Annotated in this window: 86 protein-coding genes, 3 tRNA genes and 7 pseudogenes; 32 read left to right on the forward strand and 64 right to left on the reverse strand. The window is 67.3% G+C overall.

Annotation, left to right across the window (positions count from 1 at the left end):
- Positions 1-436, reverse strand: a pseudogene (locus ASC87_RS12165) (IS3 family transposase); the annotation flags it as partial.
- 21 nt (positions 437-457) lie between these two features.
- Positions 458-751: pseudogene (locus tag ASC87_RS12170) on the reverse strand (transposase); the annotation flags it as partial.
- Positions 752-1,017: 266 nt separating this feature from the next.
- On the opposite strand from ASC87_RS12170, the gene ASC87_RS12175 reads away from it, so the two are divergent.
- Together ASC87_RS12175 and ASC87_RS12180 are read left to right on the forward strand one after the other, a co-directional pair.
- Positions 1,018-3,279, forward strand: coding sequence for a sialidase family protein (locus ASC87_RS12175; RefSeq protein WP_157603991.1), 2,262 nt, complete (start codon positions 1,018-1,020; stop codon positions 3,277-3,279).
- A gap of 421 nt (positions 3,280-3,700) precedes the next feature.
- A complete protein-coding gene (locus ASC87_RS12180) occupies positions 3,701-4,513 on the forward strand; it encodes a class I SAM-dependent methyltransferase (RefSeq protein WP_056661648.1) in 813 nt (270 codons plus the stop codon).
- 392 nt (positions 4,514-4,905) lie between these two features.
- Here ASC87_RS12180 and ASC87_RS12185 read toward each other — a convergent pair.
- The 27 genes from ASC87_RS12185 to ASC87_RS12315 all read right to left on the reverse strand — a co-directional run bounded on the left by ASC87_RS12185 (position 4,906) and on the right by ASC87_RS12315 (position 30,680).
- Positions 4,906-4,982, reverse strand: a tRNA-Asp gene (locus tag ASC87_RS12185).
- A 39-nt stretch (positions 4,983-5,021) separates the two neighbouring features.
- A tRNA-Glu gene (locus ASC87_RS12190) sits at positions 5,022-5,097 on the reverse strand.
- A gap of 38 nt (positions 5,098-5,135) precedes the next feature.
- Positions 5,136-5,211, reverse strand: a tRNA-Ala gene (locus tag ASC87_RS12195).
- A gap of 77 nt (positions 5,212-5,288) precedes the next feature.
- Positions 5,289-6,701 carry a glutamate--tRNA ligase gene (gltX, locus tag ASC87_RS12200; RefSeq protein ID WP_056661653.1) on the reverse strand — a complete coding sequence of 471 codons (1,413 nt, stop codon included), beginning with the start codon at positions 6,699-6,701 and terminating at the stop codon, positions 5,289-5,291.
- Between the two features lie 158 nt (positions 6,702-6,859).
- The gene (locus tag ASC87_RS12205) at positions 6,860-8,095 is read right to left on the reverse strand and encodes an O-succinylhomoserine sulfhydrylase (RefSeq protein WP_056661656.1); all 1,236 of its coding nucleotides are present in this window, start codon (positions 8,093-8,095) and stop codon (positions 6,860-6,862) included.
- Positions 8,092-9,618: an amidophosphoribosyltransferase gene (gene purF / locus ASC87_RS12210; RefSeq protein WP_056661659.1), complete on the reverse strand. Its 1,527-nt coding sequence runs from the start codon at positions 9,616-9,618 to the stop codon at positions 8,092-8,094. The genes ASC87_RS12205 and purF overlap by 4 nt, the downstream gene beginning before the upstream one ends.
- 36 nt (positions 9,619-9,654) lie before the next feature.
- Positions 9,655-10,143 (reverse strand): CvpA family protein, encoded by a 489-nt coding sequence (locus tag ASC87_RS12215; RefSeq protein ID WP_056661662.1) that lies wholly within the window; start codon positions 10,141-10,143, stop codon positions 9,655-9,657.
- Positions 10,144-10,152: 9 nt separating this feature from the next.
- Entirely contained in the window at positions 10,153-11,001 is an 849-nt protein-coding gene (locus tag ASC87_RS12220) for an SPOR domain-containing protein (RefSeq protein ID WP_157603993.1), read from the reverse strand.
- Between the two features lie 121 nt (positions 11,002-11,122).
- Entirely contained in the window at positions 11,123-12,424 is a 1,302-nt protein-coding gene (gene folC, locus ASC87_RS12225; RefSeq protein WP_056662075.1) for a bifunctional tetrahydrofolate synthase/dihydrofolate synthase, read from the reverse strand.
- A 67-nt stretch (positions 12,425-12,491) separates the two neighbouring features.
- The gene (gene accD, locus ASC87_RS12230; RefSeq protein WP_056661666.1) at positions 12,492-13,364 is read right to left on the reverse strand and encodes an acetyl-CoA carboxylase, carboxyltransferase subunit beta; all 873 of its coding nucleotides are present in this window, start codon (positions 13,362-13,364) and stop codon (positions 12,492-12,494) included.
- Positions 13,361-14,188, reverse strand: a complete 828-nt coding sequence (trpA, locus tag ASC87_RS12235) for a tryptophan synthase subunit alpha (RefSeq protein WP_056661668.1) — start codon at positions 14,186-14,188, stop codon at positions 13,361-13,363. Before trpA ends, accD begins: the two co-directional genes overlap by 4 nt.
- Positions 14,185-15,450 (reverse strand): tryptophan synthase subunit beta, encoded by a 1,266-nt coding sequence (trpB, locus tag ASC87_RS12240; protein WP_056661669.1) that lies wholly within the window; start codon positions 15,448-15,450, stop codon positions 14,185-14,187. Before trpB ends, trpA begins: the two co-directional genes overlap by 4 nt.
- A gap of 15 nt (positions 15,451-15,465) precedes the next feature.
- Positions 15,466-16,113, reverse strand: coding sequence for a phosphoribosylanthranilate isomerase (locus ASC87_RS12245; RefSeq protein ID WP_056661670.1), 648 nt, complete (start codon positions 16,111-16,113; stop codon positions 15,466-15,468).
- Positions 16,114-16,295: 182 nt separating this feature from the next.
- Positions 16,296-17,081: a tRNA pseudouridine(38-40) synthase TruA gene (gene truA / locus ASC87_RS12250; protein WP_056661671.1), complete on the reverse strand. Its 786-nt coding sequence runs from the start codon at positions 17,079-17,081 to the stop codon at positions 16,296-16,298.
- Positions 17,082-17,137: 56 nt separating this feature from the next.
- Positions 17,138-19,807, reverse strand: a complete 2,670-nt coding sequence (locus ASC87_RS12255) for a FimV/HubP family polar landmark protein (RefSeq protein WP_304440686.1) — start codon at positions 19,805-19,807, stop codon at positions 17,138-17,140.
- A gap of 237 nt (positions 19,808-20,044) precedes the next feature.
- Entirely contained in the window at positions 20,045-21,178 is a 1,134-nt protein-coding gene (asd, locus tag ASC87_RS12260; protein WP_056661674.1) for an aspartate-semialdehyde dehydrogenase, read from the reverse strand.
- Between the two features lie 80 nt (positions 21,179-21,258).
- Positions 21,259-22,338: a 3-isopropylmalate dehydrogenase gene (gene leuB, locus ASC87_RS12265; protein WP_056661676.1), complete on the reverse strand. Its 1,080-nt coding sequence runs from the start codon at positions 22,336-22,338 to the stop codon at positions 21,259-21,261.
- 47 nt (positions 22,339-22,385) lie between these two features.
- Entirely contained in the window at positions 22,386-23,030 is a 645-nt protein-coding gene (leuD, locus tag ASC87_RS12270) for a 3-isopropylmalate dehydratase small subunit (RefSeq protein ID WP_056661684.1), read from the reverse strand.
- 24 nt (positions 23,031-23,054) lie between these two features.
- Positions 23,055-23,189 carry an entericidin A/B family lipoprotein gene (locus ASC87_RS12275; RefSeq protein ID WP_056661689.1) on the reverse strand — a complete coding sequence of 45 codons (135 nt, stop codon included), beginning with the start codon at positions 23,187-23,189 and terminating at the stop codon, positions 23,055-23,057.
- Between the two features lie 37 nt (positions 23,190-23,226).
- Positions 23,227-24,636, reverse strand: a complete 1,410-nt coding sequence (gene leuC / locus ASC87_RS12280; RefSeq protein ID WP_056661693.1) for a 3-isopropylmalate dehydratase large subunit — start codon at positions 24,634-24,636, stop codon at positions 23,227-23,229.
- A 137-nt stretch (positions 24,637-24,773) separates the two neighbouring features.
- A complete protein-coding gene (gene gltA / locus ASC87_RS12285) occupies positions 24,774-26,084 on the reverse strand; it encodes a citrate synthase (protein ID WP_056661696.1) in 1,311 nt (436 codons plus the stop codon).
- 53 nt (positions 26,085-26,137) lie between these two features.
- The gene (locus ASC87_RS12290) at positions 26,138-26,416 is read right to left on the reverse strand and encodes a succinate dehydrogenase assembly factor 2 (RefSeq protein WP_056661699.1); all 279 of its coding nucleotides are present in this window, start codon (positions 26,414-26,416) and stop codon (positions 26,138-26,140) included.
- A 4-nt stretch (positions 26,417-26,420) separates the two neighbouring features.
- The gene (locus ASC87_RS12295; RefSeq protein ID WP_056661705.1) at positions 26,421-27,125 is read right to left on the reverse strand and encodes a succinate dehydrogenase iron-sulfur subunit; all 705 of its coding nucleotides are present in this window, start codon (positions 27,123-27,125) and stop codon (positions 26,421-26,423) included.
- A gap of 37 nt (positions 27,126-27,162) precedes the next feature.
- Complete coding sequence (gene sdhA / locus ASC87_RS12300; protein ID WP_369820758.1) at positions 27,163-28,887, reverse strand: succinate dehydrogenase flavoprotein subunit; 1,725 nt, start codon at positions 28,885-28,887, stop codon at positions 27,163-27,165.
- Between the two features lie 71 nt (positions 28,888-28,958).
- Positions 28,959-29,324: a succinate dehydrogenase, hydrophobic membrane anchor protein gene (gene sdhD / locus ASC87_RS12305; protein ID WP_056661714.1), complete on the reverse strand. Its 366-nt coding sequence runs from the start codon at positions 29,322-29,324 to the stop codon at positions 28,959-28,961.
- A gap of 16 nt (positions 29,325-29,340) precedes the next feature.
- A complete protein-coding gene (gene sdhC / locus ASC87_RS12310; RefSeq protein WP_056661717.1) occupies positions 29,341-29,757 on the reverse strand; it encodes a succinate dehydrogenase, cytochrome b556 subunit in 417 nt (138 codons plus the stop codon).
- A 161-nt stretch (positions 29,758-29,918) separates the two neighbouring features.
- Positions 29,919-30,680 (reverse strand): GntR family transcriptional regulator, encoded by a 762-nt coding sequence (locus tag ASC87_RS12315; protein WP_056661724.1) that lies wholly within the window; start codon positions 30,678-30,680, stop codon positions 29,919-29,921.
- Between the two features lie 215 nt (positions 30,681-30,895).
- Here ASC87_RS12315 and ASC87_RS12320 point away from each other — a divergent pair, with 215 nt between their 5' ends.
- The 6 genes from ASC87_RS12320 (at position 30,896) to acnB (ending at position 37,236) form a co-directional block, all read left to right on the forward strand.
- Positions 30,896-31,882, forward strand: coding sequence for a malate dehydrogenase (locus ASC87_RS12320; protein ID WP_056661727.1), 987 nt, complete (start codon positions 30,896-30,898; stop codon positions 31,880-31,882).
- 99 nt (positions 31,883-31,981) lie between these two features.
- On the forward strand, positions 31,982-32,989 hold the full coding sequence (locus ASC87_RS12325) for a CoA ester lyase (RefSeq protein ID WP_056661730.1): 1,008 nt from the start codon (positions 31,982-31,984) through the stop codon (positions 32,987-32,989).
- A 307-nt stretch (positions 32,990-33,296) separates the two neighbouring features.
- On the forward strand, positions 33,297-33,803 hold the full coding sequence (locus tag ASC87_RS32720) for a hypothetical protein (protein WP_056661733.1): 507 nt from the start codon (positions 33,297-33,299) through the stop codon (positions 33,801-33,803).
- Between the two features lie 126 nt (positions 33,804-33,929).
- Complete coding sequence (locus tag ASC87_RS12335) at positions 33,930-34,178, forward strand: AbrB/MazE/SpoVT family DNA-binding domain-containing protein (protein WP_056661736.1); 249 nt, start codon at positions 33,930-33,932, stop codon at positions 34,176-34,178.
- Entirely contained in the window at positions 34,175-34,582 is a 408-nt protein-coding gene (locus ASC87_RS12340) for a type II toxin-antitoxin system VapC family toxin (protein WP_056661739.1), read from the forward strand. The genes ASC87_RS12335 and ASC87_RS12340 overlap by 4 nt, the downstream gene beginning before the upstream one ends.
- A 68-nt stretch (positions 34,583-34,650) precedes the next feature.
- The gene (gene acnB, locus ASC87_RS12345; protein ID WP_056661742.1) at positions 34,651-37,236 is read left to right on the forward strand and encodes a bifunctional aconitate hydratase 2/2-methylisocitrate dehydratase; all 2,586 of its coding nucleotides are present in this window, start codon (positions 34,651-34,653) and stop codon (positions 37,234-37,236) included.
- Between the two features lie 9 nt (positions 37,237-37,245).
- Here acnB and ASC87_RS12350 read toward each other — a convergent pair whose 3' ends face one another.
- Complete coding sequence (locus tag ASC87_RS12350) at positions 37,246-38,154, reverse strand: LysR family transcriptional regulator (protein WP_056661745.1); 909 nt, start codon at positions 38,152-38,154, stop codon at positions 37,246-37,248.
- A gap of 64 nt (positions 38,155-38,218) precedes the next feature.
- On the opposite strand from ASC87_RS12350, the gene ASC87_RS12355 reads away from it, so the two are divergent.
- Both ASC87_RS12355 and ASC87_RS12360 read left to right on the forward strand, forming a co-directional pair.
- Positions 38,219-39,373, forward strand: a complete 1,155-nt coding sequence (locus tag ASC87_RS12355; RefSeq protein WP_056661748.1) for a YbfB/YjiJ family MFS transporter — start codon at positions 38,219-38,221, stop codon at positions 39,371-39,373.
- Positions 39,370-39,963, forward strand: a complete 594-nt coding sequence (locus ASC87_RS12360; protein WP_056661751.1) for a carboxymuconolactone decarboxylase family protein — start codon at positions 39,370-39,372, stop codon at positions 39,961-39,963. The genes ASC87_RS12355 and ASC87_RS12360 overlap by 4 nt, the downstream gene beginning before the upstream one ends.
- A gap of 6 nt (positions 39,964-39,969) precedes the next feature.
- Here ASC87_RS12360 and ASC87_RS12365 read toward each other — a convergent pair whose 3' ends face one another.
- Together ASC87_RS12365 and ASC87_RS12370 are read right to left on the reverse strand one after the other, a co-directional pair.
- Positions 39,970-40,425: a hypothetical protein gene (locus tag ASC87_RS12365; protein ID WP_056661754.1), complete on the reverse strand. Its 456-nt coding sequence runs from the start codon at positions 40,423-40,425 to the stop codon at positions 39,970-39,972.
- A gap of 173 nt (positions 40,426-40,598) precedes the next feature.
- Positions 40,599-41,654 carry a nucleotidyltransferase domain-containing protein gene (locus ASC87_RS12370; protein ID WP_056661757.1) on the reverse strand — a complete coding sequence of 352 codons (1,056 nt, stop codon included), beginning with the start codon at positions 41,652-41,654 and terminating at the stop codon, positions 40,599-40,601.
- Positions 41,655-42,220: 566 nt separating this feature from the next.
- Between ASC87_RS12370 and ASC87_RS12375 the strand changes: the two genes are divergently transcribed.
- Positions 42,221-43,498 carry a hypothetical protein gene (locus ASC87_RS12375; RefSeq protein WP_235582153.1) on the forward strand — a complete coding sequence of 426 codons (1,278 nt, stop codon included), beginning with the start codon at positions 42,221-42,223 and terminating at the stop codon, positions 43,496-43,498.
- A gap of 124 nt (positions 43,499-43,622) precedes the next feature.
- Here ASC87_RS12375 and ASC87_RS12380 read toward each other — a convergent pair whose 3' ends face one another.
- Positions 43,623-44,099 (reverse strand): VOC family protein, encoded by a 477-nt coding sequence (locus tag ASC87_RS12380; protein WP_056661763.1) that lies wholly within the window; start codon positions 44,097-44,099, stop codon positions 43,623-43,625.
- 322 nt (positions 44,100-44,421) lie between these two features.
- On the opposite strand from ASC87_RS12380, the gene ASC87_RS12385 reads away from it, so the two are divergent.
- Positions 44,422-44,787 carry a nuclear transport factor 2 family protein gene (locus ASC87_RS12385; protein ID WP_056661766.1) on the forward strand — a complete coding sequence of 122 codons (366 nt, stop codon included), beginning with the start codon at positions 44,422-44,424 and terminating at the stop codon, positions 44,785-44,787.
- 171 nt (positions 44,788-44,958) lie between these two features.
- On the opposite strand, the gene sbcB is transcribed toward ASC87_RS12385, so the two are convergent.
- Positions 44,959-46,389 carry an exodeoxyribonuclease I gene (gene sbcB / locus ASC87_RS12390; RefSeq protein ID WP_056661769.1) on the reverse strand — a complete coding sequence of 477 codons (1,431 nt, stop codon included), beginning with the start codon at positions 46,387-46,389 and terminating at the stop codon, positions 44,959-44,961.
- Complete coding sequence (locus ASC87_RS12395; RefSeq protein WP_056661774.1) at positions 46,386-47,054, reverse strand: alpha/beta hydrolase; 669 nt, start codon at positions 47,052-47,054, stop codon at positions 46,386-46,388. Before ASC87_RS12395 ends, sbcB begins: the two co-directional genes overlap by 4 nt.
- A 277-nt stretch (positions 47,055-47,331) precedes the next feature.
- Between ASC87_RS12395 and ASC87_RS33720 the strand changes: the two are divergent.
- The 7 genes and pseudogenes from ASC87_RS33720 to ASC87_RS12420 form a co-directional block, all read left to right on the forward strand.
- A pseudogene (locus ASC87_RS33720) lies at positions 47,332-48,548 on the forward strand (heme utilization protein); the annotation flags it as partial.
- Between the two features lie 8 nt (positions 48,549-48,556).
- Positions 48,557-49,531 (forward strand): annotated as a pseudogene (locus ASC87_RS33725) (heme utilization protein); the annotation flags it as partial.
- Between the two features lie 61 nt (positions 49,532-49,592).
- On the forward strand, positions 49,593-49,768 hold a 176-nt coding region (locus ASC87_RS33730; RefSeq protein ID WP_369820759.1), incomplete at its 3' end, for a hypothetical protein.
- 35 nt (positions 49,769-49,803) lie between these two features.
- Positions 49,804-52,452, forward strand: a pseudogene (locus ASC87_RS33735) (beta strand repeat-containing protein); the annotation flags it as partial.
- An 88-nt stretch (positions 52,453-52,540) separates the two neighbouring features.
- Positions 52,541-54,194: pseudogene (locus tag ASC87_RS33740) on the forward strand (heme utilization protein); the annotation flags it as partial.
- 30 nt (positions 54,195-54,224) lie between these two features.
- Complete coding sequence (locus ASC87_RS33745; protein ID WP_369820760.1) at positions 54,225-58,391, forward strand: heme utilization protein; 4,167 nt, start codon at positions 54,225-54,227, stop codon at positions 58,389-58,391.
- Positions 58,392-58,576: 185 nt separating this feature from the next.
- On the forward strand, positions 58,577-58,921 hold the full coding sequence (locus ASC87_RS12420) for a hypothetical protein (RefSeq protein WP_157603997.1): 345 nt from the start codon (positions 58,577-58,579) through the stop codon (positions 58,919-58,921).
- A gap of 83 nt (positions 58,922-59,004) precedes the next feature.
- Here ASC87_RS12420 and ASC87_RS12425 read toward each other — a convergent pair whose 3' ends face one another.
- Positions 59,005-59,769: a response regulator transcription factor gene (locus ASC87_RS12425; RefSeq protein ID WP_056661793.1), complete on the reverse strand. Its 765-nt coding sequence runs from the start codon at positions 59,767-59,769 to the stop codon at positions 59,005-59,007.
- Between the two features lie 344 nt (positions 59,770-60,113).
- Between ASC87_RS12425 and ASC87_RS12430 the strand changes: the two genes are divergently transcribed.
- The gene (locus ASC87_RS12430; RefSeq protein WP_056661796.1) at positions 60,114-60,467 is read left to right on the forward strand and encodes a hypothetical protein; all 354 of its coding nucleotides are present in this window, start codon (positions 60,114-60,116) and stop codon (positions 60,465-60,467) included.
- 84 nt (positions 60,468-60,551) lie between these two features.
- Here ASC87_RS12430 and ASC87_RS12435 read toward each other — a convergent pair whose 3' ends face one another.
- The 9 genes from ASC87_RS12435 to ASC87_RS12475 all read right to left on the reverse strand — a co-directional run bounded on the left by ASC87_RS12435 (position 60,552) and on the right by ASC87_RS12475 (position 73,480).
- Entirely contained in the window at positions 60,552-61,670 is a 1,119-nt protein-coding gene (locus ASC87_RS12435; protein ID WP_056661800.1) for a glycosyltransferase family 2 protein, read from the reverse strand.
- 47 nt (positions 61,671-61,717) lie between these two features.
- Positions 61,718-62,389, reverse strand: coding sequence for a bifunctional 2-polyprenyl-6-hydroxyphenol methylase/3-demethylubiquinol 3-O-methyltransferase UbiG (locus ASC87_RS12440; RefSeq protein ID WP_056661803.1), 672 nt, complete (start codon positions 62,387-62,389; stop codon positions 61,718-61,720).
- Positions 62,390-62,500: 111 nt separating this feature from the next.
- The gene (locus ASC87_RS33190; protein WP_235582154.1) at positions 62,501-64,015 is read right to left on the reverse strand and encodes a hypothetical protein; all 1,515 of its coding nucleotides are present in this window, start codon (positions 64,013-64,015) and stop codon (positions 62,501-62,503) included.
- A 10-nt stretch (positions 64,016-64,025) separates the two neighbouring features.
- Entirely contained in the window at positions 64,026-65,369 is a 1,344-nt protein-coding gene (locus tag ASC87_RS12450; RefSeq protein ID WP_082568583.1) for a TolC family protein, read from the reverse strand.
- Positions 65,370-65,673: 304 nt separating this feature from the next.
- Positions 65,674-66,846 carry a hypothetical protein gene (locus ASC87_RS12455; RefSeq protein WP_056661809.1) on the reverse strand — a complete coding sequence of 391 codons (1,173 nt, stop codon included), beginning with the start codon at positions 66,844-66,846 and terminating at the stop codon, positions 65,674-65,676.
- 10 nt (positions 66,847-66,856) lie between these two features.
- The gene (locus tag ASC87_RS12460; protein WP_056661812.1) at positions 66,857-67,747 is read right to left on the reverse strand and encodes a hypothetical protein; all 891 of its coding nucleotides are present in this window, start codon (positions 67,745-67,747) and stop codon (positions 66,857-66,859) included.
- A gap of 173 nt (positions 67,748-67,920) precedes the next feature.
- Positions 67,921-69,153 (reverse strand): HlyD family type I secretion periplasmic adaptor subunit, encoded by a 1,233-nt coding sequence (locus ASC87_RS12465; protein WP_082568584.1) that lies wholly within the window; start codon positions 69,151-69,153, stop codon positions 67,921-67,923.
- Positions 69,153-71,420, reverse strand: a complete 2,268-nt coding sequence (locus ASC87_RS12470) for a type I secretion system permease/ATPase (RefSeq protein WP_056661814.1) — start codon at positions 71,418-71,420, stop codon at positions 69,153-69,155. Before ASC87_RS12470 ends, ASC87_RS12465 begins: the two co-directional genes overlap by 1 nt.
- 194 nt (positions 71,421-71,614) lie before the next feature.
- Entirely contained in the window at positions 71,615-73,480 is a 1,866-nt protein-coding gene (locus tag ASC87_RS12475; protein WP_235582155.1) for an acetylglucosamine transferase, read from the reverse strand.
- 274 nt (positions 73,481-73,754) lie between these two features.
- On the opposite strand from ASC87_RS12475, the gene acnA reads away from it, so the two are divergent.
- Positions 73,755-76,478, forward strand: a complete 2,724-nt coding sequence (gene acnA / locus ASC87_RS12480) for an aconitate hydratase AcnA (protein WP_056661819.1) — start codon at positions 73,755-73,757, stop codon at positions 76,476-76,478.
- Between the two features lie 255 nt (positions 76,479-76,733).
- Here acnA and ASC87_RS31820 read toward each other — a convergent pair whose 3' ends face one another.
- The 4 genes from ASC87_RS31820 to ASC87_RS12500 all read right to left on the reverse strand — a co-directional run bounded on the left by ASC87_RS31820 (position 76,734) and on the right by ASC87_RS12500 (position 80,428).
- Positions 76,734-77,369 carry a DUF502 domain-containing protein gene (locus ASC87_RS31820; protein WP_056661822.1) on the reverse strand — a complete coding sequence of 212 codons (636 nt, stop codon included), beginning with the start codon at positions 77,367-77,369 and terminating at the stop codon, positions 76,734-76,736.
- A 25-nt stretch (positions 77,370-77,394) separates the two neighbouring features.
- Complete coding sequence (locus ASC87_RS31825; RefSeq protein WP_056662086.1) at positions 77,395-78,198, reverse strand: alpha/beta hydrolase; 804 nt, start codon at positions 78,196-78,198, stop codon at positions 77,395-77,397.
- Between the two features lie 61 nt (positions 78,199-78,259).
- Positions 78,260-78,622 carry an ArsC family reductase gene (locus ASC87_RS12495; RefSeq protein WP_056661825.1) on the reverse strand — a complete coding sequence of 121 codons (363 nt, stop codon included), beginning with the start codon at positions 78,620-78,622 and terminating at the stop codon, positions 78,260-78,262.
- A gap of 180 nt (positions 78,623-78,802) precedes the next feature.
- Entirely contained in the window at positions 78,803-80,428 is a 1,626-nt protein-coding gene (locus ASC87_RS12500) for a methyl-accepting chemotaxis protein (RefSeq protein WP_056661827.1), read from the reverse strand.
- 496 nt (positions 80,429-80,924) lie between these two features.
- Here ASC87_RS12500 and ASC87_RS12510 point away from each other — a divergent pair, with 496 nt between their 5' ends.
- The gene (locus tag ASC87_RS12510; protein ID WP_157603999.1) at positions 80,925-86,006 is read left to right on the forward strand and encodes a hypothetical protein; all 5,082 of its coding nucleotides are present in this window, start codon (positions 80,925-80,927) and stop codon (positions 86,004-86,006) included.
- Between the two features lie 313 nt (positions 86,007-86,319).
- On the opposite strand, the gene ASC87_RS12515 is transcribed toward ASC87_RS12510, so the two are convergent.
- Together ASC87_RS12515 and ASC87_RS12520 are read right to left on the reverse strand one after the other, a co-directional pair.
- On the reverse strand, positions 86,320-87,765 hold the full coding sequence (locus ASC87_RS12515; RefSeq protein ID WP_162255150.1) for a serine/threonine-protein kinase: 1,446 nt from the start codon (positions 87,763-87,765) through the stop codon (positions 86,320-86,322).
- 19 nt (positions 87,766-87,784) lie between these two features.
- Positions 87,785-89,665 carry an ExeM/NucH family extracellular endonuclease gene (locus tag ASC87_RS12520; protein ID WP_056661842.1) on the reverse strand — a complete coding sequence of 627 codons (1,881 nt, stop codon included), beginning with the start codon at positions 89,663-89,665 and terminating at the stop codon, positions 87,785-87,787.
- Between the two features lie 321 nt (positions 89,666-89,986).
- On the opposite strand from ASC87_RS12520, the gene ASC87_RS12525 reads away from it, so the two are divergent.
- Genes ASC87_RS12525 through ASC87_RS12535 form a run of 3 tightly spaced genes read left to right on the forward strand, consistent with a single transcriptional unit; the run spans position 89,987 to position 93,152 of the window.
- A complete protein-coding gene (locus tag ASC87_RS12525) occupies positions 89,987-90,409 on the forward strand; it encodes a hypothetical protein (RefSeq protein WP_056661845.1) in 423 nt (140 codons plus the stop codon).
- Entirely contained in the window at positions 90,406-90,909 is a 504-nt protein-coding gene (locus ASC87_RS12530; protein WP_157604001.1) for a hypothetical protein, read from the forward strand. The genes ASC87_RS12525 and ASC87_RS12530 overlap by 4 nt, the downstream gene beginning before the upstream one ends.
- Before the next feature lie 2 nt (positions 90,910-90,911).
- Complete coding sequence (locus tag ASC87_RS12535; RefSeq protein WP_056661850.1) at positions 90,912-93,152, forward strand: hypothetical protein; 2,241 nt, start codon at positions 90,912-90,914, stop codon at positions 93,150-93,152.
- A gap of 524 nt (positions 93,153-93,676) precedes the next feature.
- Here ASC87_RS12535 and ASC87_RS12540 read toward each other — a convergent pair.
- From ASC87_RS12540 to ASC87_RS33755, 6 genes and pseudogenes are all read right to left on the reverse strand, one after another.
- Positions 93,677-95,248, reverse strand: a complete 1,572-nt coding sequence (locus ASC87_RS12540; RefSeq protein ID WP_056661853.1) for a methyl-accepting chemotaxis protein — start codon at positions 95,246-95,248, stop codon at positions 93,677-93,679.
- A gap of 200 nt (positions 95,249-95,448) precedes the next feature.
- Complete coding sequence (locus ASC87_RS12545; protein ID WP_056661856.1) at positions 95,449-96,534, reverse strand: beta-propeller fold lactonase family protein; 1,086 nt, start codon at positions 96,532-96,534, stop codon at positions 95,449-95,451.
- A gap of 17 nt (positions 96,535-96,551) precedes the next feature.
- Positions 96,552-97,529: a TRAP transporter substrate-binding protein gene (locus tag ASC87_RS12550; RefSeq protein ID WP_056661859.1), complete on the reverse strand. Its 978-nt coding sequence runs from the start codon at positions 97,527-97,529 to the stop codon at positions 96,552-96,554.
- Between the two features lie 139 nt (positions 97,530-97,668).
- Positions 97,669-98,616, reverse strand: a complete 948-nt coding sequence (locus tag ASC87_RS12555; protein WP_056661862.1) for a TRAP transporter substrate-binding protein — start codon at positions 98,614-98,616, stop codon at positions 97,669-97,671.
- A 362-nt stretch (positions 98,617-98,978) separates the two neighbouring features.
- On the reverse strand, positions 98,979-100,907 hold the full coding sequence (locus ASC87_RS33750; RefSeq protein WP_056661866.1) for a TonB-dependent siderophore receptor: 1,929 nt from the start codon (positions 100,905-100,907) through the stop codon (positions 98,979-98,981).
- Between the two features lie 11 nt (positions 100,908-100,918).
- A pseudogene (locus ASC87_RS33755) lies at positions 100,919-101,532 on the reverse strand (TonB-dependent receptor plug domain-containing protein); the annotation flags it as partial.
- A gap of 476 nt (positions 101,533-102,008) precedes the next feature.
- Here ASC87_RS33755 and ASC87_RS12565 point away from each other — a divergent pair.
- Positions 102,009-102,356: a hypothetical protein gene (locus ASC87_RS12565; protein ID WP_056661869.1), complete on the forward strand. Its 348-nt coding sequence runs from the start codon at positions 102,009-102,011 to the stop codon at positions 102,354-102,356.
- A gap of 152 nt (positions 102,357-102,508) precedes the next feature.
- Here the strand turns inward: ASC87_RS12565 and ASC87_RS12570 are convergent, their stop codons facing one another.
- Complete coding sequence (locus ASC87_RS12570) at positions 102,509-103,438, reverse strand: winged helix-turn-helix domain-containing protein (RefSeq protein ID WP_082568589.1); 930 nt, start codon at positions 103,436-103,438, stop codon at positions 102,509-102,511.
- Between the two features lie 2 nt (positions 103,439-103,440).
- Positions 103,441-104,328: a response regulator transcription factor gene (locus ASC87_RS12575; protein WP_056661875.1), complete on the reverse strand. Its 888-nt coding sequence runs from the start codon at positions 104,326-104,328 to the stop codon at positions 103,441-103,443.
- A 235-nt stretch (positions 104,329-104,563) separates the two neighbouring features.
- Between ASC87_RS12575 and ASC87_RS12580 the strand changes: the two genes are divergently transcribed.
- A complete protein-coding gene (locus ASC87_RS12580; protein WP_056661877.1) occupies positions 104,564-105,049 on the forward strand; it encodes a sigma-70 family RNA polymerase sigma factor in 486 nt (161 codons plus the stop codon).
- Between the two features lie 25 nt (positions 105,050-105,074).
- Positions 105,075-106,028, forward strand: coding sequence for a FecR domain-containing protein (locus tag ASC87_RS12585; RefSeq protein ID WP_056661880.1), 954 nt, complete (start codon positions 105,075-105,077; stop codon positions 106,026-106,028).
- A 64-nt stretch (positions 106,029-106,092) separates the two neighbouring features.
- Here ASC87_RS12585 and ASC87_RS12590 read toward each other — a convergent pair whose 3' ends face one another.
- Together ASC87_RS12590 and ASC87_RS12595 are read right to left on the reverse strand one after the other, a co-directional pair.
- Positions 106,093-107,511: a helix-turn-helix transcriptional regulator gene (locus ASC87_RS12590; protein WP_157604004.1), complete on the reverse strand. Its 1,419-nt coding sequence runs from the start codon at positions 107,509-107,511 to the stop codon at positions 106,093-106,095.
- 201 nt (positions 107,512-107,712) lie between these two features.
- Positions 107,713-108,543: a hypothetical protein gene (locus ASC87_RS12595; protein ID WP_157604005.1), complete on the reverse strand. Its 831-nt coding sequence runs from the start codon at positions 108,541-108,543 to the stop codon at positions 107,713-107,715.
- A gap of 347 nt (positions 108,544-108,890) precedes the next feature.
- Here ASC87_RS12595 and ASC87_RS12600 point away from each other — a divergent pair, with 347 nt between their 5' ends.
- Genes ASC87_RS12600 through ASC87_RS12615 form a run of 4 tightly spaced genes read left to right on the forward strand, consistent with a single transcriptional unit; the run spans position 108,891 to position 112,213 of the window.
- A complete protein-coding gene (locus ASC87_RS12600) occupies positions 108,891-110,525 on the forward strand; it encodes a hypothetical protein (protein ID WP_056661890.1) in 1,635 nt (544 codons plus the stop codon).
- Positions 110,526-110,576: 51 nt separating this feature from the next.
- The gene (locus ASC87_RS12605) at positions 110,577-110,957 is read left to right on the forward strand and encodes an HrpB1 family type III secretion system apparatus protein (protein ID WP_056661892.1); all 381 of its coding nucleotides are present in this window, start codon (positions 110,577-110,579) and stop codon (positions 110,955-110,957) included.
- 9 nt (positions 110,958-110,966) lie between these two features.
- A complete protein-coding gene (locus ASC87_RS12610; protein ID WP_056661895.1) occupies positions 110,967-111,461 on the forward strand; it encodes a GNAT family N-acetyltransferase in 495 nt (164 codons plus the stop codon).
- Positions 111,443-112,213 carry a hypothetical protein gene (locus tag ASC87_RS12615; protein ID WP_056661898.1) on the forward strand — a complete coding sequence of 257 codons (771 nt, stop codon included), beginning with the start codon at positions 111,443-111,445 and terminating at the stop codon, positions 112,211-112,213. Before ASC87_RS12610 ends, ASC87_RS12615 begins: the two co-directional genes overlap by 19 nt.
- Positions 112,214-112,308: 95 nt before the next feature.
- Here the strand turns inward: ASC87_RS12615 and ASC87_RS12620 are convergent, their stop codons facing one another.
- From ASC87_RS12620 to ASC87_RS12630, 3 genes are all read right to left on the reverse strand, one after another.
- Positions 112,309-112,881 carry a GNAT family N-acetyltransferase gene (locus tag ASC87_RS12620; protein ID WP_162255153.1) on the reverse strand — a complete coding sequence of 191 codons (573 nt, stop codon included), beginning with the start codon at positions 112,879-112,881 and terminating at the stop codon, positions 112,309-112,311.
- Between the two features lie 104 nt (positions 112,882-112,985).
- Complete coding sequence (locus tag ASC87_RS12625; RefSeq protein ID WP_235582156.1) at positions 112,986-113,696, reverse strand: lytic transglycosylase domain-containing protein; 711 nt, start codon at positions 113,694-113,696, stop codon at positions 112,986-112,988.
- Positions 113,696-115,234 (reverse strand): class I SAM-dependent methyltransferase, encoded by a 1,539-nt coding sequence (locus ASC87_RS12630; RefSeq protein ID WP_056661904.1) that lies wholly within the window; start codon positions 115,232-115,234, stop codon positions 113,696-113,698. The genes ASC87_RS12625 and ASC87_RS12630 overlap by 1 nt, the downstream gene beginning before the upstream one ends.
- Positions 115,235-115,343 lie beyond the last annotated feature (109 nt).

The following is a 115,343-nucleotide window of genomic DNA, read 5'->3' on the forward strand; positions in this document are numbered from 1 at the left end:
GCCGCGCCGGGCTGAAGCGGCGATTCAGCACGTTGCCGGCCACAGGCAGCTTGTGCCGGCTGTCCGTGGTGTGAACGAACTTGCGCCGCCAACGGGGTTGCAGCCCGTTGTCGCGCATCAACCGACGCACCTGGTACCGACCTACCGTCAGGCCGTTGGCTCGCAGCACCGCGCTCAATCGCCGGCTTCCGTAGTTGCGGCCGCTGGCCTCGAACGCGGCCTTGGCATGCACGTCCAAGGGGTTCGTCTGCTTGGGCGCACGCAGGCGCTGGCGGGCCGCGTAGACGCCCGATCGGCTCACGCCCAGCACCCGGCACCACTGGCTCACCGAGGCCTTCTTCGCGTTGACGGGGCTCTCCATCAAATGATGGATCACTTCATTTCCCGGGCGAAGAAGGCCGAGGCTTTTTTTAACAATGCGTTGTCTGATTTGAGTTGCTGGTTCTCAGCTTCGAGNCCATCAAATGATGGATCACTTCATTTCCCGGGCGAAGAAGGCCGAGGCTTTTTTTAACAATGCGTTGTCTGATTTGAGTTGCTGGTTCTCAGCTTCGAGTTGCCGAATGCGCTGCTGCTCCGGCGTCAGCGGCTTGCCAACACCCGGGCGGCCCGCAGCCTCTTCGCCGAACTGCTTGAGCCAACTGCGCACCGCGCTGTCGGTCAACTCCAGGTCCTTGCAGACCTGCGACACGCTCAGGCCTTGCTCTCGGATCATCTTCACCACTTGCAGCTTGAACGCCGGCTCAATGCTNTGCGCACCGCGCTGTCGGTCAACTCCAGGTCCTTGCAGACCTGCGACACGCTCAGGCCTTGCTCTCGGATCATCTTCACCACTTGCAGCTTGAACGCCGGCTCAATGCTCCGGCGTGGTCGGCGTTGCGTCTTGTCTGTCATGCTCTTCTCGGTCTCGGGGGATACAAGCCCTCATCGACCTGTCCGATCAGATTGAACCACGACACAGTTCAACGCCAGGCTGGCCATGGCCACGCGCGAACCAGAACCTCAGGAGAACTCGAGATGCAATTTCGACCGTGGACGCAGCGTTGGCTCACAGGCAGCCGTCGGCCGCGGAATGCACAGCCGCTCACCGAGCGTGCCGTTGACGTCAGTTCAGGGCGCTTGCGCAAGCAGGCTGCAGCAGCATCGATCGCGCTGACAGCCTTGCTGGGCGTCGGCCTGGGGCTCGCTGCTCCGGCGGCATGGGCCCAAAGCACCACGCCCTATGCCTGGAAGAACGTGCAGATCCAAGGCGGTGGCCTGGTCAGCGGTGTCGTGTTCCATCCGGCCCGAAAGAACCTGGTGTATGCGCGCACCGATGTCGGCGGCGTCTACCGCTGGGTCCCCGCCACCCAGACCTGGCTTGCGCTCAACGACGACCTGGGGCGAGACGACGCGCAGCTCACCGGCGTGCTGAGCCTTGCCCTCGACTACAACAACGCCGATCGCATCTACCTGGCGGCCGGCCAGTACCTGCAATCGTGGGGGCGCAACGCCGCGATCCTGCGCTCGAGCAATCGCGGTGCGTCGTGGTCTCGTACCGAGCTGCCCTTCCGCCTGGGCGGCAACGCCGACGGGCGTGGTGCCGGCGAGCGCCTGGTGGTCGACCCCAATCTCGGATCAGTCCTGTTCCTCGGCACCAACGAAAACGGTCTGTGGAAGTCTGCCGACTCCGGTGTGACCTGGTCGCAGGTGAACGCTTTCGCTCCCTCGAGCGTGACCTTCGTGCTGTTCCACCGAACCAGTGGCAGCGTGGGCAGCGCCACGCCTACCCTCTATGCCGGCGTCAATGCCGCAAGCGGTCCGACGCTGTACCGCTCCACCAACGGCGGAACCACATGGGCAGCGGTGCCCGGTGCGCCCACCGGGCTGATCCCCAATCATGCCGACTTCGACAAAGCCGGCACGCTGTACCTCAGCTACGCGAATGCGCTGGGGCCCAACGGCATGACCTCCGGCCAGCTCTGGAAACTCGTGCCGTCAAGCAGCACCTGGACGGCCATCAGCCCGCGGCAACCGAGCAGCGCCGACACCTTCGGCTACGGCGCCGTCGCCGTCATCCCGTCGCTGGCCGGCACCTTGTACGCAGCGACGAACAACCGCTGGGCCATGGGCGACGAGCTGTGGCGATCGACCAACGGGGGCAGCAGCTGGACGCTGGTCAATGCAATCGACAGCTACAGCGCGCCCTCGGCGCCCTGGAGCCTTCAGCCCGGCGGCAGCGCGAACTTCAGGCCGCACTGGATCGTGGACGTCGACATCGACCCCTTCAACCGCAACAACGTCACCTTCGTTACCGGGGCCGGGCTGTGGATGTCCGCCGACGCCTTCGGCACAAGCGTGAACTGGAACTTCAGCAACGCCGGCCTGGAAGAAACCGTGCCGCTCGAGCTGGCGAGCCCACCCTCCGGCGCACCGCTGCTGACGGCGCTGGGCGACATCGGTGGCTTTCGACACGATGACCTGGACAGCTCGCCTCCCATCTCAAGCTATTTCAACCCGACGGGCAGCACCAACACCTCCATCGCATTCGCCGAGTGGTGGCCGCCGACGGTGGTGCGAGCCAACTGGAGCGACAACCGCGGCGCGTACTCCAGCGATGGCGGTTCGTCGTGGGTTCCGTTTCCGAGCCACCCCGCCACGGCCGCCAGCAACGGGCCGGGTGCGATCACCGTGACGGCGGATGGGCAAAAGCTGGTCTGGATTCCCGACAACTCGGCTGCGTACTACTCGACCGACATGGGCGCGTCGTGGCGCCCTTCCAGCGGCAGCCCGACGGGCTGGTTCAGGCCGGTGGCCGACCGCGGCAGTGCGTCCAAGGTGTACATCTACGACAGCAACGCGGGGCGCATCTACCGCAGCCTCGACGGTGGTGCGAACTTCACCGCTGCCGCCAGCGTTCCTGGCGGTGGCGGGCGCCTTCACGCCGTGCCGGGATACGAAGGGCACCTGTGGTTGCCCGCCGGCACCAGTGGCCTGCGCCGCTCGACCGACAGCGGCACATCCTTCAGCGGCTTGCAGGGTGTCGAAGCCGCCTGGGCGATCGGGTTTGGCAAGGCCGCTGCGGCAGCGCCCTACCCCGCCTTGTACCTGTGGGGCAAGGTCGGCGGCGTGGAAGGCATCTACCGGTCCAGCGATACCGGCACGAGCTGGACGCGCATCAACACCGACACGCAACGCTGGGGCTGGATCAACGACATCAGCGGTGACCCGCGGACCTATGGCCGCGTCTACATCGCCACAGGCGGACGAGGCGTCCTGTACGGCACGCCGAAGCCGTAGCCACGGCAGGACACGATGAATGCAGGGGTTCGAATCCTCTGGTGTCGTGGGCCTTGAGCATCGAACAACGGCACTGGTTGCTCGAAGGCATCGACATCGCGACCGTGCAAAGGCATCCGCGTCGCGCGTACACCCGGCGTGGTATGACAGCGCGGCAGGATTCTTACCGTCCGATGCAAAGCTGACGAGCTGGGGCCCCTGAGTCGCAGGAGAATACTCGGCGGTGAAATCTTGGCCGTCACCACCACAGACGGCCCCGCCTTCACCAGCCTCACGGCTTCCAGCTTGAATTCCTGCGCGTACTTGCCTCGCACCAGTTTCTTTCGTGCTGGCCCCGCTGCGCAGCGGCGTAGGGTGCGCCATCGTTGACGCGCACCGTGGCAATGAAACCAACACGGCCTGCCGGCCGAGGAACGCGCGAATGACCAGTCCCCAGCCTGACAAGTACATCATCAAGGGCGGCGAGCAGGGGCGATCTCGCCTGGCCGTGATCGCTCGCGTGCTAGCACCCACCACGAGCTCTCTGCTGGACCGCTTCGAGCCCTTGCGCGGAATGGTTGCGGTCGACGCCGGCTGCGGCGGGGGCGATGTTGCACTCGAACTCGCCAGAAGAGTGGGGCCTGGCGGGCGCGTCATCGGCCTGGACCGCGATGAACCCAAGCTGGCTCTCGCCCGCGAGGAGGCGTCCCGATCTGGCATCGCCAACGTCGAGTTCACGAACGCCGACATGCTTGGCGCCTGGCCGGTGAACGATGCCGACTTGGCAAACTTGCGTTTCGTCCTCACCCACGTGGCGAACCCCGGGGAACTGCTGCGGCGCGCTCACGATGCGCTGCAGCCGGGGGGCATCGTCGTCGTCGAGGACATCGACTACGGCGGCCAGTTCTGCGATCCGCCGTCTGCAGCTGTCGATCAGTACTGCGAGGTGTACGTGCGCACGGCGCGGCAACACGGTGGTAATCCGTTCGTCGGCCGCTCGCTGGCCCGCCTGCTCGAAAGTGTCGGCTTCAGCGAAGTCGACTCCTGCCTCGTTCAGCCGTACGGCCGAACGGGAGACATCAAGCAAGTCGCGCCGCTCACGCTGGCGGCGATTGGCGAGACGGTTCGATCGTCCGGGACTCTTTCGGGCGAAGAGCTGGATCAGCTGACCCATGAACTCCAGGTGTTCATGGATCGCGAGGACACGACGATCTCATTTCCGCGCATCTTCCAGGCCTGGGGACGAAAGAGATGAGAAGGGGTCGCAAACGGACGCAGCCCCCCCGGAGCCGACGATGTCGGACTTCGATTGTTGGTGCTGGGTCGACGGGCCAAGCAGCGGTGCCGTGCCACAACCCGCGCTCACGCAATCGGTGTCGAACCGCCGGAGTTGACTTCGCTGTGGTGGGCACGCATTGCAGCAGCGAGCGCGGCAAGACCGAGCAACCACGGCGCGTGACTGGCGGCTGACTCATCGGGAACACAAACGACAGCAACACGCTGGCCGACGAGTTCCAGGCCGCCGGTGCGGGCCGCTTCCATGGCTCGTGAATATGGCCCCGCTGGACGGCGAGTATCTCGCCCGCAGTATCTCGGTGCGCCAAAACGAAAAAGCCCTGCAAACTTCCGTTTGCAGGGCTTCCGTGTTGGCGGAGTGGACGGGGCTCGAACCCGCGACCCCCGGCGTGACAGGCCGGTATTCTAACCAACTGAACTACCACTCCATGATGACTTCCGGATTTCTCCGCAAGCGCCATCAAACTTGGCGTCCCCTAGGGGATTCGAACCCCTGTAATCACCGTGAAAGGGTGGTGTCCTAGGCCTCTAGACGAAGGGGACTAATCCTTCTACCGTTTGAACAGCTTCCACCGGTTCTTTGGTGGAGGTAAGCGGGATCGAACCGCTGACCTCTTGCATGCCATGCAAGCGCTCTCCCAGCTGAGCTATACCCCCTCTGAACTTTTCATCTGATCTTGCGATCGTTTGAAGGTTCTTGCTGTTCAATCGAGAATACGATTATAGAACGACTTTCAGACGGCACGCAAGCGTTTTAGCGCACTTTCTTTATCAAACAATTCAAGCACCGCATCGAGCGACGGCGTCTGGGCACGGCCGCACACCAGCACGCGTGCTGCGTGGGCCAGTTGCGGCATCTTCAGGCCGTGGGCGCCGAGCGTTTCCTTGATGGCCGCGGCGATGGCCGGCTTGGTCCACTCCACCGCCTGCAGCTTCTCGCTCAACGTGGCCACGGCCGGCTTCACGGCATCGGTCACGTGCGCAGCGAGGTCGTCGGCCGTGGGGGCCACGTCGGCGAAGTACATCGCGGCCCAGTCGGCCAGCTCCACCGTGGTGGCACAGCGGTCCTTGAAGAGGCCGCACACGCGGGCCAGGTGATCGTCGGCGCCGGCGGTGATGCCACGGCGCGCGAGTTGCGCTGCCACGAGCGGCGCGAGGGCCGCATCGGCCGCCGCCTTGATGTACTGGCCGTTGACCCAGTTGAGCTTCGCAGCGTCCCATTGGGCCGGGCTCTTCGCGAGGTGTGCGCCATCGAACCACGACACGAGCTCTTCGCGCGAGTACACCTCGTCGTCACCATGGCTCCAGCCCAGGCGCGAGAGGTAGTTGATCATGGCCTCGGGCAGGTAACCGCCCTCCTCGTACTGCAGCACGCTCACCGCGCCGTGGCGCTTCGACAGCTTCTCGCCATCGGGGCCGAGGATCATGGGCGTGTGGCCGTACACGGGCAGTTCGGCACCGAGCGCGCGCAGGATGTTGATCTGGCGCGGCGTGTTGTTCACGTGGTCGTCGCCGCGGATCACGTGGGTGATCTGCATGTCGAGGTCGTCCACCACCACGCAGAAGTTGTACGTGGGCGTGCCGATGGCGCCGGGCTCGGTGGACGGCCGCGCGATGATGAGGTCATCGAGCTCGCGGTTGCTGATGGTGATGGGACCCTTCACCAGGTCGTCCCACGTGACGTCGCCGTCGATGGGATTGCGGAAGCGGATCACCGGCGGCACACCGTCCGGCACGGCCGGCAGCGTCTTGCCCGGCTCGGGGCGCCAGCGGCCGTCGTAGCGGGGCTTCTCGCCGCGGGCGCGCTGCGCCTCGCGCATCTCGTCGAGTTCGGCGGGCGTGCAGTAGCAGCGGTAGGCGGTGCCGGCGTCGAGCATCGATGCGATCACCTCGCGGTACCGCGCGATGCGCTGCATCTGATAGAAGGGGCCTTCGTCGTAGCCGAGGTCGAGCCACTTCATCGCGGCGATGATCTGGTCCACGGCCTCCTGCGTGGAACGCGCCTCGTCGGTGTCTTCGATGCGGAGGATGAACTCCCCGCCGAAGTGGCGCGCGAACGCCCACGAGAACAAGGCTGTGCGCGCGGTGCCCAGGTGCAGGAAACCGGTGGGCGACGGGGCAATGCGGGTGCGGATCGGTCGGGTCATGGTGTCAGAGGCTGAGAGTTTTTCGAGCGTGCCCGAGCAGCGCGCCAAAAGGCGGCCGATCTAGGCGCGAATGCTTGCCATAGCTCGGGCTATGGCGAGCATTCGTAACGACGAGCGGCCGTCTTTTGGCGTGATGAGCGGGCATGATCGAGAGACTCTCAGCCTCTCAGAGTGTCGAGGCCGCGTTGCAGGTCGGCCTTCAGGTCGCGCACGTCCTCCAGGCCCACCGCGACGCGGATGAGGCCCTGCACGATGCCGGCGGACTGGCGCTGTTCTTCGGTCAACCGGCCATGCGACGTGCTGGCCGGGTGGGTGATGGTGGTCTTGGTGTCGCCGAGGTTCGCGGTGATGGAACACACCTGCGTGCTGTCGATCACGTGGAAGGCGTTGCGGCGGGCCACGGCGGCACCGCCCGGCGCCACGCCCCGCACCACGAACGACACCACCGCACCGCCCACCCCGCCCTGCTGCGCCATCGCGAGCGCATGCTGCGGGTGCGAGGCGAGGCCCGGGTAGTACACGCGTTCGACGTTGGGTTGGGCTTCGAGCCAGGTGGCGAGTTCGAGTGCGCGGCGGCTCTGCGCCTCCATGCGGATGGACAGCGTCTCGAGGCCCTTCAGCACCACCCAGGCGTTGAACGGCGACAGCGAGATGCCGGCACTGCGCATCACCGGCACGAACTTCTCGTTGATGAGCGCCTCGGCGCCACACACCGCACCGGCGAGCACCCGGCCCTGGCCGTCGAGGTACTTGGTGCCCGAGTGCACGATCAGGTCGGCGCCGAGTGCGGCGGGCCGCTGCAGCGCGGGTGAGCAGAAGCAGTTGTCGACGGCGAGCAGTGCGCCGGCCCCGTGCGCGATGTCGGCGAGCGCGCGGATGTCGCAGATTTCGGTGATGGGGTTCGTGGGCGACTCGGCGAACAGCAGCTTCGTGTTCGGGCGCACCGCGGCACGCCACGCGGCCACGTCGGTCTGGGGCACGAACGTGACCTCGACGCCGAACTTCGCGAACTCGCGGCCGAACAGCACGAGCGTGGAGCCGAACACGCTCTGCGAGCACACGACGTGGTCACCGGCCTTCAGCAACGCCAGGCCCAGCAGCAGGATGGCGCTCATGCCACTGGCCGTGGCGATGGCCGCCTCGGTGCCCTCGAGTGCCGCCAGGCGGCGCTCGAACATCATCACCGTGGGGTTCGTGAAGCGCGAGTAGGTGAACGCCTCTTCCTCGTTCGCGAACCGGGCCGCGGCCGTGGCCGCGTCGGGCTGCACGAAGCTGCTGGTCAGGAACAGCGCTTCGGAGTTCTCACCCCACGCGGTGCGGGGCAGGCCTTCGCGCACGGCCAGCGTGTCGGGCCGCACGTCTGCGGGAAAGTCGACACGGGGGATGCGCTTCATCCGTTGCGCTCCAGCCCGCTTTGCAGCGCCAGGCGCGTGCGGTCGGTGCTTTCGTCCTCGTCGCCCTGCGACTTGCGCTGTGCAGCCAGCGCAGTGAAGTCGGCGATGGACACATCACCCGTGACGTAGTGGCCGTCGAAGCAGGACGCCTCGAAGCCGTCGAGCCCCGGACGCAGCGCGGCGACCACCGTCTTCATGGCATCGACGTCCTGGTAGATCAGCGCGTCGGCGCCGATGAACTCGCGGATTTCCTCGATGCTGCGGTTGTGCGCGATCAGCTCTTCGCTGGTGGGCATGTCGATGCCGTACACGTTCGGGAACCTCACCGGCGGCGCGGCCGAGGCCATGTAGACCTTGTTGGCGCCGGCGTCGCGGGCCATCTGCACGATCTCCTTCGACGTGGTGCCACGCACGATGGAGTCGTCCACGAGCAGCACGTTGCGGCCCTTGAACTCGACGCCGATGGCATTGAGTTTCTGGCGCACGGACTTCTTGCGCACGCCCTGCCCCGGCATGATGAAGGTGCGGCCCACGTAGCGGTTCTTGACGAAGCCCTCGCGGTACGGCTTGCCGAGCTTCTGGGCAAGCTGCATGGCCGACGGGCGGCTCGACTCGGGGATGGGGATCACCACGTCGATGTCCTTCGGACGCACGGTGGAGATCACGCGCTTGGCAAGCGTCTCGCCCATGTTCAGGCGGGCCTGGTACACCGAGATGCCGTCCATGATGGAGTCGGGACGGGCCAGGTACACGTACTCGAACATGCACGGGTTCAGGCTGGGTTTCTCGGCGCACTGGCGGGCGTGCACCTGCGCGTTCATGTCGATGAAGATGGCTTCGCCCGGGGCCACGTCGCGCGTGACCACGTGGCCGGTGCCTTCGACGGCCACCGATTCGCTCGCCACCACCACCTCGCGGCCCTCGGCCGTGACCACCTCGCCGAAACACAGCGGGCGGATGCCGAACGGGTCGCGGAACGCGAGCAGCCCGTAGCCGGCGATCAGCGCCACCACGGCGTACGACCCCTTCAGGCGCTTGTGCACGGCGGCGACGGCATTGAACACGATCTCGGGCGACAGCACCTTGTCACGTGCTGCGGCCTGCAGCTCGTGGGCCAGCACGTTGATCAGCACCTCGGTGTCGCTGGTGGTGTTGATGTGGCGGCGGTCGATGTCGACCAGTTCCTGCTTCAGCGAGTGCGCGTTGGTGAGGTTGCCGTTGTGCACGAGCACGATGCCGAACGGCGCGTTCACGTAGAACGGCTGCGCCTCTTCCTCGCTGTAGGCGTTGCCCGCGGTGGGGTAACGCACCTGGCCGAGGCCGATGTTGCCGGGCAACGCACGCATGTTGCGCGTGCGGAAGACGTCGCGGACCATGCCGCGGGCCTTGTGCATGAAGCACTTGCTGTCCAACATCGTCACGATGCCGGCGGCATCCTGCCCGCGGTGCTGCAGCAGCAACAGCGCGTCGTAGATCAACTGGTTGACCGGCGTTTTGGAGATGACGCCGAAGATGCCGCACATAAACCGAGTCCTTGCTAGTAAATCAACGCGCCGCGATCACGCCGGCAGATGCTTCGAAATGGGGGCCGGCAGCATCGGCTTCAAGCCGGTGACGGCCGCCTGCAGCCACGGCACGGCCATGGAGGCCCGCCAGGTGGGTGTCTGCGATGCGGGGGTCATGCCCACCACGGTGACGATCACCAGCAGCACGAGCATGCCGCGCAACCCGCCGAACACCGCCCCCAGCAAGCGGTCGATCACGCTCAGCGGGGTGGCATGGATGATGAGGCGCACGATGCGCGAGCCGATGGCCCAGGCCAGCAGCGCCGCAATGAAGGTGAGCACGAAGGCCGAGACGGTGTTCAGCGACGACCCCGGTGTGCCGATGGGCAGCAACGCGGCCACGTCGGCCGAGAACCAGTGCGCCACGAAGTACGCCACCACCCAGCCCACCAGCGACATCACCTCGAACACGAGGCCGCGCACCAGCCCGACCACGACCGACACCAACAACACCGCCAGCAACGCCAGATCGAGCCATGCCATGGTGTCCCGTCACAACGTGAAGACGGCGGAGCCGAGGCCGGCCGACTTGATCTTGCCAGCGGCTCGATCGGCTTCGGCGCGGTTGGCGAACGGCCCCACGCGCACGCGGATGCGGTTGCCGGCGGACGTCTCGACCACCTGGGTATAGGTCTTGAGGCCGAGCTTTTCGACCTTCTGGCGCGCCTCGCGGGCCGCATTCATCTCGGAGAAAGCCCCCACCTGCACGATGAACCGGCCGCCCGCCTCGGCCGCCGCGGGCTTGTCGCCACGCTTCGGGGTGTCCTGGCCATTCAGCAGCGCCTGGGCGCGGGCGTCGTCGGCCGGTTTGGCAGCGGGTTTCTCGGCCGGCTTGTCGGCAGGCTTGCGCTCGGACGGCTTCGGCGCGGGTTTGTCCGCGGGCTTGTCGGCCGGCTTCGGGGCGGGCTTCGGTGCCTCGGGTTTGGGCTCGGGTTTGGGCTCGGGCTTGACTTCGGGCCTGGGCGCCGACGCCGGTTCCGGCGCCGGGGCGGGTTCGGGTTCCGTCACGGGGGCCGGGGTCACGTCGCGGCCGGCTTCGGCGGGCGACTCGTTGACGATCACGGCGGGGGGCGCGGGGCGCGACGTGGCACCGGACGTCACCGTGCCATCACGCCGCGCGATCTCGATGGGGGTGTCGACGGGCAGCGGGCGGGGTTGCGTGGCGAACAGCAACGGGAACCCGATGACACCGGCCACCACGAGCACGGCCGCGCCGATCAGGCGCTGGCGGGCGCGGGTGCGCGCCTGCTGGACGGCATCGACCGTCTCCTTCGACGGCTTCGACGGGGCCTGCTTCGGCCGGTCCGCGGACTGGCGTTTCAGAAATGACAACAAACCCATGCGCAGTTGGTTCCTAGTGGGCGAGGTGGCTGGCGGCGTGGCGGAGAAACCGGGAAAACCGGAGGAAGAGGGAGCCGGAGGCCCATCATGGCGAGGTCGTGACGGCCTCCGCCGCCGCCCATCAGGCCAGGTGTTTGGCGTTCAGGCGGGGAAGCCCACCCTTGAGTACACCGCCCACGGTGTAGAACGAGCCGAAGACCACGATTCTATCAGCGGGGTCTGCCGCGGAGAGGGCCGCCACGAGTGCTGAACGCGGGTCCGGGTGACGGAATACCGTGACCGGGCCCGGCCCCTTCAATGCCAGCGACGCGTGCTGCGCCTCCAACTCGGCCGCAGAGGCCGCGCGCGGCAGCGGCAGGTCGCAGAAATGCCATTCGTCGACCACCGGCGCCATGCGTGCGAGGATGCCGGCGATGTCCTTGTCCTTCATGGCCCCGAACACGGCCCGCGTGCGCGGGTAATACGGCATGTTTTCGAGGTTCTGCACCAGCGTGGCCACGGCGTGCGGGTTGTGGGCCACGTCGAGCACCACCGCAGGCTGCCCGGGCACGATCTGGAACCGGCCGGGCAGTTCGACGATGGCCAGGCCGTTGCGGATGGCCTGGGCCGTGACCGGCAGGCGTTCGCGCAGCGCCTCGAACACCGCGATGGCCCCCGAGGCATTGAGCAGCTGGTTCGCCCCGCGCAGCGCCGGGTAGGCGAGCGCGTTGAAGCGCTTGTGGCGCCCTGCCCAGCCCCACTGCTGCTTGTCGCCGGCGAAGTTGAAATCGCGGCCGATCTGCCACAGGTCGGCGCCCACGGCGGCGGCGTGGGCCGCGAGGCTCGCCGGTGGCACCGGGTCGCTCACGATGGCGGGTTTGCCAGCGCGCATGATGTCGGCCTTCTCGCGCCCGATGGATTCGCGGTCGGGCCCGAGGTACTCCATGTGGTCGAGGTCGATGCTGGTAATCACCGCGCAGTCGGCGTCGATCACGTTGACGGCGTCGAGCCGGCCGCCCAGGCCCACCTCGAGGATGACGAAGTCCACCTCGGCTTGCGACAGCAGCCGCATGATGGCCAGCGTGGTGAACTCGAAGTACGTGAGCGCGATGTCGCCACGCGCCTGCTCCACGGCGTCGAAGTGCGGCACCAGGTCCGCCGCCGACACCATGGCACCGTTGACGCGGCACCGCTCCTCGAAATGCACGAAATGCGGCTTGATGTACAGCCCCACCCGGTAGCCCGCCTGCAGCCCGATGGCCTCCAGCATGGCGCAGGTGGACCCCTTCCCGTTCGTGCCGGCCACGGTGACCACCGGCACGTTGAACTGCAGCCCCAGGCGCGCCTTCAGCTCGACCATCCGCGCGAGTGTCATGTCGATCTCGCGGGGGTGCAGGCGCTCGCAGTGGGCGAGCCAGTCTTCGAGGGTGGTGGGCGAGGTCATGGCGGGCGGAATCGGAAACACAAGGGCGGCCGAAGCCGCCCTTGAAGGGAACATCGGAAGCAGGGCGTCAGGCGACCGCGTCGGTGCTCTGGCGTTGCAGCATCGCGAGCGACCGGGCGATGGTCAGGCGCAGTTCACGGCGGTCGACGATCATGTCGATGGCGCCCTTCTGCACCAGGAACTCGGCGCGCTGGAAGCCTTCCGGCAGTTTCTCGCGCACGGTGTCCTGGATGACACGCGGGCCGGCGAAACCGATCAGGGCCTTCGGCTCGGCGATCACCATGTCGCCCATGAAGGCGAAGCTGGCGGACACGCCGCCCATCGTGGGGTCGGTCAGCACGCTGACGTACGGCAGTTTCGCCTTCGCCAGGCGCGTGAGCGACGCGTTGGTCTTGGCCATCTGCATCAGGCTCAGCAGGCCTTCCTGCATGCGCGCGCCGCCCGTGGCGGTGAAGCTGATGAACGGCACCTTCTGCTCGACGGCGGTCTCGACACCGCGCACGAACCGCTCGCCCACCACGGAGCCCATGGAGCCGCCCATGAAGTCGAACTCGAAGCACGCGGCCACCACCGGGATGGTGTGGACGGCGCCGCCCATCACCACGAGCGCGTCGGTCTCGCCGGTGGATTCCATCGCGGCCTTCAGGCGCTCGGGGTACTTCTTGCTGTCCTTGAACTTCAGCGGGTCGACCGGCACCACTTCCTGGCCCAGTTCGTAGCGGCCTTCGCCGTCCAGGAACGCGTTCAGGCGTGCACGGGCACCGATGCGGTGGTGGTGGCCGCACTTCGGGCAGACGTTGACGTTCTGCTCGAGGTCGTTCTTGTAGAGCACCGTCTCACAGGACGGGCACTTGATCCAGAGGCCTTCGGGGACCGTGCGGCGTTCGCTCGGGTCGGTCTGCTGCATCTTCGGCGGCAGCAGTTTTTCAAGCCAGCTCATCGGTTGACTCCTTTCAGGGTGTCGAGGGCGGTGCGGATGTCCTTGATGAACGCCGCCGCCTCGGAAACGACATTGTCGCGCGTTTGGGTTTCCAGGATCTGGATCAGCCGGGAACCGATCACCACGGCGTCCGACACGGCACCCACGGCCTGGGCCGTGGCGGCGTCGCGGATGCCGAAGCCCACCCCCACCGGCACGCTCACGTGCGCGCGGATGCGGGGCACCATGGCGGCCACGGCATCGGTGTCGAGGTGGCCGGCGCCGGTCACGCCCTTGAGCGACACGTAGTACACGTAGCCGCGGGCGATGCGGCCCACGTCCTTCATGCGCTGCTCGGTGGACGTGGGGGCCAGCAGGAAGATCGGGTCGAGGCCATGGGCGGTCATGCTGGCCGCGAAGACCTCGCATTCCTCGGGCGGGTAATCGACCACCAGCACACCGTCCACTCCGGCTTCGGCCGCGTCACGCACGAAGGCGTCCTGCCCCAGCCGCTGGTCGTAGCGTTCGATGGGGTTGGCGTACCCCATCAGCACGATGGGCGTGGTGTTGTTGCGGGCGCGGAAGGCACGCACGTAGGCGAGCACTTGCGGGGTGCCGATGCCATGCGCCAAGGCCCGTTCAGCCGCACGCTGGATCACGGGGCCGTCGGCCATGGGGTCGGAGAACGGCACGCCCAGCTCGATCACGTCGGCACCGGCCTCGGCCATCGCGAGCATCAACTCGACGGTGGCATCGGGGAACGGGTCGCCAGCGGCGATGTAGGGGATCAGGGCCTTGCGGCCGTCGGCCTGGAGGGCCTTGAAGCAGGCAGCGATGCGGCTCATGCTTGCCCCTTCAGTGCGTCGGCACCCTTGACGGTGCGGCCGGCCTCGGACGGCCGGTTGTAGAACTGCACGCCGGACAGGTCGGCCACGGTACCGATGTCCTTGTCGCCACGGCCGGAGAGGTTCACGAGCAGGCTCTGGTCGGGGCGCAGGGTGGGCGCCAGTTTCATGGCGTAGGCAACGGCATGGGACGACTCGAGCGCCGGGATGATGCCCTCGGTGCGGCACAGGTGGTGGAACGCCTTCAGCGCCTCGGCATCGGTGATGCCCACGTACTCGGCGCGGCCGATGTCCTTCAGGTACGCGTGCTCGGGGCCCACGCCGGGGTAGTCGAGGCCGGCGGAGATCGAGTGGGTCTCGGTGATCTGGCCGTTGTCGTCCTGCAGCAGGTACGTGCGGTTGCCATGCAGCACGCCCGGGGAGCCGGCGATCAGGCTCGCGGAGTGCTTGCCCGTATCGAGGCCCTCGCCTGCCGCTTCCACGCCGATCAGGCGCGTGCCCTCGACGTCGATGTAGGGGTAGAAGATGCCCATCGCGTTGCTGCCACCGCCCACGCAGGCGATCACGGCGTCGGGTTGGCGGCCCCCGCCCAGCATGGCCGGCATCTGCACGAGGCATTCGTCGCCGATCACGCGCTGGAAATCGCGCACCATGGCCGGGTACGGGTGCGGACCCGCCACCGTGCCGATGATGTAGAACGTGTCCTCGATGTTGGTGACCCAGTCGCGCATGGCTTCGTTCAGCGCGTCCTTCAGGGTCCTGGAGCCGCTTTCCACCGGCACCACGGTGGCGCCGAGCAGGTTCATGCGGTACACGTTGGGCGACTGCCGCTTGACGTCCTCGCTGCCCATGTACACCACGCATTCCATGCCGTAGCGGGCGCAGATGGTGGCGGTGGCCACGCCGTGCTGGCCGGCGCCGGTTTCGGCGATCACGCGCTTCTTGCCCATGCGGCGGGCGAGCAGCGCCTGGCCGATGGTGTTGTTCACCTTGTGCGCGCCGGTGTGGTTCAGGTCCTCTCGCTTGAGGTAGATCTGTGCGCCACCCAGTTCGCGGCTCGTTCGGGCCGCGTGGTACACGGGGCTCGGACGCCCCACGAAATGGGCAAGTTCGCTGCGGAATTCAGCGAGGAAGTCGGGGTCCTGCTGGGCGGCCGCGTAGGCGCTCTTGAGTTCTTCGAGCGCGTGGATCAGCGTCTCGGCGACAAACGTGCCGCCGTAGGGGCCGAAATGCCCGCGGGCGTCGGGCTGCTGGTAGGTCATGGAAATCCTCTGTCTTCAGGTCTGGGGGGCTGCGAGGCGCACATCGGCCTCGCGCACGGCATCGCAGAACCGGCGGATCGCCGAGGCATCCTTGATGCCCTTGGCGGATTCGACGCCGGAACTGACGTCAACGGCCCATGGCCGCACCCTGAAGATGCCTTCGATCACATTTTCGGCATGCAACCCACCAGACAAAACGACCGGACGGGACACGCCGTGAGGAATGAGAGACCAATCAAATGCCTTTCCACCGCCGCCGTAACCGTCGACATGGGCGTCGAGCAGCACGGCCTGGGCATCGGGATACCGGAGCGCGAAGTTTATCAAATCGAAGCCGGGGGCCATCCGGGCGGCCCGCAGGTAGGGGCGGCCGGCCTGCCAACAGTTGTCCGGGCTCTCGTCGCCGTGGAACTGCAGCACCACGTTCGGGATGGCACGCACGGCCGCCTCGACATGCGACGCCCCGGCGTTGACGAACAGCGCCACCGGCGTCACGAACGGCGGCAGGGTGCGGGCCAGTTGCGCCGCCCGTTCCACGGTCACGTGCCGAGGGCTGCGCTCGTACAGCACGAAACCCACGGCATCGGCCCCCGCGCTCACGGCGGCGTCGACGTCGACTTCGCGGGTCAGGCCGCAGATCTTGATTCGGGTGCGTCGGGTCATGGGACAGGTCCCTGGTCAGAGCAGAGGCTGGGAGTTCTTCGAGCGTGCCCGAGCAGCACGTCAAAAGGCGGCCGATCTAGGCGCGAAGCGCAGCCATAGCCCGGGCTATGGCGAGCATTCGCAACGACGAGCGGCCGTCTTTTGGCGTGATGAGCGGGCATGATCGAAGGACTCTCAGCCTCTCAGTGCGGCAACCAGTCCATCGCCGCGGTGTGGGTCGGCAAGTCCCAGGCTGCATCGTAGTACGGTCCGGCGAAAAAGAGGCCGGCAGGGGAAAACGTGGGCGCCGCGTGGACGCGCTGGCGGGTGGCCAGCACCTCGGCCAGCCAGCCCACCTCGCGCCGGCCGTTGCCCACGGCGAGCAGGCAGCCCATGATGTTGCGGATCATGTGGTGCAGGAACGCGTTGCCGTCGAAATCGAAGCGCCAGTAGGCCCCGCACCGATGGATGCCGATGGCGTTCAGCGTGCGAACGGGCGACTTGGCCTGGCATTCGGAAGAACGGAATGCGCTGAAGTCGTGCTCCCCGATCAGCAGCGCCGCGGCTTCGCGCATGCGGTCGCCGTCGAGCGGGGTGAACACCCAGCCCGCCAGGCCGGACTCGATCGCGGGGCGCACGGGCGACTCGAGCAGCACGTAGGTGTAGCGGCGCCCGAGAGCGCTGTAGCGCGCATGGAAATCGTCTCCCACGGCCTGGCACCACTGCACCGAGATGTCGGCGGGCAGGTAGCGGTTGGTGCCACGCACCCACGAGTTCAGCTCGCGCTGCACCGGTGCATCGATGTGCACCACCTGGTTCAGGCCATGCACACCGGTGTCGGTGCGACCGGCACACACCGTTTCGACCGGCGTGGCGGCGAATTGAGACAGGGCCGACTCGAGTCGGCCCTGCACGGTGGGGTCAGCGGACTGGCGTTGCCAGCCGCTGTAGGCCTGTCCCCGGTAGGCGATGCCCAGCGCCAACCTCACGCGAGCACCTCATGCCGGGCAGCCGGATGGGTTGTTGCGGGCAACGGTGGCAGCGGTCAGCCCAGTTCGTCCAGCATGGCCTGCGCACGCATCTTCACGGAACCGCTGGCCTTGGCCACCACTTCCTGAAGCAGATCGCGTGCGCCTTCCATGTCGCCGATCTGGCGGAACTCTTCCGCCAGTTCGAGCTTGCGGGCGATGGGGTCGGCATCGTCACCACCGGTGTCGCCGAGGTCGATGTCGGCCAGGTCGGCCACGGGAGGCGCCGACTTCACCGGGGTGCCCGGGCGAGTCACGTCGTCGGACGGGGCGCCCAGGTCGAGGGAGATCGACGAGAGGTCGAATTCCATGGGACCGGAGTTCGAGGCCGGCGCCGGTGTGGGGGCCGGGCTTGGCGACGGCGACAGCGCGTCGAGGTCGAAGTGCATGCCACCGAGGTCGTCGGCCTTGGCCGCCGGGAACGGCTGGGTCTGCTCGTCGAGGCGCACGGACGGCGGCTGGGCGGCCGGGGCGCCACCATCGAAGGCACCCAGGTCGAGGTCGAGGTCGACGCCCGAACCCGTGGAATCGAAGCCACTGCTCCCGCCGGTGCTGCTACCGAACTCGGACGGCGACGGCAGCACGGACTGCGGCATGGTGCTCGCGCCCAGCAGTTCGGAGGACGGGCGGCCGTCACCTTCCGACTGCGCAGGTGAACCACCCGGCTGGTACATCTGGTTGTCGGGCTCGATCTGCTGGCCGAGTTCCTGGGCCTTGGCCCAGTCTTCGCCCTGCCCGCCCGTCAGGCCGAACAGCTGGGTGGCCAGCAGCTCGAAGCCCTTGGTGTCGCGGCGCTTGGCATACACCTCGAGCAGCTTGGTGCGGATGGCCAGGCGTTCCGGGCTCGCGCGCATGGCTTCCTTGAGGATTTCCTCGGCCTGCAGGTCGCGGCCGTAGGCGAGGTACACGTCGGCTTCGGCCACCGGGTCCACGTCGCCGATGGCGTCGAGCTGGCTGAGCGAGTAGCTCATGGACGACGAGGCACCGCTGGCGTCACGCGTGTCGATGCGCTGGCCGCCGCTGGCCCCGAAGAACGAATCGGGCTGCAGGCGGCTTTCGAGGAACGACGTTTCGCCGCTGTCTTTCTTCTTGCGGCGCGTGAAGCGGTAGATGCCGTAGCCGACCAGGACGGCCAACAGTGCGGCACCCAGGGCCAGCACCAGCGAGTTGTCGAGGATGGAGGCTTCGGGCTCTGCCGCGGGCGCCGGTGCAGGCACCGGGGGGCGGACAGCCGATGCGGGTTCGGCGGGAGCCACCACGGGTTCGCTGGCCTGGCCTTCAGGTGCGGGCGCCGCGACCACTTCGGGCGCGGATGCGGCCATCGGTGCCGAGGCCGTTTCCGGAATCACGACGGGTGCAGGCGCCGGTGCCGGCGCGGGGGCCGGCTCTGGTGCGGGCGCGGGCGCCGGCGCGGGCGGCGCAGCCTTCACCGGCGGCGTGGGCACGGTGGGCGTGGCCACCGGCGCCGTGATGCCCGGCTTGCTGGCGGCGCCCGCCGGCGCGCCCGGCTTGCCGGAGCCTGCCGGCGTGCCGGACAGCTTCTTCAGGTCTTCGACGTTCTTGGCGAGTTCGGCCACGCGTGCGGCGGCTTCCTTCTGCTCGCGTTCCTTCGACAGGCGGGCTTCCGGCGCGGACGCCTTGTTGCTGGCGCCCTTGCTCAGCGTGAGCTTGTCGGGGTCGGGCGTGGCGGTCTTCTTGCGGTCGTCGACCTCGGCCGTCACCTGGCCGGTGGCCTGGCGTGACGAGCCCTCGACCTTCGCGGCCGGCACCCCGCCGGCCAGGCGTTGGCGGTAGGCGCCGAAGTCGGCGCTCTGGGCCTGGATCAGTTGACGGGCTTCCGTGGGCGTGACGGCGCGGGCCGCATCGGCGGTGGGCACGGCGAGCACGGCACCGGACTTCAGCCGGTTCATGTTGTTGCCGAGGAACGCGTCGGGGTTGGCCTGGTAGAGGGCCACCAGCATCTGGTCGAGCGACACGCCCTGGCGCTGCGTCTTGCCGGCGATGCGCGAGAGGGTGTCACCGGAGCGGACCTTGTATTCGTCGTCCGACTGTGCGGTATCGAGGGCCGGGGCACGCGGGGCCGGCGCGGCCGCGGGCGCAGCGGCAGCACGGCGCGACTCGGACGGGGCCGAGGCTTCGGCGGCCGGTTTCGCTGCGGCGGCAGCCGCGGCACGGCGTTCGGCGCGTGTGGGCGCGGCCGCGGTTTCGGGACGGGAAGGCGAAATCGCCGGCGCCGTGGACGGTGCTGGCGCAGGCGCTGCGGCACGCGTGGTGGGCGGGTCGAACAGCATGGTGTACTCGCGCACCAGGCGGCCCGTGGACCACGAGATCTCGAGGATCACGTCGACGAAGGGTTCCTGCACCGAGCGGTCGCTGGTGACACGCAGGTACGGGCGGCCGTCGGCGCGGCGCTCGAGCGAGACACGGGTGCCGGGGAGCACGGCGTTGTAGTCGACGCCGGCGGCACGGTAGGCCTCGGGCGTGGCGACCTTCACCTGCAGGTTGGACGCCTCGTCGGCCGTGAGGCTCGACACGTCGATCTCGGCACGAAGCGTTTCCCCGAGCCCCGATTGCACGTTCAGACGGCCCAGGCCAAGGGCCATGGCGTCGACCGATGCCAGCAACATGGTGGCCAGGGCCACCCCGGTCAGAGCGAAGCGCCCTGCAAACAGCGAGTTTCTTTTCAAGGCGTCTCCCAATTGGACGGGGTGTGGAGGCGTGCGCGCCCCACTGCTTTCAGAGTTGTTTTGTGCGCTTCGAGGGGGTCAGCCATGCGATTCCCAGGGCATAACACTGGAAAAGACAATAACATCAACTACATACGAACACAAGCTCATGCATTGGCTGACATTCCGAAGAACCCGCGGATTCCAGCTTTTCCACGGATTCTCCTGCACGAGCTTGTTGTGACCTCGCAACGAGGTTCAGGCGTCGAGCAGGATGCGCAGCATGCGGCGCAGCGGTTCGGCAGCGCCCCACAGCAGCTGGTCACCGACCGTGAACGCGCCCACGTACTCCGGCCCCATGGCCAGCTTGCGCACCCGGCCCACCGGGATCGTCATGGTGCCGGTCACCGCCACCGGGGTCAGGTCACGGATCGTGGCTTCACGGGTGTTGGGCACGTACTTTACCCACTCGTTGTCGTTGGCGATCATCGATTCGATATCGGCCAGCGGCACGTCCTTCTTCAGCTTGAACATCAGCGCCTGGCTGTGGCAGCGCATGGCACCCACGCGCACGCAGAAGCCGTCGACCGGCACCGCCGGCGTGCCAAAACCTTCGCCCTGCCCCAGGATCTTGTTGGTTTCGGCGCCGCCCTTCCACTCTTCCTTGCTCATGCCGTTGCCCAGATCCTTGTCGATCCAGGGGATCAGGCTGCCACCCAGCGGCACGCCGAAGTTGGCCGTTTCGGCTTCGCCGAGGCTGCGCTGCTTCGCGATGATCTGGCGGTCGATCTCGAGGATGGCGCTCTTCGGGTCGTCGAGCAGCCCCTTGACGGCGCTGTTGAGGGTGCCGAACTGGGTGAGCAACTCGCGCATGTGCTGGGCACCGCCACCCGAGGCCGCCTGGTAGGTCTGCGTGCTCATCCACTCGACGAGCCCGGCCTTGTACAGCGCGCCCACGCCCATCAGCATGCAGCTCACGGTGCAGTTGCCGCCGATCCAGTTGCGGCCGCCGTTGGCGAGCGACTTCTTGATGACCGGCAGGTTGACCGGGTCGAGGATGATGACCGCGTCATCCTTCATGCGCAGCGTGGAGGCGGCGTCGATCCAGTGGCCGTTCCAGCCCGCGGCGCGCAGCTTCGGGAACACCTCGGACGTGTAGTCGCCGCCCTGGGCGGTGATGATGATCTCGCAGCGCTTGAGGGCGTCGATGTCGAACGCGTCCTTCAGTGCCGTTTCGTTCTTGGCGAACGACGGGGCCTTGCCGCCGGCGTTGCTGGTGCTGAAGAACACCGGCTCGATCAGCGCAAAGTCGTTTTCCTGGGCCATGCGGTCCATCAGGACCGAACCCACCATACCCCGCCAGCCCACCAGGCCGACCAATTTCGTAGCCATGTCGAAAGTCCCGTCGTCGAAAGATAAAACGTGTTTACGTGCGCGTTTACGTGCGCGTTTACGTGCGTAAATGCCGGCGATCAGCGCTGCGCCTTGAGCGCCGCCACCACGGCGTCGCCCATTTCCCGGGTACCCACCTTGCGGGTGCCTTCGCTGTAGATGTCGCCAGTGCGAAGCCCCTGCCCCAGCACCACCTTGACCGCTGCCTCGATGCGCTGGGCCGCCGCTTCCTGGTTCAGGCTGAAGCGCAGCATCATGGCCGCCGACAAGATGGTAGCGAGCGGGTTGGCCACGCCCTTGCCTGCGATGTCGGGGGCGGAACCGTGGCTCGGCTCGTACAGGCCCTGGTTCTTCGCGTTCAGCGAGGCCGACGGCAGCATGCCGATGGAGCCGGTGAGCATGGCCGCCTCGTCGCTCAGGATGTCACCGAACATGTTGCCGGTGACGATGACATCGAGGCGCTTCGGGTCTTTCACGAGCTGCATCGCGGCGTTGTCGACGTACATGTGCTCCAGCGCCACGTCGGGGTACTGGGCGTGCACCTCGGTGACCACGTCGCGCCAGAACTGGAAGGTTTCCAGCACGTTGGCCTTGTCGACGCTCAACACCTTCTTGTTGCGTTTGCGTGCGGCCTGGAAGGCCACGTGGGCGATGCGTTCGATTTCCGGGCGCGAATAGCGCATGGTGTCGAACGCTTCATCGGCACCGGCGAAGGCGCCATCGGGCGACGCCCGGCGGCCGCGCGGCTGGCCGAAGTAGATGTCGCCGGTGAGTTCGCGGATGATCAGCAGGTCGAGGCCGGCCACCACCTCGGGCTTCAGCGTGGAGGCGTGCGTGAGCTCCTCGTAGCAGATGGCCGGGCGGAAGTTGGCGAACAGCTCGAGGTTCTTGCGCAGCCCGAGGATGGCTTGTTCCGGGCGCAGCGGGCGGTCGAGCTTGTCGTACTTCCAGTCGCCCACGGCGCCGAACAGCACGGCGTCGGACGCCTTGGCAAGCGCCAGCGTGGCCGGCGGCAGCGGATGGCCGTGCGCCTCGTAGGCAGCCCCGCCCACCTTGGCCTCTTCCATCTCGAAACGCAGGTCGAGGCAGCCGAGCACCTTCACGGCCTCGGCCATGATCTCGGTTCCGATGCCGTCGCCCGGCAGGATCGCAATCTTCACGGATCTATTCCTTCAGTTCACAGTTCAGTTCACGGACAGCGGACGGTTCAAAGCGAGTGGGCAAGCCACGGCTTTTTCAGCAGGCGCTCTGTTTCGAACGCACGGATCTTGTCGGCATGGCGCAGCGTGAGGCCGATGTCGTCGAACCCGTTGAGCAGGCAGTACTTGCGGAAACCTTCGACCTGGAACGCGAGCTCGGTGCCGTCGGGCTTGATCACCACCTGGCGCTCCAGGTCGACCGACAGTTCGTAGCCCACGAACGCGTTGACCTCGTCGAACAGGCGCGACACCTCGGGCTCGGGCAGCACGATGGGCAGCAAGCCGTTCTTGAAGCTGTTGTTGAAGAAGATGTCGGCGTAGCTGGGCGCAATGATGGCGCGAAAGCCGTACTGGTCGAGCGCCCAGGGGGCGTGCTCGCGCGACGAACCGCAACCGAAGTTCTGGCGCGTGAGCAGCACCGACGCCCCGCGGTAGCGGGGCTGGTTCAGCACGAAATCAGGGTTGGCCTTGCGCGTCGCGGGGTCCTGGCCGGGTTCGCCATGGTCGAGGTAGCGCCATTCGTCGAACAGGTTCGGACCGAAGCCCGAGCGCTTGATCGACTTCAGGAACTGCTTCGGGATGATCGCGTCGGTGTCGACGTTTTCACGGTCGAGCGGCGCGACCAGACCCTTGTGGATGCGAAAGGCTTGCATGATTTCCTTCAGAACTCCGGATACTTACTTCTTCTTCTCGGCGCTGTCTTCGACCTTCTCGCCCACCTTCTGGACATCCTTGCCGAACCCACCCACGGTGTTGCAACCGACAAGAAGCACGTAGACGCTGGCCAACAGGATTGCTGCGATCTTCTTCATGGTGAGGGTTCCTTTCGGAGGTGGTTGAGGAAAGACCTCAGGCCAGCCGACGGACGTCGACGAAATGACCTTCGATCGCCGCGGCAGCCGCCATCGCGGGGCTGACAAGGTGCGTGCGGCCGCCAGCACCCTGGCGGCCCTCGAAATTGCGGTTCGACGTGGACGCGCAGCGCTCGCCCGGCTCGAGCCGGTCGGCGTTCATGGCGAGGCACATGGAGCACCCAGGTTCACGCCATTCGAAGCCGGCGGCGATGAACACCTTGTCGAGGCCTTCACGTTCGGCCTGTTCCTTGACGAGGCCGGAGCCCGGCACCACCAGCGCGAGCTTCACGTTCGCCGCGAGCTTGCGGCCCAGGCGGCGCACGACGGCTGCCGCCTCGCGCATGTCCTCGATGCGGGAGTTGGTGCACGACCCGATGAACACCTTGTCGATCAGGATGTCCGTGATGGGCTTGTTGGGTTCCAGGTTCATGTAGGTCAGCGCCCGTTCCATGGCACCGCGCTTCACGGCGTCTTTCTCGCGGTCGGGATCGGGCACGCGGTCTTCGATGGACAGCACCATCTCGGGCGACGTGCCCCAGGTGACCTGCGGGCGGATCTGCGCGGCGTCGAGCTCGACGACGGCGTCGAACTTGGCGTCGGCGTCGGAATGGAGGGTGCGCCAGTAGGCGATGGCCTGCTGCAGTTCGATCGCGGCGGGCGAGAACGGGCGGCCCTGCACGTACTGGATGGTGGTTTCGTCGACCGCCACCATGCCGGCGCGGGCCCCGGCCTCGATGGCCATGTTGCACACCGTCATGCGGCCTTCCATGCTGAGCGCACGGATGGCCGAGCCGGCGAACTCGATGGTGTAGCCGTTGCCCCCGGCGGTGCCGATCTTGCCGATGATGGCCAGCACGATGTCCTTCGCGCCGCAGCCGAACGGCAGCGTGCCCTCCACCTTGACGAGCATGTTCTTCGCCTTGCGGGCGAGCAGCGTCTGCGTGGCGAGCACGTGCTCGACCTCGCTGGTGCCGATGCCGTGAGCCAGCGCGCCGAACGCACCGTGCGTGGACGTGTGGGAGTCACCGCAGACGACCGTCATGCCGGGCAGCGTGGCGCCCTGCTCCGGGCCGATCACGTGGACGATGCCCTGGCGCTTGTCGTTCATCTTGAACTGCGTGATGCCGAGGCGGTCGCAGTTGGCGTCGAGCGTGTCCACCTGCAGGCGCGACACGGGGTCGGCGATGCCATGGGAGCGGTCGGTGGTGGGCACGTTGTGGTCGCTCACCGCCAGGTTGGCGGACAGGCGCCACACCTTGCGATGGGCGTTTTCCAGGCCTTCGAAGGCTTGCGGGCTGGTGACCTCGTGCACCAGGTGGCGGTCGATGTAGAGCACGGCGGTGCCGTCCTCTTCGGTGTGGACAACGTGTTCGTCCCAGATCTTGTCGTACAGCGTGCGGCCCATGGCTTGCGTTTTCCGTTGGCTCTGGCAGAGGGGAATGCTGATTTTAGGCGTTCAGCAACAAAAACCCCGGCTCTGGGCCGGGGTTTCTTTGCGTTTTTGGAGGTCCGGCCGTTTCGGACCGGCCTCCGAAACAGGGATCAGCGCTGCGCAATCGGTTTGATGTTGCGCGCGACCGAGCCGTTGAATAGCTGGCGCGGACGGCCGATCTTGTATTCCGGGTCGCCGATCATCTCGTTCAGCTGGGCAATCCAGCCGACCGTGCGGGCCAGCGCGAAGATGGCCGTGAACAGGCTCACCGGGATGCCGATGGCGCGCTGGACGATGCCGGAGTAGAAGTCGACGTTCGGGTACAGCTTGCGCGACACGAAGTAGTCGTCTTCCAGGGCGATCTTCTCGAGGGCCATGGCCAGCTTGAACAGCGGATCATTCTGCAGGCCCAGCGCGTCGAGCACCTCGTGGCAGGTCTCGCGCATCAGCTTGGCACGCGGGTCGTAGTTCTTGTACACACGGTGACCGAAGCCCATCAGCTTGATGCCGGAGTTCTTGTCCTTCACCTGCTTGATGAACTCGCCGATCTTCTCGACACCACCCGCACGCTGGATGTCTTCCAGCATGGTCAGGGCGGCTTCGTTGGCGCCGCCGTGGGCCGGGCCCCACAGGCAGGCCACGCCGGCCGCGATGGCGGCGAACGGGTTCGTGCCCGAGGAACCGCACAGGCGCACGGTGGACGTGGAGGCATTCTGCTCGTGGTCAGCGTGCAGGATGAAGATGCGGTCGAGGGCGCGCACGACGACGTCGTTCGGCGTGTAGTCTTCGCACGGCGTGGCGAACATCATGCGCGTGAAGTTCGCGGCGTACGACAGTTCATTCTTCGGGTAGATGTACGGCTGGCCAATGCCGTATTTGTAGGCCATGGCCACGAGCGTGGGCATCTTCGCGATCAGGCGGATGGCCGAGATTTCGCGGTGTTCCGGGTTGTTGATGTCGGTGCTGTCGTGATAGAAGGCCGACAGGCCGCCCACCAGGCCCGTCATGACGGCCATCGGGTGCGCGTCACGGCGGAAGCCGCGCAGGAAGAACTGCATCTGCTCGTTGACCATCGTGTGGTTGGTCACGAGGCCCGTGAAGTCCTTCTTCTGCGTTTCGTTCGGCAGTTCGCCGTTCAGCAGCAGGTAGCAGGTCTCGAGGTAGTCGCAGTTGGTGGCCAGCTGCTCGATGGGGTAGCCGCGGTACAGCAGCTCGCCCTTGTCGCCGTCGATGTAGGTGATGCTCGACTGGCAGGCCGCCGTGGACAGGAAGCCCGGGTCGTAGGTGAACTTGCCGGTCTGGGCGTACAGCTTGCGGATGTCGATGACATCCGGGCCGACACTGCCCTTGTAGACGGGCAGGTCCATGGCAGGGCTGCCGTCGGAGAACGACAGGGTGGCTTTCACGTCAGACGGGGTCATGGGCATTCCTTAGAAACAGATTAAATCGGGAAAGACACGCTTTTCTTCCGCGGTCACCGCAGAAGGGCCGGCGCACGAAGCTGGTGCAGAACCACCAGCACGTCGTCGCGGGCCAGTTCACCTTCGGGCTCCTTGCGAGCGAGCAACAGGTCGAGCAAGTCGTTGTCGGAAAGGTCCATCAACGCGAGCAAGGCCTGGGCCTGATTTTCCGTGAGCGTGGCCTCGTGGCGGGCGAAAAAGCGCTCGACGAACAGATCATTCTCCAGCAAACCCCGGCGGCAACGCCACCGCAGCTTGCTGAGGGCCCTGGCATCGACAAGTTGCTCGGTCATGCCATTAAACCGCGCGGCGAACCATCAGCTCTTTGATCTTGCCAATGGCCTTGGTAGGGTTGAGGCCCTTCGGGCACACGTCCACACAATTCATGATGGTGTGGCAGCGGAACAGGCGGTAGGGGTCCTCGAGGTTGTCGAGGCGGGCCGCCGTGTCGTGGTCGCGGCTGTCGGCAATGAACCGGTATGCCTGGAGCAGGCCGGCGGGGCCGACGAACTTGTCGGGGTTCCACCAGAAGCTCGGGCAGCTCGTGGAGCAGCTGGCGCACAGGATGCACTCGTACAGGCCGTTGAGTTCTTCGCGTTCTTCGGGCGACTGCAGGCGCTCCTTCTCGGGCGGCAGCACGTCGTTCACGAGGTACGGCTTGATCGAGTTGTACTGCGTGAAGAACTGCGTCATGTCGACGATCAGGTCGCGGATGACCGGCAGGCCGGGCAGCGGCTTCAGCACGATCGGGTCCTTCAGCGAACGCATGTTCGTGAGGCAGGCGAGACCGTTCTTGCCGTTGATGTTCATGGCGTCCGAACCGCAGACGCCTTCACGGCACGAGCGGCGGAACGACAGGGTGGGATCGACCTGCTTGAGCTTCATCAACGCGTCGAGCAGCATGCGCTCGCTGCCGTCGAGTTCGACCTCGATGGTCTGCATGCGCGGTTTCGCGTCGGTGTCGGGGTCGTAGCGGTAGATCTGGAAGACACGCTTGGTCATGGGAATATTCCTGGGGCGCTAGAGGAGGACCGGCCGTTCAGAACGAACGGACCTTCGGCGGGATGGACTCGGTGGTCAGCGGCTTGAGATTCACGGGCTTGTACTCGAGGCGCAGGTCCGACGAGTACCACAGCGTGTGCTTCATCCACTCCTCATCGTTGCGCCCGTTCGGGTACTTCGGCGAATCGGCGTAGTCGTCCACCGTGTGGGCGCCACGGCTTTCGGTGCGGGCGGCGGCCGAGATCATGGTGGCCAGGGCCACCTCGATCAGGTTTTCCACTTCCAGCGCCTCGATGCGGGCCGTGTTGAACACCTTGGACTTGTCGGCCAGGTGGATGCCCTTCACGCGTTGCGCGACTTCCTTGATCTTCGCCACGCCTTCGTTCATCGAGGCCTGGGTGCGGAACACGCCGGCGTGCTGCTGCATCGTGGCGCGGATGTCGTTGGCGACGTCCTGGGAGTACTCGCCCCCGGTGCTGGTCTCGTACCGGGCCAGGCGCGACAGCGTGTAGTCGGCGGCGGTGGCCGGCAGGTCCTTGTGGCCCTTGGCCTTCAGGTTGCTGTCGACGATGTGGTTGCCGGCCGCACGGCCGAACACCAGCAGGTCGAGCAGCGAGTTGGTGCCGAGGCGGTTGGCGCCGTGCACGCTCACGCAGGCACATTCGCCCACGGCGTACAAGCCGTTGATGACCTCGTTGACCCCATCCTTCGGCACGACCACCTGGCCATGGATGTTGGTGGGAATGCCACCCATCTGGTAGTGGATGGTGGGCACCACGGGGATCGGTTCCTTCGTGATGTCGACGTTCGCGAAGTTGTGGCCGATCTCGAACACGGACGGCAGGCGCTTCATGATCGTCTCGGCGCCCAGGTGGGTCATGTCGAGGACGACGTAGTCCTTGTTGGGGCCGCAGCCACGGCCTTCCTTGATTTCCTGGTCCATGCAGCGGGACACGAAGTCGCGCGGGGCCAGGTCCTTCAGCGTGGGCGCGTAGCGTTCCATGAAACGCTCGCCGTTGCTGTTGCGCAGGATGGCGCCTTCACCGCGGCAGCCTTCCGTGAGCAGCACGCCCGCACCGGCCACGCCAGTGGGGTGGAACTGCCAGAACTCCATGTCCTGCAGCGGGATGCCGGCACGTGCGGCCATGCCCAGGCCGTCGCCCGTGTTGATGAACGCGTTGGTGGAGGCCGCGAAGATGCGCCCTGCCCCGCCGGTGGCGAGCAGCACGGTCTTGGCTTCGAGGATGTGGATGTCCCCGGTTTCCATTTCGAGCGCGGTCACGCCGAGCACGTCGCCCGCGTCGTTGCGGATCAGGTCGAGGGCCATCCACTCGACGAAGAAGTTCGTGCGGGCCTTGACGTTCTGCTGGTACAGCGTGTGCAGCATCGCGTGGCCGGTGCGGTCGGCCGCGGCGCAGGCGCGCTGGACGGGCTTTTCACCGTAGTTGGCGGTGTGGCCGCCGAACGGACGCTGGTAGATGGTGCCGTCGGGGTTGCGGTCGAACGGCATGCCGAAGTGTTCGAGCTCGTAGACCACCTTCGGGGCTTCACGGCACATGAACTCGATGGCGTCCTGGTCGCCGAGCCAGTCGGAACCCTTCACCGTGTCGAAGAAGTGGTAGTGCCAGTTGTCCTCGGACATGTTGCCGAGGGAGGCACCGATGCCACCCTGCGCCGCCACCGTGTGCGAGCGGGTAGGGAACACCTTGGACAGCACGGCCACGTTCAGGCCGGCCTGGGCGAGCTGCAGCGAGGCCCGCATGCCGGAGCCACCAGCCCCGACGATCACGACGTCGAACTTGCGCTTGGTCACAGAAGAAGTTGCGCTCACGTTTACAGTCTCCACAGCACTTGAACGGCCCAGCCGCCACACCCCACCAGCCACACGATCGTGGCCACCTGCAACGCCAGCTTCACGCCCACGTGCTTGACGTAGTCCATCAGCACGTCACGCATGCCCACCCACACGTGGTACAGCAGCGCGATGATCGTGACGAACGTCAGCAGCTTCATCCACTGGGCCGAGAAGATGCCCTGCCACTTCGCATGGCCCATCTTGGCGCCGAGCAGCAGCTGCAACACCAGCGCGACCGTGAAGAGGGCCATCAGCACGGCGGTGACGCGCTGGGCGAGCCAGTCGCGCAGGCCGTAGTGCGCGCCGGTGACGACGCGCTTGGAACCGTAGTTCGGAGTTGTCATGTTCCTGGGGTCCGGATCAGAAGAAGAGCTTGAAGCCGAGGGCTGCGGTCAACAGCAGGCTCACGGCCAGCGTCACGAGGGCCGAGGTGCGGCCGAATTGCTTGCTCACCGAGTGGGTGGCGTCCATCCAGAGGTGGCGCACGCCGGCGGTGAAGTGGTGCAGGTACGACCAGATCAGCCCGAGCACCACGATCTTGAAGAACCAGCCTGGCACGACGCCGAGGCCACCGATGAACACGTCGGCGAGGAACTGGTACGAGATGTCGGATTCGAGGCTCTTGTCGAGCAGCCAGATGATGAACGGCAGCAGCACGAACATGATGATGCCGCTCAGGCGATGCAGGATCGAGACCCACGCCGCCGGCGGCAGCGGGTACTGGGTCGCATCGACGAGGCGCATCGGGCCCGGCCGTTGTTTGATGGTGTCTGACATAAAACCTCGTTTTTGCTCTGACAAAGATGCTGAAGAGAAGGGCCAACCCGCTTCGGCGCCCAGGGTGCCGATGGCCACAGTAAACCTGTGGATTTTATTGCAACGCAGCACGTTCGGGTGGCACCAATGTGGCGCAAGCGCACGAAACGCACAAACGCCCGTCAACTGAGTTCGTTCCGGTAGTAGTGAGCCTCGGTGTTGTAGAGGCCGCGCCGCAGCTCGACCGGCTTGTCGCCATAGGTGCGCGACAAGCGCTCCACGCTCAGAAGCGGGGTGCCCGCTTCCACCTGCAGCAACTCGGCGGCCGTCTGGTCGGCGGCAACCGCCCGCAGTTGCTCCTCGGCGCGAATCATGCGCACGCCGAATTCGGTTTCGAACAACCCGTACAAGGGGCCACGGTACTCGCCGAGCCGCTCGGCGGTGAGGCCCTTGAACAGGTTGCCGGGCAGCCAGATGTCATCGAGCACCACCGGCACGCCGCGAAACAGCATCACGCGGCGCACTTCCACCACCGTGTCGCCGGCCTTGAGCTCGAGCGCGCGGCTCACGTCGGCCGGGGCCCGCATGCGGCGGCAGTCGATCACGCGGCGCGTGACGTTGCCGGGCTCCCCGTCGTCGGCCATCAGGCGGAGGAAGCGGAACTGGATCTTCTGTTCGGAATGGGTGGCGACGAAGGTGCCCTTGCCCTGGCGGCGCACGACGAGGTTTTCGTCGGCCATGGCATCGATGGCCTTGCGCACCGTGCCCTGGCTCACCTTGTAGCGGGCGGCGAGCTCGATCTCGCTCGGGATCATCTCGCCCGGACGCCATTCGCCGGCCTGCAGGCTGCGCGTGATCAGCGTCTTGATCTGCTGGTACAGCGGGCTGAATGCCGGGCCGTCCGACACCGGGTCGGCAGCAGAAGGCGTGAGGGACGAGACCATGACCGGGATTGCAGCACAAGCCCCTGCTCCCGTCCATGAATCCCGACCAATGTCTTATATAAGACATAAGAGCGTTGACGGGCTTCGGGTTGCCCCCTAGACTCGCCTACACTTCCGGTTTGGCCCGGCGCGTTGAGCCGCGTCCTGTCACACTGTACGACCGACGCCCGAGCGCCACCGACGAATACCCACTACCCCTCCTGCGGAGTCCTTCCATGAGCAAGAAACCCGTTCGCGTTGCTGTCACCGGTGCTGCCGGCCAGATCGGCTATGCCCTGCTGTTCCGTATCGCCTCTGGCGAGATGCTGGGCAAGGACCAGCCGGTGATCCTGCAACTGCTGGAAATCCCCGACGAAAAAGCCCAGAACGCGCTCAAGGGCGTGATCATGGAACTGGAAGACTGCGCGTTCCCGCTGCTCGCCGGCATCGAAGCCCACAGCGACGCGAAGGCCGCCTTCAAGGACACCGACTACGCCATCCTCGTGGGCGCCCGCCCCCGCGGCCCGGGCATGGAGCGCAAGGACCTGCTGAGCGCCAACGCCCAGATCTTCACGGTGCAAGGCAAGGCCCTGAACGAAGTGGCTTCGCGCAACGTGAAGGTGCTCGTGGTGGGCAACCCCGCCAACACCAACGCCTACATCGCGATGAAGAGCGCGCCGAGCCTGCCGCGCGAGAACTTCACCGCCATGCTGCGCCTCGACCACAACCGCGCTGCCTCGCAGATCGCCGCGAAGACCGGCAAGGCCGTCGCCGGCATCGAGAAGCTGGCCGTCTGGGGCAACCACTCGCCCACGATGTACGCCGACTACCGCTTCGCCACCATCGACGGCAAGGGTGTCAAGGACCTGATCAACGACGACGTGTGGAACCGTGACACGTTCCTGCCCACCGTGGGCAAGCGTGGCGCCGCCATCATCGCCGCCCGCGGCGTGAGCTCGGCCGCATCGGCCGCCAACGCCGCCATCGACCACATGCGCGACTGGGCCCTGGGCACCAACGGCAAGTGGGTCACGATGGGCGTGCCGTCGAACGGCGAATACGGCATCCCGAAGGACGTGATCTTCGGCTTCCCGGTCACCACCGAGAACGGCAAATACAAGATCGTCGAAGGCCTGGCCATCGACTCGTTCAGCCAGGAACGCATCGACCTGACGCTGAAGGAACTCACCGAAGAGCAAGACGGCGTCAAGCACCTGCTCTGAGCGGGCCCTGACCCCTACCTGCGCGGCGAGCGATCGCCGCCTCCCAAAAGGCCAGCACTCCCCTGCTGGCCTTTTTTGCATTCGACCGAGGAAAACGCCATGAAGGCCGCAGCCCCCCACCCCCGCGTCGCGCTGTTCGAATCCGGCGAACGCGCCCCTGCCCTGCCCGTCTGCGACCACTACGCCGGCGTGCCGGCCCGCATGACCAAGAGCCTGCAGATGCAGGCCGACCTGGGCCCCGTGTTCGACCTCACCCTCGATTGCGAGGACGGCGCGCCGGTGGGCGGCGAGGCCGAGCACGTGACCATGGCGGCGGAGATGGTCATGTCGGCGCAGAACCTGCACGGCCGCGTGGGCGCACGCGTGCACCCGGTGGACCACCCCGCATTCGAGAACGACGTGGACACCCTGGTGCGCACCGCCGGCCCGCGCCTCGCCTACCTGATGGTGCCGAAGGTGGCCGGGCTGGCCCAGGCCGGGCAGGCCATCGCGGCGATCGACGACGCCGCCCGCCGCCACGGCGTGGCGCGTGCGATCCCGGTGCACGCCCTGATCGAAACCCACGGCGGGTTGCGCGAGGTGTTCGACATCGCCGCGCTGCCGCGCATCGAATCGCTGTCGTTCGGGCTGATGGACTTCGTCTCGGCACACCGTGGCGCCATCCCCCAGGTGGGCATGAGTGCGCTGGGTCAGTTCGAGCACCCGCTCGTGCTGCGCGCCAAGCTCGAGATCTCGGCGGCGTGCCATGCTTCGGCCAAGACGCCGTCGCACTGCGTGGTCACCGAGTTCCGCAAGGCCAGCCTGCTGCAGGAAGCCGCCACGAAGGCCTGCCGGCAACTGGGCTACCTGCGGATGTGGAGCATCCACCCCGACCAGATCCGCCCCATCGTCGAGGCCTTCGCACCCACCGCGGCCGAGACCGACCTCGCCACCGAGATCCTCGTGGCCGCGCGAGCCGCCCACTGGGCACCCATCAGCCACCGCGACACGCTGCACGACCGGGCGAGCTACCGCTACTTCTGGCACGTGCTCGAACGCGCGCACCGCACCGGCCAACCCCTGCCCGCAGAGGTGCGGGAGGCGTTTTTCGATGACCTGGCCACGTGAGACTGTGGCAACGCCGTCACACCCTTCCAAACAATTGTTTCCGCATCCAGACGCTCCGGCGCGCCAGGCCTAGCACGCCGCCACCCCGGCGTGGGCCCGGTCACCCCGGTGCCGACGTGAATTCGCGCACGCGCGCGGGGCGCCCGTCACGCCGGACCTGTCCCCTGGCGGAAGCAGGCCTGCGCGGACACGCCTCCCTGGCCGAGGCCGCGCGTGCAATTTGTTGCAATCAGGGCGCACCCCCGGTGTCTCCCGTCAATACACCACCCCACAATCCCGGTCACCTTCAACATCCCGGAGTTTCCCGATGATCCGCATTGCCGCTCTTGCAGCCGCCTTCGCCCTCACGAGCGTGTCCGCCCTGGCCCAGCAAGCCGCCACCCCGGCCGCTGCCAAGCCCGCCGCCGCCAAGCCTGCTGCCGCCAAGGCCGCCAAACCTGCCAAGGGCAAGAAGGCCGCCCCGGCACCGAAAGCACTGGCTCCCGCAGACCAGACCCAACTGATGGCCGCCGAACGCGTGTACTTCGGCGACTACGAATGCGACTTCAAGCAAACGCTGCAGATCGCCATGAACCCGAAGAACGCCGGCTACGTGGACGTGGCCTTCAAGAAGGGCGTCTACACGATGAAGCCGATCCTCTCGTCTACCGGCGCGCTGCGCCTCGAAGACGTGACCGGCCGCACGCTGCTGATCCAGATCGCCAACAAGTCCATGCTGATGGACGTGAAGGCCGGCCAGCGCCTGGTCGACGACTGCGTGCATGAGAAGCAGCGCGAATCGTCGCAGGCCGTGAAGGCCCAGCAGACCAACTGATCTGCCCCACCCCGGAGAACGCCCCGTTCTCCGTGATGATTTGCCCGAGCACTTCGCTCGGACGATCACACTCCGATCGGATCGGTACGTATAATTCGTACGTACTGATTCTTTCGGAGTCGCCCCATGGAAGCCATCGTTGCGGAACGCGGCCAGATCACGCTGCCCAAGGCCGTGCGTGATGCACTGGGGCTGACCAAGGGCACCACCCTCAAGGTCGAACTCGACGGCGGCCGCATCATCCTGCGCAAGGATGTCAGCAAGGCCCTGCGCGAGGCCCGCGGCAAATTCAAGCTCGTCGACGGATTCACGTCCACCGATGACGCCATGCGCGCCGTGCGTGGCCGCGCCCCCAACGACCCCCTCGATCAATGATCGCCGTCGACTCCTCCGTGCTGTTCGACGTGCTCATCGGCGACCCGGTGTATGCCGCGGCGTCGGAAACCTGCATCGGTGACGCCCTCGCCCGCGACGACGTGGTCGTCTGCGAAGCCGTGGTGGCCGAGGTGCAATCCATGCTCGACACCTCCGTGAGCCTCATGGACACGCTGTCCCAGCTCGGCATCCGCTACGACCCCGTGGGTGAAGCCGCGGCCATGCGCGCTGGCCACATGAACCGGCGCTTCCGCGCCCGCGGCGGCAAACGCGACCGCGTGGTGGCCGATTTCCTCGTCGGGGCCCACGCCTTGCTTCAATGCGACGCCCTGATCACCCGGGACGCCGGTTTCTTCCAGGATTTTTTCAAGGGCCTCAAGGTCATCCAGCCCACCGCCTCATGAGGGCGGAAGGTCCAACCTACCCGTTTTTTGGGGCCTACGTCCCCGTTTTTTCAGAGAGAGAACACACCATGCTCCAAGCCTACCGCCAACACGTTGCCGATCGCGCCGCCCTCGGCATCCCCCCGCTGCCGCTGTCTGCCCAGCAAACCGCCGAGCTGATCGAGCTGCTGAAGGCACCGCCGGCGGGCGAAGGCGCCACGCTGGTGCAACTGCTCACCCACCGCGTGCCGGCCGGCGTGGACGACGCGGCCAAGGTCAAGGCCTCCTACCTGGCGGCCGTGGCCCATGGCACGGAAGTGTGCTCGCTGGTCTCGCGCGAACAAGCCACCGACCTGCTGGGCACGATGCTCGGCGGCTACAACATCAGCCCGCTGATCGACCTGCTGGACGACGCTGGCGTGGCCGCGAACGCCGCCAAGGCGCTCAAGAGCACGCTGCTGATGTTCGACCAGTTCCATGACGTCAAGGACAAGGCCGACAAGGGCAACGCCTTCGCCAAGGAAGTGCTGCAGAGCTGGGCCGACGCCGAGTGGTTCACCAACCGCCCGGAAGTGCCGCAAAGCATCACCGTCGGCATCTTCAAGGTCACCGGCGAAACCAACACGGACGACCTGTCGCCCGCACCTGACGCCTGGAGCCGTCCGGACATCCCGCTGCACGCCCTGGCGATGCTGAAGAACAAGCGCGACGGCATCACGCCGGAAGAAGACGGCAAGCGCGGCCCCATCAAGTTCATCGAGGACCTGCGCGCGCAAGGCAACCTCGTGGCCTACGTGGGCGACGTGGTGGGCACGGGTTCGAGCCGCAAGTCGGCCACCAACTCGGTGCTGTGGTTCACCGGTGAAGACATCCCGTTCGTGCCGAACAAGCGTTTCGGTGGCGTGTGCCTCGGCAACAAGATCGCCCCGATCTTCTACAACACGATGGAAGACGCCGGCGCACTGCCGATCGAACTCGACGTGGCCCAGATGAACATGGGCGACGTGGTGGAGCTGCGCCCGTACGACGGCAAGGCGCTCAAGGACGGCAAGGTCATCGCCGAATTCACCGTCAAGAGCGACGTGCTGTTCGACGAAGTGCGCGCCGGCGGCCGCATTCCGCTGATCATCGGCCGCGGCCTCACCGCCAAGGCGCGCGAGGCCCTCGGCCTGCCGCCGAGCACGCTGTTCCGCCTGCCGCAGAACCCGGCCGACACCAAGAAGGGCTTCTCGCTCGCGCAGAAGATGGTGGGCCGCGCCTGCGGTCTCCCGGAAGGCCAGGGCGTTCGCCCGGGCACGTACTGCGAACCGCGCATGACGTCGGTGGGCTCGCAAGACACCACGGGCCCGATGACCCGCGACGAATTGAAGGACCTGGCCTGCCTCGGCTTCAGCGCCGACCTGGTGATGCAGAGCTTCTGCCACACGGCCGCCTACCCGAAGCCCGTGGACGTGAAGACGCACCACGAGCTGCCCGAGTTCATCAGCACCCGTGGCGGCATCGCGCTGCGCCCGGGTGACGGCGTGATCCACAGCTGGCTCAACCGCTTCCTGCTGCCCGACACCGTGGGCACCGGCGGCGACAGCCACACCCGCTTCCCCATCGGCATCAGCTTCCCCGCCGGCTCCGGCCTCGTGGCGTTTGCCGCCGCCACCGGCGTGATGCCGCTCGACATGCCGGAAAGCGTGCTCGTGCGCTTCAAGGGCAAGATGCAGGACGGCGTCACGCTGCGCGACCTGGTGAACGCGATCCCGCTGTACGCCATCAAGCAAGGCCTGCTGACGGTCGAGAAGAAGGGCAAGAAGAACATCTTCTCCGGCCGCATCCTCGAGATCGAAGGCCTGCCCGACCTGAAGGTGGAACAGGCCTTCGAGCTGAGCGACGCCTCGGCCGAACGTTCGGCTGCCGGCTGCACCGTGCACCTGAACAAGGAGCCAATCATCGAGTACATCAACAGCAACATCACGCTGATGAAGTGGATGATCGCCGAAGGTTACGCCGATGCCCGCACGCTGGCCCGCCGCATCGCCGCGCAGGAAGCCTGGCTGAAGAACCCGCAGCTGCTCCAGGGCGACGCGGACGCCGACTACGCTGCCGTCATCGAGATCGACCTGGCCGACATCCACGAACCCATCGTGGCCTGCCCGAACGACCCGGACGACGTGAAGACGCTCGCCGAGGTGGCCGGCGCGAAGATCGACGAAGTGTTCATCGGCTCGTGCATGACCAACATCGGCCACTTCCGTGCCGCATCGAAGCTGCTCGAGAACAAGCGCGACATCCCGGTCAAGCTGTGGGTGGCCCCGCCCACCAAGATGGACGCGAAGAAGCTCAGCGACGAAGGCCACTACGGTGTGCTCGGCACGGCCGGCGCCCGCATGGAAATGCCGGGTTGCAGCCTGTGCATGGGCAACCAGGCCCAGGTGAAGGAAGGCGCCACGGTGTTCTCCACCAGCACCCGCAACTTCCCGAACCGCCTCGGCAAGAACAGCAACGTGTACCTCGGTTCCGCCGAGCTGGCCGCGATCTGCTCGAAGCTGGGCCGCATTCCCACGAAGGCCGAGTACCTGGCCGACATGGGTGTGCTGACCGCCGCCAGCGACAAGGTCTACCAGTACCTGAATTTCGACCGCATCGATGAGTTCACCGACGCGGCCGACAAGGTCACTGCTTGATCGTCGCCGTCACGCCGTGACTGCCTCGGGGCCCGCGAAAGCGGGCCTTTTTTCTTGCAGCGCGGCCAACAGGGCCAGCAAGCGCTCCAGCGCTGGCGACGGCGTGCCGTTCCAGGCCAGGTGCGTTCGGCTGGTGCCGATGGGCTCGGGCAGTGCGTGCTGCCGCACCTCGCTGGTGGCCCGCAGTGCGTGCAGCACCGACACCGGCACGATGGCGCAGCCGGTGCCCGCTGCCACGCAGGCGATGATGGCCTGGTAGCTGGCGAATTCCATGACGCGGCGGGGCATCACCTCGCCGGTGGCAAACCAGTCTTCCAGCTTGCGGCGGTACGAGCAGCCGCCCGGGAAGGCGAGGATGGTGCCGGTGAGCAGTTCACCGGCCTGTTGCACCGGCGGGTTCTGCTTGCCGGTGATGAGCACCAGTTCCTCCTCGAACACCGGCTGCGAGTTCAGGTCGGGTGCGCTGAACGGTTCACCCACGAACGCGGCATCGAGCTGGTAGTCGGCGAGCTTGCGCAGCAGCGCGCCGGTGGTGCCGGTCTGCAGTTCGATCACCACGCCCGGGTGGAGGCGGTGATAGCGCGACAGCAGCTTCGGCAGCCGGCTGCCTGCCGTGCTTTCCATCGAACCCAGCCGGAACGGCCCGCGTGCCGGGTCGGCGCGCAGCGCGCTTTCGGCCTCGTCGGCCAGGCGCAGCAGGCGTTCGGCATGCACCAGCAGCGCATCGCCCGCGGGGGTCAGCGCCAACGTGCGGCCCTGGCGCCGGAACAGCGCCACGCCAAGGCGCTGTTCCAGCTGCTTGATGCGGGTGGTGACGTTGCTCTGCACGCGGTGCAGGCGCGCGGCGGCGCGCACCACGCCCCCTTCACGCACCACGGTGCGGAAGATCTCCAGCGAGTCCAGGTCGAATGTTCTCATGGAGAGAATGTTAGGCATCGATAATTCATTTGTACAGCATGTCCCCAGCGCGTGTAATGAGGACATGGACGCGCAACACCCCTCCTCATCTGCCACATGGGCCGTGTGTGTCACGGGAGCGCTCGCGCTGGCCGTGGCGATGGGCATCGGCCGGTTCGCCTTCACGCCGCTGCTGCCGCTGATGCAGCAGGACGGGCAACTGGGCTTCAGTGGAGGAGCCTGGCTCGCTGCGGCCAACTACATCGGCTACCTGCTGGGGGCCCTGACGGCGCCCTGGCTGCCGGGCCAGCCCCGCGCCCAGGTGGTGGGCAGCCTGCTCGCCACGGCCGTGCTCACGGCCGCCACTTCCGCCCTCCCCGGCCTGTCGGGCTGGATCCCGCTGCGCCTGGCCGCCGGCATGGCCAGCGCGTGGACCCTGGTGGCCACCAGCGGCTGGGCCGTTTCCGCGCTCGCGTTGCGCCAGCGCGCGGATGCCGCGGGCTGGGTGTTCGCCGGCGTGGGCATGGGCATCGCCGCTGCGGGCGGCTGGGTGTGGTGGCATGCGTCGTCGGGCGCACCGGCGCTGTGGGTGCAGCTGGGGGGCATGGCCCTCGCGTTCACGGCGCTGGCGACGCTGCTCTGGCCCCGCGCGGCCTTGCCCGGCCGGGCCGCGCCCGTGGCGGACACCCCCTCGGCGCCGGCGGGCCGCCACGTGGCGCTCCTGCTGTGTTACGGCACGCTCGGTTTCGGCTACATCCTGCCGGCCACGTACCTGCCCGCCATGGCCCGTGACCTGATCGCGGACCCGCGCCAGTTCGGCCTCGTGTGGCCCGTGTTCGGGCTGGCCGCCGCGGCCTCCACCCTGCTGGCAGGCCGGGCGCTCCGCCGTTGGCCGGGCCGGCAGATCTGGGCCGCAAGCCACGCGGTGATGGCGTTGGGGTGCGCGCTGCCGCTGGCCAGCGCGTCCGGCCCGGCGGTCACGCTGGCCGCCCTGCTGGTCGGCGGCACCTTCATGGTTGCCACGATGACCGGACTGCAGGAGGCCCGGCGTCTTGCGCCCGCCAACCCGCGCCCGCTGCTCGCGCGCATGACCGCCGCGTTCGCCCTCGGCCAGATCGCCGGCCCGTTGCTGGTCCTGGCGCTGAGCCAACCGCTGGCGCAGGCCCTTGGCACACTCGCGCTGCTGGCCAGCGCGTGGTGGCTGTACCGCATCCCCCTTCAACACGGAGCCTCTCGATGAACACGACCCGACCCGCCGCCCCCGTCCCCCAGGGCCAAGGCGGTGAACGCCTGCCGCTGCCCCCGGCCGATCAAATGACCGGCGACCAGCGGGCGGTCATGCAAGACCTGGTGAACGGGCCCCGCAAGGGCGTCTACGGCCCCTTCATCCCGCTGATGCGCCAGCCGAAACTGCTGGAGCGCGTGGCCCAGCTGGGCGAAGTGCTGCGCTTCGGCGGCGGCTTGCCGGCCGACGTGCGCGAGCTGGTCATCAGCATCGTGGCCTGCCATGTGGGCAACCAGTTCGAATGGGTCATGCACGTGCCACTCGCGCAGGCGGCCGGTGTGCCGGCCGTGGCGCTCGAAGCCATCCGCCTGCGCCAGGCCCCGCAGGGCCTGGGCGCCGCGCAGCAGGCCGCCTGCGACTTCACGGTGGCGCTGCTGCAGCAGAACGAGGTATCCGACGCGGTGTACCAGCGCACCGCCACGGCCTTCGGCGAAGAGGGTGTCGTGGAACTGGGCACGCTGATCGGCTACTTCGCGATGGTGTCCTGGGTGATGAACGTGGCCCGCACGCCGTCGCGGCCCACGGCCGACGTCACGCCGCTGTAAGGGGGCTCAGCGCGGGCACCGCTTGTGCAGCGCGTAGGCACGGCCGTTCCATCGCCAGATGGGGAAGCAGTTGCCCGGCCCGCCGATCTCGATGTCGGGGTAGCCCATGTGTTGGGTCGGGAGCTCCGTGTGCATGCCGGGGAACCCGAACTGCGACTGCCAGCGGCCGGCCTTGTCCTTGATGTAAAGGTCGAGGTGCACGCCAGCCATGCCGCCGAGGCAGGTGCCCTGCACGCTGACGAACACCTCGGGCTGGCCGTCCCCGTTGAGGTCCACCACCTCGGCCTCGTAGGCGAGCTTCTCGTTGCAACTGCGGTCGAGGTACTGGCCGCGCAGCGCCTTGAAGCGCCCGCCGGTGGCCTCGGCCACCACCTTGGCGTCGGCTGCAGGAGGAGCGGCCGGGCACCACGCGGGCATCAGGCCCAGCCACAGCGCCGCGGCGGCGATCCGGATGTTGGTCATGGTGTACTCCTGCGTGAGCGCGTGCCCAGCATACGGCGAGGAGCCGCCAAACGGTACCCCGTGAACGGCGGGACTCCCTGGCGCAGGGGAAGGATCGTTGGCCCGACTGTTCTCACTGCACGCCTGTGGCGCACTTTGAGCTCCGGTGCCCGATCAGGGCCACCCGCGGCAGCTCACCTGGGCTTCACTCGCGCACGAGTTGCCTTCGGAGGGGCGCCTGGCCCTTCGGGATCGGCCGACTCCCACGCTGCATCCATGACCGCCTTCGGCAGCGACTTGAACGCGCCCCAGTTCGCCAAATGCGGGAGGCGTTCATCGATGAGCTTGATGACAGCACGAGCCTGCGCGACATCGCGACCCTTCTTCAACGGATCTCGATCCCGCTGCTTCGACAACCACAGCTTGTAGGCGGCGTACGCGCGCGGGTCGGGGCAAGTCATGTTGAATACACGCCCGTTGACGGCAACGACTGGCTGCGTGATCCGCGGCGCGCTCAACAGCCATTTCATGTTGGCGATGTCGGTGGCCACCAGGTCGTCGGTGAAGAATCGGTCGGGCTCATCTGCCCATGGAGGCGTGGGCGTCTGTCGAATGAGATCCACCATGAAACCCGAGCTGGCGCGCGCCCTGAACGACTGCTGCGCGTCCTGCGTGTAGCTCTTGTCGGCCTTGTGGAGGATGCCGAGAAGTCCGGACTCGGACAGTTCGGCGGACGCCGCAAGACTGAGCCTGACCTTGTGGTTCCACAGCAAGTCGACGTCGGTCGTGGCCATGATGTCGCCGTCGAATCGGACGCCGCCAAGGAATCCGTACGCGTGCATGGCGTTGGTACCGATCACCATCAGTCCCTTGCCCATCAATTGCGCATCATCCAGCGCTTGGCAGACGTCCGCAACCTCATTGGGCACGGTCCCGAGGCGCAGGGCCGCGTTGACCCTTGCATGGGTCGACATCGCAGTCTGGACTTGCTTGAAGCGCTCGGCAAGGGTCTCTTTGCGCTTCGTGAACTCAGCATGGATGCGCTCGGTCTCAGGAGACCTCGGCCCCATTGATTTGGCGTTGCCGCGCCGATCGTGGGTCCGATAGAGATACTCTCGATCCGCAACGCGCTTCCAGTGCATGCCGCCACGGTACTCAGTGAGCTGGTGCGCAACCTGGTGCCAGCCCTCGAACGCCGACGCTGCATCAAGGTATTGCTTGGCCTGGGCGTTGGAGATCTCGACGTACACGAATTATCCTTCGTTTTCGAATAATTCAAGAATGAAGGATAAATCGTTTATTGTCAATGACTTACCGACCATTCCAATCCACTCAAGCACTCCCCCGGTGGAAGGCAATGGGAAGAGGCTGGGGCTTGATCGTCCGCTTGCGGCTTGACAAGAGATTCAACGCAAAGACGCGAAGAACGCGGAGGCAGACGTGGGCCTGCTGACAGCCATGGCAAGGGGCGCCGCGCCTTCGCTGCGGGCGCCACCAGTTCGCTCCAGCGGCTGAGCTCAGCACCAGATCCCGCACGCTCAGCGACGCCAACAGTGCCACAGAGACACCCATGCCCAGAATCACATCCTCCAGCACCAGCTCACCCGATCGGGTCGCGCCCCTCCATCCCGTTGGCGGCGGCAGCACCAGGGAGATCGTTCCGTCGCACCCGTCGTCGCAGCAGCTCACCGGCCCCGAAGGCCTGCGCACACGCAGGCCGACTGTCGAGATGAATCCGGTCTCGAGCTCGCCGGATTCGCACGCTCAGCTGCTGTCGACGCGCCCGTCGCCGAACTCACGGAGTGGCGACCACATCATGGCCAGCCGCCTGCGCCACATGTTGGGAGCGCCGCAGGGCGGCATCGACCACATGTCCCCCGACATCAATGCGCGCTTGATCGTGAACGCCGGCGTGCTGCGCGAGAAAGGCTTCGACACGCCCGAGAAGGTGCAGGCGCTGCTGAAGACCGCCTGGCGGCACGATGCGATGCTGGCTGTCGGCGGGATGGGCTTGACCGGCAGCGCCGGCTACGCGATCGGCATGGAACTCGCCAACGAGAAGTTGATCGGCATGCTGCCCCCGCACATCCTGCGCAACCCGTCGCTGGTCGGCATGGTGGCCGGTCTGGGCGTCGGCGGGTTGGACGTGGCGATCAGCGTGATGGGGAAAGCCACCATGAAGCCGCTGCTCTACAACGGAGCCGAAGGTAACGCCCACCTGCCGGGCTCTGTCCAGGTACCTACCGGCGCCGAGGCGATCATGAATTCGATGAAGCTGGCCACCAGTGCCAACTTCCTGAAGAACCTGCCGCGCTTGGGCGCGCCGGCCACCCAGGCCTTCTTCGAGCGGCACTTCGGGGGGGTGAGCAACGGCTCCATCCTGCGTCTCACCGCCGATCGGGTCGACGTGACGCTGGACACCGGCTTGGGCTTGGCGGCGTCGGCTGCCGTGCAGTTCAAGAACCTGACGGGCGCCACCGGCTACGACGCCCGCATGCTGCTGCGTGACGACCTGGGCGAGGTGATCGACAAAATGCAGCGCAGCTACAAGGACAGCCTTGTCGACGTGGCCAAGGGCGTCGGCTCCGCCTTGACGCAGCCGGCGGTGCCGCTGGCGGTAACGGCAACCGTCGGCCTGTTCATCTCGGAGCTGTTCGCGGCCAACTCGATGATCGATTCCGCCGGCCACGCGGCGGCGGGCAGCCACAGCCACCTGCCGCCCGAACGAGCCGACTGGAGCGTGATGACTGGCAAGCGGGCGTCCAGCGTGGCGCTGATGGCCTTGATGACCGCCGCGATCGAGATCGGCGCGCCCATCGTCGGCGCTGCCGCCCAGGCGGCGACCGAGGCGGTCATGGACGGCGCCGGCAAGGCCAAGGAAAAGATCACCGGTGCGGCCACCACCGCGATGACATTCATCAGCGAGTCCGCCGGCCAGATGCCCAACATTGGCGGCTGGGTGGCGCAGCGCCTGCGGCTTGCCGCGCAGGCCCAGGCCACGCCGCACGCCGAAGCGGCCGAGGGCAGCGTCGAGATGGGACAGCAGAACTGTTCGCAGCGCCACACCGCCCGGATCGAGGACTTGCCGGTATGACCCGCAATGCCACCGTTCCGGCAAAGCCACCCGCCGCGAGCCAAGCGCCGTGCATGCGCACCCTTTGGCAGGCGATCGGGCATACAGGCTCAGCGTGACCTGCGCCGCGCCGAGGTCATCATGATCATTGGCTCTTCTGTTCGGCAGTGCCGAACGCGTCGCGCAGGAACGCGTCAAGTTCATCCTGCTGCAGCAGCTCGATCGAGAAGTGCCTGAACCGCCGGGGCAGCCACAAGATGCGTGCACCGCTCGGCGTCTGCAACGCGTCGCGTGACAGAGGCCGCCCGTGCTCGTCCTCCGGCTGCACGCCCTTGGCCACCAGTTCGTCGTACGCCGCGGCAATGTCGGGGGTGGCATAGCAGTGGCGGTAGATGGTGCCTTCGCCTTGCGTGTCGAGCAGGTCCTTCAGGTTGCCTGCGAGCGGCTGGACCAGCATGAAGCGTTCGGTTCCGAAGCGCACCACGGCGTATCGCACATCGAGACCGTCGCGGGTCCAGGTGAGGGTTCGAGAGATGTCCGCATCGAAGAGGCTCTCGTAGTACGCGCAGGCGGCCTGCAGATCGTGCACGAGGATGTCGACGTGGCTGAAGGCCAGTTGCATGAGGCGGGTCCTTGCCGTCAAGGTTTGAGACGTGCCATTAGAGCGTGGTGTCCTGTCCCACCAATAACGGGCATTCCAAGTAGAGCAGTTTGAGTGGCCACCGGGGCTCAAGATGGTCTCGACGGCTGCCGCAATCACGATGACGACGCAGCCCAATCGAACGCACGGATACCCAGGCCCCGGTGCGCATACGCCTACCCGGAGCGCAGGCTGCAGTGCAGGGAGCGAATCCGCTCGAGCAGGCGAGTCGAGGTCAAGATCGGCTTGCACGCTTCGGCCGAGCTGCTATAACTGTATATTCGTACAGCATGAGCCACTGAGCATGGAACCAAACGAACTGATCAGACTTTACGCGGACGCATGGAGCGAGCCTGACCGGGCGCTTAGACAGCAATTGCTCGAACGCGCATGGGCTGAGGACGGTACCTACACCGACCCAACTACACACATCGCAGGCAGACAGGGGCTCGTTGATCACATTGGCGGGGTCTTTGCGCAATTCCCGGGGGCCCGCCTTGAAGTTACGAGCGAGATCGATGTGCATCACGAGAAGCTTCGCTTCACCTGGCGCATGCTGCTTGCGAATGGGGAGGTGTTTCTGGATGGCGTTGACTTCGGTGAACTGTCCAGTACGGGCAAGCTGCATCGCATCGTCGGGTTCTTTGGGCCACCTGCGCTCAAGCCATAGACCGAGGGCCAACCCGGCCTGCGCCGGGATAACCGCCTGGTTTTTCCGGACAGCAGTGGGCCTTCGCAGGGGCGACGGCTTGTGTTGTTGCCTGACCATCGTCGGCGAAGGCCAGGTCGTGCACCCGTTCGTTGGCCCCCCCGGGCGCTCGCCGAGGCAACGGCACGTTCATCAGCGGTCGGGCGCGATCTCCGTGGCGTAGTCCACCAGCTCGCTGAGGATGTGCTGGCCGCGGTCGTCGGCGTCGGGCTCCAGTTCGTCCACCCGCTCGAAGAAGGCCTCGAGGGTCAGGCCACCGCCGGCGCCGTCGTGCAGCTTCTGCACGCGGTGGGCGAGCCACCGGGCCTGCTCGGTGTCGGTGAGGGTGTGGGGGAAGTTGCGGGCGCGGTAGCGGAAGAACAGCTCCTCGAGCCGCGGGTCGGCGAACGCCGGCTGCTTGCCCGCGAGCTGGTCGGCCGACAGCGAACGCAGCCGCTGCAGGTTGCGCCGGTCATCGTTGCCCACGAAACCGCCGTACAGGTCTTCGTCGACGTCCACCTCGGCACCGGACGATGGGCGCTCGAACACCAGCGGCCACATGCCGGCCAGCCGGTGGCCTTCGCGTGCGGCGATCTCGGCATGCACCAGGGCCTGGTCGCGCTGGAGCCCCCAGCGGGCCGCGGCTTCCTCGCTCACCGTCTTGAGGTTGCCCACCACGATGGGCGACTTGTTGATGTGGATGGTCTTGACCGGCAGGCGCGCCACCCCTTCGGGCAAGGCATCGGCCTTGCTGAACATGCGCAGGCGGATGGTGGCGACGTCGAGGTCGAGCAGCTCGGTAGGGTCGTGGGCCAGGTCCCACACGATGACTTCGTTCTTGTTCGTGGGGTGCGGCGCCAGCGGCCACACGAGGGCCATGCCACCGCGTTCGGTGCCGTACATGCCCGAGATGTGCAGGAACGGGCGGCCCACGCCCATCTCCTTGATGACGTCGTCCTTCTTGCGCAGGCGCAGGCAGAAGTCCCAGAGACGCGGCTGGCGGGACTTGATGAGGCGCGCGAGCGCAATGGTGGCACGCACGTCGGACAGCGCATCGTGCGCCGCCTCGTGCACGAGGCCGTTGGCCTTGGTGAGGTGTTCGAGCTTGAACGACGGGCGGCCGTCGTCGTGCCTGGGCCACTCGATGCCATCGGGGCGCAGCGCGTAGGTGGCGCGCACCACGTCGAGGATGTCCCAGCGGCCGCACTGGTTCTGCCATTCGCGCGCGTACGGGTCGATCAGGTTGCGCCAGAACAGGTGGCGCGTGACCTCGTCGTCGAAGCGGATGGAGTTGTAGCCCACGCCCACGGTGCCGGGGCGCGCGAGTTCGGTTTCGATGATGCTGGCGAAACGGTGCTCGGGCACCCCTTCGGCCAGGCACGTCTGCGGCAGGATGCCGGTGAGGAGGCACGACTCCGGGTCGGGCAGGAAATCGGGGGCCGGCTGGCAATACACCATCACCGGTTCACCGATCTCGTTCAGGTCGGCATCGGTGCGCACGCCGGCGAACTGCGCGGGGCGGTCGCGCCGGGGCACGCGGCCGAAGGTTTCGTAGTCGTGCCAGTAGAAGGTGGTGTCGGTCATCGGGCAAGCACGTCCAGGAGCCAGCGGTTCAGGTGGCGCACTTCCTCGGGGCACACCGAGTGCGGCATCGGGTAGGTGTGCCATTCGACGTGGTGGCCCAGGGCCACGAGGGCGTCGCGCGAGGCTTCGGCGCGGCCGATGGCCACCACCGGGTCATGCAGGCCGTGCGCGAGGAAGATGGGCACGTCGCGGTTGGCGTCGCTGCGTTCGGCCGCGGTGGTGGCGGCCAGCGGCAGGTAGCCCGACATGCCGGCCAGCCCGGCGAGGCGCTCGGGATGGCGCAGCCCGGTCATCAGGGTCATGGCGGCGCCCTGCGAGAAGCCAGACAGCACGATGCGGTTGGCCGCGATGCCGCGCTCGCGTTCGCGCTGGATGAGTGCGTCGATCAGCGTGCGCGACTGGCGCAGCCCCCCTTCATCTTCCCGGCGTACCAGGTCGGTGACGAGGATGTCGTACCAGGCGGGCATCACGTAGCCGCCGTTCACGGTGACCGGGATCTGCGGCGCATTGGGAAAGAGGAATCGCACCGGGCCGATGGCCTCGAGTTTCAACTCCTCGACAAACGATTCGAAATCATGGCCGCTGGCGCCGAGGCCATGCAACACGATCAGCGACGCGACCGGATCGGGGCCGGTTTCGTATTCGAGAACTTCGAGGGAGGACATGCGGACGAGCCTGGAAATGGGGAATCGCCGCAATTTACCTGAAACCCTCCACCCCACTCCCCTCGCGAAAAGTGTGCGATCTGCCCGCACCCCGCATCGGTACGCGACTGAATTCACGAAGAACGGGGTGGGGACGCCTCATTTCCACCTTAAGCCAAGGGGTCATTCACCCGATATTCCGACGGAATGGGAGCGGTCGGTGTGACGACGCGCTCCGCTGAACCACACGTTTGCACGCACCCGTTGCGTCACTGATCTGCCGGAACAAGGACCCGTTATGGCCTCCCTCATCTCCTCGCTGACGACTGCCCAGGTGGCCGGACTGTCGACCCGTTCGATCGCCGCGCTGACGACTGCCGACTGGGCCGCCTTCAGCTCGGACCAGATCGCCGCGTTGACCACCGCCCAGTTCGGGGCCATCACGAGTGCACAGTTCCCGGCGATCAACGTCGCCATCTTCCCGTCGATCGAGACCCACGACCTGCGGATGCTCAGCACGAGCACCGTGCGGGCCATCACCTCCGACCAGTTGGCGGCGCTCTCCAGTGACCAGCTCGGCGCCCTGAGCACCACGCAGGTGGGCGCGATGACCACCGCCCAGCTCTCCGGCCTGGCCAGCGACGACCTGAACGCACTGACCTCCGTGCAGTTCGCCGCGCTGTCGTCGAGCCAGGTGGCCGCGCTGAGCGCCACGCAGATCGGCACGCTGGAGACCGGCGACATCGCCGCGATCAGCAGCACTGGTGTCCGCGGCCTGGGGTCGGAAGACCTCGCCGCGCTGTCGACGAGCCAAGTGGCCGCGATGACGTCGGCCCAGTTCGGCGCCCTCACCTCCGCCCAGTTCGCCGGCCTCTCGTCGGACCAGATCTCGAAGATCGACTCCGCGGACCTCCGCGCCCTGTCCAGCGCCACGCTGCGGGCCCTGACCGACGCCCAGCTCGGCGGCCTGACCTCCGACCAGGTGGCCTCGCTGTCGACGGCGCAAGTGGCCTCGCTGACCACGTCGCAGATCGCCGGCCTGTCCACCGATGACCTGAACGCCCTCACCTCGGCCCAATTCGCCGCGCTGACCTCCACGCAAGCGGCCGCGCTGACCGGTGCCCAGATTGCCAAGCTCGAGACGGCCGACCTGGCCGCGCTCAACGCCGCCGCCATCCGCTCGTTGGGTTCCGACGACCTGGCTGCGCTGTCCACCGACCAGCTGGTGGCGATGACGTCGGCGCAGTTCGGCGCCCTGTCGTCCACCCAGATCGCCGGGCTGGCGTCCGCCGACATCGGCAAGATCGAAACCGCCGACCTCCGTGCCCTGAGCACCACCACGCTGCGTGCACTGACCGACGCGCAGCTGTCGGGCCTGACCTCCGACCAGATCGCCTCGCTGACCACCGGCCAGGTGGGTGCCCTGAGTTCCGACCAGATCAACGGCCTGGCCACCGCCAGCCTGAACGCGCTGGGCACCGCCCAGTTCGCCGCGCTGACCGGCGCGCAAGCCGCNGGGTGCCCTGAGTTCCGACCAGATCAACGGCCTGGCCACCGCCAGCCTGAACGCGCTGGGCACCGCCCAGTTCGCCGCGCTGACCGGCGCGCAAGCCGCGGGCCTGACCACCGACCAGATCTCCAAGCTCGAGACGGCCGACCTGCGCGCCCTGTCGTCGGGTGCCCTGCGCGCCCTGACCGACTCGCAACTGGCCGCGCTCACCTCCGACCAGACCGCCGCCCTGAGCACCGCTCAAGTGGCCACGCTGACCACCTCGCAGCTCGCCAACCTGAGCAGCGATGACCTGAATGCACTGACCTCGGGCCAGTTCGCCGCGCTGAGTTCCTCGCAAGTGGCGGGTCTCACGGCCGCGCAGATCGGCACGCTGGAAACCGAAGACCTCGCCGCCATCAACGCCACGTCCGTGCGCGCCCTCGGCTCCGAAGACCTCGCCGCACTGTCGACCGACCAACTGGCCGCGATGACCTCGGTGCAGTTCGGCGCCCTGTCGTCCGCGCAGATCGCCGGCCTGAGCTCTGACCAGATCTCGAAGATCGAATCGGCTGACCTGCGCGCCCTGTCCAGCGCCACGCTGCGCGCCCTGACCGATGCACAGCTGGGCGGCCTGACGTCCGACCAGATCGCCTCGCTGAGCACCGCGCAAGTGGCCTCGCTGACCACCTCGCAGATCGCCGGCCTGTCGACCGATGACCTGAACGCCCTCACCTCGGCCCAGTTCGCCGCGCTGACATCCTCGCAGGCTGCCGCGCTGACCGCCGCCCAGATCGGCAAGCTCGAAACCGCCGACGTCGCCGCGCTGAGCGCGGCTTCGGTGCGTGCCCTCGGCTCCGAAGACCTCGCTGCACTGTCCACCGACCAGCTGGTGGCGATGACCTCGGCCCAGTTCGGTGCCCTGTCGTCCACGCAGATCGCCGGCCTCACCTCCGACCAGATCTCGAAGATCGAATCGGCCGACCTGCGTGCGCTGAGCACCACCACGNCAGTTCGGTGCCCTGTCGTCCACGCAGATCGCCGGCCTCACCTCCGACCAGATCTCGAAGATCGAATCGGCCGACCTGCGTGCGCTGAGCACCACCACGCTGCGTGCGCTGACCGACGCGCAGCTGTCGGGCCTGACCTCCGACCAGATCGCCACGCTGACCACCGGCCAGGTGGGTGCCCTGAGTTCCGACCAGATCAACGGCCTGGCCACCGCCAGCCTGAACGCGCTGGGCACNCTCCGACCAGATCGCCACGCTGACCACCGGCCAGGTGGGTGCCCTGAGTTCCGACCAGATCAACGGCCTGGCCACCGCCAGCCTGAACGCGCTGGGCACCGCCCAGTTCGCCGCGCTGACCGGCGCGCAAGCCGCCGGCCTGACCACCGACCAGATCTCCAAGCTCGAAACGGCCGACCTGCGTGCCCTGTCGTCGGGCGCCCTGCGCGCCCTGACCGACTCGCAACTGGCCGCCCTCACGTCCGACCAGACCGCCGCCCTGAGCACCGCTCAAGTGGCCACGCTGACCACCTCGCAGCTCGCCAACCTGAGCAGCGATGACCTGAACGCACTGACCTCCGCGCAGTTCGGTGCGCTGACCTCCACGCAAGTGGCCGGCCTCACCGCCGCGCAGATCGGCACGCTGGAAACCGAAGACCTCGCCGCTATCAACGCCACGTCCGTGCGCGCCCTCGGCTCGGAAGACCTCGCCGCGCTGTCGACCGACCAGCTGGCCGCGATGACCTCGGTGCAGTTCGGTGCCCTGTCGTCCGCCCAGATCGCCGGTCTCTCGTCCGACCAGATCTCGAAGATCGAATCGGCGGACTTGCGCGCCCTGTCGAGTGCCACGCTGCGCGCCCTGACCGATGCACAGCTCGGCGGCCTGACGTCCGACCAGATCGCCTCGCTGAGCACAGCGCAAGTGGCCTCGCTGACCACCTCGCAGATCGCCGGCCTGTCCACCGATGACCTGAACGCCCTCACCTCGGCCCAGTTCGCCGCGCTGACCTCCAATCAGGCCGCCGCACTGACCGGTGCGCAGATCGCCAAGCTCGACACGGCCGACCTCGCCTCGCTCAACGCCGCCGCCATCCGCTCGCTGGGTTCCGACGACCTCGGAGCACTGTCCACCGACCAGCTGGTGGCGATGACCTCGGCCCAGTTCGGCGCGCTGACCAGCACGCAAGTGGCGGGCCTCACGTCCGACCAGCTCTCGAAAATCGAATCGGCCGACCTGCGTGCACTGTCCACGGCCACGCTGCGCGCGCTGACGTCCGACCAGGTGGACGCGCTGACCTCCGACCAGCTCGCTTCGCTGTCATCGGGCCAGATCGCCGCGCTCGCCACCAACCCGAACCAGCTCGCCGGCCTGTCCTCCACCGACGTGGCCGCGCTGACGTCCGCCCAGGTGGGCGCGCTCACCAGCGCCCAGCTGTCGGCCTTCTCGACCAGCCAGCTCGCCGCGATCGAAACCGGCGACATCCGTGCCGTCAGCAGCGCAGCACTCCGCGCCCTGAGCGACGCCCAGCTGGGTGCCCTGACCTCCGACCAGCTCGGCGCCCTGAGCGCCGGCCAGGTTGCCTCGCTGACCACCTCGCAGATCGCGGGCCTCGCCACCGATGACCTGAACGCCCTGACCTCCGGCCAGTTCGCCGCGCTGGGCTCCGCCCAGGCCGCCGCGCTCACCGCCGCACAAGTGGGCAAGCTCGACACCGCCGACCTCGCCGCGCTCGCCGCGCTGAACTCGGGCGCCGTGCGCGCCCTCGGCTCGGAAGACCTCGCCGCACTGTCCACCGACCAGCTGGTGGCGATGACCTCGGCCCAGTTCGGCGCCCTGTCGTCCACCCAGCTCGCCGGCCTCACGTCCGACCAGATCTCGAAGATCGAATCGGCCGACCTCCGGGCGCTGGGCACCGCGGCCATCCGAGGCCTCACCGACGCGCAGCTGTCGGGCCTGACCTCCGACCAGGTCGCTTCGTTGACCACCGGCCAGGTGGGCTCGCTGTCGTCCGACCAGATCAACGGCCTGTCCACCACCGGCCTGAACGCCCTGAGCACCGGCCAGTTCGCCGCGCTGAGCTCCGCGCAGATCGCCGGCCTCACCACCGACCAGATCTCCAAGCTCGAAACGGCCGACCTGCGCGCCCTGTCGTCGGGCGCCCTGCGCGCCCTGACCGACTCGCAACTGGCCGCGCTCACGTCCGACCAGACCGCCGCCCTGGGCACGAACCAGGTCAACCAGCTCACCACGTCGCAGATCGCCGCGATGACGAGCGATGACCTGAACGCGTTCACCTCGGCCCAGTTCGGCGCGCTCACCTCCTCGCAGATCGCCTCGCTGACCGCAAGCCAGGTGGGCAAGCTCGAAACCGAAGACCTCGCCGCCATCAACGCCACGTCGATCCGCGCCCTCGGCTCGGAAGACCTCGCCGCGCTCTCCACCGACCAACTGGTGGCGATGACCTCGGTGCAGTTCGGTGCCCTGTCGTCCGTCCAGATCGCCGGCCTCTCGTCCGACCAGATCTCGAAGATCGAATCGGCTGACCTGCGCGCCCTGTCGAGTGCCACGCTGCGCGCCCTGACCGATGCACAGCTCGGCGGCCTGACGTCCGACCAGATCGCCTCGCTGAGCACCGCGCAAGTGGCCTCGCTGACCACGTCGCAGATCGCCGGCCTGTCCACCGATGACCTGAACGCCCTCACCTCGGCCCAGTTCGCCGCGCTGACGTCCAATCAGGCGGCCGCGCTGACCGGTGCCCAGATCGCCAAGCTAGAGACGGCCGACCTCGCCGCACTCAACGCCACCGCCATCCGGTCGCTGGGTTCCGATGACCTGGGCGCGCTGTCCACCGACCAGTTGGTGGCGATGACCTCGGCGCAGTTCGGTGCCCTGTCGTCCACGCAGATCGCCGGCCTCACCTCCGACCAGATCTCGAAGATCGAATCGGCCGACCTGCGTGCGCTGAGCACCACCACGCTCCGACCAGATCGCCACGCTGACCACCGGCCAGGTGGGTGCCCTGAGTTCCGACCAGATCAACGGCCTGGCCACCGCCAGCCTGAACGCGCTGGGCACAGCCCAGTTCGCCGCGCTGACCGGCGCGCAAGCCGCCGGCCTGACCACCGACCAGATCTCCAAGCTCGAAACGGCCGACCTGCGCGCCCTGTCATCGGGTGCCCTGCGTGCCCTGACCGACTCGCAACTGGCCGCCCTCACCTCCGACCAGACCGCCGCGCTGAGCACCGCTCAAGTGGCCACGCTGACCACCTCGCAGCTCGCCAACCTGAGCAGCGATGACCTCAATGCACTGACCTCGGGCCAGTTCGCTGCGCTGACCTCCACGCAAGTGGCCGGCCTCACCGCCGCGCAGATCGGCAAGCTGGAAACCGAAGACCTCGCCGCCGTCAACGCCACGTCCGTGCGCGCCCTCGGCTCCGAAGACCTCGCCGCGCTGTCGACCGACCAACTGGTTGCGATGACCTCGGTGCAGTTCGGCGCCCTGTCGTCCGCGCAGATCGCCGGCCTCTCGTCCGACCAGATCTCGAAGATCGAATCCGCCGACCTGCGCGCCCTGTCCAGCGCCGCGCTGCGCGCCCTGACGGACGCCCAGCTGGGTGGCCTGACATCCGACCAAATGGCCTCGCTGAGCACCGCGCAAGTGGCCTCGCTGACCACGTCGCAGATCAACGGCCTGGCCACCGACGACCTCAACGCACTGACCTCGGCGCAGTTCGCCTCGCTGACCTCCACGCAAGCGGCCGCACTGACCGGTGCGCAGATCGCCAAGCTCGAAACGGCCGACCTGGCCGCGCTCAACGCCGCCGCCGTCCGCTCGCTGGGGTCCGACGACATCGCCGCGCTGTCCACCGACCAGCTGGTGGCGATGACCTCGGCCCAGTTCGGCGCGCTGACCAGCACGCAAGTGGTGGGTCTCACGTCCGACCAGATCTCGAAGATCGAATCGGCTGACCTGCGTGCCCTGTCCACCGCCACGCTGCGCGCGCTGACGTCCGACCAGGTCGACGCGATGACGTCCGACCAACTGGCCTCGCTGACGTCGGGCCAGATCGCCTCGCTCGCCACCAACCCGAACCAGCTCGCCGGCCTGTCGTCCGCCGACATCGCCGCGCTGACCTCGTCCCAGGTAGGTGCCCTGAGCAGCGCCCAGCTCAGCGCGCTGTCGACCAGCCAGCTTGCGGCCATCGAAACCGGCGACATCCGTGCCGTCAGCAGCGCAGCACTCCGCGCGCTGAGCGACGCCCAGCTGGGTGCCCTGACCTCCGACCAGCTCGGCGCCCTGAGCACCGGCCAGGTTGCCTCGCTGACCACCTCGCAGATCGCGGGCCTGGCCACCGATGACCTGAACGCACTGACCTCCGGCCAGTTCGCCGCGCTGGGCTCCGCCCAGGCCGCCGCGCTCACCGCCGCACAAGTGGGCAAGCTCGACACCGCCGACCTCGCCGCGCTGAACTCGGGCGCCGTGCGCGCCCTCGGCTCGGAAGACCTCGCCGCACTGTCCACCGACCAGCTGGTGGCGATGACCTCGGCCCAGTTCGGCGCGCTGACCAGCACGCAAGTGGTGGGTCTCACGTCCGACCAGAGCAAAACTCCACGCCGATGCCCCGTTCGGCCGCCGTGCCGGCACGGCGCAGGTGGTGCTGCGGNGCCAGGTTGCCTCGCTGACCACCTCGCAGATCGCGGGCCTSGCCACCGATGACCTGAACGCACTGACCTCCGGCCAGTTCGCCGCGCTGGGCTCCGCCCAGGCCGCCGCGCTCACCGCCGCACAAGTGGGCAAGCTCGACACCGCCGACCTCGCCGCGCTGAACTCGGGCGCCGTGCGCGCCCTCGGCTCGGAAGACCTCGCCGCACTGTCCACCGACCAGCTGGTGGCGATGACCTCGGCCCAGTTCGGTGCCCTGTCGTCCACCCAGCTCGCCGGCCTCACGTCCGACCAGATCTCGAAGATCGAATCGGCCGATCTCCGTGCGCTGGGCACCGCGGCCATCCGTGGCCTCACCGATGCGCAGCTGTCGGGCCTGACCTCCGACCAGGTCGCCTCGCTCACCAGCGCCCAGGTGGGTGCCCTGAGCTCCGACCAGATCCACGGCCTGTCCACCGCCGGCCTGAACGCCCTGAGCACGGGCCAGTTCGCCGCCCTGACCTCGGCGCAAGCCGCGGGCCTGACGACCGACCAGATCTCCAAGCTCGAAACCGCCGACCTGCGCGCCCTGTCGTCGGGCGCCCTGCGCGCCCTGACCGACTCGCAACTGGCCGCGCTCACGTCCGACCAGACCGCCGCGCTGAGCACGGTCCAGATCGGCCAACTGACGACCTCGCAGCTCGCCAACCTGAGCAGCGATGACCTCAACGCACTGACCTCGGGCCAGTTCGCTGCGCTGACCTCCACGCAAGTGGCCGGCCTTACCGCCGCGCAGATCGGCAAGCTGGAAACCGACGATCTCGCGGCCATCAACGCGACGGCCATCCGCGGCCTCGGCTCGGAAGACCTCGCCGCGATGTCGACCGACCAGATCGCCGCGATGACCTCGGTGCAGTTCGGTTCGCTGACCTCCGCCCAGCTCGCCGGCCTGTCGTCCGACCAGATCGCCAAGATCGAATCGGCCGACCTCCGCGCCATCAGCTCGGCCACGCTGCGCGCCCTCACCGATGCCCAGCTGGGTGCGCTGACCTCCGACCAGCTCGGCACGTTGACCACCGCGCAAGTGGCCTCGCTGACCACGTCGCAGATCGCCAACCTGGCCACCGATGACCTGAACGCACTGACCTCGGCCCAGTTCGCCGCACTGGGCTCCGCCCAGGCCGCCGCGCTGACGGCCGCGCAAGTGGCCAAGCTCGAGACCGCCGACCTGGCGGCCCTGAGCTCGGGCGCCGTGCGCGCCCTCGGCTCGGAAGACCTCACCGCGATGTCCACCGACCAGCTCGGTGCGCTCACCTCGGTGCAGATCGGTGCGCTGGTCTCCGGCCAGATCGCGGGCCTGACATCCGACCAGATCGCCAAGATCGACTCCGCCGACCTGCGTGCCCTGAGCACGGCGGCCATCCGCGGCCTGACCGACTCGCAACTGGCCGGCCTGACCTCCGACCAGGCGGGTGCACTGACCACCGGCCAGGTGGCGGCGCTGACGTCCGACCAGATCCACGGCCTGAGCACCGCCAACCTGAACGCCCTGGGCACCAACCAGTTCGGCGTGCTCAGCTCGGCCCAGATCGCCGGCCTGACGACCGACCAGGTCGCCAAGCTCGAAACAGCCGACCTGCGCGCCCTGTCGTCGGGCGCCCTGCGCGCCCTGACCGACTCGCAACTGGCTGCGCTCACGTCCGACCAGACCGCCGCCCTGAGCACCGCTCAAGTGGCCACGCTGACCACGTCGCAGCTCGCCAACCTGAGCAGCGATGACCTCAACGCGCTGACCTCCAGCCAGTTCGCTGCGCTGACGTCCTCGCAGGTGGCCGGCCTCACCGCCGCGCAGATCGGCAAGCTGGAAACCGAAGACCTCGCGGCCCTCAGTGCTTCGTCGGTCCGCGCCCTCGGCTCCGAAGACCTCGCCGCGCTGTCCACCGAGCAGCTGGCCGCGATGACCTCGGTGCAGTTCGGCGCGCTGACCTCCGGCCAGATCGCCGGCCTCACGTCCGACCAGATCGCGAAGATCGAATCGGCCGACCTGCGCGCCCTGTCGAGTGCCACGCTGCGCGCCCTGACGGACGCCCAGCTGGGCGCCCTGACGTCCGACCAGATGGCCTCGCTGACCACCGCGCAGGTGGCCTCGCTGACCACCTCGCAGATCGCCAACCTGTCGACCGATGACCTGAACGCGCTGACCTCGGTGCAATTCGGTGCGCTGACCTCGGCGCAAGTCACGGCACTGACGGCAGCCCAGGTGGGCAAGCTCGAGAACGAGGACCTGGCCGCGCTGAACACCACGGCCGTCCGCGCCCTCGGCTCGGAAGACCTCGCCGCGCTGTCGACTGACCAGATCGCCGCGATGACCTCGGTGCAGTTCGGTGCCCTGGCCTCCAGCCAGATCGCCGGCCTGACGTCCGACCAGATCGCGAAGATCGAGTCGGCCGACCTGCGTGCGCTGAGCTCCTCGACGCTGCGCGCGCTGACCGACAGCCAGCTCGCCGGCCTGACCTCCGACCAACTGGGCGCCCTGACCACGGCCCAGGTGGGTTCATTGACCACGGACCAGATCCACGGCCTCTCCAGCGCCTCGCTGAACGCCCTCGGCAGCGCGCAGTTCGCCGCCCTCACCGCGACCCAGGCCGCGGCGCTGACGACGGACCAGATCTCCAAGCTGGAGACCGAGGACCTGCGTGCGATGAACGTGTTCTCGGTGCGGGCGCTCGACGCGGCCCAGCTGGGTGCGCTGACCTCCGACCAGATCGCGTCGCTGAGCACGATGCAGGTCACCTCGCTGACGACGGCACAGATCGCCGGGTTGTCCACCGATGACCTGAACGCGCTGAGCGCCACCCAGTTCGCCGCCATCACCGGCGCCCAGGCGGCCGCGATGACGGTGGCCCAGGTGGCCGCGCTGCAGACCGACGACCTCGCGGCGATGAGCACCAACGCGATCCGCGCCCTGACGACCGACCAGATCGTCGCGCTCACCTCCGACGAGTTCGTCGCGATGGGCACGGCCCAGTTCGGCGCGATGACCGCGGCCCAGGCGGCCGTGATCCAGACGGCCGACCTGGTGCACATCGACACGGTGGACCTGCGAGCCTTGAGTTCCACCGCGCTGCGCGGCCTCACGGATGCCCAGCTCGATGCGCTGACCACCGACCAGCTGACGTCGCTGTCCACGTCGCAGATCGCGTCGTTGACCACGTCGCAGGTCTCGCACCTGACCTCGGATGACCTGAACACGCTGTCGTCGTCGCAGTTCTCTTCGTTCACCAGCGCGCAGATCGCGTCGCTGACGACCGACCAGTTCTCGCAACTCGACACCGCGCACATCCAGGCGCTGACGACCCTCCAGATCGACGGCCTGACCGTCGAGCAGGTGCAGGCGATCACGACCGACCAGATCGCGGGCCTGGAAACCGCCGACATCGCCTCGATGTCGATGACCCAGATCGCCGGCATCGACGGGGACCAGTTCACCGCGATGACGGACGACCAGCGCAACGCGATGTTCATGACCTCGCCGATCGTCCTTGACCTCGACGGCAACGGCGTGCACACCGCCGCCGCGGCCAACGGCGTCAACTTCGACCTGAACGCGACGGGCTCGGCCAACAAGGTGGGCTGGGTTTCCGCCACCGACGGCCTGCTGGTCGTGGACCGCAACCACGATGGCCAGATCAACAACGGCACGGAACTCTTCGGTTCCGCGACCCGCACCGCCGACGGCAAGATGGCCGGCAACGGTTACGTCGCGATGGCCCAGGAGGACAGCAACCACGACCTGAAGCTGGACGCGTCGGACGCGACCTTCAAGGACCTGCGTGTGTGGGTCGACGCGAACCAGGACGGCAAGACCGACACCGGCGAGCTGAAGACGATGGAGGAACTCGGGATCCAGTCGCTGGACCTGCGCGCCCTCACCGGCACGGAAGTCGACAACGGCAACCTGCTGGGCCTGGTGTCGAGCTACACCACCACCGACGGTGCTGAGCATGCGATGGCCGACGTCTGGTTCGCCAAGGACGTCACGCCGGCCGCGGCAACCGTCAGCCTGTCGGACGTGCTGGCTGCGCCGACGGCCGACCTGATGCCGGGCCTGACCAGCGCGGCGGTGACCCCGGTCACTGCCACGCAGGCCAGCATCGGCGGGGTGGCGGCCGGTTCGCTGCTCGACGACGACAGCAACAAGCCGCTGCCGCTGATCTGATCGACTGACCGCTTGGGTCCAACCCGCCCTGCCGCACCCTGAGGTGCGGCGGGCGGGTTGTTTTTTTGGGTGGGCCGCCGCCACATGTCGTCTGTCACACGGCGGGTGACCCGCTGCAACGCGGGTGGTACCTCGGGCTCGCACCATGGCCTGGCGGCATCCCCCGCGCCAGCATGGACCCGAACATGACATCCAGTTTCCCGAGCACGGCCCTCTCAGCGATGGTCAGCGCCGTCTCCCATGAACCCGAAGGCCCGCTGGCCGACGCGGCGGCCCACCTGGACCCCCGCGTGCGGGCCGAGATCGACCATGCCCGCGTGGACCTGTACTGCGGCCGCGATGCCGAGGCGGTCGCCAACATCCGCGCGGCCCGGGAACACCTTCGGGAGAACGCGGGTGTACGCCAGGCGCAGGCACTGGCCGACCTGGACGAGGCCGCGTGGTTCGCCCGCCTGGGCCGCACGGCGCCGGCCGAACTCGCCCTCGAACGCGCGCTGCTGCACGCCGGGCTGATGCCCTCGCCGGGCTGAGAGGCTGAGAGTCTTTCGATCATGCCCGCTCATCACGCCAAAAGACGTCCGCTCGTCGTTGCGAATGCTCGCCATAGCCCGAGCTATGGCTCCGCTTCGCGCCTAGATCGGCCGCCTTTTGGCGCGCTGCTCGGGCACGCTCGAAAGCGGTAGCCCGCCCCGCGCTCGGTGAGGATGAGTGCGGGGTGGGCCGCATCGGCCTCGATCTTCAGGCGAAGGCGCCGCACCTGCACGTCGATCGTGCGGTCGTAGACCTCGGCCTCGTGCAGGCGGGTCATCGACAACAGCTGATCGCGCTGGAGCACGCGGCGCGGCGCGCGGCAAAGCGCACTGAGCAGGCTGAACTCGCCGTTGGACAACTCCACCGATTCGCCCTGCGGCGACACCAGGCGCCGGGTACGCAGGTTCAACTCCCAACCGGAGAAGCGGAAGGCCCGGCGCGTGTTGTCGCGCTCGGGCAGCGTGGCCTGCACCTGGTAGCGGCGCAGCACGGCCCGCACGCGGGCCAGCAGCTCGCGGGGGCTGAACGGTTTGGTGACGTAGTCGTCCGCGCCGAGTTCGAGGCCCATCACGCGGTCGGCTTCCTCGTTGCGCCCCGTCAGCAGCACGATGGGCACGGTGGCCCGCTCGCGCAGCTGGCGCGCCAGCTGCATGCCGTCTTCCCCGGGGAGTTTCAGGTCCAGCAGCACGAGGTCGATCGACTCGCTGTCGAAGAGCCGGAACATGTCGGCACCCGACATGCCGGCGCTGACACGCATGTCGTTGTTGCCCAGGTACTCGGTCACGAGGTCCCGGACGCCTGGGTCATCGTCGATCACGAGAATGTGGGGGGTGGTGGCAACGTTCATGGCGGGATGTGAGTGGGACGGAACCATCCTAGCGGATGTCGCCTGCCCCAGTCCATGTCACCGGCGGGCGGGCGGCTGTCATTCCGTTGGATGGCCAGGGTCACGGGGCGCCCCCATCGGAACGCCCTGCCCCGTGACCGCATGTTCCGCAGGCCCCGAGGCGCGCACATTGCGGCCGATCGCGCCCACATTTCAGATGTCATGGAACGCGTCACCCGGCCTCGCCTGGCTGCGCTGACACGGCGCGCCCGGCACCCGCGCATTGCAGCTGTCACATCCGTGCCGGTGCGACGACATGCCACCGTGCGCGGCCCCGGCGATGCTGGACGCCACGAGGACCTGCCATGCCCCATCCGACACCCACCGCGACCACCCCCTGCCCGGCGCAGGCGCACCTGCTCATCCATGCGGAGATCGAGCCCGCGGCACCGCGCGGCCGGCGCGACGCACCGTGGCAGCGGCTGCTCGCCCTGTGGGCACGAAAGCGCCCCGCGCCGCGCCCGTTGCGGGTGCGGATCCAAGACGTGGCACACCACGAAGTGGCCGCCTTCGAGGAACCCGGCGCCTTGCTCGACGTGACACTGCCGGAAGGCACGTACCACGTCATGACCGAACTGGGATCCGTGCGCCGGGGCTACACCATGACCCTGCAGGCCGGTGGCGTGTTCGACCTCTACCTGCCGCAGGGCGGGTCGTGACGCTCAAGGAAGCGCCGGGCCGCCCCAAGTTTCCTTGACACCCCCACGGGGGGCGGGCTGGGCGCAGCCCGGCCCTGGGGGCGCTCAGAACCGCCCGACCATCCACGCCGGCATCTGCAGGGCATGGGGCGACGCCAGGGCTTCCAGCAAGCGGGCGCGCTGACCCGCCTCGTCGACGGCCCGGTGGGAATGGTCCACGCGGGCGGCATCGTCCGCCGTGTGCTGCGTGGCAAGCCATTTCCGGTGGCGCACCATCGCGATGGCCATGTCGGCCTTGTCGAGGTGCACCAGCCAGAGCAGCGGGTCCTTGACCACGTCGAACGCTTCGACCGCGAAGTGAAAGCCCGGGGCCCAGGTGGCCGGGCGGGACACGAGCACCGGCTTGCGGTAGTGCGGGTTCGGCACCAGGTGACGGCGCTGGTGGGTGAGCGGGCGGTCCGGATCCAGCGGGGCATCCTGCAACGGGTGCATCACCAGGTCCACGGCGTGGGCAGGCTCCACGATGCGGGGCGGCCCGGTATCGGCGGCCAGCCGCGCCAGGAACGCCTCGACGCCCTCCTCGGACACGAGCAGCTCGTCCACGTCGACGTGCAACACCCAACGGTACTGCGTCAGCAAGAAGCGCTGGAACTGGTTGCAGAACTGCGCCATGTTGGCGTGGTCCGTGGCACCTCGCGGCAGCCGGACCACCTGGGTCTGCGGCGAAAGCACCTCGCGCACGGGTTCGTCGGACCCATGGTCGATCACGAACAGGTGCGCGTGGGGCAGGTAGGTCGCGTAGTGCCGCTCCCAGATCCGCGCCATCACCGCGTCGTTGTAGACGTGCGTGCACGCGGCGAGCAAGGCCGGCCGCGCATACGGCGTGGTGCTGAACCCTGGCAGGGCGAGCGTCGCGAAGTCCACCAGCGGCGCGAAGAATGACTGGTGGAACAGCAGCGGTTCGGCCGCCAGGTGGGCCTGCTGGCCCACGTCGGTGACCAGCACCTGGAGTGGCGCGTCGCGGTGGGACATGAGCGCGCGCTCGAAGCTGAAGGCGGTGTCACCCAGGCGGAGCCAGCCATCGTCGCCCACGCCGGTCACGTTCAGGCGGTAGCCTCGCCCGTCGGCCACGAGCAGGAGCCGGTGCGCTTGTGCGTCGAAGCCCCGCCAGTCGAGTTTCAGGGCGATGTCACGGTCGGGTGAGATGCGGTGGGCAATGGCCATGCGGGCGGTTCATGAATGAACCCCGCATTGTGCGATGCACCAGCCTCTCAGGCCGGTCGCAGCTTGAAGACGTACTGGAACGGCAGCGCGTCGGCGGCGGCCTGTTCCGGGTCGAACCCGCCGGCCACCGCAAAACCGCGGATCGCCTGCAGGATGCCTTCTTGCTGCGGCACCGGCGCCAGGTTGCGCGTCAGCCCCTGTTCGATGCGCCAGCCGGCGTTCTGGAACATCTCCAGCAGCGTGATGCGGGTGAACCAGCGGATGTGCGTGCGGTCGAGCAGGCCCGAATCCTCGTAGCGGAAGTTGCCCGACGCGAGGCGCCACTGCACGCTCCAGTGCTGGGCGTTCGGGACGCACACGAGCAGCGTGCCATCGGCGTCGATCGCGGTGCGGATGCGGCGCAGCAGCAGCCACGGATCGCGCAGGTGTTCGAGGCAGTCGCCGAAGATCCAGCAGTCGCTCGGGAAGAGGCCGTCCCAGCGGGCCGGTTCGATCTTCTCGATGTCGCAGGAGAACGCCTCGGTGCAATGCGCCGCGGCCACCTGGGCGTAATCGGGGTCGATGTCGATGCCGACGTAATCGGTCGACGGCGAGCGCTGCCGCACCACGCGGGCAAGCGCGCCCTGCATGCACCCCACTTCGACGATGCGCCGGGCCGCGAGCGGCACGAGGGACAGCAGTTCGGCGTTGACGATGTCGTGGGCGGGAGTCTGTTTCATGGATCGGGGCCTCGGGCGTGGCGGAATCAGCAGGGAGCAGTAGACCGCGGGCGCCTCGCCGTCGATGGGCCGAAAAGCAGGCAAGGCGCCCGCCAGATCGGCCGGTGCGGGTCAGGCCGCCTGCGCGCCGGCCGCGAACCGCGCCCGGATCTCGCCGTAGGCCCGCAGGTATTCCGGGAAGCCGGTCTTCAGGAAGGCCGTCTTCAGCGCGTCGCTCAGCACCGCCTCGTGCGGATGCTGGCGAAAGCGCGTCATGGACCAGCCGAACCCGAACGGATTGGCCGCCTTCACCCGCCAGCGCGGGTCGGTGGACAGCAGCAGCGACGCGAGCCGCTCCTGGATGAACACCTTGCGCTGGGCCGCGTTCGGGTACGTGGTGGGCACGGTGCACCGTGCCTTCAGCACGGAATCGGGCCCTTCGCACAGCGCGAAGAACTGCTCGGCCAGGGCCAACCACTCGCGCCAGAACGCCGGGCGGGCCACGAAGTAGTTCGAGAACACCACGCGGCTCGAGTCCATCACCATCGTGCGCACGGGCGCCGGCCGGCCGATCGACGCGAGGAACCCTTCCACCGCCTCCATCAGCCCGGGGTCGAAGGCCTCGCCCTGCTCGAAGACGTTCAGGAAAAACGCGCCCATGTCGGGCTGCGGGGAAAACAGCACCACGTCGTGATCCGCCGCGGCGGACCGCACGAAGTCGGTGACCTGTGCGTGCGAGAGCTGCGTCTTGGCACCGAACTTCGGTGAAAAGAAACCGTAGAACGCGTTGTCGTCCAGGGTTTCGGACAGCAGGAAGCGCCGGATGGGCCAGAACTCGTACCAGTCGGGCCGCGCGTTGTCGGTGTTGTCGAGCACGCGGTAGCCGGGTTCCACGGCCGCGCGCGTGGCCTCGGAGTAGGCGATCTGGTACAGGTGCACCGGAGGCATCGCGGCCTCGGCCGCCAGCAGCCGCTCCTCGTGCTGGCGCATGTGGAAACGCGCGATCGTGGAGACACGCGAGGCGCTGCGGTACAGCGCGGTCATGCGGTGCGGCGGGATCACCGGGTTCGTCACGTACCACGGCAAGTGCTTCGCCGTGTACGCACCGGCAATGCGCAGCTGGCGCTGGGCCAGGCCACGCTTGTTGAACACGTGGAACGTCGTGTCGACATCGGCCGCATACACCTCGAGCGCCTCGCCATCGACCCGCTGCGCCCAGAACTTCGACTCCCACTCGAAGATGCTCTGGCCGCGGTGGTAGTCCGGGTACTGGAACATCAGGTGATGGTCCGCCAGGTCGAGTGCGAAACCCACCTTCATGGCCTGGTGGCGGTCCGACATCTCGCACATCACGTCGAGGAAGCCGGCCGGCAGGTCGGGATGGAACTGCAGGTCGGGGTCGGTGACGCAGAACTTGTCGGGCAGCGTGTCGTAGATTTCCGGCCGCGCCCAGCACAGGTGGCCCAGGTTCCCGGTGTTGCGGATCACGCGGCACGACAGCGTGTCGAGGTACGCCTGCGTTTCGTCCCAGGTGCTCGCGTTGTCGATCACGACGATGTCGTTGCATCGCAGGCGCTGGAGCTGCGCGATCGTGTTCGCCACGAACTCGTGGTTGTTGAACGAGATGATCAGGACGGGCAGCGTCATGGCGCCAGTATCACTGCAGGCGGGACAGCACGCCAAGGCCAAGCGACCACATCAGCGCGGTGGCCTGCTGGCCGTCGTACAGCGCGTTCACGTAGGCGATGCGCAGGTTGTAGTGTTCGCTCTCCGACGACATCACGTCGAACAGCGAGCGGCGCCCCAGCTGCTGCCACTGCTGCAGCGTGAAGTTGCGCACCTGGTTGCTGTCGCGCACCACCTCGACGGTGCGGCGGGCGCGATCGAAGGACGACGAGGCCTGCTCGTACACCTCGGCCATGCGGAACTTGCGCGACTCGAGCGCTTCGGCGCGCTGCAGGCGGGCGGCGTCGGCGCGCTTGCGGGCAGCGCTGGCGCTGTAGTCGTTGCCGGCGTTGTAGAGCGGGATGTTGAACGTGAGCCCGGCGAAGTAGGACGACTGGTTGTCGACGCCCCTGATCTTCGACCCCGTGACCGACACACCCACCTGCGGGCGCTGGCCGGCCACGACGGCACTGGCGTAGCGGTCGCTCGCCTCGGCCTGGGCCGACAGCTGCGCGATCTCGTTCGAACGTTCCGCTTCCGCGATCAGCGCGGGCAGGTCCGGCAGGCCGAGCAGGCCGTTCGGGATGGCGTCGTCCGCCGGCAGCGCATCGCCCACGAAGCGGCGCAGGCGCACCTCGATCTGCTTGACCGCCGAGACGGTCTGCACCCGTGCCAGTTCGGCCTGCTGCTGCGTCTTGCGTGCCTGCACGAGTTCGCTCGCACGGCCCTTGTCGGCCGACACGATGGTCTCCAAGGCCTGCACGAGGCAGCTCATCTTGCGGGCGAACTGCTGGTACACCTGGGCCTGCACGCGGTACCGGCCGCGCTCGAGCACGAGCGAGACGGTCTGCAGGCCGATCTGTTCTTCGGCGCTCAGCTCGCCCAGGCGGGCGGCCTCGGCCAGCTGGCCGCGCCATTCGGCGAGGCGGTTGATGCGGCCGCCGTCGTACAGGGGCATCGTCAGGGACAGCGTCGCGCGGCCCTGGTTGCCGGTCTGGTCGGGGTAGCCCGGTGTCATCAAACCGGAACGGCCCAGCGTGCCGCCGAGGTTCGCGATGGGCCGGCCGGCCACGTCCGCTTCCTTGGCGTCATCCGCTGCGGCCTCGGCCAGCAGCTTCGCCGCCCCGATGCCGTGGTTGCGCCGCACCGCCTCGCGCACGAGGCCCTGGATGTTCATGCGGGGACCGGCCGACTCCGTGGGCACAGCCTCCACCCCGGTGCCGATGCGCGACTCGATGGTTTCCTCATCGAGGCAGCGCGCCATCGCGGGCCAGGCCAGGCAGGCAGCCGCCAGCACACCGCACAGGCGTGTCAGACGGGGCAAGGGTCGGTTCATGGGGTCACTCCGGGCTGTCAGAGCCGCATGTGCGGCTGACCTCCAGTTGACCGCAAGACCTTCCCCGGTGATGCCCGGAAAGCCGGGGGGAAAACGGGCCAGTTCTGGCGGGATGGGCCGTCCCTGCGGAGCGGCACGGCTGCCCGGGGAAAATCAACCTGAACGGCGGCGTTGCCAGGAGGCATCGGAGGTGCGACCGATTCACCGACGGGTCGACTCACTCACAGCGTGGTCATCCCGGCGAATGCCGGGATGACCAGAGAGGGATGACTCGTGGCGAACCGTGTGCGGCAGAACAGCCCATTCAGGGCTTCAACGCGTCGACTTGCTGTCCCGCCTCGACGACGTCCTTGTTCAGCTCGGCGAGGTAGCGGTCGCGCTCCTCGCTGCGCCATTCGGCATCCGAGAAGCTCGTGGCCGCATAACTGCGGCTGGTGTGGACGACGCCGGCCAGGCGCGGCAGCATGGCGCGGTCGGGGAACTGGTCGGGCACCAGCAGGAAACCTTGCACGTCGCGCAGCGTGAGCGGAAAGGCCGGGGCACCGTCGCGCACCAGCTTGCCGAAGAGCGTGAGGCGAAATTCCTGCGCACCCGCAGCCACCTCGTCGTTGAAACTCAGCAGCGCGAAGGGCTTGCCGTTCGCATCGTCCACGCGGGCACTGACCACATAGCGGCCGGGCCGCGCCACGCGGGCCTTCATGAAGAAGTCGAGCGACCCGTTGTTCAGGGCCTCGCGCACCCCCGCCCATTCGGCCGGTACCAGCGGCTGGTAGACCACGTCGAAGTAGACGTTGCCCAGTTGCCCGCCCTGGTTGAGGTAGACCTGCACGCGAATGGTGCCGGCGAAGTCGGCAAAGCCTTGCGTGGACGGCTGCAGCACGGCGCTGAGCGTGCCGTCACCGCTGTTGGCGTCAGTGAAGTTCACCGCCACCTGCGACCTGCCCGCCACCTGGCGACGGTCCGGGAGGTCGCCGGCGAGCGCCCGGGTCACCAGCAGCGGCAGTGTCTGGCCTTTGTCGTCCACCGCGCGAACGGTGAAACGCACCGACTCGTCGCCACTGGCGTACACGCGGTCCTGGGTGGTGCGCACCCGCACGCCCTGCCCCGGTTCGCCCCCCGGCGTGCGCAACGGGATGTCATCGGCAATCGGGTTGAAGGGGTGCACCTGGTCGGGGTGTTCCAACAGTGGGCGCGCTTCGTGCGGGTAGCGCGTGGAATGCCGATACGTAGCCAGCGTGTTCTCGGCCCGCGCAAGCCGGCCTTGCCACAGCGCGAGCTTCGCCTCCCGTGCGCGCTGGGCTTCGACGGTGAAGGGCGATGCGCCGGTGGGCACCGGCGACGCGGCCGATGCGGGAGCCGGCGCCGCCGCGACGGGCGCGGCCGGGACCACCGCCGGGGTTTCTTCGCTCAGCAGCAGCACGCCGGCCAGCACCGCCGCCGCGACACCCGCGATGACGGCGCCCAGGGTACGCGACATGCCGCCGCCCTCAGCGCGCGTTGGCCACCATGTCGGCACGCACCTTGGACACCACGCCGCCCCAGGCCTTCCCGGTGGAGTGCTTGAAGGCCTCCGCGTCATCGCGGAACGCCACCGAGTGGTTGCTCCACTTCGCGCGGCCGCCCTGGTTGGCCGCCGAGCCCAGGGTCAGGTCGTTGCACAGCCAGTCCCCGGGGTTGCAGTAGCTGCCACCGGAACTGCCCGAGACGCCACCGCTGGAGTGGTAGGCCACCACCTCGTCGTCTTGTCCTGGCAGCACGAAGGAGTACGCCGTGCCGTTCGCACCGGTGTACATGTAGAACCAGGTCGAGCGTGTGTTGTTGTGGTCGTACATGGCGCGCGCCGTGCTGGTCTTCAGGTCTGACACCAGCGGCTCCGAGATGGCCCAGTCGCCGGCATCGGCCAGCTCGCTGCCGCCGCCAGCGCCCGCGGCCACGTCGACCCACTTGATGTTCCAACCCGTCTGGGTGCCGCCGCCGCTGGCATTGCTGCACACGCCATCCGAGCCGGGCACCGCGTTCTTGTTCTGGCGAGTGCTGCCGCCGTACATCGACAGCGTGTAGCCGATCATCAGGTCACCCGCGCTGTGCGCCGCGATGTAGCACCAGTTGGTGCCCGTGCAGTAGCAGTCCAGCGCATTGCGCACCAGGTAGTTCTGGTCCGAGATGTGGTTGTAGCCATCCCAGTTGACCGACTTCTTGTTGACACCGGCCTCGGTGGAAGACGGCCCCCAGTAAGTGAAGTCGGCATAGTTGCCGAGCACACCGCCGCCGGTGCGGCCGTTGATCCACAGAGAGTGGTTGGTGGCCACCGCAGCCGTGGCCAAAGTGACCATCACGGCGCCAAACGCCCACAGACCTGCACGCACGAACTTCTGCATGAGAGCTCCTCCGGTGTTATTGATTTCTCGGAACGGGACTTGCCGGACCCCGGTCCAGCAACCGCGAGAGCCTATTCCAGGCCGATTGCAACTGGGTGACAGACATCACCCTATAGACAACAAGGCGAACTTATCGCATGCCGCCCGTTACCCAGGAGCGAAGCGACTGGGGGCTAACGTTCCCGAAATGCTTCGCGCGACTTCAGCATGGGCCGAAGCATGAAATCAAGCACCGACCGCTCCCCGGTCCGCACCTCGACCGTCCCGGTCATCCCCGGCAGCACCGGCAGCGGCTTGCTGCCTTGCTTCAGCGTCGACTTCTCGCCGCGCACGAGCACGCGGTAGTAGGTCTGGTCGGGTGACGCGCCCTTCTCGGTTTCACCCAATGCGTCGGGGCTGATGTATTCGATCTTGCCCTTCAGGCCGCCATAGGTGGTGTAGTCGTAGGCAGCCAGCTTGATCTCCACGGCCTGGCCCAGGCGCACGAAACCGATGTCCTTCGGCTTGACGCGGGCCTCGACCAGCACCCGCGAGCTGAGCGGCACGATCTCCATGATGGGCGCGCCGGGGCTGATCACCCCGCCGATCGTGCCCGTGCGGATGTTCTTGACGAGGCCGCGCACCGGCGACGTGAGCACGGTGCGGCGCAACACGTCGGCTCGGCCGGCGATCTGCTCGTCGAGCAGCGCCAGCTCGGTCTGGACACGAACCAGGTCCGTGCTGGCGTCCTGCCGGAATTTGTTGACGCGCTCCTGGCTCTGCAGCTGCAGGTCATTGACCTGGCGGCGCAGGCGCATCACCTCGACGTCGGACATCAGGCCCTTGGACGCCATCGCCTCGGAGACCCCGAGTTCGCGCATCAACAAGCCCACGCTGCGCTGGTTCGCGGCCACCGCAGCGTCGAGCGAATGCTTGCGCGCACCATAGGCCTCGGTCTCGGCCGACACGATGCTGGCCGCCTCGGTCACGTCGGGCGGGAACTTCAGCGGGCGGCCGCTGGACTCGGCCACCAGCCGGGCCACGGTGCCCTTGAGCGCCAGCCGCTTGGCCTGGCCTTCGTTCTGCTGCGATTCGAATCGGGTGGGGTCGAGCTGCAGCAGTTCCTGGCCCTCCTGCACCTGCATGCCTTCGCGCACGTACAGCTCGCGCAGCAGGCCGCCTTCCAGGCTGGCGATGACCTGCTCGCGCCCGTCGGGCACCACGCGGCCATCGGCCCGGGTCACCTCGTCCACGCGGGCGATGGCCGACCAGCCGATCGCGGTGACCACGATGATGAGCATCAGGTACAGGGCCCACGTGATGCGCGGTGTGTCCTCGACCATCTGCGCGGCGCGCAGCTGCGACAGGTAGCGGGTGTCCCCGTCCTTCAGCACGGGGTCCGCGGTTTTCTTGCCGAGGCCGAACATCAGACGGACGCCTCGCGCTGCACCGGCTGGGTGGACGGGTGCATGTGGACGTTTGGCGCGGCATCAGCGGCGGATGCCGCGGGCTTCTGGCCCGACAGCGCCGCCAGCACCGCGGCCTTGGCACCGTCCATCACCACCTTGCCGTTGTCCACCACCACGATGCGGTTGACGAGGTCGAGCACCGCCGGCCGGTGCGTGACCATCACGAGGGTGCGGTTGCCCGCCGCTTCCTTGAGCTGGCGCAGGAACAGCACTTCCGATTGCGCATCCATCGAACTCGTGGGCTCGTCCATCAGCAGGATCTGGGGCTGGGTGACCAGGCACCGCGCCAGGGCCACCAGCTGACGCTGGCCGCCCGACAACAACCCACCCATCTCGCCTACCGGCAGCTCCCACCCCTGCGGGTGGGACGCGATCATGCGGTCGAGTCCGGTGACCTTGGCCACGTCGGTGAGCCGGCCCGCGTCGACTGTGGCACGCCCCATCGTGACGTTCTCGCGCAGCGTGCCGTTGAACAGGCGCGGCTCCTGCGAGACGAAGCCGACTTTCCTGCGAAAGTCGGCCGGGTCGATCTGGCGCAGGTCGATGCCGTTGGCCTCGACCATGCCCTCGGTGGGCTGGTAGAGGCCGCCGAGCAACCGCAGGATCGTGGACTTGCCGCTGCCGATGCGGCCGAGGATCGCGATGCGCTCGCCCGGCTCGAACTTGAGTGTCACGCCCTTGAGCACCTTCGGCCCGGGCTCGCTGCCCACGTCGGGGTAGGCGAACCCGACCTCGTGCAGGCCGAGGCGCCCATTCATCTCGTGGTTGACCACGTAGGTGCGGCCCGCTTCGCGTTCGGTAGGCAACGACATCAGGTGATCGAGCGACACCATCGCGGCGCGCGCGCCCTGGTAACGGGTGGCCAGGCTCACGACGCTGCCGAGCGGGCCGATGGCCCGGCCCGCCAGCATCACGGCGCCGATCAGCGCGCCCCCGGTGATCTCGCCCGCGTGGATGAGGTACACGCCCCACACCAGCATCACGATGGTGACGGCCTGCTGCGCCGCACTCGACAGGTTGTTCGTCCAGCTCGACATGGCCCGGGCCTTCAGCGCCGACGCGGCCGCGGCCGCATTGGCTTCCTCGTAACGTTCGAGAAAGCGCCCCTGCGCGCCCATCGCCTTCAGGTCCTCGAGCCCCTCGACGGCTTCCACCAGCACCCCCTGCAGGTCGGCCTGGTGGGCCATGTTGTCACGCATCGACCGGCGCAGCGACGACTGGATCGCCACGGCCAGGCCGAGGATCAGCGGGATGGCCATCACCAGCACCCAGCCGAGCGGGCCCCCGATCACGAACGCCATGCCGACGAACAGCACGATGAACGGCAGGTCGCTCAGCGCCGACAGCGTGGCGCCGGCGAAGAATTCGCGCACCACCTCGATCTGCGCGAGCTGGTGTGCGTAGGCGCCAGCGGACGGCGGGCGGTGTTCCATGCGCACGTCGAGGCTCTGGCGGAACAGCAGCGAGCCGATGATGTTGTCGCTCTTCTTGCCCGCGGTGTCGATCAGGTGGCTTCGCAGCTGGCGCGACAGCATGTCGAACACCATCGCGAGCGTGGCCGCGGTGGCCAGCGCCCACAGCGTGACGAAGGCCTGGTGCGGGATCACCTTGTCGAACACGACCGAGGTGACGAGCCCCGTGACCATCATCAGCAGGTTGCTCAGCAGCGCCGCCAGCAGCGCCGAACGGTAGTACGGCAGGAAGCGGCGCATCGTGCCCCACAGCCAGTGGGCGCCCGGGTCGCGCAGGATGTCCTCGCGCTGCGCCCGTGCCACGGGCTGCGGCGACACCACGAAGGCGACGCCGGTGTATTCGTTCTGCAGTTCGGATTCGGCCGCCTCGCAGGCGTGGAACTCCGAGCCCGGCATCACCACGTCGTAGCGCGCGCCGCCCTCGCCCGGCGGCAGCCGGCGCACGACGATGCAGGCGTCGCCGTTCTTCAGCAGCAGCACGGCCGGCATCAGGAGCGCATGGATGTCGGGCAGCTTGCGCTGGATCATCCCGGCCGTGAAACCCGCCTCGCGCATGACCCGGATGGCCTGGTCGGGCCCGAGGGCGCCGGACATGGGCAACCCCGACAGCAGCGACGCGGCCGAGCGTTCCCGCCCGTGGTGGCGCGTGAGCCACACGAGCGACTGCAGCAAGGCGTCATCCGCGCCCGCACCCTCGCCTGCGGCCGCGAGGGCCGCTTCGTCGTTCAGAAAGGGTTCCTGACGGGCGGACATGGTGGGAGGTGGGCGCGCTCTCGGTGCGGGGATCAGAGGCTGAGAGTTTTTCGAGCGTGCCCGAGCAGCGCGCCAAAAGGCGGCCGATCTAGGCGCGAATGCTCGCCATAGCTCGGGCTATGGCGAGCATTCGCAACGACGAGCGGGCGTCTTTTGGCGTGATGAGCGGGCATGATCGAAAGACTCTCAGCCTCTCAGGCGGCGCGATGCGCCACGGCGAGGCGTTCGAAGGCGGTTTCGAGGTCACGCACCAGCGCCGGCACATCGAACAGGCGCGACTGGCGGCCGTGTTCGGCGAGGTAGCGCTTGTGCGAGGCCACGCGCATCGGGTTCTGCCCCAGCTGCACCGCGAGGCGTTCGTACGACGGCATGTCGAATGTCACCAGGTCGGGCAGGCCCACGTTCGTCAGCAGGCTGCCGGCCATGCGCGAGATGTAGGTGCGGCCCGAAAGCGTCAGGATGGGCAGGCCCATCCACAGCGCATCGCTGGCGGTGGTGCCGCCGTTGTACGGGAAGGTGTCGAGGAACAGGTCGGCCAGCTGGAAGCGGGCCAGGTACTCGGGCGGGGCCACCCGCGGCGCGAAGACCAGGCGGTCGCGGGCCACGCCGTGGGCGTCGGCCTCGGCGAGCAGGTTCTCGCGGCACCATTCGTTGTCGGCCAGCAGCCACAGCACGCTGTTGTCCACCTGCGCGAGGACGCGCATCCAGGTGCGGAACAACGCGTCGGTGAACTTGAAGTTGTTGTTGAACGAGCAGAAGACGAACTTGTCGCCGGGCAGCCCGTAGTCGGCGCGCGCGGGCGCCCTGGCCACCTCGCGCTGGCGGTCGCTCACCTGGTAGCAGTGCGGCACGTACAGCGGCTTTTCGGTGCAGTACGGCAGCAGTTCCGGAGGCATCACGAACGGGTCGGCGATGATCCAGTCCACCCCGGGCAGCCCGGTGGTGCCCGGGAAACCGAGGTAACTCGCCTGGATCGGCGCCGGGCGCTTGCCCAGGATGGCAGGCCGGGCGCCGTTGGTCAGGCCTTGCAGGTCGATCAGGATGTCGATGCCACAGTCGGCGATGCGCCGGGCGGCGGTGTCGTCGTCCAGGCCGGCCAGCGGCACGAAATGGTCCATCGCCGCGCGCAGGCGGGCGCGCAGCGGCGTGCCGTCCTCCCGGCTCCAGCAGAAGGCGAACACCTCGAACCGGCTGCGGTCATGCAGTTCGAACAGCTCGGCGGTGAGCAGCCCCACCGCATGCATGCACAGGTCGCCCGACAGGTAACCGATGCGGATGCGGCCGGTGCGGGCCGGGCGGCCCTGGTGGTACGGCACGTCGGCGGCCTTCGGCACCCGCTCGTGCACGAACCGCTGGGCGGCCATCAGCTGCAGTGCCGGGTCGTCGGTGGCGCTCAGCATCGCGAGCGGCGACGTGCCCACCACGAGCTGGTTCACCGTCACCTCGCCCACGGGCTCGTATTGCGGCCATTTGCACTGCTTCTGGCGCAGGTGGACGTAGTGCTGGATCACGTCCGGCTGGGTGGGTTTCACGCGCAGGCTCTGGCGCAGGAACACCTCGGATTCGTCGTAGCGCCGCTGCACTTCCAGCAGGCGGGCGGAATTGTTGATGGCGTGCAGGCGCAGGTCGAGCGCGCCGGGCACGGCCCCGGTCTCGCCGATCACCTGCTTCCACTCGGCCAGGGCGTCTTCCACCCGGCCCTGCTGCTCCAGCTGGTGGCCCAGGTTGACCCGGGCCTGCTGGAAGTCGGGCTTGAACTGGAGCGCCTGGCGGTAGGCCCGTTCGGCGTCCTGCGGCCGGCTCAGCGCGCCGAGCACGGTGCCCCAGTTGAAGCAGGCGATGTGGCGGTGGGGGGAATCGGTACCCGCGATCCAGTGTTCGTACAGCCGCGCCGAGGCTTCCGCCAACCCGGTCTGGTTCAGGCGCTCGGCACTGGCCAGCAGGTCGCTCAACTGCATGCCGCCGGACCGGGCGAGCGCGATGTCACGCTCCAGCGCGGTCTGGGGGGGCATGGCGGCACTGCCCGCGGGGGGCAGGCGGGGGTCGGTCGGGTTGTTCATGGGCCACGGAGGGGGATGAGGCCCCCCGATTGTGGGCAGGCAGGCCGGGTTCCGGTCGTGCCAATAGGGGGGCGATTCATGCACTATTCCGCGGCGTGGCCCCGGGCGTCAACCACCGCAAACCCCCTGTCGCCCGGGGGAGACCAGGGCCCTTCCCGATGGGCGTGCATGTTCTCCGCCACCGTGGCAGGATGCCGGCTGCACCGCGTGACCCTTGTCACACCCGGCCGAGGGTGCAGGGGCACAATCACCGCACACCTCCAGGAGAGCATTGATGGCCACCCAGAAGAAGACCGCATCCCACGCTTTTGACGGCACCCTGAAGAGCTTCAAGACCGCATCCGGCACGTCCGGCAAGTTTTTCTCGCTGCCCGAGCTGGCCAAGACCTTCCCGAACGTCAACAAGCTGCCCATTTCGGTGCGCATCGTGCTCGAATCCGTGTTGCGCAACTGCGACGGCCGCAAGGTCACGGCGGACCACGTCGCGCAGCTGGCCAACTGGTCGCCCAGCGGCGAGCGCACCGACGAGATCCCGTTCGTGGTGGCCCGCGTGGTGCTGCAAGACTTCACCGGCGTGCCGCTGCTGGCCGACCTGGCCGCCATGCGCAACGTGGCCATCGAGCAGGGCAAGAACCCGAGACGCATCGAACCGCTGGTGCCCGTGGACCTGGTGGTGGACCACTCGGTGATGGTGGACCACTACGGCACGAAGGATTCACTCGACCTCAACATGAAGCTCGAGTTCAAGCGCAACAACGAGCGCTACGAGTTCATGAAGTGGGGCATGCAGGCGTTCGAGACTTTCGGCGTCGTGCCGCCGGGGTTCGGCATCGTCCACCAGGTGAACCTCGAATACCTCGCCCGCGGCGTGCACCAGCAGGGTGACGTCTACTACCCTGATTCGCTCGTGGGCACCGACAGCCACACCACGATGATCAACGGCATCGGTGTGGTGGGATGGGGCGTGGGGGGCATCGAGGCCGAAGCCGGCATGCTGGGCCAGCCCGTGTATTTCCTGACCCCGGACGTGGTGGGCTTCGAGCTGACCGGCCAATTGCGCGAGGGTGTCACGGCCACCGACCTGGTGCTCACCGTGACCGAACTGCTGCGCAAGGAAAAGGTGGTGGGCAAGTTCGTCGAGTTCTTCGGCGAAGGCACCAGCACGCTCGCCCTCCCCGACCGCGCCACCATCGCCAACATGGCCCCCGAGTACGGCGCCACGATGGGGTTTTTCCCGGTGGACGAAAAGACCATCGCGTACTTCGAGGGCACTGGCCGCACGAAAAGGGAGATCGAGGCGTTCGAGGCCTACTTCCGCGCGCAGAAGATGTTCGGCGTGCCGCGGTCGGGTGACATCCACTATTCCAAGGAAGTCTCGCTCGACCTCGGTGCGGTGACCCCGTCGCTCGCCGGCCCGAAGCGCCCGCAGGACCGCATCGAACTGGGCAAGATGCGCAAGGAGTTCACCGAACTCTTCTCGAAGCCCACGTCGGCCAACGGCTTCAACCAGCCGGCCGACAAGCTGGACAAGGTCTACACCACCAGCAGCGGCCTCGACGTGCGCAACGGCGACATCCTGATCGCGGCCATCACCTCGTGCACCAACACCTCCAACCCGGCCGTGCTGCTGGCGGCGGGACTGCTGGCCAAGAAGGCCGTCGAACACGGCCTGACGGTGGCGCCGCACATCAAGACCTCCATCGCCCCGGGGTCGCGCATCGTCACCGAGTACCTCGACAAGACCGGCCTCAGCCCGTACCTCGACAAGCTCGGTTTCGCGCTGGCCGGCTACGGCTGCACCACCTGCATCGGCAACGCCGGCGACCTCACGCCCGAGCTGAACCAGGTGATCACCGACAACGACCTGATCTGCGCGGCCGTGCTGTCGGGCAACCGCAACTTCGAGGCCCGCATCCACCCGAACATCAAGGCGAACTTCCTGGCGTCGCCCCCGCTCGTGGTGGCCTATGCCATTGCCGGCAACGCCAACCGCGACCTGATGACGGAACCCGTGGGCAAGGGCACGAACGGCCGCGACGTGTACCTGGGCGACATCTGGCCCAGTGCGGACGAGATCCACAAGCTGATGAAACACGCGATGAACGCCAAGGTGTACCGCGAGAGCTATGCCGCGGTGAAGGCGCAACCGGGCAAGCTGTGGGAGAAGATCGACGGCGTGAAGGGCGAGGTGTACTCCTGGCCCAAGAGCACCTACATCGCCCGCCCGCCGTTCTTCGACGGGTTCCACATGGAACCCGGCCTGACCGACCTGGGTGTGAAAAGCGCCCGCGCGATGGCGCTCTTCGGCGACTCCATCACCACCGACCACATCTCCCCGGCCGGCTCCATCAAGGAACAATCGCCTGCGGGCCAATGGCTCAAGGACAACGGGGTGCAGAAGGCCGACTTCAACAGCTACGGCTCGCGCCGCGGCAACCACGACGTGATGGTGCGCGGCACCTTCGCGAACGTGCGCATCAAGAACCTGATGATCCCGGCGGATGCCGACGGCAGCCGCGAGGAAGGTGGGCTCACCCTCTTCCAGCCCGGCGGCAAGAAGATGTTCATCTACGACGCCGCCATGAAGTACATGGCCGCGAACACGCCCACCATCATCTTCGCCGGCGAGGAATACGGCACCGGTTCGTCACGCGACTGGGCGGCCAAGGGCACGCAGCTGCTGGGCATCAAGGCCGTGGTGGCGCGCAGCTACGAGCGCATCCACCGCTCCAACCTCGTGGGCATGGGGGTGTTGCCGTTGCAGTTCAAGGGCACTGACTCGTGGGAGTCGCTGGGCATCCAGGGCGACGAGGAATTCGACATCAAGCTCGGCACCGAACTCAAGCCGCAACAGGACGCCACCCTCGTCATCAAGCATGCCGACGGCACCTTCCGCGACGTGGGCCTCACGCTGCGCATCGACACGCCGATCGAGGTGGACTACTACAAGCATGGCGGCATCCTGCCGTTCGTGTTGCGCCAACTCCTCGCGGCGTAGCTGGCCCCCCACGTCGCTTCGCTCCTGCCCCCCCGAGGGGGGCGCCCGCGGTCGCCCGGGGGACCCGGGCTCGGCGGTAGCTTGATCTGGCGCTTCGCTTCGCTCGCTTGCCTGGCGTTCGCGGTTCGGGGCGTTGCTCGCTGCGCGTCGCTCGCCCACGGGCTGTCACCCCGGCCTCACTTTGTCATCCCGGCGGAGGCCGGGATCTCCAACGCTGCCTGGACGCTATGAACTTCCGGTGGGCCGCCCCTCAGGCTACAAGTAGTTCTTTGACGTGATGCCCATCGAGACGTAGATGCTCGTGACACCCTCCACGCCGATGTCGGCCGGGGTCACCCAGTCCTGCGGCACGTACAGCAGGCCGCCGCCCACGGGTACCGGCGCGGTGGGCACCAGCACGGCCAGGTACGGCAGGCCGTTCACGTTGACGGGCTCGGGGGTGGACAGCAATCCCAGCACGGCCGCGCCGCCCGGGCCGCCGAAGTGGAGCCACACGGCGCTCATCGACTTGACGCCGTCCGCATCCTTCTGCGACAGCAGGTCGACGAACTTCTTGACCAGGTCGTAGATGTTGCGCACGAGCGGGATGCGCTGCATGACGCCGTCGACGGCAAGCCCCACCACACGGCGGGCCCGGCTGCGCACCAGCACCCCGAGCGCGAAGATGGCTGCCACCACGATGGCGATGCCCATCAGGTAGCCGAAGAATTCGGACCCCGCCGCACCAATGCCCAGCGCGATCAGGCCGCGCCCGATGAGGCTGTCCGGCCCCACCCATTGCACGAGCAGCTGAACCACCCAGATGAGGATCAGCGCGGTAGCCGCGAGCGGCAGTGCGGCCAGCAGGCCGGCGAGGAAAGTGCGGGAGAGGCGTTGAGCGGTAGCGTTCATGGGCGAAGTCTCGCACGCCCGCGTGTCACGGCAGCCCGAACAGTTCCCCCATGGCCTGGCGGTACTGCGCCTGGCCCACCGCATTCGTGTTGTGGTGCGCCCCACCCTTGACCAGCACGAACCGTTTCGGTTCCGGGGCCCGCTCGTACAGCGCGCGGCCCAGTTCGGGTCGAATGAGGGTGTCGTCGCTGCCGTGCACGACGAGCAGCGGCACATGCAGCCGCTCGATGCGGGCAAACGAATCGAACCGCTGGGTGATGAAGGGACCGACCGGCAGCCACCCCCACGCCATCGTGCCGAACACGTCCGGTACGGAGGTGAACGTGCCTTCGAGCATCAGCCCGGCCAGGCCTTCGGTGCGGGCGTCGGTGGCCAGTTGCACGGCGATGGCACCGCCGAGCGAGTGGCCGAAGATGTAGCGCGGCGCCGCCGAGAGGCGCGCACCGAGCCAATCCCACGCCTGGCGCGCGTCCTCGACCGCAGTGGCCTCTGACGGCAACGCCGCGGAACTGTCGCCGAACCCGCGGTAGTCGACGGCCAGCACCGAGAAGCCGAGCGCGTGCATGCGGCGGATGCGGGCCGCGCTGCTGCGCACGTCCCAGCGGGCGCCGTGCAAGTACAACAACCCCGGCGCGCGGGGGTTGGCCTGCGGCACCCACAACGCGTGCAGCTTCGCCGGCGAGCCATCGGCGAGGGAGGAAAATTCGATCCACACGTCCTGCATGCCCTTGAGCTGCGACGAGCCACCGGCCCAGGTGCGCTGGCCCGGCTGGAACACCCAGCGGCGCTGCTGTTCGTCGAACGCGCCACATCCGGCCACCAAGGCCATCGCGACCAGCACGGCCGAGGCCAGGCGGATCGCGTGCCGGAATGTGATGCTCACCCCACGGTCAGGTCCTCGGGGCGTGGGCGGCGAACGTGTCGTCGGAAAAACCCACGGTGATGCGGCCATCGGTCCACGCCACGACCGGGCGGCGAATCACGCTCGGTTGCGCGCACATCAGGCGCGCCGCCGACGCGGCATCGACGACGGCGGCCTGCGTGGCCTCGTCGAGCTTGCGCCACGTGGTGCCCTGGCGGTTCACGAGCTTCTCCCAGCCGACGGCCTTCATCCAGGCCGGGAGCGCCGCTTCGGGCACGCCGGCCTTCTTGAAGTCGTGGAACGTGACGGGCACAGCCCGCGCCGCCAGCCAGGCCCGCGCCTTCTTGACGGTGTCGCAGTTGGGAATGCCGTACAGGGTGATCTCGTTCATCGCAGCGGAAAGGGTCAGTCAATGAGGGACGGCGCCGGGCGTGAACGCGGCACCTTCAGGAGGAGGGACCCGCCTCCGACCAGCTCGGGCAGGCGGATTCGCTCACATGAACCCAGTGTAAGCAGCCGGCCTCGGCATGACGACCACGCATTCCGGTGGTCTGGGCGCGCGAGGGCCTCTCTAGACGCCCTCTTCGAGCCGGAACGTGCTCACCAGGCGGTGCAACTCCTGCGCCTGCTCCTTCAGGCTCTCGGCGGCCGCGGCGCCTTGCTCGACGAGCGCGGCGTTCTGCTGTGTCGCCTGATCGAGCTGGTTCACCGCCGTGTTGATCTGGCCGATGCCCGAGCTCTGCTCGCTGGATGCGGCGGTGATCTCGCTGATGATGGCAGACACACGCTGTACGCTGGCGACGATCTCCTGCATCGTCGTGCCGGCGTTTTGCACGAGCTTGCTCCCCGCCTCGACCTTGTCGACGGAGGTGCCGATCAGGCCCTTGATCTCCTTGGCGGCCTCGGCGCTGCGCTGGGCGAGCGAGCGCACTTCGCCGGCCACCACGGCGAAGCCGCGCCCCTGCTCACCGGCACGCGCAGCTTCCACCGCGGCGTTCAGCGCGAGGATGTTGGTCTGGAACGCGATGGCGTCGATCACACCGATGATGTCGGCGATCCGCTTGCTCGACGCGTTGATTTCATCCATCGTGGCCACGACTTGCGTCACGACCTCGCCGCCACGCTGCGCGACCGCGCTTGCCGACGACGCGAGCCGGTCCGCCTCGTTCGCCGCGTTGGCGCTTTGGCGCACGGCGCCCGTGAGTTGCTCCATCGAGCTCGCAGTCTGCTGCAGGCTGCTCGCGGCCTGCTCGGTGCGCATCGAGAGGTCCGAATTGCCGATGGCCACCTCGCTGCTCGCCACTTGAATCGATTCGGCCCCGGCGCGCACACCGCCCACCGTGTGCCGCAGCTTCGCAATCATCGTGTGAAGCGAACCCAACAGGCGGCCGACTTCGTCGCCGCGCTGCTGTGAAACATGCACGCTCAGGTCACCGTCGGCCACGCGCTCCATCGCCTCGGCCGCGCCGCGCAGCGGTCGGACAATCACTCGCTGCACCAGCACGTACAGCGCAATGCCCATCAGGCCGAAGCCGGCGATCACGAGCGCGCCGATCATCATGGCGCTGCGGCTGATGCTCTGGTCGACCTGCTCGACCGGCACGACCACCTCGATGAGGCCGCGCACATCGCCGGCTTTCCAGTCGGTCTTTGGCGACTGCGGGTGGCTGTTGTGGCAGGCCACGCAGCCGTCCTTCATCACATCGGCCACCGCATAGCGTACCGACAGGCGTCCGTTGACGTCTTCGACGCTGTGCACCGGCGTCTTCGGGTCCTTCTCGAGCACCGCGAGCGCCTGCGACTGGAATGCATCGAGCTTGGCTTCGGCCGCGCGGTGCGGGAACGGGAAGCGCGACATCAACCGCACCTCGGTGCCCGGGTACTCCTTGGCCACGCTCTCGCCCAGCGCCTTCACCAGGGTGGCCGGCAGGGGCAAGGTGTTGTCCTTCTCGCGGAAGTCGAAACCGAGCGCCATGCCGGCCTTTTTCGCGCGTGAAGCGATTTCGACCGTGTAGAAGTTTCGCAGCGTGACAACCTGGTTGGCCACGGCACGGCCGGTGGCGAGGCCCGCCTGCTCGACGGCTTGCTCGCGCGTGTGCGACACGACGGCCAGCACGCTGCCGGCGACGACGAGACTGGCGAAGAAAAGAGGCAGCAGCAGTTGGTGAGACAGGCGACGACGACCGAGGGACAGCATGGACACAACTCCGCAAAACGACTGGGTTCGCCGCTCGGAGGTCTGTCCCTGGTGACCTCTTTCATATCGGTCGGCTTGGCATCAGTTTCGGCCATCGCAGGCCGAACTGAAGCGTGAAAAAAGCCGCTCGCGAGGCACCTCATCGGTTGCCGGGAGGCAATGCCATGCGTTCGAGGCGACGCACCACTGCATCTTCGCGCGGACGGTCGAAACTTCGCCCTGCTGCAGGTGAACTCCCACGTCTCGCGGACAGTCTCGATCCGCCCCAGGGCCTGCCGGTCGACTGGCACCTTCTGTCTGCAATTGGTGCCGCATGCACCGAACGGTGGCAGTGAGGGTTTTCGCCTCCAACGGGCCTTCGCCTGCGCTTGCGGCACTTCGCATCCTAGGGATTGCATCGCGTCGGACGGCACCAGACTGGGGCCTCACGAGACGAATGATTCTCAACGCGCACTGAACGCCAGGTCGTCACACCGCGCATTTCTGGAGATTGAACATGAACGATCGGATTCGCGTCGGCGGCGGGACAAACGTGAACCGACGCCCTGGGGAATCCTCGACGTCGGGCGGTACAGGCAATACCACGGTACAGCGCGACACGCTCCAGCGTCCCGACGGCTTGGGGGGGCGCGGTTCCGAGCCTTCCAGCATGCTCGGTACGGCCGCGATGGCCCCGCGCGCGAAAAAGGGCTTCTTCTCGAAGGTGACTTCGAAGATGACCGAGAACTTCCGATGGGGGAAAACCACCACGACCGGTGCGTTAGGCCCCGTTGGCACTACGGCGGCGACGGACAAGCCCAGCAATACGAATCATTTGGTGAAGACACCGCGCCCGACCGGCACCGGGAAGGTGAACATCCCCGGCGCCACCGCCGAATCGATTGTTTCCGACGTCAAAAGCGCAAAGGCGCGCATGGAACAAGGGCGGATCGAGGAGGAGGAGCCGAGCGTCCTGACCAAGAGCGCGCAGGCGGCCAAGTTGGCGTGTCAGTACGCGGCCTTCGCCCTTGCCGCGCACAGCGGCCCCACGAGCACGGCAGCCGATGTCGTGGATCTCCATTCCGGCGGGGCCGCGGCGCCCGTCAAGCGTGAGAACGAGAGCCACACGCTTTCCTCGACGCTGGGCTTTCTCGCAGGCATGACGGCCGGTGAAACAGCCAAGACGACGGTCAACCTGGCGACCCAGGTCGAACTGCCACCGGAGATCCGCCTGGACCTTGGCGAACTCGCCGGCGAAATCAATGCCGGCATCAGCAGCGTTCAGCGAACAGCCCACGAGCGTGCGGTCGAGGGCAACCTCGCGGCGAAGGCGGAACTGGTGGCGATGGTGATCTTTCCCGATCAGCAGGTACGTGTCGAGGCGGCGATGACGGCCCTCTTCCAGCGGCTCGGCGTGGAAACCGCCGTGCCCACCACACCGGCCGCGTTGGCCAAACCGCCCAACCTGATGGCGTCCCAGGTGCTGTGTAACGCGGCGAAGACCGCATTCGGCCAAGACCAGGAAGCGCTGGCGCGGGCAATCGAAGGCCTGCAGGGGGTTTCGCGGGCGGCGCTGGGCGAGAAGATCAGCCAGGTCACGGCGGGTCCGGGTGGCCTCCGGGAAAACGGCCGAATCGAAGACCCGGTGCTGCAACTTGTCGCCACCCTCTCCCGCGTTCCCGGTGGACAGGCCATGCTGGCCAAGCTGATACCGTTCCCGGCCGAGCGGGCCGCCGCGGCAAACGCCACCGAAAAGGCCGATCATGTCGAGGCGCTGCGCGTCTCCACCGCCGCCTTGTCCGCGCTGCAACAGGCTCGCAGGGGGGGCGAAGTGGATCCGCAGCAGCGGGCATTCCTGAGCGAAGCCGTCGCGCACGGCACCAGCGTACTCGCCAACACGTTGGATCCCGCGCAGCCAGCGACGACGGCATCAATCCGCCGGCACACCGCCTTCCGCGCAGTGCAGAGCGGCTTCACCAGCAACGGACCCGACTCCGCCTACGCCAAAGTGAACAGTCGCCTCGCCGATTTCAGCGAGGCCGGCATGGAACAGACACAGAAGCGGAACAAGCGGGCAGCCCGCAGCAGGCTGGGCCGCGTGAAGAACTGGTTCACGGGCGCGTTGCCAAAGGCGATGGCCGGATGGGAAGGGGCCATCCCCAACGCCGTGAACGCCATGGGCTCGCAGCCTACGGTGTGGCGCAAATCCGTGATGCGGCAGCTCACCAAGGCGGCCGTCTCCAACCGCATGCTGCCCAGCCGAGACGAAGCCCTGTCGGGCCTGAACCGCGCCACGATGGACGTGCACCAGGCATTGGTGCAGCGTGACGGTGGTTCCACACCGGCCGAGAAACTGATGAAGGGTGTGCTCGACGCACTGCACCTGGGCACCGGCGAGGACGTCACCGAACGCTCGCTCAAGAAGCTCGGCAGCGCCTTCTTCAACCAGGTCGAAAGTGCCCTCCCCAATGGTGTCGATGGGCTCGAACCCGCCGAACTGAGGGCGGCATGGAACAGCTTGCGCGACGCGCACCCGAACGCCGGGCACCTGCTCCAGATGTTGACTGGCCACGTCGACGTGCACGCACTGCTCGACGGCACCGAACCGGCTCAGGTACACGGGATGAGCCAGGCGGCGCGCGGCGCGCGCAGCGATCACGTGGCCCAGAAGGCCATCGCCTCCTTCGGCACCATGGCGGCAGCCGCAGGCGCCGCCGCGGCACTGCAGCCCGAGGCAGGCGCCGCAGCGGCCATGGCGTCGCTGATGAAGGCCACGGCCCTGGTCCTGAGAGATGTCGAGCCGCAGGCGGCGCTTGGCGCGCTGCGCATCGAAACGTTCGAGAAGATTGAACTCAGCCTCGCAGGAGACCTGCGCAGGGCGACGCCGGAGGGCTCCCCGGTCCCGTCATGGGACGAGGCGAGGCAGCGCGTCAAGGATTCGTGGCCCGAATCGGTGCGAAACACCTGGAACGAGAAGCAGGATTCCGGCGACGACGCCGGCCGCCTGATGCGCATGCTCGTCGACCAGACGGTCGCTCTGATACCGGACCAGCTGGAAGCACCAGCCTCAGCGACACCCGGTGCACAGTCGGTGCGCGAGGTCTTCGATCAAGCCGGACCGCTTCAGGAGCTGCAGCGCGACATGCACGCGAGCCGCTTCGAACTGGCGGTGGCCGACACGGTCACCCTGTTCAACGACCTACGGTCCCCGCGCGACGCCGAGGCGGTAATGACGTCCCTCTCGCAGCGGGTCAGCCTGGGCGAGAAATTCAAGAGCGCCGACACCCGGCAGGGCAGCGTCGATGTCGGCAAGGCTGTCACGCTGGCCTTGTCCTTCCAGGAGGTGATCTCGCCGTTGCTGGGTGGCGGCATGGGCACCGAACGCTCGATGGACATCAACATGAACGGCGCCTCGATGCAGCTCTTTGTCGGAAAAACCGCCACGAAGAACTTCAGCGTCGGCGTCAACGCCGGCCTGCGCGGGGATCTCGGCCACGATGACCATGAGTTCAACCTGGGTGAAGACGGCGATGAGGCGGGCATTGCGCTGCGATTCAACCTGCGCGCGGAACTGGGTGGCGAGTGGTCGAGCACCCAAGGGGTGAGCCTGCGCCTGGAACGAAAGGGTGGACACGAGGACCAGCTGCGACGCGAGTTCGGCGACGTGATGACTGATCTTGCGCAGCCACAGCTTGGCGCTCCGGCGCCCGGTGTCGAGGCCTACCCCGATGTGCTGGCCTACATGCTTGACCGCCACCCGAAACTCGCGGTGGCCGACATGTCGAACGAAAAGACCAGCAAGACGAGCGAAGCGAGTGCCACGGCCAACGCCATGCTGCGCGTCAAGGGGGGCATCGACGTGGGCGCGGACGCGCCCCAGGGTGAACTCGATGCAGCCGAGGCCGAAAAGAAGAGGAACCGCAAGGCCGTCGGCATGGGGGTATCTGCCGGCGGGGCCACCAAGGTGCAGCGCGAGAAGCAGTCGCAGACCGAGGCCGAGACGCGACTTTCCGTGAGGGAAGACAAACGGTCCGAGAAGCACAAGATGGAACTCCGCGCGAACTTCCTGTCCCCGGTGTCCATGTTGCCCAGCGACCTGCAAAGCCAGAAGCCCGAGGCCATCCTGCAGTTGCGCGCCGCGCAGCTGGAAGTGCGAAAGCAGTTCTACAACAGCGGCGTCGACACGACGCTGCGGCACGTGCAGCGAAACGGCGAGACGTGGGCCGACCAGACGCAGATGATTCGCGAATATGAAAACGTCAACGACTTCCTGGGTGACCTTGAACCCCGGCAAGCCCAGTACGTCTCCATACTGGCCACCAAGGACGGCATCCCGGGTGCCGAGCTCAAGGAAAAGCTGGGCCGCTCCTGGGAGCGCCTGAGCGGTACGCTGCAACAGGCCCAAGAGAGCGCGAAGACCAGCGTGGGGGCCAACATGACCCACTCGCTGGTGACCAAGCTTCGCCCGGAGGCGGGCGAGGTGTACGACGGACTGGAGGCGTTGGCGCAATTGGCCGACGAAGCCGGGGACCCTGTCAAGGCGAGCCAGCACCGCGCCGAGGCCATGGCGCTGCTGAAGTCCGACGACGCCTGGATCGCAAACAACCTGCAATTCAAGACCAAGGCCAAGAGCGAGAAGTCGCAGACCTCCACCTTCGGCTTCGGCGCCGGCAAAGCGGCCGGTGAAACCACACGCCTGCACGAATTCCTGCCTGCGGGCGCGGGACAGGTGGGCAAGTCTTCGAACAAGCCGATCGCGGTACCGCGCGACCACTCCGCCCGTTGGACACCGAGCTTGCCGCCGCCGCCGCCGCCGCCCCGCAGCCTGAGCGAAATTCTCCGGGCGACGCGTCCGGAGAACAGCGATGACCTACAGGCAAACGGCTCGGAAGGCCAAACCAGCACGGAAAATACCGTCGTCGACTCGACCGGCGTCCAGTCGACCATCACGCAGCCACTCACCCAGGTAGAGCCAGTCGTAGAGGTCGAGATGGACGCGAAAGTGGAGATTCGTTCGGACGACACGTCGACCAAGGAGGAAGCATCGAGCTCGACCGTGGTCCAGCCGACCATCACGCAGCCACTCATCCAGGAAGAGTCCGTCGTAGAGGTCAAGGTGGACGCGAAGGCGGAGATTCGTTCGGACGACGCGTCGACCGACAAGGAAGCATCGAGCTCGACCGACGTCCAACCGACCATCACGCAGCCACTCACCCAGGTAGAGCCAGTCGTAGACGTCAAGGTGGACGCGAAGGTGGAGATTCGTTCGGACGACGCATCGACCAAGGAGGAAGCATCGAGCTCGACCGTGGTCCAGCCGACCATCACGCAGCCACTCACCCAGGAAGAGCCCGTCGTAGAGGTCAAGGTGGACGCGAAGGTGGAAATTCGTTCGGACGACGCGTCGACCGACAAGGAAGCATCGAGCTCGACCGGCGTCCAGCCGACCATCACGCAGCCACTCACCCAGGAACAGCCAGTCGTAGAGGTACAGGCGGAACCGAACGTGGAGATTCGTCCGGACGCGGCGTCCACCGCCGTTCCGGTGAGCCAGCCGACCGTGGCTCAGCCGACCATCACACGCCGCAACTCCATATAAACAACCAGCCGCAGAGGTACAGGTGAAAGCGGAAGTGGGGATTCGCCCCGCATGCGGCATCGACCGACATCCCGGTGATCGCGCTGATCGACGACGCCAAATCGACGCAGGACAACTGGCGCAATTCGAGGTGGCCGAGGAGTACGTGGCCCCGTTGCCAACAGGTGAAGAGGCTCGCATTCCAACGGCAGCGCCCCATGTTCAGCCGTCGATCACCTCCTGCGCGAGCGCCCGTCAACAGGCCGCAAGCGAGGTAGCCATGCGGGATGTGATGCCAGCCGGCATCACACCGGCAGGCTACCCATCGCACCGTTCATTGGTACCCGGTGGCGCCGCGCCTCGCCGGGTCGTCGCGCCGCTTCGTGCACTCCGGGTGTTCACGGTAGCGTGCCCGCAGGCAGGCCCTGGCCTCGCAGAACGAGCGGCTCAAGGCACCCCGGTCCCCGCAGATTGCAGAGGGCCCATCGCCTGCGGCATGGGCCGCGCGGGCCGGCGGGGCTTGCCCGGCGTCCCGGCGCTCTCGCGGCGCCGGCTTCGCGGCGAGCGGCTGGCGTGCCAAGGGCTGTTCGGTGGGTGGCCCGGTGGGGCGAAGCCGCACCTCGGGCAACGCAGGCACCGACGCCTCAGCCGGCGCCGGCGCGCCGGAGCGTCCCACCGTCCACGCGCCGAGGCCCGCGAGGCACAGCGCCACACCGGCCACCCACGCCATGCGGCGGGCCCGCACCGGCGCATGGCGTGGGGCCTTCGGCGGCAGCTGCACGGTCGTGTGCCAGGCGCCCTCGGCCGCGGCCTCGACGGCTTCGGGCACCACACGGTGCGTGGGCGACGGCGGCACCACGATGCCGTCGAGCGCATCGCGCAGTTCCTTCACGCTCTGTGGCCGGTGCCCGGGCAACACGGCCAGCATCCAGTCCACCGAGGCGAGCATGCCGCGGCTCAACGCGGGCCAGGGCGACGGCTGCACCGCGGCGAGCACCGGCATGGCGTCGCGCACCGCGCGCACGGCCGCGGGCGGTGGCATCTGCCCCGTCACGAGGTGGTGCACGACTGCGCCGAGCGCGTACAAATCGGTCCAGGGCCCCTGCCGCATGCCGGGCACGTCGCCGTACTGTTCGACGGGTGCGAAGCTGGGCTTGAGCACCGCGGTGAGCGACTGCGTGCGGTCGCCGATCACCTGGCGTGCCGCGCCGAAATCGAGCAGCACCGGGCGGCCGCCGGGCAGCACGAGGATGTTGTCGGGCGAGATATCTCGGTGGTACACCCCGGCGCGGTGCAGCAGGTCGAGGGCGTCGAGCAGCGGGTCGAGGAAGGCACGCAGGCGCGTGTCGTCGAGGGGGCCGCCCTGCGCCAGCCGCCGGGGGCCCGCCACCTGGCCCTCGTAGTAGTGCATGGCCATGTAGGCCGTGCCGTTGGCTTCCCAGAACCGGTGGACCTTGACGAGCGACGGATGGTCGAAGCGGCCCAGCAGTTGCGCTTCGTTGACGAACGACCGCAGGCCCGCATCGAAGGTGTCGCGGTGGGCCGGCGAGCGCAAGACCACCCGGCCATCACCTCCCCGCCCAGCGAGCGGCGTGGGCAGGTACTCCTTGACCGCCACCTGGCGCAGCAGCACCTGGTCGACCGCGAGGTACACGATGCCGAACCCGCCCACGCCGAGCACCCGTTCCACGATGAACTCGCCGATGCGGGCACCGGGCTTCAGGGCATCGTGGCTGTCGGGAGACGGGGGTAACGCGCCGGGCGCATCGGAAAGGTGCATGGTTGCGTGGAAGACGCCCTCACGGCGGAGGCCGGGCGGCATGCCCCGGAGTATCGGCCCGAACCGGAACCTTCCACGGGCTTGCCCCGGCTCGCGAAAGGGGAGGATGTGACTTGCTGCGCAGGTGGATGCCGATCAGCACCGGATCGTGGTCGGAGCTCCGGAACGCCAGGGCCGCCCCTTCGGCGGACGGCTCTGCGGCCACCGGCGGCGGGGATTCGTCGGCATTGATATGCCACACGGCCGCTCCCGCCACCTTGGGCACGAGGGACGGCGAGGCGAAGGCCGCGTCGAGGCGGCTCGCCACACCCTCGAACACGTGCGTGTAGGCGCCCGGTGCCCAGCGGGCGAGCAGGTCGTGCCACCGGCCGGCCTCGGTGAGGTGGCGCACCGGGTCTTCCCTGGCATGGGCGTTGAAGTCGCCGAGCAACAGCACGTGGTCGGTACCGGCGCGCGCCCGCAAGCCGAGCGCGAACCGCTGCAGTGCCTCGGCCTGGCGCGCGCGGCGCTCGTTGAAGCAGCCTTGCCCATCGCCGCGATCGGCATTGGCGCCCGCCGCCCCGTCGCACCGCTTCGACTTGAGGTGCCCCACCACCACCACCAAACGCTCGCCGCCGGCGACCTGGAAGGCCTGGGCCAGCGGCGCACGCTCGTGCACGGCAGCGGTGTCGGCCACCGCGCGGCCCAAGGGCGTGACCCGCGCCGGCTGGTGGATGAGCGCAACGCGCGTGGCGTCGCTGCCGGTGCCACCTTCGGGTGGTGGCACCACGGCGTAGCGCCCGGCGCCCGCGCGGACGTTCAACGCGTCGACCAGGTCGCCCAGCGCCACCTCGCCGTTGTTCTCGATTTCCATCAGGCCCACGACGTCGGCATCGAGCGCCCGCAACGCTTCGACCAACCGCGCCCGCTGCCGCGCCAGCGCCTGCGCGTCGCGGGCGCCGCGGCAGGCACCATGCGGCGCGCAGGATGCCGGGCCGGTGTTCAGCGTGGTGAAGTAGTTCAGCACGTTGAAACCGGCGACCTTGACCGCCCCTCCCACGTCGGGAGGTGCCTCGAGACGGGGTGGGGCCGGCACGAGCCGGGGACGCCCGACCGGCTGGACCCGGTACCCGAATGCCTCCCGGCGCGGGGACACGGCCCCTTGATCGAGCACCCCGTCGATCGTGGCGAAGGCTGCGCCCGCGCGCACGGCAGGGCCCGGGCCGCCGAATGGCGCCGGATGCGGGTCGCGCCGGTTGAGCGCGTCGTCGAGCACGATGCGGTGCCGCGCCTGGCCTTCAGCCAGCGCGCGGGCCGCGGGGCCAGGAGCGGTGACATCGGTGGGCGCCCGCGGCCGCGGGCCGGCATGCAGCACGAGCTGTCCGAGCGCACCGAGCGAACGGCTGCTGGCCACCGCCAGCGGGCCCCGCAGGGTGACGCGCATGCCCTCATAGCGTTCGAGGGTGACACCGTCAGGCAGCGGCAGACGCAACGACACGGGCGGGACGGGTGAGCCCGCCGCGCGGGCCGACAACACCGCGGCGTGGGTCAACTCGGTCAGCGTGGCGGCCGCCTGGAGGGTGTCACGCCCAGCCTGCCCGCCACCGTATTCGGCAACCACGCCGGCGACGTGCGCCCGCTGCCCCACGCTCACCTGCGGCACGGCACCGGTGTGCACGAACAGGCCATCGGACGTGCGCGGGTTGGCGTCGCCCACGGGGTCCTGCAGGAAAAATCCGGTGTCGGTGAGCAGGGTGACCACGCCCTGGGTGACCACCCGCTGACCGGTGAACGGGCTGCGTTCACCTTCGCCCTGGAGCACCGGGATGGGGACCCGCGTGGCAGCGCCGGCGGTGCCAGCACACCACAGCGCACTCGCCACCACCACACCCCACGACCACCCGCAGCACCAGAACGTCATGGGCCACAGCGTACCGGCCTCGATGCCGACACCGCCTCTGCGCACCCAGCCTTATCGGGCGGTCAGGCCAGGTTGGCCGGATGTGATCCATGCCATCGCGGGCGGCACTCGGTTGGTGCAAGTTTCAGGCCGGAATTCACTGGAAATCGACCGTGCCGCAGGGACGCTTCGCCGCCGCCTCCAACGCTTCGCGTGCGCAGCGCCCGGCCCCTTCACCGCCACCTATCTTTGTCCGGCCGCCCACTCCACCTTCACCCCATGGACCCGACCGCCGCCCCAGCCACACCCCCGGCCCACACCGCCCCCGCCGACGAGGAAATCATGACCTGGCGCCGCGACGCAGCCATCTGGCTCGGCGCCGACGAGGCGTCCGCCGAACAGTTCGGCCACTCGGGAGGCCTCCTCATGAACGGCATCCCCGTGGTGGTGTCGCAGCGCAGTGTCCATCGGGACGACTGGCTGGCCGTCGCGTCGCTCGACAAACCCGATGGTGTGGCCGACGACCGCTGGCACCGCGCACTGCTCGCCGCCAACGGCCAGACGATGCTGTCGGCCGATTGGGCCTGGGGCCTGAGCGACGCCGGCGCGGCGCTGCTGACGCTGGGGTTGCCGCGCGAAGTCTGCGACGACTCTCACCAGCTCTCGCTGCACCTCTATGGCCTGCTGGCCATCACCGAATCGGTGCGAAAGAGCGCAGCCGCTGCAGCGCCTCTCGCACCAAAGGGAAAGGACGTGCTGCAATGAGCCGCCCCACCCCGTCTGCCATGCCGCTCGCAAACGACGACGCGCGCCAGGTCATCGCCGCCTTCGAGGCGCAACCGAAGGAACTGCCCTGGAGCGACGCGCTGCTCGACGCCGTCATCAAGGCGCTGACGCTGCTGGGCCTCGTGCCCCAGGCCATCGAAGACGCCATCCTGCGCGGCGAGGCCGTGCTGCTCGGCCACCCGATCGGCCTCGCGCCCATCGCGGGCAAGGACATCTTGCTGGCATCGATCCCCCTGCCGGCCGACACCCTGGCCACGCCGAACGACCGCCAAGCGGCGCTGCGCGCGAACCTGCGACTCGCCAGCATGCTGCGCGTGTCCGTCGCGCTCGTGAGCGACCGGCCGGTGCTGCTGGGCCGGTTCCACCTGCAAGGCTTCCAGGGCTCGGCACTGGCCGCCTGGTTGGCTGAATTCATCCAGCTGTCGCAGGCCGTGGGCCCGTTGAACACCGCCGCCGAAACCGATGCCACGAAGGAGTAGTCATGAGCACGAACAAGACATCGTCGTCCGGGCACGCCGCCCGCATCGACCTCGACCGGCACACCGAACCGCTCAGGCACACCACGTCGACCCGGGAGTCCCAGAGCGCGAGCCTGTTGGGCCCCGAGGGCCTGGGCCGCCGTGTCTCGTCGGACAGTGCGGCGCTGCCGCCGCGGCGCCCCCTGCCCTCCCAGGCCGCGCCAGCCCATGTCGTGGACATGCCCCACGAGGAAGTTCCGCCGGCGCCATCGCTGCTGTCCCGCTTCAAGGCCGCCGTGGTCCGCATGGCCGACTCGACGATCGAAAGCATTCGCGACAACGACCAGGCACAAGCCATCGGCCAGGTTTTCGAAACCGCGAAGCATTTCGTGGCGCCGGTGGTCGGTCAATCGATCCAACAGGTGGTCACGTGCTTCCTGCCCACGGTCGCGCGTGAGGTGGTGCATCTGAAGATCGCGCAGGATCTGGCCGAGAAACCAGTGGTCGCACTCGCCATCCAGGGCGGGCTGTACGTGCTGCACATGGGCGCCGAGGTGAATCGCCACCGGCGGCTCAAGGAGCATCCTGACGTGGCCGCGCGCGCTTTCCACGGCCTGACGCAACCGCAGTGGGACGCCAAGACACCGGAGCAGCAGGCTGCGCTGGTGAACAGGATGCTCAACACGTCGATCGGCTCGGCGGCGCTCTACACCACCGCCACCGCGATCAACCTCACGGTGAGCGCCGTGTTCAGGGACGACCCCGAGAACATGCACCTCGCTGGCGTCTATGCGGCGCGAGACGTGCGCAACATCGTCTATGCCGTCGGGCGCGACAGCTTGCAAGCCATGTTCGGCATGACCAGCCGAACCGCAGGCGACAACCCGACGAACGGCGTGACACCGGGCCGGCTGGCCATGGCGGCCCTCACGTACGGCGCCGTCCAGAGCGTGATCAGCCTGGCCAACACCGAAGGCATCGAGGACATCCTTCCGGGGGGCATCGAGCTCAAGTCCGGTGCGGTGCTGCGCGCGAACAGCGCCGCACGAAATGCGGGCCAGTCCATGTCCGACGTGCTGGAGGCGAACGGCACGGACATCCACCGGCTGCAGTTCGAGATTGCCTTTCTGCGCGGGGCCACCAATGCCCCCGGCGAGGTGATCGACGCATTGCAGCTGCCGATCCACGAAGCCTACCTCGCTGGCGGCACCAGCCACGTGGAATGGGAACCTCAGCTGTCGGACGGCCGCGACGTCACCCGGCTGGCGAGCCATTCCGTCGTGCGCGTGGACTGGAACAAGGTGGCCGGCACATCCGATCCGCTGCTGAGCCTGTGGCGCCCGAGCAGCGACGACCACACCGACATCAAGAAGTACACCTCGCCCGTCATCGGTGGTGCGCTGTGGGGCGTGACCTATGCGCCCGTCGCCCAGCTCTACCAGGCACACGCGTCGGTCCGACGCGAGATGCGCCGGTTGGACGATGCCGCGCAAGATCACGAGATGCTCCCGCTGCCCGTGACGATCTCCGAACCGTCGAGCCTCGAGATGTCGCCACCGCGCCAGGGCGTGGACCACCCGCTGTCCGGTGCAGGCGGGTCCACCAGCAACTCCAGCAGGTTTTCCAGCAGCCTGAGGAATTCCCGCGACCTGTCGATGATGGTGGAGCCATCGACATCCGGCAGGCTGTCGATGGCCGGGGCGTCGTCCCGCTTCCCGTCTGGCAGACTGTCGACCACCGGGCAGTCGTCGCCCACGATGGGGCCATCCAGCGGACGCTCGTCGATGACCGGCATGCCGCCCCGCCTGGGGCCATCTCCCTTGTCGGTCTCCTCCCTGGACCAGCAGACCGCCACGCCGGCCGTCCCCCAGGATCCGGGACGCCCTGCCCTGCGCGATCTCGCTGCTTCGCTGGACGCACACGTGATGTCGGAGCAGTTGACCATGCGGTTGACCGGACGAGACAACGTGCCGGACGGGGCGCCGCCGAACCTTCCAGGCACGTCGCAGCCAGCCGCCATTCCCAGGGTCCAACCAGTCTCCACAGAAGGCATGACGCCGGAATTCCTGGCGTCCATTCCCGTGGCTGAAATGGCAGACATACCCGGCCTGCAAGGCGCCACCAGCCACGTGGAGGATGACGCGACGACCGTCTATGAAAGCTTCCGGTCGCCGTCCTCGGCATCGGATTCCGATGCGGACAGCTTCCACAGCACGACCCCGATGCGAACCGAGCCGGACTCGCAAGACGATCCTCGCACCTAAGGCTGATCTCCCAGGCTGATGGCCCGCGCGAAGGCCAAGGTGCCGGCATGCCTGCGAACTGACATGAACCCGGCCTGCACTGAACACGGCACTGCAGGCACCCTCGGGCGCGCGGGCCCCGGTTTCTGCAGTGTGCCGGTCACCGATCGACGGTGTGTTCATGTGCAATGTTTCCAGAATGCGGTACAACGCGAAGGGTTGGCGGCGCACCATCCGCGCGCGAGGCGCATTCGAGGCCTCTCTCGCGCGGTGCAGACCGCTCTTGCTGAGGCCCTAGTCTGGTGCGAGTCGGAGCGCACCGCTCCGCAGGACACGAAGTGCCGTGCGAAGATGCGAAGTCGTGCCCGGCATCGAAACCCTTTGCGCCGCCATTCAGTGCGTACCCGGCGTCACCTGTCGCAAATCGGTGCGCCTCGAGCGCGCCGCAAAGTCATTCCCGCGCCCGCTTCGGTGCTCCGGCCGAAACCAGTCACCCGCCTGTTCGCCTGCCACCTCGGCGCATGACTGCGACGGGCTGGCGGCCCTCAAGCCGTGGCGAGGGTCCCCGTGTCACCCCGAATCTTGAACGCCTCGACACTTTGCACGAGCTGCCGCGATCGTTGCTTGAGGCTGTCGGCCGCAGCGGCTGTTTCCTCCACCAGGGCAGCGTTCTTCTGTGTCGTGTCTTCCATCTGGCCGATCGACTGACCCGCCTGTTGCACATCTGCGCTTTGCTGGGCACTGGCCGTGCTGATCTCGCAGACGATGCCGGTCACCTTGTTGATCGAGGAAACGATCTCCTCCATCGTGCCACCGGCCTGCTGCACCAGGCCCACGCCTTGCTCGATGCGCTGGACGCTGATCTCGATCAGGTTCTTGATGTCCTTGGCCGCGCCGGCGCTGCGTTGCGCCAGCGAACGCACCTCCGCTGCCACCACGGCAAACCCTCGCCCTTGTTCACCGGCACGCGCCGCTTCGACGGCCGCGTTCAGGGCCAGGATGTTCGTCTGGAAGGCAATGCCGTCGATCACCGCGATGATGTCCGCCATCTTGCCGGAGCTCTCGTTGATGCCCTCCATGGTGGCGACGACCTGCCCGACAATCGTGCCGCCCCGTGCAGCCACGTCGCACGCCGCCTGGGCGAACCGACTGGCCTGCGAGGCATTGTCGGCATTGTTTCGCACCGTGGTGCCCAGTTCGTCCATGGTCGCGGCCGACTGCTGCAAGGCGCTTGCCTGCTGCTCGGTGCGCCCCGACAGCTCCAGGCTGCCTTGGGCGATCTGCGAACTGGCATGCGCCACCTGATCCGCGTTGCCGCGCACGGCTGCGACGGTGTCGGCCAAGGACACCTGCATCTCGCTCAATGCGAGCAGCAGTTGACGGGTCTCGCCGACGCCCCGGGCATCGACGTGGGCGGTCAAGTCGCCCGCGGCAATGCTCCGGGCGCACCCGATGGCCTTGCTCATGGCCCGAGCCACACCACGCGCAATACCCCAAACCACCAGAAGGCTGCAGCCCGCGAGGATGACGTAGGAACCGACGATCAGCGCGGTGAATCCCTCGACGATGCGCTTGACCCGCTCCGACTCGGTCTTGTTCAGCTGTTCCTCGTGGTCGATGAAACGGTTGATCGCGGCGAGCCATTGTGCAAAGGGCGCTGACGCCTCTTCGAGCATGGCTTGTCGCGCCGCAGCCGGGTCGCCCGTGCGGCGAAGGTCGATCACCTTCTTCATGATCGGCAAGGTGCGGACCTCGACCGCCTTGATGTCGGCAAGCAGGCGCCGCTCTTCGTCCGAGACGGTGTCGCGCCGTTCGAACATCTCATCCATTCGTCTGGCCGAATCGGCATAGAACGAAGCCAATCGATCGATGTCCGCCAAATGCTTGCCGATGGCGTCGTTGTTTGCCTCCAGCGCGACGTCACGAAGCGAGATCGCGCGGTCGTGGACGCTGCCCCTGAAATTGATGGCGTACCGCTGCTTGACGCTGTTGATGTCGTTGACACGCTCAAGGCTTCGGGCGACGGCATTCACGCGCCCCGAGGCCATGACGATCAACAGCCCCATGAGGACGATCATGGCGGCGAACGCCCCGATCAACCTCTGCCCGATGCTCAAGCCCGATATCCACGCGCGCATGACGATTACCCTTTTCCAGCCATGTTGACGTCGCCGGGAACGCCGGCGAACGGCACCATGCTCTCTCGACATCAAGGGTGCCGATGCCTGGAAAAGGCCCTGAATACACCGCGAGTTGCACGGCGCTCCGTCGAATCACTGACGACCGACGCACCTCGCGAGGGTGCGTCGTCGACCGCTCAACGTCCAGGCAAGTCGATGATTTCGACCCAGTTGGGATTTTTCCCCACCGGCAATGAGGCTTGCCGGGTCAGCCGTCCGCTGGTCGCATCGATGCGGTAGACCGACAACGCGTGGGACAACTGACCCACCGCCAGCAGCCAACGGCCTGAGGGATCGATCTGGAAGCCACGGGGTTGCGTCTCGGTCGGCTCGTGCCCGATCAGGGTCAATTCGCCATTGGCTGCATCGATCGCCCACATCGCCAACGTGCTGGAGGTGCGCTCGCTCGTGTAAAGGAATCGCCCGTCCGGGGTGACGTGCAGATCGGCGGCCCAAGGTTTGCCGCTGAAGCCCGGCGGCATGGTGGACCATGTCTTCAATGCACTTAACGCCCCCCGTGCCTGGTCGTAAGCCAGCAGATCGACACTGCCGTCGAGTTCATTGAGCAGATAGGCGTAACGCCCGGACGGATGGAACACGAGGTGACGCGGCCCGGCCCCCGCCCGCGAGGACAGCACAGGAGGATTGCCCGGTGCGAGCACGCCGGTGTTTTCGTCGAATGCGAACTGCATCACCTGGTCACTGCCCAGGTTGGTCACGAACACATGCTTGTTCGCCGCATCGACAACGGCGGCGTGAGCATTCTTGCCTGTTGGCAACACCGTGCTTGCAGGGCCTGCGACACCATCGGGACCGATCGGTGCGACGCTGAACTTGTGGCCACCATAAGAGGCGGCGAAGAGCCAGCGACCGCTGCGGTCAGTCGCCATGTTGGCCATGTTGTCAGGCAGCGGCGTTGACCCGATGGGGGTCAACTGGCCGGTGCGGCCATCGATCGCGAAGCTCGCCACGGTGTAAGGCGCAGAGCGCAGCGAGGCATAGAGGAACCGCTTGTCGGGCGTGATGGCCAGAGGCATCACCGTTCCGGCAACCGCAACGGTCTGTACGACCTCCACGTTGCCCTGGGCAGGGTCCAGCCTCACGACACTGATTTCGCGGCTGTCTGCATTGGCCACGTAGGCCACGGTGGTGCTGCAGCCTTGCATGAGCAAGGCACAGGCACAGAGGGCGCCGATCCATGCCGTGCGAATGGAACTGGACATGTGCGTGCGCCCTTCCTTTACTTGTTGTCGCTGATGATGGTGAACAACTCGCCACGGACTTCCGGATCGGCCATGTACTTCTGGTAGAGCGGCGACATCCTTCGAATATACGGCGAGAAGTCTTTCACGTTGGCAAACTGGGCCCCGTCTTTCGTCACCGCAGCGCGCGCCGTGACAGTGCGTTTTTCCCAGAGCGAGCGCATCAGGGTCGCCGAATTCCTACCCGCTTTCTGGAAAATGGCTTTTTCTTCGTCATTGAGCCTGCTCCACAGTTTGGTAGAAACCACCAAGGCTTCCGGCGAAATCATGTGATTGTCCAGGAACATGTATTTGGCCGCCTTGTAGTGTCCCGTACTCTCATAGGACACCATGTTGCCTTCCGCGCAATCAATCTTTCCCTGCTGGAAGCCATCGAGCACTTCCTTGTAAGGCAAGACAACCGGGGTCGCCCCCAGCAACTTGACCATCTCGATGTATACCTCCGATTTCTGCACCCGGATTCTCTGCCCGGCGAAATCCTCGCTCTTGGTCATCAGCTTGTTGGCGCAGAAGAACGAGCGGCCGCCCCCGTTGTACCAACCCAGCACCACATACCCGGAAGCCTTCAGTTTCTCGGCCAGACGGTCGCCCAACTGGCCATCCAGATGGCGGAACATGTGGACGGAATCATGAAAGAGGAACGGCAGATTGAACGCCTTGAGACCCGGCGCCGCCTCGGACAATGGCGCGGAATTGAACTCGGCCACGTCGATTTCGCCGGCCTTGAGCATCGCCACCGCTTTCGTCTGGTCACCCAGAACCGCGTTGGAAAACAACTCGATCTTGATTTTTCCCTTCGTGGCCGAATCCACTTCCTGGATGAAGCTTTTCATGGCCTCCGTGACCGGATAGCCATCAGGATGAGTATTCCACGCCCGGAGCGGCGCTTGCGCCCCCGCGGCACCCGCGCCCAAGCAAAGGGCCGCCAACACAACACCAACAAACTTCAACTGCATCGTCTCTCCCAAGTGATATTCGGTATGCCCCCGGCGGCGGGTGCGCCACGCCAGGACAGGGGCGACTCCGGCCATTCTTCGGCGGCCATTGTGTGCCGGAAATTCCCGCGCGGCAGTGTGCCTTTCGCGTACGAACCGACTAATTCGCCAAGATCGTGAACAGGTCGTGCCGCGTGGCTGCGTCCTGGAAATACTTGGCGTACAACGGTTGCATTTTCGTTACGAGCGGGCCGTAGTCCTTCGACACCGCGAACTCGGTGCCCTGCTTCAAAGCGGCTGTTCGCGCCAGGTCCACCCTGGCCTTCCACAGCTCGCGCATTTTTTCGGCCGACTGGCGGCCCGCGGCCAGGAAGACCTTCCGGTCTGCCTCGGAGAGCTTGTCCCAGGCGTGCACCGACATCACGAGGACTTCGGGACTGACCAGGTGATTCGACAGGTACATGTGCTTGGCCACCCCCATGTGGCCGGCCGATTCGTACGCGGGCAGGTTGTTCTCGGCGCAGTCGATCCGACCGGTCTTGAACGCGTCGAGCACCTCCTTGTACGGCACGACCACCGGCGTGGCATCGAGCAGCTTGACCATCTGGATGGCCATCTCGGATTGCTGCACACGGATGCGCAGGCCTTGGAGGTCGGTCGCCTGGCGCAGCGGCTTGTTCATGCAATAGAAATGCCGCGCGCCCCCGTCGTACCAACCGAGCACCACGTAGCCCGAGTCCTTGAGCTTCGAGGCGAACTGCAGGCCGAGTTTGCCGTCGAGGTGGCGAAACATGTGTTCGGAATCGCGGAACAGGAATGGCAGCGTGAGCACCTTCGCGCCCGGGGCCGCCTCCGCGAGCGGCGACAGGTTGAACTCGGCCAGGTCGATCTCTCCCTGCTTGACCATCTGGACCGCGTTCGCCTGATCGCTGGCGAGCACGCCGTTCGAGAACACCTTGACCGTGTAGCGGCCGGCGGTTCCCTGGTTCACCGCCTCGGCGAAACTCTCCATCGCCAGGCTGACCGGATAGCCATCCGGGTGCGTGTTCCAAGCGCGGAACTGGGTTTGCGCCCGAACAGGGGCCACGGCGAGCAGCGCGAACAACACGGCAGCGGGCGTCCAGCACCGATACGCGCGCAAGCGACCGTTCGGCCGTTTCCTCTGAATCTGCATGAAGTGTGCGGCGAGAGGCGAGAAGACACTGCCGCGGAGAGACGAGACCGTTCAGGTCGGACGCCCCAGGGATCCGCATGTCAGCACGCGCACTCACCATCAGAATGCCCATTCGGGCGGGGACCAGATGCTCGTTGCGAAGGCGCCCGAAGTCATGACGAACTTGCGACCGTTCCATGACTCGGGGGCGCGGCCAACGGGAATGGGATAGCGCCCAGGACCCTGCCGCCGCGTGATCGTCATCGCCCGTTGATCCTCGAGATCCGATGCCTCGATGGAACACGGCACCGGGGCCGTCATTCCCCGAAAACCACGACCACACCCAGACTTCGTCCGGGCTGCAACGGGACGTACCCCTGCGTGGAATAGGTCCCGTAGAGCTTGCGATCGAAGAGGTTCTGGACCGACACGCCAAACGTCCACGGGCCGGTCTTGCGCGTCCAGGACAGGTCCGTGCGCGCGCCCCCGGGCAACCGCAGAGACGGAGTCTCTCCCAGCCCCGGCGAGATGGACCACATCGATGAGAAGGCGCGCAACGCGAGGCCCACGCTCGACGCCCGCACCAGGGTTTCGGGCAGGCGATAGCGTGCGAGCAGGTTGAGGGACCGTGCCGGAATGCCGCTGGCAGGGACGGTATACACCTGTGCCCCCTCGACGCCGGTGCCCGTATCCCGTGCACGAACGGCGGTGAGCCCCAGGCTCATCTCCAAGGCCGGGGCCACGCGCCCCTTCAGCTCGATTTCAAGACCGCGCACCTCGCGTCCCGGGTACATGAAGTTTCCGGACAACGCTTCGGAATAGGCCACCTGGTTCAGCTGCTGCAGACGGAAGGCCTCCAGTGTCAGCGCCAGGCGGTCATCGAGCAGGTCGAACTTCACGCCGGCCTGGACCTGGCGCATCCGCGGCGCGCGCGCCATGCTGCCGTCGAAGAGTTGCACCGGATCGGCCGCGATGTAGTCCCAGGCCACGATGGATTGCCAACCGCCATAGACCGCCGCGAACGAGGTCACCTGGTAAGCCAGGCCCACATCCCAATTGAAGGCCTTCGGCCACTTGTACGACTGCTCAGTGTCGCTCTGGCCATCCGTCCAGGACAACACATCCCGCTCCGACATGCGGCTCTGCTGCACGGCCAACCGGGCACTCGCGTTCCCCCAGGAAAGCTGATCCTGGAGCAGCAGGCCACGTCGCAAGGCGCTTTCCGAGCTCGACGGTTGCAGCGCGAAGCGGTCGCCCTCGTCGGGCGTATCGGACAACACTGTCTGCCCAGGCTGAAATGTTGCTGCATCGACATTCCACCACGCGGATCCGCTGTCCCAGATCGATCGCGAGCGCTCCACGTCGGCCGCCACCATCAACTGGTGGTTCACGGGCCCCGTGGCCACGTCGCCGACCACACCGGCCTGCACACTGGAGAACCGGCTCGCCGTGCGCTGCAACCCCAGGACCACCGCCGGGAACGGCCCCTCCCAGTACACGTGGCGGCGCACGTCACTGCGCACGGTTTCCCGTCGCATCTTCAGGGTGGTGCGCCACTTGGGCGAGAAGCGCCATGTTGCGTCAAGCTCGATGTCTCCGGCATTCGACAGCGTTCGGTCCTCGCTCGAAATCGCCGATGCCTCGCCACCGACCCCCACGGCATTCCCTGAATCGGGGGACACGAGGATCTGGCTTGCCCTGGCCGGCACGTCGCGCCGCCGGTCGCCCTGCACGGTCAGCGTGACCTGCACATCGTGCCCGCGATGGGTCAGCACACCGAGCAAGCCGCGGCTGTTTTGCCCGTCGTAACCTCCGTCGGTGTGTCCCGATCGGCTGCCATACCCGACCAGGCGCCAGTACGTCTCGGGGGCGAGAGACGCGCCAAGGTCGAAACTCGAGCGCAGCGTGCCGTCGTCGCGAGAGGACAGGCCCATGGTCACGGTGTTCCGATGGTCGGGCTCTGCCCGCTTGCGGATCAGATTGATCGTGCCTCCCGGCCCCCCGAGCGCGGCGGTGCTACTGATCACCCCGTTCGGACCTTTGAGAACTTCGATGCGCTCCAGGGTTTCGCTGTCGAGCGGCAGTTCATCTCGCACGGTGCGCATGCCGGACACCAGGAGCAGGACAGGAAAGCCCCGGATTTCCAACGACGGCATCATGCCGAGCGAAACATCGTAGATCTGCGCCGTCACACCGGGAACGTGAAGCAGTGCGTCGGTGCTCGTCTGCGCACCCTGCAGATCCATGGCATCTCGCNATGCCGAGCGAAACATCGTAGATCTGCGCCGTCACACCGGGAACGTGAAGCAGTGCGTCGGTGCTCGTCTGCGCACCCTGCAGATCCATGGCATCTCGCGTCACGACCGACACCGCTTGTGGCACCCGCGACAACACCGTGTCTGTGCGCGTGGCCGTCGAGGCGCTCGGCGCCAGGAGCCCGATGTCGGTCGGCGCGTCGGCCGAAGCGCTCACCTGCACGGTCGGCAGGGTGCCGCCATCGGACGTTGCTGGTTCCGGAGAACGACCCAGGGCTGACGGCGGAGCAGCCACGACCGTCACCGCGCCGTCCGGTTTGACATCGACCGACAAGCCGGTGCCGAGCAACGCCCGCGCGAGCGCCTCCTCGAGCACGAAGCGCCCCCGGATCGGCCCGGCCGAATGCGTGCCGACAAGCTCCGGCCGGAACGACACGATCACCCCGCTGCGCCGCCCGATCTCGATCAGCGCGGTACTGAGGGCCCCTGCGGGGATATCGAAATCCAGTTCTTGCTGGGGAACTGCCGCTTGCGGCACACGCAGGCACAGCGAGGCCATTGCCGCCACGACGATTCTTGCAGTTGCCATTCGAAGTGCTGGCGTTCGTGCTCGCATGTCCGTGTTGTTCGTCGATGAGGGAGGGCAACGCGCGTTCTATCGCGAAGGTCTTGTCGGCAAGTGTCTGACAGGATGACCCGGTCCAAAAAGACAGAAAACCGCGAGAATTGCCGCAGACTGAAACAAAAATTGAACTGGTTCGATCAAGACGTTGGCTCGGAACAAGCCCTCAACCGGCTGGTGAGTTCGAACGAGTGGCGCAGGTCGCCCGCCTCGTCGATGAACCGCGCGCCTTGCGCGGCGCAGAAGCCGGCCGGCCGCTCAGTGCGGAGTCACTGCCGGTGCATGCGCACGGAGCCTCGGCTTCAGATGCCGACTGCTCGCATTGGCGGGCTGCTGGCTCGACTTCGGAAGTGACCTCCCGGGCAGTTTTCCGCTCGGCGGCCTGAACGCTTCAGGCCTGGTACTGGCCAATGGCAGCGACACGCTCGGCGTGGACAGTGGCGCCACCAGTTTCCTGGCTGACTTGCCGTGTGACCAACAGCACCGGCACCATGGGTTCGGCGGCCGTGAGCAATGTGGCGGTGAACTGCACACCCCTCCGTACGGCGGCCTCGTTCCACTACCCGTCCGGGATAGCGGTCGATGGCGGCGGGACGCTCTACGTGTCGACCTACGGCGGCAAAACAATTCGCAGGGTCACCGCGGTCGGCGTGGTCACGACCTTCGCGGGCACGGGAAGCCTTGGCGGCACCGACGGCACGGCACTCGCAGCGTCATTCAACGGCCCCATCGGCCTGGCCCTGGACGCCGCGGGCGGCACGCTCTACGTCGCGGATTCCGACGGCCACAAGATCCGCAGGATCAGCAACACGCCCTGATGGCGCTTTCGAGCGTGCCCGAGCAGCGCGCCAAAAGGCGGCCGATCTAGGCGCGAAGCGGAGCCATAGCTCGGGCTATGGCGAGCATTCGCAACGACGAGCGGGCGTCTTTTGGCGTGATGAGCGGGCATGATCGAAAGACTCTCAGCCTCTCAGTCCAGTCCGACCGAGAACATCGCTGCTTCGAGCGCCCAGACCAGGAGGCGGCTCAATGAAATGAGGTCAGGCCCACGAAGGCGATGGAAGGCCACTTGCGGCGCGATGCTGTAGTCCAGCACGTACTCCGAGCCCTCGCGTGCAACCACCACATGCACCACCTGCCGAACCTGCAGCAGCTCCCGCACCACGCCCACACGCTCTTCCACCTGACACGGCCCGGGCAGCGTACCCAGTGCGCTCAGCAAGGATGCCATCGGGGGAACGCTCACACGGGAGCCCTCGCTCAATGACTTGAGCACCATGGACATGAGCCCCAGTTCGATCCAGTCCATCTCCGGCTGGCCCGTCTGGTTCTCGAAGGGCAGCAGCGCCAGGGAGACGGTGCCGGGCCGCATGGGGGGCCTGACGAACAAGGGCGGCACGGGCGGTGTCACACGGCCCGTGGGCGCATCGATCTCACCGATGAATCGGTAGCCCACGCGCGGGACCGTACCGATCAAGGTGGGCACCTCGCCGCGATCGCAGATGGCCTGGCGCGCTTTCATGACCGCACGCGCGATCACGCCCACCGACACGAACTGGTTCTTCCACACACGGTCCAGCAACTCGACCTTGGAGACAACGCGTGCGCGCTGCTCGATCAGGAACACCAGCACGTCGAACGCCTTGGGCTCCACCAACTGCACCGCACCATCGACAAGCAACTCTCTGCGTGCGACCCGAAGCTCGCATCGCCCGAACCGGTACACCCTCTCCTGTCTCACCGCATCTTTCACCGTCTCTTTTACGGGCTCCTGCGCCGTCCGTTGCGACGTCCGTTGCGCCATTCCTTGCCTGGACTCGGTCCACCCCTGGACCAGGATAGCGCCATCCCATGGCGCGTCCGCGAGCACCGCTGACGAGTAGATTTCATGGAGGCTCATGGTCAAGCGGCCTCCTGCGTTTCAGCCGAACCGATGTCAGTGGAGCCGATCCTTGCCTCAGGCGGGCAAGTGAACCGCAGGTCCCGCTCGTCGCCGAATGCCATCCGCATTTCACAGGCAAAGGACGGCACCGCGGGAGCGAGGGTGGGGCTAGGCGGGCGCGGTCGTTCGCCCGCACTCGGACGGGCTGCCACGGAGCCGCTCATGCCCGAGCCCTGGGCGACGAGATCCAGGCGGTATCCGATGCCATAGACCGCGTTGATCTTGAGCGCCGAGCAGGAGGCATCCGGCACCAACTTGCGGCGCAACTTGTAGATGTGCTGTTCCAGCGTGCGCTTGCACACCTCGCTGGACCGGCCCCACACGCGGGCCGACAGGCTGGGCGCGCTGACCACGCGGCCAACGTTCGAGAACAGCACCCACGCCAACGCGAACTCGCGTGCGGTGAGGTTGATCTCCACACCGTCGCGCAACACCACGGAGGTCGCCTGTCGAAGCGAGTAGGGACCCACCTCCATGCCGAGCCTGACCGGTGCGCCGCGCGTTCCGACACGCGCCCGCAGGCGCGCCAGGAGCCCCTCCACCGAACCGCTGTATTCCTCGTAGTCGGTGGCGCCGTGCTGCAGCGCCTCCGACATGCCGAGCCCCGAAGCCCCGCCGACAACGACGACCGGCACGGCCCCGGCCATGCGCATTTGCAGCACGGCGAGCCAGTCGATGAGGTCGGTGTCGGAGTCTTCGAGCAAAACTGCCTGGAACTCGCAACGCCTAAGTAATTGCAACAGGCCGTCGACAGACTGCACTGGTACCATTTCCACGCCGCGGGAGGCGAGTTCCCACGCAATGGTGGCTTGCTTGGCCTTGTTGACGAACAGCGATGCTAATTTCATCCGATCCTCCACTCTGGACTAAATGGCAAAAATTGCGCTCCCATCTCGTATGTGGAACGAGTCGGCCAAAGTGACAGCGACCACGCAAAAAAAAATGACGTCAGGCGCTCTCCCCTCCCAAGCAACAGCGATCCGCCATGACAAACGTCGTGCCATCTCGCCATGCCTGCCCCCTTCACGTTACTCCCAGCCCGCCCGGCGGGATGCCCCCTTGATGCTGTGAGTGGGTAAGCAAATGCAAGCCCGCCTGCACCACATCTTTCGCGAGCACTACACTTGGCTGCGCGACAAGATGCGCCGGCACACCGGCAATCCCCACGGCGCGGAAGACGTCGCGGCTGAAGCGTTCTTGCAGCTGGCCGAGCATCGTGCGTTGGAAGAGGTGCGAGAGCCGCGAGCCTTGCTCGCGACCATCGCCAAGCGCGTGCTGTTCGAGACCTGGCGCCGGCGGGACCTGGAGCAGGCCTACCTGCAGACGCTGGCGGCGGCGCCTGAGCCCACCTACCCCTCTCCGGAGGAGCGGGCGCTGGTGATGGAAGCGCTCCTGGCCGTGGATGCTGCGCTGGACTCATTGCCCGCCAAGGCCCGGCACGCATTCCTGCGCAGCCAGCTCGACGCCGTGACGTATGCCGAGATCGCCCAGGAACTCGGGGTCTCGGCCAGCATGGTGCGACAGTACATGACCCGGGCGCTCTCGGCCATCCTGGCCGCAACCGCCTGAAACGGCAAGAGGACGACACATCGCAATGGCCAGCCTGAATCTTGACCCCCATGTCGCGAAGGCAGTGGAATGGACAGTGTTCCTGCGCTCGGGCGAAGCCGGACCGGCCGAGTGGGCTGCCTACGCGGATTGGCGCTCGAATGACCCCGGCCATGAGGCAGCGGCCCAGAAGCTCACGCGTGCGCTCGGCCCTCTCGAGCAACTCCGGAGCCAGGGCGTGCCGAGCGCGGCGCTCCAGACCGCCACCTCTCGCGCCAGCAGGCGCTCCGCCCTGCGCTCCATGCTGACCTTTGGCGCCGTCGGCACGACCGCCGGGTTCCTGGGCTGGCACGGCGCGCGCGAGTACGGCTTGTTGGCAGACCGGTCCACCGGCATCGCGGAACGCAAGGAAACCTCGCTGCCTGACGGCAGCACACTGCTGCTCGACGCGCGCACGGCCGTCGACCTCGCGTTCGACCAGACACAACGCACCGTGACGCTGCGCCATGGCCGCGTGCTCGTCGAGGCGCTCGACCAGCCAGACCGCCCGCTGATGGTGCGGACACCCTTCGGCCAGGTGCGGGCCAACGGGGCGGCCCGGTTCGTGGCCCACGCGGACACGCAACACGCGCAGATTGCCGTGCTCGGCGGCAACGTGACGGCCACCTGCCTGTCGGGCGATCAGGCACAAGTCTCCGAGGGGAGTCGCGTCTGCCTGAAGGCCAACTCCAGCCCGATCGTGGAATCGAGGCATGGCAACGAGGCGCTGTGGACACAAGGCCTCGTGGCACTGGACAACGAACCACTCTCCGTGCTGGTCGCCGCCTTGCAGACCTACCGCCCCGGCGTGCTGCGCATCGACCCCAAGGCCGCACAAATCCGCATCAGCGGCGTTTTCTCACTGGACGATACCGACAGCACGCTGCGTGCGTTGGCGCAAACCCAGCCGGTACACATCGTCGAACGAACGCGGTACTGGGTCACCATTTCCGCCGCGTGAGCGAGCGCCCACCGGGCCGTGCCACCGGCCAGGCGAGGCCCGATGGAATCGGCCCCCGCCGCGATCACCGTTCGGAAGTCCGCGCGTCCACGTTGCCGTGCAACGTCTGCATCGGCGTCTCATCGAACTGTTGCCGATAGTTGTGAACCAGCGTCGAGCGGTTCTTGATGCCCCACCTCGACGCCACCTCCAGCACGCCCTCGGTGCCGCCACACTCGCGCAGATCGCCGTGGATGCGCTCCATGCGGCGCGTGCGGATCAACTCGGCGGGCGTCATGCCCAAGTGGGCACGAAAGGCCAGCTGGAGGGCTCGCTCGGTGACGCCGACATGGGCGGCGGTCTGGCGCACCGACAGATGCTCGTCGTTCAAGTGGTCCATCACATACTGATAGGCACGGCGGTAGCGCAGCGGCAGGCGCATTCTTGCGGCGTCACCCTGCCCTTCCTCTGCGGCCATCTGCAGGAAGTGGGGCGTCTTGCCCTGCACGTTGTTCATGAGCGACTGCACGGCATGCTGGGTGTGAAGACGGTACAGCCGCAGCGCGTCGAGGTGGCGCCCGTGATGCTGGTGCAGCCTCGCCAGGCAGTACTGCAACTCCACCGCATACCGGCTCCGGTGCACTTGCTGTTCATTGAAGGTGAGCTGCGCCAGCACATCTCCCGCTGCCTGCATCGCACCGCGGCCGATGAGCATGAGCGCGGCCTCGACACGCGCGTGCGTTTCCATGCCGGTGATGCGCCGCTCACGCAACCACGACAGCCCCTCGTTGACGTGCGCGGCAGCAGTGGCGCCGACGCAGTCTTTCGCCAGCAGGCGCTGCAGGTGGCGCAGCCGGAGTGCCACCAGGGGCGCCTCCCCATCGAAGGCCCCGGCCGCGGCCCCGAGCTGCTGGTGCAACACATCATGCGCCACGGACTCGCCGGTGCCGTCGCGGTACATCGCGCACAGCGCATGATCGCCCAACGACTCACCGGCCCGCTCGCGCTGCAGCACCGACAACTCCAGCGCAATGCAGTCCACCAATTGCCCGATGCGGCCATCGGCCAGCGAATCGCTCAATTCCCTCGCGACATCCAGGGCCTGCAGCGCCGCGCGGCAATCGCCGGAGCGGTGCATCGCCACCGCCGCGGCCGCCATCGCTTCAACGCGCACATCATCAGGTGCCTGGCGCTCATTGGCCACGGCATTGAAACATTCCAAGGCACGTGCCGGGCGGTTCAGATGCAGCATCAAGGCGCCCTGGTCCAACGAACCATGCCAGCGCACCATGTGCCGCGAGATGCCTTCGTAGACTTTCAGCTGGCGCTGAAACAGTTCCTCCGCTTCTTCCTCCCTGCCGCAGGCCAGCATGGCGCGCCCGAGCAATTGCCCCAGCAGCGCACGCTCCCTCCCCGGGTCGGCCCCGCCCTCGGCCTGCTCGAGGCGTTCGTGTCCCGTGCGCAGCGCGCCGGAGAGGTCGCCGTCAAGGATGCGGCGGGTCAAGCTGTGGTGTGCCTGGGCAGCACGCAGCGACGTCAAAGCAAGTAAAAGCATGAATACTCCACAATTTCCAGCGATTGGCGTTAGCGTTAGTGACTGAATTTCATGTTAGGTAAAGTTGTCTTTGCTGTGCCTCACAAGCTTTCAACGAAATCCTCACCAATCCTCTCCGGATTGCTCTTCGTTGCCACAAAGGGTTGGCCGTCAAGCCAACGCCATGCCGGCGTCCCAGAGTCCCTGCCTGCGGAGTAACCCGAATGCCGTCACCGTCGCGCGGGTCTCGTCCACTGCGCCGGTCAGCAGCGCGCGCACCACGGCCTTCGCGCCCACGCGGCGCGCGAGTTGTTCGGCTGGCGGGGTGAGCTCGAGCCCGGGTTCAGTCAGGACATAGCGCGTGACGCAACGCGCCGCCGCCAGCAGCGCGTGGGGCGCTTCCGCCATCACCGAATCGGCCATGGCCGTGCCCGTCAGCACGGGCTGCTGCTCGAGCCACGCCATGAAGTGTGAGGATTGCGCCATGGCGACCACCCCATGCACAGCGGCCGCGGTGATCTGTGCAGTACCGGCATTGAAGAAGCGCGAGGTGTCGACCACGAGGCGTTTGCGCCCCAGGTCGAAGAACACCGGCAGCGCATCGGGCTCGCCCAGCACCCCGGTCGCACTGAGCGCCAGTTGCTGGTACGCACCAGCATCGACGTAGGCCTGGTCGAAGCGCGAATCCAGAAAGAGGTCCAGTTCGCGGCCATGGGGCGCACCGCGTCCCTGGAGCAATTGATCGAGCCTGAACTGCATGGCCTGCAACGCGAAGTAGCGCCGGGTCAGCAACGTGTCTCCGCCGTCGAACGTGCTGCCATCGCTCTTCCACACGACCCCCACGTCAGTGCTGAGTTCGTGCGCACTGCCGGCCGGATCTCCGTCGGCCAGCGGCGGGTACATCAGCGAATGACGTTTCAATGTCAGCGCAGCACGATCGAGTAGAGGCGCTGGCTGTGCCGGCAAGCCCGGCTCGGCGCGGAGGTGCATGGCAGAGGGCATGGCGATGGTTCCGTTGGTTCAGTGATGCGCGAGGATCGACGACCAAGACGCACCACGTCACATCCGATGCGAATTGCCATCGCCGCACGCGAAGCGCCATGCGTCGCCACCGGCATGGCCACGCAAGATGAACACACGTGGGCATGCGCCGCAGCCGGCTTCGCGTTGCCACACGGCTCCGCCGCCTTGCTTCGCATAACCCGACGCCACATCGCACCGGACACCACCGCCGGCACCCAACGAAACGACATTGAAGGTCCTGAAGTCGCAAGGCCTGCCGAATGGACGGTGCCCCCTTGCGAACTCCCAAGGGCCTAACCACATCTCTGACTTAAGGAGTCTTTCTCATGGGTGCAATCAAGAAGGCGTTCAAATCGATCGGCAAAGTGCTCGAAGGCGTCGGTCAGTTCGCCAAAGGCCTGGCCACCCTCGACCTGAAGGGTGCCGCCGCCGGCCTGAAAAAGGTCGCGGCCGGCAGCATGGACCTCGCCCGCGAGGCCATCAACCTCACGCCGGCGGCCTTCGCGGCGAACAAGTTATTGGACGGGGCACTGGACAAGGTGCTGAAGAAGGCCCAGAAGCTGGCCACCAAAGTGACCGACTCGATGGTGGACAGCGTCGAGGGAGGCTTGAGCAACATCAAGAATGGCGTTATCAACACCGCGAAGGGCATCGCCAAGGGCGACCTCAACCAGGTGCTCAACGGCATCAAGGACTTGGGCCTGGGGGCGATGGAAACGGCATCGAACTTCGGGCCGGGCGGCATCGCGAAGAACGTGGCCCGCCTGGCCGTCGATTCCGTCGTCGACATGGCGGTCGAGAAGACCACGCAGGTCGCCGCGAAGGTCCTGGACCCCAATGGCACGTCCAAGCTCGGCGGCATGGCCGTGGACATGATCGGGAGTGCCACCGAGACCGCGATGACCAGCGGTGGCCGCCGCGGGCGTGGCGGTGACGGTGTCGACATGCCCGACCGGCCGAACGACCCACGCCGGACCGACACGCGCGACAACGACGCATGCGATCCCAACACACGCGACATCGACTCGCGTGACAACAACAGTGTGCGGCGCAACGTCAGCGACGACATCTACAACTCGGCTGCCGACATGGTCGAGGACATGGCCCGCGACGCCATCCAGATGGGCGTCAACGAACTCACCGGGCAGCTCGAGAAGCTGTTGAATCCGAACGGCACGTCGCAGGTGGGCTCCACCGGCACGAACATCGTCAGCAATGCGATGGAAGACGCCGCGAACGACGCCGTGACCAACCGCCGCGACCGCGCTGACGCCGACCGCGAGGCCCGCCGCAACCGGCAGACCCAGCAGAACCAGCAGACTCGGGAGAACCAGGAGAACCAGCAAACCCAGCAGACTCGGGAGAACCAGCAGACCCAGCAGACGCAGGACACCCAGGGCACGCCAGAGAAGCTGCCTGGCACCCGCGATGCGGTGAAGGACGCCGTTCACAACGCAGTGGACCAGGCAATCCAGGCCGCACTCGACGCCATCATCCAGAAGGCTCTCGACCAGTTGGCGCTCAAGGACCCCACCGGCTTGGCAGCGCTGGCCGGACTCAAGTCCGAGAACCTTCCCTCCAGCACGTCCTCGCCTGTCGCAGGGGCAAACCGTGGCGCGCAGATGCGCCAGCAAGTGAAGGAACAGATGCGCGAGCGGATCGAAACCGCCGTCCGCACGACGGTCGAGAACGCGACCCAGACCATCACCGACGCCGCGATGCAGTACGGGGCTGACGCCCTCAAGAACCCGGGCAAGGTGAGCTCCGACAGCCTGAAGAATGTGGTGCAGGACACGTTGGGCAAGGTAGTCGACCAGGTTGCCGGCGCCGTGGGCGGGGCCATCAACGAAGCCGCAGCCAAGGGCAAGGAACTCGGTCTTGATAGCAACCTGAAGACCCGCAACATCGAGATCGTGCACCAGTCCGTCCAGCACGCCGATGAAGTGCGCATCCGCGCCTGACGCCGAATGCAAGCATCCCCAACAACGCACCGCCCCTTGGAAGGCCAAGTCATGGAAGACCCGAACGCTCTTGCAACATCGATCGCCACGCTAGCCACCGCGCTCGTGGAAGCCATCAGGGACAACCGGCTGGATGAAGCGGAAGTCCTGCTCGAAGAGTTGAACACGCTGGATCCCGATACGGAGGAACACCTGATCTTTCCGGTGCTGATCGCGATCCAGCGCGGCTGCATCACCGAAGCACTGCAGTATCTCAACGGCCTGGGCGAGGACGCCCATCCGGAACTCAAGGCGCTGTGCCTCAACATCCTCGGCGATCCGACCTGGCACTACCACGCCAACACCGCCCTGCAGAGCGAGGACTCCTACGTGCGCGAGGCGATGGAAGAACTGCTGGAGATCGCGCCCGAGCCTCAGGAAGTCGCCGCCTAGGAGCACGCCATGCTGAAACTCACCGAGAAGGCCGACCTGGCCGTTCTGTACGAAGCGGATGTCGCCCGTTACCGGGCGGCATCCGAGGACCGCTTCACGCGGGCCGTCACCAAGGACGTGTTCACATCGTTCTACGCGACGTGCCCGTCGATCGGTTTCGAACAAGACGGCCAGCCCATCGGCGGGATCATCTTCGACGGCGAGGAGGCGCACATCGCGGTGCTTCCGAGCCATCACGGACGTTGGGCGCTCCTGCTCAAGCCGGCACTGCAGTGGCTGTTTTCGCTGAAGGACGAGATCCTCGTCGAGGTCGAACGCGACAACGACCGCTGCCTCGCCTTCATGGATCGCCACGGTTGGGAGCGCGTTCGAGAGCTGCCGGACGACATCGTCTACCGGCTCGTGCCTCAAGGAGGCACGCGCAAGACCGCCTACCAGGCCGAGCTCCCGCGCCGGCCTCGCCCACACTCGATGGAGGTTTCATCATGCTTGCAAACGCACTGACGCCCACCTGGTCCCTCGTGCCGCCGGCCCTTCAACCCGTTCGGCGTTCGACCACGCCGAACGGCGCGAAGCAGGCCGTGTCGCTGCGGCTCCATTCGCTCGTCGATCCGCCGGTCGAGGGCAACGACATCCACCTCAAGGCGTCCGGGGTGTGGGTGTCGAACGACGAGTTGCCGCAGATCGGCGCGCGCGAAGTGACGGCACGGCACCTGGCGCTGCAGGGCCTCCTGCTGAAGCTCGAGTTGCTGGCCGGCTCCCATGGGCCACAAGCCAATCGGATGCTGCGCCGGATGACGGAGGGACAACTGACCCACGTCTACGCCAGCAGCGCCGACTTCAAGCACCTGGTGCGTGAAGTGCCCTCGTCGGAAACGCACCTGGCAGCGCCGGCCGCCTTCATCGATGACGCGCGCGAGTGGCTCGTCGTGGATGCGCAGCAAGCCTTCGCGGCCATGTCGGCGCAACCCTCACCGGCATTGATCACGTCGCTGGCACACTTGGCGGAACCCTCCCCGTTCGAACGCCGGGTGTTGGCCCTGAGTGACGATCTGCGCGACGCCCGCGCATCGCTGAACGCCCTGCTGCTGGACACGGCTCGCAAGGTCATGCGACGCCAACTCGGAGAGCCGGGCATCACCCTGTCCGGACAGGCGGCCGAGCTGGCCCAGCGCCTGGGCGAGGTCAACCTCGTGCACTGGCTGCTGGTGGATTTGCCGCTGCACCTGCCAGCGGTCGAAGCCGGTCGCCGGTAGCGCAGGAGTCCGGTTGTCGGAGAACGGAAAAGGCCCCTCGGGGCCTTTTCCATTCCTGCCGTTGCTGCCGTTGCTGCAGTTGCTGCAGTTCCTGGTCAGGCAGGTTCATCCAGAAGCGTGGGCACGGCCTGCCGTGCGGCGCCCGCTCCCGGGGCGGCGGGCGCCGGCGACTCGAACGCCTGGAGAATCCCGACCCAACTGCCGGACGTGAGTTCCGTCTCATGGTAGTTGCCGCGCGTGTAGGCGGAGATGGTGGCCCGCCAGAACGCCTGGGCCGGGTAGTTCAAGGCGAACTGCCCCAGCTGCCAGCGACCGGGAAACAAGTCGAAGAGGCGCACGGCCGCAGCACGCCCCAGCCCGAGGCGACGGTACTTCTTCATGATGAAGTACTGCTCGAGCCAATGCTGGCCGCCCGGCACCTTGACTTCGTCATTGACCAGCGCGAACCCTGCGTACTTCGAGTTCACCAGGATGACGTAAGGCTTGCGCGCCGGAGCAGACCAATAGCTGTCCAGCTCGTAGCCGAACTGGCCCTGCTCGTCGACGTCCTGATCCCAGACGTCGGACAGATCGTGCTGGTACAACTCCAGCATGTTGAACAGCGCGCGTCGTTCAGAAGGGGCTGCAGGACGGACCTCGAAATCTACCGGCGGAGTTGACTTGTTCATGGAACGCTCGATGAATTGAAGGAACTGGAACTCGGGTGAACAGGGCGGCATGCTCGAGGACTGGACGGGCCATGCGGTGCGGCCGGCGGATTCCTCGCAGTGTCTCAGCGGCCGTCCGGATACAGATCCATGATCTTGCGCACGTACTCGCGTGTCTCGCGATACGGCGGCACCTGGTAGCCGTACCGGATGACGGCCCCCTCCCCGGCGTTGTAGGCGGCCAGGACGAGTTCGGTGCGGTTGCCGAACTGCTCGCCCAGCACCCGCAGGTAGCGCACGCCGACGTCGATGTTGACGGCCGGGTCCAGCAGGTGCTCGGGAGACCTCGCCCCGAAACGGGCTCCGGTCGCCGGCATCACCTGCATCAGGCCGAGTGCACCTTTCGGGGATCGCGCACTCACCGCAAACGCCGATTCAACCTGGATCACGGCCTGCACCAGCTTCGGATCGACGCCGTGGCGGTCGGCGGCGGATTCAATGAGGTCCCCCAGACCGGACGGCAGCGCCTGCGACACGGTGCGCCGCTTCGGAGCCGTGATGACCCGCACCGGCGACCAGGTGCGAACCGGGTCGAGGAAGGGATCCGGCTCGTTCGCTGCGGTGAAGGCCACCCGCGTGCAGTCCGAAACCAACCCCGGGAAACGTCCGGCGAGGTTCTCGCTCACCTGGCGGGTGGAACCGTCCAGCAGCCTGCATTCATAGCGGGTCATCGCCACGCCCTCGGTGCCGACGCACAACACGGCCCAGGCGACCGCTGCCCGGCGCAGCACCGTGGCGCACACGGTGCGGCGCCCCGCGCCTGCTGCCTCGCCCATCACATCACACCCAGTCGGCGCAGCAGCGGTGCCTGATCGGCGAGGAAGCTGCGCGAACCCTCACGCAGGTAGGTGATGCTTTCCTCATCGCTGCCGTGCTCGCCGTCCGGGCGCTTCACGCGCCACCCTTGTGCCGCCAGGAGTTCCCACATCGCCTGTGCCATCCGAGGTGCGTCGGTCACCCCTTGCTTGCACAGGCCGATCTGCAGCGCCGCCTTGTGGGTCCAGGCGGTGGCCTGGCCGGTCACGCTGCTCACGAGCACGCGCGAACCCTCTTCCGGCGGGCGGGCCATCGAGGCCGCGTTGAAGCGTTCCACGCTGGCCCGCGCGGCGTCGCGCAGGGCTTCGGGCAGTGCAGGTTGCACGTGGCCCGTGCCGCACAGCAGCATCAGGGCATCGATCACCTGGCGGCTGCCCATCGCGGCCACGGCCGGTTGCTTCAGCAGATCGCGCACGGAGGCAGCGCCTTCGCTCAATGCATCCAGCAAGACCGCGCATTGCGCCGCATCGGCCACCGCGGTGCCCCCGGCACGCAAGGTCGGCACACCGACGCCGCTGCGCGGCGAGACCAGGGCCCAGCGGCGGTCCAGGCGCCGCGCCTCGCGCTCCTGCGCGCCGAGGTGGAAGGCTCCCCGAACGTACAGATCGGCGCGGAAGCCCCGGTTCAAATGGTAGTCACGCAGGGTTTCCCGCATGACCGGATCCGCGATGGTGCCCAACTGGCCCAGAGCGTCCTCGGACAACCAGGCAGCGTCCACGTGGTCTTCCAGGTGCGCGGAGACCGCATGGGACAAGCGCGCGGCCGACAGCTCCTTCGCGACCTCATGGAAGTACTGCGGGTGCCAATCGGGGTTGAAGTACTCATGCGCCACATAGCGCGGATCCGACTGCTCGACCATGCGCAGGCGCGCGGGCACCGACGCGCTCGATTCGAAGTACTTCGGCTGGCAATCGCCAAAGGCCTTCACGAACCCGAGGGCCTGCTGGACCCGGTCTTCAGACGGCAGGTTGGGCGGGCTCATGCGCCGGGCATGCAGGCTGAACAGTTCCCGCAGCGGCATCGCCGCCGACCAGCCCGGCAAGGCGTTGTGGCTGACGTAGACCACGCCACCAAGCTTCAGGCGCTTGGCGATGAACTCGACAATCACTTGCCGCAAGGCCGGCGACACCCAGGAGTAGATGCCGTGCAGCACGATGAAATCCATCTGGGGCAGATCGCGCGCCATCATCTCCTCGAAGCTGTCGTCGAACACCTCGACGTTGTCCAGGCCCGCATCGCGCGCCGATTCGCGGGCATGCGCCGCTTGCCTGGCGTTGAAGTCGTTGCCGAAGAAGCGGATGTTCGGGAAACACGCGGCGTTCGCCAGGAGAGACACACCGAAGCCCATGCCGAGTTCGCAGTAGTTCAACGGCGTGCTCAGGTCGGGGGCCCTCAGCCCTTTCATCTCCAGGGCCGTGGTGATCATCGTGGGGGACAACGCGGCGTAGTAGCCGTTCGTGTACGGGACGTCTTGCACGGAGTGGTCGGTCGAATTCATGGGGTGTCCTTGTTGGCGGGCGAACGCAGCCCTGGCTCGGCTGCACTGCAGCACTGGCATTGCAGCCGAGTCGGCCGCCTCGTGGGCGCGCAAGTCGAAGCGATGAACG

The sequence above is a fragment of the Rhizobacter sp. Root1221 genome, assembly GCF_001425785.1.
Taxonomy (GTDB): Bacteria; Pseudomonadota; Gammaproteobacteria; order Burkholderiales; family Burkholderiaceae_C; genus Rhizobacter.

Coding starts and splice junctions, on each gene's coding strand:
- sdhC (WP_056661717.1), bottom strand. CDS start 29,757: ATGTCAGACACCATCAAACAACGGCCGGGCCCGATGCGCCTCGTCGAT.
- ASC87_RS12500 (WP_056661827.1), bottom strand. CDS start 80,428: ATGCTGTCCCTCGGTCGTCGTCGCCTGTCTCACCAACTGCTGCTGCCT.
- ASC87_RS12625 (WP_235582156.1), bottom strand. CDS start 113,696: ATGGGCGAGGCAGCAGGCGCGGGGCGCCGCACCGTGTGCGCCACGGTG.
- ASC87_RS12595 (WP_157604005.1), bottom strand. CDS start 108,543: ATGCCCTCTGCCATGCACCTCCGCGCCGAGCCGGGCTTGCCGGCACAG.
- ASC87_RS12245 (WP_056661670.1), bottom strand. CDS start 16,113: ATGACCCGACGCACCCGAATCAAGATCTGCGGCCTGACCCGCGAAGTC.
- ASC87_RS12375 (WP_235582153.1), top strand. CDS start 42,221: ATGGCCAGCCGCCTGCGCCACATGTTGGGAGCGCCGCAGGGCGGCATC.
- ASC87_RS12220 (WP_157603993.1), bottom strand. CDS start 11,001: ATGGGTTTGTTGTCATTTCTGAAACGCCAGTCCGCGGACCGGCCGAAG.
- ASC87_RS12425 (WP_056661793.1), bottom strand. CDS start 59,769: ATGAACGTTGCCACCACCCCCCACATTCTCGTGATCGACGATGACCCA.
- acnA (WP_056661819.1), top strand. CDS start 73,755: ATGGCCACCCAGAAGAAGACCGCATCCCACGCTTTTGACGGCACCCTG.
- leuD (WP_056661684.1), bottom strand. CDS start 23,030: ATGCAAGCCTTTCGCATCCACAAGGGTCTGGTCGCGCCGCTCGACCGT.
- ASC87_RS12365 (WP_056661754.1), bottom strand. CDS start 40,425: ATGACCAACATCCGGATCGCCGCCGCGGCGCTGTGGCTGGGCCTGATG.
- ASC87_RS12620 (WP_162255153.1), bottom strand. CDS start 112,881: ATGAACAAGTCAACTCCGCCGGTAGATTTCGAGGTCCGTCCTGCAGCC.
- ASC87_RS12340 (WP_056661739.1), top strand. CDS start 34,175: ATGATCGCCGTCGACTCCTCCGTGCTGTTCGACGTGCTCATCGGCGAC.
- ASC87_RS12350 (WP_056661745.1), bottom strand. CDS start 38,154: ATGAGAACATTCGACCTGGACTCGCTGGAGATCTTCCGCACCGTGGTG.
- ASC87_RS12515 (WP_162255150.1), bottom strand. CDS start 87,765: ATGCACCTTTCCGATGCGCCCGGCGCGTTACCCCCGTCTCCCGACAGC.
- sbcB (WP_056661769.1), bottom strand. CDS start 46,389: ATGACCGACACCACCTTCTACTGGCACGACTACGAAACCTTCGGCCGC.
- ASC87_RS12395 (WP_056661774.1), bottom strand. CDS start 47,054: ATGTCCTCCCTCGAAGTTCTCGAATACGAAACCGGCCCCGATCCGGTC.
- ASC87_RS12385 (WP_056661766.1), top strand. CDS start 44,422: ATGGAACCAAACGAACTGATCAGACTTTACGCGGACGCATGGAGCGAG.
- ASC87_RS12605 (WP_056661892.1), top strand. CDS start 110,577: ATGGAAGACCCGAACGCTCTTGCAACATCGATCGCCACGCTAGCCACC.
- ASC87_RS33190 (WP_235582154.1), bottom strand. CDS start 64,015: ATGACGCTGCCCGTCCTGATCATCTCGTTCAACAACCACGAGTTCGTG.
- ASC87_RS12630 (WP_056661904.1), bottom strand. CDS start 115,234: ATGAATTCGACCGACCACTCCGTGCAAGACGTCCCGTACACGAACGGC.
- gltA (WP_056661696.1), bottom strand. CDS start 26,084: ATGACCCCGTCTGACGTGAAAGCCACCCTGTCGTTCTCCGACGGCAGC.
- ASC87_RS12325 (WP_056661730.1), top strand. CDS start 31,982: ATGAAGGCCGCAGCCCCCCACCCCCGCGTCGCGCTGTTCGAATCCGGC.
- leuC (WP_056661693.1), bottom strand. CDS start 24,636: ATGGGCCGCACGCTGTACGACAAGATCTGGGACGAACACGTTGTCCAC.
- ASC87_RS12275 (WP_056661689.1), bottom strand. CDS start 23,189: ATGAAGAAGATCGCAGCAATCCTGTTGGCCAGCGTCTACGTGCTTCTT.
- ASC87_RS33750 (WP_056661866.1), bottom strand. CDS start 100,907: ATGGATCTGCAGGGTGCGCAGACGAGCACCGACGCACTGCTTCACGTT.
- ASC87_RS12510 (WP_157603999.1), top strand. CDS start 80,925: ATGAACGATCGGATTCGCGTCGGCGGCGGGACAAACGTGAACCGACGC.
- ASC87_RS12450 (WP_082568583.1), bottom strand. CDS start 65,369: ATGAACCGACCCTTGCCCCGTCTGACACGCCTGTGCGGTGTGCTGGCG.
- ASC87_RS12525 (WP_056661845.1), top strand. CDS start 89,987: ATGACCTGGCGCCGCGACGCAGCCATCTGGCTCGGCGCCGACGAGGCG.
- purF (WP_056661659.1), bottom strand. CDS start 9,618: ATGTGCGGCATCTTCGGCGTCATCTCCAAAACGCCGGTCAACCAGTTG.
- sdhA (WP_369820758.1), bottom strand. CDS start 28,887: ATGCGGGCCTCGCTGCAGCTCGCCCAGGCCGGCCTGAACGTGGCCGTG.
- ASC87_RS12355 (WP_056661748.1), top strand. CDS start 38,219: ATGGACGCGCAACACCCCTCCTCATCTGCCACATGGGCCGTGTGTGTC.
- ASC87_RS12205 (WP_056661656.1), bottom strand. CDS start 8,095: ATGAAGCGCATCCCCCGTGTCGACTTTCCCGCAGACGTGCGGCCCGAC.
- ASC87_RS12530 (WP_157604001.1), top strand. CDS start 90,406: ATGAGCCGCCCCACCCCGTCTGCCATGCCGCTCGCAAACGACGACGCG.
- ASC87_RS12615 (WP_056661898.1), top strand. CDS start 111,443: ATGCTTGCAAACGCACTGACGCCCACCTGGTCCCTCGTGCCGCCGGCC.
- ASC87_RS31820 (WP_056661822.1), bottom strand. CDS start 77,369: ATGAACGCTACCGCTCAACGCCTCTCCCGCACTTTCCTCGCCGGCCTG.
- trpB (WP_056661669.1), bottom strand. CDS start 15,450: ATGACCTACCAGCAGCCCGACGCCCGCGGGCATTTCGGCCCCTACGGC.
- ASC87_RS12580 (WP_056661877.1), top strand. CDS start 104,564: ATGCAAGCCCGCCTGCACCACATCTTTCGCGAGCACTACACTTGGCTG.
- gltX (WP_056661653.1), bottom strand. CDS start 6,701: ATGACCCGACCGATCCGCACCCGCATTGCCCCGTCGCCCACCGGTTTC.
- ASC87_RS12610 (WP_056661895.1), top strand. CDS start 110,967: ATGCTGAAACTCACCGAGAAGGCCGACCTGGCCGTTCTGTACGAAGCG.
- asd (WP_056661674.1), bottom strand. CDS start 21,178: ATGGCTACGAAATTGGTCGGCCTGGTGGGCTGGCGGGGTATGGTGGGT.
- ASC87_RS12380 (WP_056661763.1), bottom strand. CDS start 44,099: ATGCAACTGGCCTTCAGCCACGTCGACATCCTCGTGCACGATCTGCAG.
- ASC87_RS12475 (WP_235582155.1), bottom strand. CDS start 73,480: ATGAACAACCCGACCGACCCCCGCCTGCCCCCCGCGGGCAGTGCCGCC.
- sdhD (WP_056661714.1), bottom strand. CDS start 29,324: ATGACAACTCCGAACTACGGTTCCAAGCGCGTCGTCACCGGCGCGCAC.
- ASC87_RS12290 (WP_056661699.1), bottom strand. CDS start 26,416: ATGACCGAGCAACTTGTCGATGCCAGGGCCCTCAGCAAGCTGCGGTGG.
- ASC87_RS12215 (WP_056661662.1), bottom strand. CDS start 10,143: ATGGCATGGCTCGATCTGGCGTTGCTGGCGGTGTTGTTGGTGTCGGTC.
- ASC87_RS12600 (WP_056661890.1), top strand. CDS start 108,891: ATGGGTGCAATCAAGAAGGCGTTCAAATCGATCGGCAAAGTGCTCGAA.
- ASC87_RS12315 (WP_056661724.1), bottom strand. CDS start 30,680: ATGGTCTCGTCCCTCACGCCTTCTGCTGCCGACCCGGTGTCGGACGGC.
- accD (WP_056661666.1), bottom strand. CDS start 13,364: ATGAGCTGGCTTGAAAAACTGCTGCCGCCGAAGATGCAGCAGACCGAC.
- ASC87_RS31825 (WP_056662086.1), bottom strand. CDS start 78,198: ATGGCCTTGGTGGCCGGATGTGGCGCGTTCGACGAACAGCAGCGCCGC.
- acnB (WP_056661742.1), top strand. CDS start 34,651: ATGCTCCAAGCCTACCGCCAACACGTTGCCGATCGCGCCGCCCTCGGC.
- ASC87_RS12295 (WP_056661705.1), bottom strand. CDS start 27,125: ATGACCAAGCGTGTCTTCCAGATCTACCGCTACGACCCCGACACCGAC.
- ASC87_RS12430 (WP_056661796.1), top strand. CDS start 60,114: ATGCCCCATCCGACACCCACCGCGACCACCCCCTGCCCGGCGCAGGCG.
- ASC87_RS12545 (WP_056661856.1), bottom strand. CDS start 96,534: ATGTCCAGTTCCATTCGCACGGCATGGATCGGCGCCCTCTGTGCCTGT.
- ASC87_RS12320 (WP_056661727.1), top strand. CDS start 30,896: ATGAGCAAGAAACCCGTTCGCGTTGCTGTCACCGGTGCTGCCGGCCAG.
- ASC87_RS12470 (WP_056661814.1), bottom strand. CDS start 71,420: ATGTCCGCCCGTCAGGAACCCTTTCTGAACGACGAAGCGGCCCTCGCG.
- ASC87_RS12460 (WP_056661812.1), bottom strand. CDS start 67,747: ATGCAGAAGTTCGTGCGTGCAGGTCTGTGGGCGTTTGGCGCCGTGATG.
- ASC87_RS12585 (WP_056661880.1), top strand. CDS start 105,075: ATGGCCAGCCTGAATCTTGACCCCCATGTCGCGAAGGCAGTGGAATGG.
- ASC87_RS12570 (WP_082568589.1), bottom strand. CDS start 103,438: ATGAGCCTCCATGAAATCTACTCGTCAGCGGTGCTCGCGGACGCGCCA.
- folC (WP_056662075.1), bottom strand. CDS start 12,424: ATGACCTCGCCCACCACCCTCGAAGACTGGCTCGCCCACTGCGAGCGC.
- ASC87_RS12360 (WP_056661751.1), top strand. CDS start 39,370: ATGAACACGACCCGACCCGCCGCCCCCGTCCCCCAGGGCCAAGGCGGT.
- ASC87_RS12435 (WP_056661800.1), bottom strand. CDS start 61,670: ATGGCCATTGCCCACCGCATCTCACCCGACCGTGACATCGCCCTGAAA.
- ASC87_RS12550 (WP_056661859.1), bottom strand. CDS start 97,529: ATGCAGTTGAAGTTTGTTGGTGTTGTGTTGGCGGCCCTTTGCTTGGGC.
- ASC87_RS32720 (WP_056661733.1), top strand. CDS start 33,297: ATGATCCGCATTGCCGCTCTTGCAGCCGCCTTCGCCCTCACGAGCGTG.
- ASC87_RS12465 (WP_082568584.1), bottom strand. CDS start 69,153: ATGTTCGGCCTCGGCAAGAAAACCGCGGACCCCGTGCTGAAGGACGGG.
- ASC87_RS12335 (WP_056661736.1), top strand. CDS start 33,930: ATGGAAGCCATCGTTGCGGAACGCGGCCAGATCACGCTGCCCAAGGCC.
- ASC87_RS12180 (WP_056661648.1), top strand. CDS start 3,701: ATGACCAGTCCCCAGCCTGACAAGTACATCATCAAGGGCGGCGAGCAG.
- ASC87_RS12495 (WP_056661825.1), bottom strand. CDS start 78,622: ATGAACGAGATCACCCTGTACGGCATTCCCAACTGCGACACCGTCAAG.
- ASC87_RS12455 (WP_056661809.1), bottom strand. CDS start 66,846: ATGTCGCGTACCCTGGGCGCCGTCATCGCGGGTGTCGCGGCGGCGGTG.
- ASC87_RS12575 (WP_056661875.1), bottom strand. CDS start 104,328: ATGAAATTAGCATCGCTGTTCGTCAACAAGGCCAAGCAAGCCACCATT.
- ASC87_RS12520 (WP_056661842.1), bottom strand. CDS start 89,665: ATGACGTTCTGGTGCTGCGGGTGGTCGTGGGGTGTGGTGGTGGCGAGT.
- ASC87_RS12440 (WP_056661803.1), bottom strand. CDS start 62,389: ATGAAACAGACTCCCGCCCACGACATCGTCAACGCCGAACTGCTGTCC.
- ASC87_RS12420 (WP_157603997.1), top strand. CDS start 58,577: ATGACATCCAGTTTCCCGAGCACGGCCCTCTCAGCGATGGTCAGCGCC.
- trpA (WP_056661668.1), bottom strand. CDS start 14,188: ATGAGCCGCATCGCTGCCTGCTTCAAGGCCCTCCAGGCCGACGGCCGC.
- ASC87_RS12535 (WP_056661850.1), top strand. CDS start 90,912: ATGAGCACGAACAAGACATCGTCGTCCGGGCACGCCGCCCGCATCGAC.
- ASC87_RS12175 (WP_157603991.1), top strand. CDS start 1,018: ATGCAATTTCGACCGTGGACGCAGCGTTGGCTCACAGGCAGCCGTCGG.